The 115,343-nt window shown below is 43.8% G+C and carries 95 protein-coding genes, 4 tRNA genes, 3 rRNA genes, 9 pseudogenes and 1 CRISPR repeat array (2 of these 112 cut by a window edge); of the genes and pseudogenes, 71 read left to right on the top strand and 40 right to left on the bottom strand.

The annotated features are described in order from the left end of the window. On the top strand, nucleotides 1-410 hold the end of the coding sequence (locus tag PGW99_RS00345; protein WP_273778087.1) for an ABC transporter ATP-binding protein. It extends 412 nt beyond the left edge of the window; only the last 410 of its 822 coding nucleotides appear in the window; the start codon falls outside the window, past its left edge; its stop codon occupies nucleotides 408-410. Nucleotides 411-528: 118 nt separating this feature from the next. Here PGW99_RS00345 and PGW99_RS00350 read toward each other — a convergent pair whose 3' ends face one another. Further along, nucleotides 529-1,893 (bottom strand): LLM class flavin-dependent oxidoreductase, encoded by a 1,365-nt coding sequence (locus tag PGW99_RS00350; RefSeq protein WP_273778089.1) that lies wholly within the window; start codon nucleotides 1,891-1,893, stop codon nucleotides 529-531. A gap of 419 nt (nucleotides 1,894-2,312) precedes the next feature. Here PGW99_RS00350 and PGW99_RS00355 point away from each other — a divergent pair, with 419 nt between their 5' ends. Genes PGW99_RS00355 through PGW99_RS00365 form a run of 3 tightly spaced genes read left to right on the top strand, consistent with a single transcriptional unit; the run spans nucleotide 2,313 to nucleotide 5,634 of the window. Then, nucleotides 2,313-3,146, top strand: a complete 834-nt coding sequence (locus PGW99_RS00355) for a vWA domain-containing protein (protein ID WP_273777986.1) — start codon at nucleotides 2,313-2,315, stop codon at nucleotides 3,144-3,146. Continuing rightward, nucleotides 3,146-3,877, top strand: a complete 732-nt coding sequence (locus tag PGW99_RS00360; RefSeq protein WP_273777989.1) for a hypothetical protein — start codon at nucleotides 3,146-3,148, stop codon at nucleotides 3,875-3,877. The genes PGW99_RS00355 and PGW99_RS00360 overlap by 1 nt, the downstream gene beginning before the upstream one ends. A gap of 5 nt (nucleotides 3,878-3,882) precedes the next feature. Further along, entirely contained in the window at nucleotides 3,883-5,634 is a 1,752-nt protein-coding gene (locus tag PGW99_RS00365; protein WP_273778091.1) for a protein kinase family protein, read from the top strand. A gap of 201 nt (nucleotides 5,635-5,835) precedes the next feature. Here the strand turns inward: PGW99_RS00365 and PGW99_RS00375 are convergent. The 5 genes and pseudogenes from PGW99_RS00375 to PGW99_RS00395 form a co-directional block, all read right to left on the bottom strand. Next, nucleotides 5,836-9,042: pseudogene (locus tag PGW99_RS00375) on the bottom strand (site-specific integrase); the annotation flags it as partial. Between the two features lie 6 nt (nucleotides 9,043-9,048). Then, a complete protein-coding gene (locus tag PGW99_RS00380; RefSeq protein WP_273778095.1) occupies nucleotides 9,049-11,322 on the bottom strand; it encodes a hypothetical protein in 2,274 nt (757 codons plus the stop codon). Next, a pseudogene (locus PGW99_RS00385) lies at nucleotides 11,322-11,993 on the bottom strand (hypothetical protein). The gene PGW99_RS00380 and the pseudogene PGW99_RS00385 overlap by 1 nt, the downstream one beginning before the upstream one ends. A 646-nt stretch (nucleotides 11,994-12,639) precedes the next feature. Continuing rightward, nucleotides 12,640-12,953 (bottom strand): annotated as a pseudogene (locus PGW99_RS00390) (hypothetical protein). A 100-nt stretch (nucleotides 12,954-13,053) separates the two neighbouring features. Continuing rightward, nucleotides 13,054-13,383 carry a DUF4236 domain-containing protein gene (locus PGW99_RS00395; RefSeq protein WP_273777996.1) on the bottom strand — a complete coding sequence of 110 codons (330 nt, stop codon included), beginning with the start codon at nucleotides 13,381-13,383 and terminating at the stop codon, nucleotides 13,054-13,056. Between the two features lie 151 nt (nucleotides 13,384-13,534). Here PGW99_RS00395 and PGW99_RS12355 point away from each other — a divergent pair. The 8 genes and pseudogenes from PGW99_RS12355 to cas6f all read left to right on the top strand — a co-directional run. Next, nucleotides 13,535-14,113, top strand: a pseudogene (locus tag PGW99_RS12355) (class I SAM-dependent methyltransferase); the annotation flags it as partial. A 99-nt stretch (nucleotides 14,114-14,212) separates the two neighbouring features. After that, a pseudogene (locus tag PGW99_RS12360) lies at nucleotides 14,213-14,734 on the top strand (GIY-YIG nuclease family protein); the annotation flags it as partial. Beyond that, a pseudogene (locus PGW99_RS00405) lies at nucleotides 14,721-15,780 on the top strand (HNH endonuclease). The pseudogenes PGW99_RS12360 and PGW99_RS00405, both read left to right, overlap by 14 nt. Before the next feature lie 158 nt (nucleotides 15,781-15,938). Next, nucleotides 15,939-16,907: a type I-F CRISPR-associated endonuclease Cas1f gene (gene cas1f, locus PGW99_RS00410; protein ID WP_273778099.1), complete on the top strand. Its 969-nt coding sequence runs from the start codon at nucleotides 15,939-15,941 to the stop codon at nucleotides 16,905-16,907. Next, entirely contained in the window at nucleotides 16,904-19,852 is a 2,949-nt protein-coding gene (locus tag PGW99_RS00415) for a CRISPR-associated endonuclease Cas3'' (protein ID WP_273778101.1), read from the top strand. Before cas1f ends, PGW99_RS00415 begins: the two co-directional genes overlap by 4 nt. A gap of 1 nt (nucleotide 19,853) precedes the next feature. Further along, entirely contained in the window at nucleotides 19,854-20,843 is a 990-nt protein-coding gene (cas7fv, locus tag PGW99_RS00420; protein WP_273778003.1) for a type I-Fv CRISPR-associated protein Cas7fv, read from the top strand. 11 nt (nucleotides 20,844-20,854) lie between these two features. Further along, a complete protein-coding gene (gene cas5fv, locus PGW99_RS00425) occupies nucleotides 20,855-21,868 on the top strand; it encodes a type I-Fv CRISPR-associated protein Cas5fv (protein WP_273778005.1) in 1,014 nt (337 codons plus the stop codon). A gap of 9 nt (nucleotides 21,869-21,877) precedes the next feature. Further along, entirely contained in the window at nucleotides 21,878-22,480 is a 603-nt protein-coding gene (gene cas6f / locus PGW99_RS00430) for a type I-F CRISPR-associated endoribonuclease Cas6/Csy4 (protein ID WP_273778103.1), read from the top strand. Nucleotides 22,481-22,611: 131 nt separating this feature from the next. Continuing rightward, a CRISPR array of direct repeats spans nucleotides 22,612-28,274; the repeat unit is 28 nt; unit sequence GTTCACTGCCGTATAGGCAGCTTAGAAA. A 125-nt stretch (nucleotides 28,275-28,399) separates the two neighbouring features. Here the strand turns inward: cas6f and PGW99_RS00435 are convergent. The 5 genes and pseudogenes from PGW99_RS00435 to PGW99_RS00455 all read right to left on the bottom strand — a co-directional run bounded on the left by PGW99_RS00435 (nucleotide 28,400) and on the right by PGW99_RS00455 (nucleotide 31,470). Continuing rightward, nucleotides 28,400-29,152 (bottom strand): ATP-binding protein, encoded by a 753-nt coding sequence (locus tag PGW99_RS00435; RefSeq protein ID WP_273778011.1) that lies wholly within the window; start codon nucleotides 29,150-29,152, stop codon nucleotides 28,400-28,402. A 10-nt stretch (nucleotides 29,153-29,162) separates the two neighbouring features. Further along, nucleotides 29,163-29,753: a DUF1376 domain-containing protein gene (locus PGW99_RS00440; protein ID WP_273778013.1), complete on the bottom strand. Its 591-nt coding sequence runs from the start codon at nucleotides 29,751-29,753 to the stop codon at nucleotides 29,163-29,165. A gap of 64 nt (nucleotides 29,754-29,817) precedes the next feature. Beyond that, nucleotides 29,818-30,069 carry a hypothetical protein gene (locus tag PGW99_RS00445; protein WP_273778014.1) on the bottom strand — a complete coding sequence of 84 codons (252 nt, stop codon included), beginning with the start codon at nucleotides 30,067-30,069 and terminating at the stop codon, nucleotides 29,818-29,820. Next, nucleotides 30,059-31,242, bottom strand: a pseudogene (locus tag PGW99_RS00450) (Arm DNA-binding domain-containing protein). Before PGW99_RS00450 ends, PGW99_RS00445 begins: the two are co-directional and overlap by 11 nt. A gap of 12 nt (nucleotides 31,243-31,254) precedes the next feature. Beyond that, complete coding sequence (locus tag PGW99_RS00455; protein WP_273778018.1) at nucleotides 31,255-31,470, bottom strand: hypothetical protein; 216 nt, start codon at nucleotides 31,468-31,470, stop codon at nucleotides 31,255-31,257. A 110-nt stretch (nucleotides 31,471-31,580) separates the two neighbouring features. On the opposite strand from PGW99_RS00455, the gene PGW99_RS00460 reads away from it, so the two are divergent. After that, on the top strand, nucleotides 31,581-31,808 hold the full coding sequence (locus PGW99_RS00460; protein WP_273778105.1) for a helix-turn-helix domain-containing protein: 228 nt from the start codon (nucleotides 31,581-31,583) through the stop codon (nucleotides 31,806-31,808). A gap of 408 nt (nucleotides 31,809-32,216) precedes the next feature. Here the strand turns inward: PGW99_RS00460 and PGW99_RS00465 are convergent. Both PGW99_RS00465 and PGW99_RS00470 read right to left on the bottom strand, forming a co-directional pair. Further along, nucleotides 32,217-32,292, bottom strand: a tRNA-Gly gene (locus tag PGW99_RS00465). A gap of 43 nt (nucleotides 32,293-32,335) precedes the next feature. Then, a tRNA-Gly gene (locus PGW99_RS00470) sits at nucleotides 32,336-32,411 on the bottom strand. 253 nt (nucleotides 32,412-32,664) lie between these two features. On the opposite strand from PGW99_RS00470, the gene PGW99_RS00475 reads away from it, so the two are divergent. The 4 genes from PGW99_RS00475 (at nucleotide 32,665) to PGW99_RS00490 (ending at nucleotide 34,719) form a co-directional block, all read left to right on the top strand. Beyond that, nucleotides 32,665-32,976 (top strand): BolA family protein, encoded by a 312-nt coding sequence (locus PGW99_RS00475; protein WP_273778114.1) that lies wholly within the window; start codon nucleotides 32,665-32,667, stop codon nucleotides 32,974-32,976. 14 nt (nucleotides 32,977-32,990) lie between these two features. Continuing rightward, complete coding sequence (locus PGW99_RS00480; RefSeq protein ID WP_273778116.1) at nucleotides 32,991-33,383, top strand: SirB2 family protein; 393 nt, start codon at nucleotides 32,991-32,993, stop codon at nucleotides 33,381-33,383. 84 nt (nucleotides 33,384-33,467) lie between these two features. Beyond that, nucleotides 33,468-34,304, top strand: a complete 837-nt coding sequence (locus PGW99_RS00485) for a ParA family protein (protein ID WP_273778117.1) — start codon at nucleotides 33,468-33,470, stop codon at nucleotides 34,302-34,304. A gap of 13 nt (nucleotides 34,305-34,317) precedes the next feature. Then, on the top strand, nucleotides 34,318-34,719 hold the full coding sequence (locus PGW99_RS00490; RefSeq protein ID WP_273778118.1) for a hypothetical protein: 402 nt from the start codon (nucleotides 34,318-34,320) through the stop codon (nucleotides 34,717-34,719). 242 nt (nucleotides 34,720-34,961) lie between these two features. Here the strand turns inward: PGW99_RS00490 and PGW99_RS00495 are convergent, their stop codons facing one another. Then, the gene (locus PGW99_RS00495; RefSeq protein WP_273778119.1) at nucleotides 34,962-35,612 is read right to left on the bottom strand and encodes a DedA family protein; all 651 of its coding nucleotides are present in this window, start codon (nucleotides 35,610-35,612) and stop codon (nucleotides 34,962-34,964) included. 195 nt (nucleotides 35,613-35,807) lie between these two features. On the opposite strand from PGW99_RS00495, the gene PGW99_RS00500 reads away from it, so the two are divergent. The 6 genes and pseudogenes from PGW99_RS00500 (at nucleotide 35,808) to PGW99_RS00525 (ending at nucleotide 40,499) form a co-directional block, all read left to right on the top strand. Further along, on the top strand, nucleotides 35,808-36,245 hold the full coding sequence (locus PGW99_RS00500) for a DoxX family protein (protein WP_273778120.1): 438 nt from the start codon (nucleotides 35,808-35,810) through the stop codon (nucleotides 36,243-36,245). Between the two features lie 162 nt (nucleotides 36,246-36,407). After that, on the top strand, nucleotides 36,408-37,976 hold the full coding sequence (guaA, locus tag PGW99_RS00505; protein ID WP_273778122.1) for a glutamine-hydrolyzing GMP synthase: 1,569 nt from the start codon (nucleotides 36,408-36,410) through the stop codon (nucleotides 37,974-37,976). 132 nt (nucleotides 37,977-38,108) lie between these two features. After that, nucleotides 38,109-38,783: an HNH endonuclease gene (locus PGW99_RS00510; protein ID WP_273778123.1), complete on the top strand. Its 675-nt coding sequence runs from the start codon at nucleotides 38,109-38,111 to the stop codon at nucleotides 38,781-38,783. 15 nt (nucleotides 38,784-38,798) lie between these two features. Then, a pseudogene (locus tag PGW99_RS00515) lies at nucleotides 38,799-38,984 on the top strand (restriction endonuclease); the annotation flags it as partial. Nucleotides 38,985-39,153: 169 nt separating this feature from the next. Further along, nucleotides 39,154-40,095: a pirin family protein gene (locus PGW99_RS00520; RefSeq protein WP_273778124.1), complete on the top strand. Its 942-nt coding sequence runs from the start codon at nucleotides 39,154-39,156 to the stop codon at nucleotides 40,093-40,095. After that, on the top strand, nucleotides 40,092-40,499 hold the full coding sequence (locus PGW99_RS00525) for an OsmC family protein (protein WP_273778125.1): 408 nt from the start codon (nucleotides 40,092-40,094) through the stop codon (nucleotides 40,497-40,499). Before PGW99_RS00520 ends, PGW99_RS00525 begins: the two co-directional genes overlap by 4 nt. Nucleotides 40,500-40,530: 31 nt before the next feature. Here the strand turns inward: PGW99_RS00525 and PGW99_RS00530 are convergent, their stop codons facing one another. The 3 genes from PGW99_RS00530 to argS all read right to left on the bottom strand — a co-directional run bounded on the left by PGW99_RS00530 (nucleotide 40,531) and on the right by argS (nucleotide 44,564). Then, nucleotides 40,531-41,805: a GGDEF domain-containing protein gene (locus PGW99_RS00530; RefSeq protein ID WP_273778127.1), complete on the bottom strand. Its 1,275-nt coding sequence runs from the start codon at nucleotides 41,803-41,805 to the stop codon at nucleotides 40,531-40,533. 347 nt (nucleotides 41,806-42,152) lie between these two features. Then, entirely contained in the window at nucleotides 42,153-42,755 is a 603-nt protein-coding gene (locus PGW99_RS00535) for an SPOR domain-containing protein (protein WP_273778128.1), read from the bottom strand. 18 nt (nucleotides 42,756-42,773) lie between these two features. Next, nucleotides 42,774-44,564, bottom strand: coding sequence for an arginine--tRNA ligase (gene argS, locus PGW99_RS00540; RefSeq protein WP_273778130.1), 1,791 nt, complete (start codon nucleotides 44,562-44,564; stop codon nucleotides 42,774-42,776). Between the two features lie 197 nt (nucleotides 44,565-44,761). Here argS and PGW99_RS00545 point away from each other — a divergent pair, with 197 nt between their 5' ends. The 3 genes from PGW99_RS00545 (at nucleotide 44,762) to PGW99_RS00555 (ending at nucleotide 47,699) form a co-directional block, all read left to right on the top strand. Beyond that, nucleotides 44,762-45,040 carry a DUF2798 domain-containing protein gene (locus PGW99_RS00545; protein WP_273778131.1) on the top strand — a complete coding sequence of 93 codons (279 nt, stop codon included), beginning with the start codon at nucleotides 44,762-44,764 and terminating at the stop codon, nucleotides 45,038-45,040. Between the two features lie 179 nt (nucleotides 45,041-45,219). Continuing rightward, nucleotides 45,220-46,920, top strand: coding sequence for an NAD-dependent malic enzyme (locus tag PGW99_RS00550; RefSeq protein ID WP_273779379.1), 1,701 nt, complete (start codon nucleotides 45,220-45,222; stop codon nucleotides 46,918-46,920). A 152-nt stretch (nucleotides 46,921-47,072) separates the two neighbouring features. Next, nucleotides 47,073-47,699, top strand: coding sequence for a LysE family transporter (locus PGW99_RS00555; protein ID WP_273778132.1), 627 nt, complete (start codon nucleotides 47,073-47,075; stop codon nucleotides 47,697-47,699). Nucleotides 47,700-47,708: 9 nt separating this feature from the next. Here PGW99_RS00555 and znuB read toward each other — a convergent pair whose 3' ends face one another. The 3 genes from znuB to PGW99_RS00570 are packed head-to-tail and all read right to left on the bottom strand — an operon-like array spanning nucleotide 47,709 to nucleotide 49,777. After that, a complete protein-coding gene (gene znuB / locus PGW99_RS00560; protein ID WP_273778134.1) occupies nucleotides 47,709-48,512 on the bottom strand; it encodes a zinc ABC transporter permease subunit ZnuB in 804 nt (267 codons plus the stop codon). Nucleotides 48,513-48,515: 3 nt separating this feature from the next. Further along, nucleotides 48,516-49,307: a zinc ABC transporter ATP-binding protein ZnuC gene (znuC, locus tag PGW99_RS00565; protein WP_273778136.1), complete on the bottom strand. Its 792-nt coding sequence runs from the start codon at nucleotides 49,305-49,307 to the stop codon at nucleotides 48,516-48,518. Next, complete coding sequence (locus PGW99_RS00570; RefSeq protein WP_273778138.1) at nucleotides 49,283-49,777, bottom strand: transcriptional repressor; 495 nt, start codon at nucleotides 49,775-49,777, stop codon at nucleotides 49,283-49,285. The genes znuC and PGW99_RS00570 overlap by 25 nt, the downstream gene beginning before the upstream one ends. A 140-nt stretch (nucleotides 49,778-49,917) precedes the next feature. Here PGW99_RS00570 and PGW99_RS00575 point away from each other — a divergent pair, with 140 nt between their 5' ends. The 11 genes from PGW99_RS00575 (at nucleotide 49,918) to PGW99_RS00625 (ending at nucleotide 58,680) form a co-directional block, all read left to right on the top strand. Continuing rightward, on the top strand, nucleotides 49,918-50,757 hold the full coding sequence (locus PGW99_RS00575) for a metal ABC transporter substrate-binding protein (RefSeq protein ID WP_273778139.1): 840 nt from the start codon (nucleotides 49,918-49,920) through the stop codon (nucleotides 50,755-50,757). A gap of 169 nt (nucleotides 50,758-50,926) precedes the next feature. Next, a complete protein-coding gene (locus PGW99_RS00580; protein ID WP_273778141.1) occupies nucleotides 50,927-51,325 on the top strand; it encodes an ATP synthase subunit I in 399 nt (132 codons plus the stop codon). A 103-nt stretch (nucleotides 51,326-51,428) separates the two neighbouring features. Next, nucleotides 51,429-52,304, top strand: coding sequence for a F0F1 ATP synthase subunit A (gene atpB / locus PGW99_RS00585; RefSeq protein ID WP_273778143.1), 876 nt, complete (start codon nucleotides 51,429-51,431; stop codon nucleotides 52,302-52,304). 83 nt (nucleotides 52,305-52,387) lie between these two features. Continuing rightward, nucleotides 52,388-52,633: a F0F1 ATP synthase subunit C gene (atpE, locus tag PGW99_RS00590; RefSeq protein WP_000424060.1), complete on the top strand. Its 246-nt coding sequence runs from the start codon at nucleotides 52,388-52,390 to the stop codon at nucleotides 52,631-52,633. 40 nt (nucleotides 52,634-52,673) lie between these two features. Further along, on the top strand, nucleotides 52,674-53,144 hold the full coding sequence (locus PGW99_RS00595) for a F0F1 ATP synthase subunit B (RefSeq protein WP_273778145.1): 471 nt from the start codon (nucleotides 52,674-52,676) through the stop codon (nucleotides 53,142-53,144). 12 nt (nucleotides 53,145-53,156) lie between these two features. Further along, nucleotides 53,157-53,693, top strand: a complete 537-nt coding sequence (locus PGW99_RS00600; protein ID WP_273778146.1) for a F0F1 ATP synthase subunit delta — start codon at nucleotides 53,157-53,159, stop codon at nucleotides 53,691-53,693. A gap of 45 nt (nucleotides 53,694-53,738) precedes the next feature. Beyond that, nucleotides 53,739-55,283, top strand: a complete 1,545-nt coding sequence (gene atpA, locus PGW99_RS00605; protein ID WP_273778147.1) for a F0F1 ATP synthase subunit alpha — start codon at nucleotides 53,739-53,741, stop codon at nucleotides 55,281-55,283. A gap of 73 nt (nucleotides 55,284-55,356) precedes the next feature. Beyond that, entirely contained in the window at nucleotides 55,357-56,226 is an 870-nt protein-coding gene (gene atpG, locus PGW99_RS00610) for a F0F1 ATP synthase subunit gamma (protein ID WP_273778148.1), read from the top strand. Between the two features lie 29 nt (nucleotides 56,227-56,255). Continuing rightward, nucleotides 56,256-57,650: a F0F1 ATP synthase subunit beta gene (gene atpD, locus PGW99_RS00615; protein WP_273778149.1), complete on the top strand. Its 1,395-nt coding sequence runs from the start codon at nucleotides 56,256-56,258 to the stop codon at nucleotides 57,648-57,650. A gap of 18 nt (nucleotides 57,651-57,668) precedes the next feature. Continuing rightward, nucleotides 57,669-58,088, top strand: coding sequence for a F0F1 ATP synthase subunit epsilon (locus tag PGW99_RS00620; protein ID WP_273778150.1), 420 nt, complete (start codon nucleotides 57,669-57,671; stop codon nucleotides 58,086-58,088). Nucleotides 58,089-58,200: 112 nt separating this feature from the next. Beyond that, nucleotides 58,201-58,680, top strand: coding sequence for a DUF2846 domain-containing protein (locus PGW99_RS00625; RefSeq protein WP_273778151.1), 480 nt, complete (start codon nucleotides 58,201-58,203; stop codon nucleotides 58,678-58,680). A gap of 45 nt (nucleotides 58,681-58,725) precedes the next feature. Here the strand turns inward: PGW99_RS00625 and PGW99_RS00630 are convergent, their stop codons facing one another. The 4 genes and pseudogenes from PGW99_RS00630 to PGW99_RS00645 form a co-directional block, all read right to left on the bottom strand. Further along, complete coding sequence (locus PGW99_RS00630; RefSeq protein ID WP_273778152.1) at nucleotides 58,726-59,310, bottom strand: hypothetical protein; 585 nt, start codon at nucleotides 59,308-59,310, stop codon at nucleotides 58,726-58,728. A 144-nt stretch (nucleotides 59,311-59,454) separates the two neighbouring features. Beyond that, the gene (locus PGW99_RS00635) at nucleotides 59,455-59,829 is read right to left on the bottom strand and encodes an RcnB family protein (RefSeq protein ID WP_273778153.1); all 375 of its coding nucleotides are present in this window, start codon (nucleotides 59,827-59,829) and stop codon (nucleotides 59,455-59,457) included. A 182-nt stretch (nucleotides 59,830-60,011) separates the two neighbouring features. After that, nucleotides 60,012-60,558: pseudogene (locus PGW99_RS00640) on the bottom strand (glutathione peroxidase). Between the two features lie 186 nt (nucleotides 60,559-60,744). Beyond that, nucleotides 60,745-61,497: an AraC family transcriptional regulator gene (locus PGW99_RS00645; RefSeq protein WP_273778154.1), complete on the bottom strand. Its 753-nt coding sequence runs from the start codon at nucleotides 61,495-61,497 to the stop codon at nucleotides 60,745-60,747. A 165-nt stretch (nucleotides 61,498-61,662) separates the two neighbouring features. Between PGW99_RS00645 and PGW99_RS00650 the strand changes: the two genes are divergently transcribed. Further along, nucleotides 61,663-62,586, top strand: coding sequence for a DMT family transporter (locus PGW99_RS00650; RefSeq protein ID WP_273778155.1), 924 nt, complete (start codon nucleotides 61,663-61,665; stop codon nucleotides 62,584-62,586). Nucleotides 62,587-62,979: 393 nt separating this feature from the next. On the opposite strand, the gene PGW99_RS00655 is transcribed toward PGW99_RS00650, so the two are convergent. The 3 genes from PGW99_RS00655 to PGW99_RS00665 are packed head-to-tail and all read right to left on the bottom strand — an operon-like array spanning nucleotide 62,980 to nucleotide 65,888. Beyond that, nucleotides 62,980-63,549 (bottom strand): Sua5/YciO/YrdC/YwlC family protein, encoded by a 570-nt coding sequence (locus PGW99_RS00655; protein WP_273778156.1) that lies wholly within the window; start codon nucleotides 63,547-63,549, stop codon nucleotides 62,980-62,982. A 41-nt stretch (nucleotides 63,550-63,590) separates the two neighbouring features. Continuing rightward, on the bottom strand, nucleotides 63,591-64,721 hold the full coding sequence (gene dprA, locus PGW99_RS00660) for a DNA-processing protein DprA (RefSeq protein WP_273778157.1): 1,131 nt from the start codon (nucleotides 64,719-64,721) through the stop codon (nucleotides 63,591-63,593). A 15-nt stretch (nucleotides 64,722-64,736) separates the two neighbouring features. Next, on the bottom strand, nucleotides 64,737-65,888 hold the full coding sequence (locus tag PGW99_RS00665; RefSeq protein ID WP_273778158.1) for a LysM peptidoglycan-binding domain-containing protein: 1,152 nt from the start codon (nucleotides 65,886-65,888) through the stop codon (nucleotides 64,737-64,739). Between the two features lie 120 nt (nucleotides 65,889-66,008). Here PGW99_RS00665 and def point away from each other — a divergent pair, with 120 nt between their 5' ends. From def to PGW99_RS00735, 14 genes are all read left to right on the top strand, one after another. Then, entirely contained in the window at nucleotides 66,009-66,539 is a 531-nt protein-coding gene (def, locus tag PGW99_RS00670; protein WP_273778159.1) for a peptide deformylase, read from the top strand. Between the two features lie 84 nt (nucleotides 66,540-66,623). Then, nucleotides 66,624-67,049: a DUF2946 family protein gene (locus tag PGW99_RS00675; RefSeq protein ID WP_273779380.1), complete on the top strand. Its 426-nt coding sequence runs from the start codon at nucleotides 66,624-66,626 to the stop codon at nucleotides 67,047-67,049. A 74-nt stretch (nucleotides 67,050-67,123) separates the two neighbouring features. After that, entirely contained in the window at nucleotides 67,124-69,169 is a 2,046-nt protein-coding gene (locus PGW99_RS00680; protein ID WP_273778160.1) for a TonB-dependent copper receptor, read from the top strand. An 85-nt stretch (nucleotides 69,170-69,254) separates the two neighbouring features. After that, entirely contained in the window at nucleotides 69,255-70,445 is a 1,191-nt protein-coding gene (locus tag PGW99_RS00685; RefSeq protein WP_273778161.1) for a hypothetical protein, read from the top strand. 569 nt (nucleotides 70,446-71,014) lie between these two features. Beyond that, a 16S ribosomal RNA gene (locus PGW99_RS00690) occupies nucleotides 71,015-72,549 on the top strand. A 61-nt stretch (nucleotides 72,550-72,610) separates the two neighbouring features. Beyond that, nucleotides 72,611-72,687, top strand: a tRNA-Ile gene (locus PGW99_RS00695). A gap of 38 nt (nucleotides 72,688-72,725) precedes the next feature. After that, nucleotides 72,726-72,801, top strand: a tRNA-Ala gene (locus tag PGW99_RS00700). A gap of 372 nt (nucleotides 72,802-73,173) precedes the next feature. Beyond that, a 23S ribosomal RNA gene (locus tag PGW99_RS00705) occupies nucleotides 73,174-76,063 on the top strand. Nucleotides 76,064-76,233: 170 nt separating this feature from the next. Then, nucleotides 76,234-76,348, top strand: a 5S ribosomal RNA gene (gene rrf, locus PGW99_RS00710). The 16S, 23S and 5S rRNA genes sit together here with 2 tRNA genes alongside, the layout of an rRNA operon. Before the next feature lie 359 nt (nucleotides 76,349-76,707). Beyond that, nucleotides 76,708-77,175, top strand: a complete 468-nt coding sequence (gene ybaK, locus PGW99_RS00715) for a Cys-tRNA(Pro) deacylase (RefSeq protein ID WP_273778162.1) — start codon at nucleotides 76,708-76,710, stop codon at nucleotides 77,173-77,175. 263 nt (nucleotides 77,176-77,438) lie between these two features. Then, a complete protein-coding gene (locus tag PGW99_RS00720; protein WP_273778163.1) occupies nucleotides 77,439-78,812 on the top strand; it encodes an MFS transporter in 1,374 nt (457 codons plus the stop codon). A gap of 104 nt (nucleotides 78,813-78,916) precedes the next feature. Beyond that, nucleotides 78,917-80,113, top strand: a complete 1,197-nt coding sequence (locus PGW99_RS00725) for an MFS transporter (RefSeq protein ID WP_273778164.1) — start codon at nucleotides 78,917-78,919, stop codon at nucleotides 80,111-80,113. 191 nt (nucleotides 80,114-80,304) lie between these two features. Beyond that, entirely contained in the window at nucleotides 80,305-82,701 is a 2,397-nt protein-coding gene (locus PGW99_RS00730) for a YgiQ family radical SAM protein (protein ID WP_273778165.1), read from the top strand. A 252-nt stretch (nucleotides 82,702-82,953) separates the two neighbouring features. Next, nucleotides 82,954-83,499 carry a DUF2726 domain-containing protein gene (locus PGW99_RS00735; RefSeq protein WP_273778167.1) on the top strand — a complete coding sequence of 182 codons (546 nt, stop codon included), beginning with the start codon at nucleotides 82,954-82,956 and terminating at the stop codon, nucleotides 83,497-83,499. Here the strand turns inward: PGW99_RS00735 and PGW99_RS00740 are convergent. The 5 genes from PGW99_RS00740 to PGW99_RS00760 form a co-directional block, all read right to left on the bottom strand. Next, nucleotides 83,496-83,855: a RidA family protein gene (locus PGW99_RS00740; protein WP_273778169.1), complete on the bottom strand. Its 360-nt coding sequence runs from the start codon at nucleotides 83,853-83,855 to the stop codon at nucleotides 83,496-83,498. The two genes, PGW99_RS00735 and PGW99_RS00740, sit on opposite strands and share 4 nt — an antisense overlap. Nucleotides 83,856-84,180: 325 nt before the next feature. Further along, entirely contained in the window at nucleotides 84,181-85,239 is a 1,059-nt protein-coding gene (dinB, locus tag PGW99_RS00745; protein WP_273778170.1) for a DNA polymerase IV, read from the bottom strand. Beyond that, nucleotides 85,239-85,982 (bottom strand): glycoside hydrolase family 25 protein, encoded by a 744-nt coding sequence (locus tag PGW99_RS00750; protein ID WP_273778172.1) that lies wholly within the window; start codon nucleotides 85,980-85,982, stop codon nucleotides 85,239-85,241. The genes dinB and PGW99_RS00750 overlap by 1 nt, the downstream gene beginning before the upstream one ends. Before the next feature lie 75 nt (nucleotides 85,983-86,057). Beyond that, a complete protein-coding gene (gene mdtD, locus PGW99_RS00755) occupies nucleotides 86,058-87,446 on the bottom strand; it encodes a multidrug transporter subunit MdtD (RefSeq protein ID WP_273778174.1) in 1,389 nt (462 codons plus the stop codon). A gap of 137 nt (nucleotides 87,447-87,583) precedes the next feature. After that, nucleotides 87,584-88,213: a TIGR00730 family Rossman fold protein gene (locus PGW99_RS00760; RefSeq protein ID WP_273778175.1), complete on the bottom strand. Its 630-nt coding sequence runs from the start codon at nucleotides 88,211-88,213 to the stop codon at nucleotides 87,584-87,586. A 336-nt stretch (nucleotides 88,214-88,549) separates the two neighbouring features. On the opposite strand from PGW99_RS00760, the gene PGW99_RS00765 reads away from it, so the two are divergent. Genes PGW99_RS00765 through PGW99_RS00775 form a run of 3 tightly spaced genes read left to right on the top strand, consistent with a single transcriptional unit; the run spans nucleotide 88,550 to nucleotide 91,348 of the window. Continuing rightward, nucleotides 88,550-90,133 (top strand): TerC family protein, encoded by a 1,584-nt coding sequence (locus PGW99_RS00765; protein WP_273778176.1) that lies wholly within the window; start codon nucleotides 88,550-88,552, stop codon nucleotides 90,131-90,133. 54 nt (nucleotides 90,134-90,187) lie between these two features. Next, nucleotides 90,188-90,655, top strand: coding sequence for a YchJ family protein (locus PGW99_RS00770; protein WP_273778177.1), 468 nt, complete (start codon nucleotides 90,188-90,190; stop codon nucleotides 90,653-90,655). Between the two features lie 48 nt (nucleotides 90,656-90,703). Next, complete coding sequence (locus tag PGW99_RS00775; RefSeq protein ID WP_273778178.1) at nucleotides 90,704-91,348, top strand: trimeric intracellular cation channel family protein; 645 nt, start codon at nucleotides 90,704-90,706, stop codon at nucleotides 91,346-91,348. 86 nt (nucleotides 91,349-91,434) lie between these two features. Here PGW99_RS00775 and PGW99_RS00780 read toward each other — a convergent pair whose 3' ends face one another. Continuing rightward, the gene (locus tag PGW99_RS00780; protein WP_273778179.1) at nucleotides 91,435-93,177 is read right to left on the bottom strand and encodes a hypothetical protein; all 1,743 of its coding nucleotides are present in this window, start codon (nucleotides 93,175-93,177) and stop codon (nucleotides 91,435-91,437) included. Between the two features lie 290 nt (nucleotides 93,178-93,467). Between PGW99_RS00780 and parC the strand changes: the two genes are divergently transcribed. Together parC and PGW99_RS00790 are read left to right on the top strand one after the other, a co-directional pair. Beyond that, a complete protein-coding gene (gene parC, locus PGW99_RS00785) occupies nucleotides 93,468-95,690 on the top strand; it encodes a DNA topoisomerase IV subunit A (protein ID WP_273778180.1) in 2,223 nt (740 codons plus the stop codon). 150 nt (nucleotides 95,691-95,840) lie between these two features. Next, nucleotides 95,841-97,520: a long-chain-fatty-acid--CoA ligase gene (locus PGW99_RS00790; protein WP_273778182.1), complete on the top strand. Its 1,680-nt coding sequence runs from the start codon at nucleotides 95,841-95,843 to the stop codon at nucleotides 97,518-97,520. Between the two features lie 35 nt (nucleotides 97,521-97,555). Here PGW99_RS00790 and PGW99_RS00795 read toward each other — a convergent pair whose 3' ends face one another. After that, nucleotides 97,556-97,936, bottom strand: coding sequence for a hypothetical protein (locus PGW99_RS00795; protein WP_273778183.1), 381 nt, complete (start codon nucleotides 97,934-97,936; stop codon nucleotides 97,556-97,558). Nucleotides 97,937-98,045: 109 nt separating this feature from the next. On the opposite strand from PGW99_RS00795, the gene PGW99_RS00800 reads away from it, so the two are divergent. The 5 genes from PGW99_RS00800 to PGW99_RS00820 all read left to right on the top strand — a co-directional run bounded on the left by PGW99_RS00800 (nucleotide 98,046) and on the right by PGW99_RS00820 (nucleotide 101,149). Beyond that, nucleotides 98,046-98,444, top strand: a complete 399-nt coding sequence (locus tag PGW99_RS00800) for an MAPEG family protein (protein WP_273778185.1) — start codon at nucleotides 98,046-98,048, stop codon at nucleotides 98,442-98,444. A 126-nt stretch (nucleotides 98,445-98,570) separates the two neighbouring features. Beyond that, a complete protein-coding gene (gene ppa, locus PGW99_RS00805) occupies nucleotides 98,571-99,098 on the top strand; it encodes an inorganic diphosphatase (RefSeq protein WP_273778186.1) in 528 nt (175 codons plus the stop codon). Nucleotides 99,099-99,271: 173 nt separating this feature from the next. After that, complete coding sequence (locus tag PGW99_RS00810; protein WP_273778188.1) at nucleotides 99,272-100,114, top strand: hypothetical protein; 843 nt, start codon at nucleotides 99,272-99,274, stop codon at nucleotides 100,112-100,114. Between the two features lie 26 nt (nucleotides 100,115-100,140). Then, the gene (locus tag PGW99_RS00815) at nucleotides 100,141-100,320 is read left to right on the top strand and encodes a hypothetical protein (protein WP_273778189.1); all 180 of its coding nucleotides are present in this window, start codon (nucleotides 100,141-100,143) and stop codon (nucleotides 100,318-100,320) included. A gap of 19 nt (nucleotides 100,321-100,339) precedes the next feature. Continuing rightward, nucleotides 100,340-101,149: a TorF family putative porin gene (locus PGW99_RS00820; RefSeq protein WP_273778190.1), complete on the top strand. Its 810-nt coding sequence runs from the start codon at nucleotides 100,340-100,342 to the stop codon at nucleotides 101,147-101,149. A 43-nt stretch (nucleotides 101,150-101,192) separates the two neighbouring features. On the opposite strand, the gene PGW99_RS00825 is transcribed toward PGW99_RS00820, so the two are convergent. Continuing rightward, complete coding sequence (locus PGW99_RS00825; protein ID WP_273778191.1) at nucleotides 101,193-102,680, bottom strand: YifB family Mg chelatase-like AAA ATPase; 1,488 nt, start codon at nucleotides 102,678-102,680, stop codon at nucleotides 101,193-101,195. A gap of 66 nt (nucleotides 102,681-102,746) precedes the next feature. Continuing rightward, nucleotides 102,747-102,974, bottom strand: coding sequence for an accessory factor UbiK family protein (locus PGW99_RS00830; protein WP_273778193.1), 228 nt, complete (start codon nucleotides 102,972-102,974; stop codon nucleotides 102,747-102,749). A gap of 276 nt (nucleotides 102,975-103,250) precedes the next feature. Here PGW99_RS00830 and glnK point away from each other — a divergent pair, with 276 nt between their 5' ends. From glnK to PGW99_RS00860, 6 genes are all read left to right on the top strand, one after another. Then, nucleotides 103,251-103,589, top strand: a complete 339-nt coding sequence (glnK, locus tag PGW99_RS00835) for a P-II family nitrogen regulator (RefSeq protein ID WP_273778194.1) — start codon at nucleotides 103,251-103,253, stop codon at nucleotides 103,587-103,589. A 59-nt stretch (nucleotides 103,590-103,648) separates the two neighbouring features. Next, nucleotides 103,649-105,037: an ammonium transporter gene (locus PGW99_RS00840; RefSeq protein ID WP_273778196.1), complete on the top strand. Its 1,389-nt coding sequence runs from the start codon at nucleotides 103,649-103,651 to the stop codon at nucleotides 105,035-105,037. Nucleotides 105,038-105,180: 143 nt separating this feature from the next. Continuing rightward, a complete protein-coding gene (gene nrdR, locus PGW99_RS00845) occupies nucleotides 105,181-105,633 on the top strand; it encodes a transcriptional regulator NrdR (protein ID WP_273778197.1) in 453 nt (150 codons plus the stop codon). Nucleotides 105,634-105,645: 12 nt separating this feature from the next. Further along, nucleotides 105,646-106,731 carry a bifunctional diaminohydroxyphosphoribosylaminopyrimidine deaminase/5-amino-6-(5-phosphoribosylamino)uracil reductase RibD gene (ribD, locus tag PGW99_RS00850; protein ID WP_273778198.1) on the top strand — a complete coding sequence of 362 codons (1,086 nt, stop codon included), beginning with the start codon at nucleotides 105,646-105,648 and terminating at the stop codon, nucleotides 106,729-106,731. Further along, nucleotides 106,728-108,020 (top strand): DNA adenine methylase, encoded by a 1,293-nt coding sequence (locus PGW99_RS00855; protein ID WP_273778199.1) that lies wholly within the window; start codon nucleotides 106,728-106,730, stop codon nucleotides 108,018-108,020. Before ribD ends, PGW99_RS00855 begins: the two co-directional genes overlap by 4 nt. Nucleotides 108,021-108,045: 25 nt before the next feature. Then, nucleotides 108,046-108,705 carry a riboflavin synthase gene (locus PGW99_RS00860; RefSeq protein WP_273778201.1) on the top strand — a complete coding sequence of 220 codons (660 nt, stop codon included), beginning with the start codon at nucleotides 108,046-108,048 and terminating at the stop codon, nucleotides 108,703-108,705. 53 nt (nucleotides 108,706-108,758) lie between these two features. Here PGW99_RS00860 and PGW99_RS00865 read toward each other — a convergent pair whose 3' ends face one another. The 4 genes from PGW99_RS00865 to PGW99_RS00880 all read right to left on the bottom strand — a co-directional run bounded on the left by PGW99_RS00865 (nucleotide 108,759) and on the right by PGW99_RS00880 (nucleotide 111,642). Further along, nucleotides 108,759-108,980 carry a hypothetical protein gene (locus PGW99_RS00865; RefSeq protein WP_273778203.1) on the bottom strand — a complete coding sequence of 74 codons (222 nt, stop codon included), beginning with the start codon at nucleotides 108,978-108,980 and terminating at the stop codon, nucleotides 108,759-108,761. A 142-nt stretch (nucleotides 108,981-109,122) separates the two neighbouring features. After that, on the bottom strand, nucleotides 109,123-109,758 hold the full coding sequence (gene blhA, locus PGW99_RS00870) for a cell division protein BlhA (RefSeq protein WP_273778205.1): 636 nt from the start codon (nucleotides 109,756-109,758) through the stop codon (nucleotides 109,123-109,125). Between the two features lie 35 nt (nucleotides 109,759-109,793). Next, entirely contained in the window at nucleotides 109,794-110,201 is a 408-nt protein-coding gene (locus PGW99_RS00875; protein WP_273778206.1) for a DNA polymerase III subunit chi, read from the bottom strand. After that, nucleotides 110,194-111,642, bottom strand: coding sequence for a leucyl aminopeptidase (locus tag PGW99_RS00880; protein WP_273778207.1), 1,449 nt, complete (start codon nucleotides 111,640-111,642; stop codon nucleotides 110,194-110,196). The genes PGW99_RS00875 and PGW99_RS00880 overlap by 8 nt, the downstream gene beginning before the upstream one ends. Before the next feature lie 156 nt (nucleotides 111,643-111,798). Between PGW99_RS00880 and lptF the strand changes: the two genes are divergently transcribed. From lptF to gpmI, 3 genes are all read left to right on the top strand, one after another. After that, nucleotides 111,799-112,899, top strand: a complete 1,101-nt coding sequence (gene lptF, locus PGW99_RS00885; protein WP_273778208.1) for an LPS export ABC transporter permease LptF — start codon at nucleotides 111,799-111,801, stop codon at nucleotides 112,897-112,899. 2 nt (nucleotides 112,900-112,901) lie between these two features. Continuing rightward, nucleotides 112,902-113,972 (top strand): LPS export ABC transporter permease LptG, encoded by a 1,071-nt coding sequence (gene lptG, locus PGW99_RS00890; RefSeq protein WP_273778209.1) that lies wholly within the window; start codon nucleotides 112,902-112,904, stop codon nucleotides 113,970-113,972. 126 nt (nucleotides 113,973-114,098) lie between these two features. Beyond that, a protein-coding gene (gpmI, locus tag PGW99_RS00895; RefSeq protein WP_273778210.1) for a 2,3-bisphosphoglycerate-independent phosphoglycerate mutase crosses the window boundary here: on the top strand, nucleotides 114,099-115,343 show its 5' portion. Its footprint extends 303 nt past the window's final position; the window shows 1,245 of its 1,548 coding nt (coding positions 1-1,245); the start codon lies at nucleotides 114,099-114,101; its stop codon lies off the right edge, out of view.

The raw sequence follows: 115,343 nt of genomic DNA on the forward strand, positions 1-115,343 counted from the left end.
CTTCACAGTTATCGGGAGGGATGAATCAAAGGGTTGCCATTGCGCGTAGTTTGGTGAATCGTCCAAAAATTCTATTGCTGGATGAGCCTTTTGGTGCCTTGGATGCTTTGACACGCCAGAATTTGCAGGATGAGTTACAGCGAATCTGGCAAACTGAAAAAATCACCATGATCATTGTGACTCACGATGTGGAAGAAGCAGTCTTTTTGGGCGATCGTGTGGTAGTGATGCAGCCACATCCGGGCCGGATCAAACGTATTGTGAATGTTCCTGTTCCACATCCACGTAAGCGTGAAGATGTACGTTTGCATAACATTAAAAATAATATTTTGCAGGACTTTAGCGATCCTAGCAAAGATGTGCTGCTTCAGGCACCGAAGCAGTTTTCAGATTATCAGTTTGCTTGGTAGCAGTTTAAATTTACCCCTAAAAAGCCTGCGTTCGCAGGCTTTTTTGTAGTGTATTATTTTTGATTAGCAGGTCTGTGAGGGATATAAAAAATGCCCCGAAGGGCATTTTATTATTTGCTTATGAGGCGACTTTATTCAGTTTCCGTGCAGCGACATACTGATTTTCTGGACGTTTGAGGCCAAGGTTTTCACGTAAGGTGCTGCCTTCATATTCAGTGCGGAATAGACCCCGACGCTGTAATTCAGGTACGATAAAATCGACGAAGTCATTCAGACCGGCAGGGGTGGTAGGAGGTAAGATGTTAAAGCCATCAGCGCCTTCATTTTCAAACCATTCCTGTAGCTGATCGACGACCTGCTCAGGCGTACCCACCAGAGTCCAGTGTCCCCGTGCTGAAGCAATGTATTGATACAGTTGACGGATGCTAAAGTGATGGCGGCGAGCAATATCAATCATCATCTGCTGGCGACTAGAGAAGTTGAGATCAGCATCTTCCAGTGTTGGGAATGGTGCATCCAGATCATATTTCTCTAGGTTAATCCCACCAGATAAACCTGAAAGTAGTGTCAAACCAACTTTCGGATGGATTAAGTTATTTAAGAACTCATATTTTTCTTTAGCTTCTTCTTCTGTTTTTGCCACAAAAATGGAAACTCCTGGCATGATTTTCAAGTCATCTGGATGGCGGCCGTATTTTAATAAACGGTTTTTCACATCACGATAGAACTCTTGCGCATCTTGCAGGTTTTGCTGAGCAGTAAAGATCACTTCGGCATATTTTCCGGCCAGTTCACGCCCCTCCTCGGACTGGCCTGCTTGAACGATGACAGGATAACCTTGCGGTGGGCGAGAGACATTCAACGGACCTTGAACGTTGAAATATTGACCCGTATGCAGTGGCTCATGCACTTTATCTGCATGGAAAAATTCTCCTGTGCTTTTATCATAAATAAAAGCATCATCTTCCCAAGAATCCCACAGTTTTTGGGTCACTTCAATAAATTCATGCGCACGTTGATAACGGGTTTTAGGGTCAGGATGTTTTTCCAGACTGAAATTGCGTGCAGTATCGGGTGAAGCCGTAGTCACTACATTCCAACCAGCACGGCCTTTAGAAATATGATCTAAAGAGGCAAATTTACGTGCCAAGAGATAAGGGTCTTCATATGTGGTCGAGGCTGTTGCAATAAAGCCAAGATTTTGAGTAACTGTAGACAATGCAGCAAACAAGGTAACAGGTTCAAAACCTACCGGTTTATCACCTAACCCTCGTTGCCCTTCTTTTGCATTACCCCAGCGGACCGATAAGCCATCTGCCAGAAAATAAGCATCAAATAAGCCACGTTCTGCGGTTTTTGCAAGCTCAATCAGGTAATCAATATTCAGATGATCCTGCGGGCGTGATTCAGGATGCCGCCAGCCGGCAGCATGTTGGGAAGTTGCCGGAATAAAAGCCCCGAGTTTAATTTGACGTTTGGCCATGTCTGTTTCCTTGGTATTTGATATTTTCATCCAACAGATAGGTACAATTACCGTGCCAATAAAATTTTTTAAATTAAAACAAAGGTATAAAACGCTTAATTATTTTATGTGTTTAAATTTCAACAGTATTTTTGCCTAAGTTCTGCAAAAGCTACAGCAAAAAAAATGCGTTACTTAGACGGAAACCAATGGAATAAAAATCAGTAGCAATTCATTTTTCGTTAAACATGAGAGCCGATCAAAAATAGACGAAATTTGTCTAGGAGAGTGGTGGCAGTCCAAAATATTTATTTAGGAGAGAGGTAGCAGACCATTCTCAAAATATGAGCTATACAAAGAATACGATCATAGAAAAAATATTACTAACTCTTTATGATAACCCTCTAAATCATCTAATATTTCTTATAAGAGAGAATAAAATGACCCATGAAGCCCAAATCAGTAGAACGTCACCAACAGCATTTTTATTTTTAGTGGATCAGTCTGGCTCTATGATGGACAAAATGTCATCTGGAAAAACTAAAGCTGAATTTGTCTCTGATGTTCTCAACAAAACTTTAATGGAGTTAATTACACGTTGTTCAAAGTCTGAGGGAATTCGCGATTATTTTGATATTGGTGTTTTAGGTTATGGTCACCAAGGGGTTACTAATGGTTTTAGTGGAACCTTAGGTAATCAAGTGATGAATCCTATTTCTTTACTTGAACAAAATCCATTAAGAATTGAAGATCGTAAACGTAAAATGGATGATGGTGCTGGTGGGATTGTAGAAATTTCAGTTAAATTTCCAATGTGGTTTGAACCAACTGCTAATGGTGGAACTCCAATGCGAGCAGCTTTAACTAAAGCTGCTGAAGAATTAGCGAATTGGTGTGATGCTCATCCAGATAGTTATCCCCCAACTATTTTGCACGTTACTGATGGTGAATCAAACGATGGTGATCCAGAAGAAATTGCTCATCATTTAAGTCAAATCGGAACTAATGATGGTTCTGTTCTTATTTATAATTTACATGTTAGTGCTTTAAGCAACTCACCAATTGTTCTGCCATCTAGTGAACATATATTGCCAGATACTTACGCTAAAATGTTATTTAGAATGTCTAGTCAATTACCACCCCATTTGATTGGATATGCACAAGATAAAGGATTTAAGGTGAGTGGTGAATCAAGAGGCTTTATTTTTAATGCCGAAGCTTCAGATATTGTTGACTTCTTCGATATTGGTACTAGAGCATCTCAATTACGATAATGAAAGTAATTTTTCAAGGATCTCATCCAAAAGAAATTGGTGAAGAAAAAGCAAATGAAGATGCATTTGCTTTTTCTGAGGATCATACAAAATTAGTTCTATGTGATGGCGCGACTGAGTCTTACAATTCTAAATTATGGGCAAGACTCATATGTGATTCTTTTATCGAAAATCATAATTTAAATGAAGATTGGTTAAAATTAGCTATAAAAAAATATGTTGTAGAACATGATTTTAATAATATGAGCTGGTCTAAACTATCTTCTTACCAACGGGGAAGCTTTACTACCCTAGTAAGCTTTTGTCTCGATGAAACACGCAAAGAAATAATTGTAAGATTGTTTGGTGATAGTTTTATTTTTTTCTTTGGTGAAAAAAATGGAATTTATGAGTATATACCAACATTCGATATACCAGATTTTCACTCAAATCCGAATCTTTTATCTACAAAAATGGATTTAAATAATGATATTGATTTTAGTGAAGAAAATTCTAATCATTATTTAACTCTGCCATTAGATGGCTGCTATCAATCTATAATCGCTATATGTGCTACTGATGCTCTTGCAGATTGGTTTGATAGAGCTATGACAGTTATTAAACATGATCGTTTAATACGCATTTTTAAAAAAATAAATCACCAAAAGTTTAATAAATTAGTTGGAGTTTGTCGAAAAAGAGGAACTTTGAAAGTTGACGATACTACTTTAATAATTGCTGAGATTAAATAAAAGTTATGAGCTATCCATCATTTGAGAAATATAATGAAGCTTTTCAGCTTCATAATAAATTCCTAACAGATTCAGAACTAGCAGCAGGAACTGTAAGGAAAACAGGTCTTGGAACTCCTTTAGCAATAAGTGGTGGGTTTGCTTTAACTTATACAATCGATTGTAATTCTAAAAAATATGCTGTCAGATGCTTCCATAAAGAGTCAAAATCCCTTGAGTTGCGATATTTAGAAATATCTAAAAAAATTAAGTCCCTTGCATCTCCATTCTTTTTAGATTTTGAGTTTCAGCCAAATGGCATTCGTGTAGATGGAAAAGCATACCCTATCGTAAAAATGGCGTGGGCTTCGGGATCTACCCTTGGTGAATTTCTCGAAGATAATTTTGATAATCAGAATTTTATTAAAAATCTAGGTGATTCTCTAATAAAATTATCAGATTATTTAGAGCAAAATTCTATTGCACACGGGGATATCCAAACAGGAAACTTAATGGTTTCTAATACAGGATCTAGCCTTCAATTGATCGACTATGACGGTATGTATATTGATTCGATAGCTAGTCTTGGTAGTTCAGAATTAGGGCATATAAACTTCCAACACCCTTATCGTGCTAAACAAAATCCTTTCAATAATAGATTAGATAGGTTTTCTTTAATTCTATTATGGCTAGCATGTAAATCATTAGAAATAGATTCGAAAATTTGGGGTAAAACAAAATCAGAATTTGATGCTATCGTATTTCGCTCAACTGACTTTGCTAATCCAAATACATCACAAACTTTTTCCTTATTAAGCTCTTATCCAGCCTTAAAAGATCATGTAAATAATTTTGCAGCTATATGTGGTATAACTGATTTAAATGATATACCTAATCTAAGCAACTTTATTCAAGGTATTGGAATACCTAGCACTAATAATATTCAAATTATTTCTAAGAATGTTAGTAGGGCTGTAGTTTTAAATGAGTATATAAGTCCATATCCTGTATTATCAGCATTGGATTACAACTTATGTCTAAAACATATTGGTAATCAAGTAGAAGTTATAGGAAAGATTGTCGAAGTCAAACAGGGTCTTACACGCAATAATAAGCCTTATATCTTTATCAACTTTGGTGATTGGAAAGGTAATATATTCAAAATTACTATTTGGAGTGAGGGCTTAGATATTATTGCTAACAAACCTAATCATACTTGGATTGGGAAATGGGTTAGCGTAAAAGGTCTAATGGAAGCCCCATTCAAGAGTAAGAAACATAAGTATTCCCATATTTCTATTACTTTAACTAAAAAAGGTCAATTATTCCAAATTGACGAGTTAGAAGCTAAAAAACGCCTTATAAGTAAGTCTCTTCCTCAAAATAATAATAGTGGGTCAATTAAAATATCAAATAGAGATATTCTTACACAAATTGGAGTTGGATCATCCTCAGCTAATAATTCAAGCCCAACAAGTGGTCAATCAATTACCTCTACTAATAGTGTAACGAAGTCTCAAAATCAGGCTATTTTAAGCAAAATTCATGCTACATCTAAGCCTATTAACTCGCAACCTGTTCAAAGTCCTTCAAAAAGTAGTACTCCATCTCTTTTAAAATCATCCAATCACAATTCAACTTATTCCAAACCACCACAGACATCGAATACCCCAAAAACAATAACAACTAAACCTTCATCGGGTAGTAAAATAGAGCAGATAATTGGCGGTGTAATTTGGATAGTAATAGTTTTAGTTCTTTTAAAAGCATGTAGCTGATTTAAATGGCTTTTCATCCTCACGCAATTGCTCACCTTGATCAGCTCGTTCTAGTTGAAATCTTACTTCAAACTCGTTAATTGCCTCTAACATAATGTCCCCTGGATTATCGATAGGTAGTAACAAGACACTACGACCAAAACGTTTAATAGCAACTTCGTTGCCATTAAAGCGAAATGCTTTGGGCAATCTAACGGCGATTTAATCAGTTTCAATAAGTTCCTGTTGGTGTAATACAGCCATAGGCTTATGTACGGTAGCAGGTGATATGTCATCTAACTCATTAAGCTGAACAGATAGTGGGCGACCAATACATGCTAGATGTAAGCAAAATTTAAATGCAGCAAGAGCATGACCATCTTTTTCTGAATAGAGTTGTAGACGAGGAAACTCCTCTAGAGTCGATGGATGTTTATCTGTTGATGCTTTTGCTAATTTGAAAAGTTGAGGTTGTTGTTTAGCATCTAACTTTGTTAGTAAATCTTGTCCAAGTACGTGCCAAAATTTGGCAGGAAATAAAGCCTTAACCTGGGAGTAAAAATGTTCGAGTTGATCGATATCCTTCCAGCGATAATGGATACCTGTGTGTGATGCGGTCACTCGATTCAAAAATACATTCAGGACGCATGCAATTTGTGTTGGTTTTTTACGAGCTATTTTCTGTAAATGTTCAAAAAAATAAGTCACCGCATGAAGCTCTTCAGCGGTATCAAGCATCGCTGGCTTTAAATGGGTTGAGCTATCAATACTAAATAAACGTGGATTCCCTTTTTTTGATTTTATGTCTGCTAAATTTAGGGCATTTTCATACCAATAATTGACAAGCTCTTCTGGTAAGCACATACGTTGAGCTGCAATTTTAGGATCGTGGGTAGTCTCTAATACCTTGAGTGTTTTATAAAAGCGTTGAAGTGAAATTTTAGAGTCTTCTGTGCCAGCGAAGAAAGCAAAAAAGTCATGGGGTTGATTTGTTTGTACTGACAGTTCGTTAAGAATGTCAGTAGCATTACTCTGGAGCCAGTTTGTTTGATCATTCAATAATATAGTTGCTAGAATTGCCTGGTTTTTTTCAAAATTAAAGTCTTTTTCATCTTTTGTTATTTTCAAATTTTTAAATGTTGCATTGTAGCCCATAATTTTTTTAGCCAGTTCATTTGGCATGTCTGGATGATGTTTCTGTAGCTTTTGACCAGCAATCAGATAACTTAAGTGAATATAACTTTTGAAAGTTTCAACGGGTTCTATATGCCCTAAAAGATGTGCGATAACAAACCAATGGTTTTGTCCATGTCGATTTTGAAGAAGTTCAGCTCGAATTTTTTCATATTGGTTTTCGTTATAGTCAGTCAGCTCTTGCACAAGTGGTGCATATTCACAGTTCAGTAAAAGCGATAAATGATTCGCTGCAGTGTGACGAAAAGAGTGAAAGGAGTAATGATGCTCTTTAAAGACCTGATTCAATATCAGTTTTAGGGGCACAGTAACAGTGTGTCTATTCAGTTTTTTATTTTCCTTTAAGTTGCTGAATAAATATAAACTTTTCTTATTCTCTAAACGTTTTTCAACAACAAAATCGCTAAAAAATAGGTACTCATCATCTTTAAGCAAAGCGTATGCAGGCACAATCCGTTCCGCACTATCCGTTTTGAGAAGATGTTGATTCCCTTGTTTTTTTGAACCATAGGGTTGAACCCAAATAGAAAATTGATCTAAACCCTCGATATCTTTTACACGTAACCCGAGTATTTCGTTAATACGCATACCAGTACGGTAAGCCAAAATATAAATGATTTTGAATAATTTATAGTGATGGTCTGAGATGTATTGGTCATGTAAGAGCTGATTTAACTTCTTTAATATTACTTGGAAGGCTGTGTGACCAATGATGCGTGCACGAGGTCGACTTTGCGATGCAATAAATTCAAGTTCGAAATCTTCTGCTTGAAAAACAATTTGTTGAAAGGTGTGAAAGCGTTTCAACATGCGGATTGTTTGGTCTTTAGATTTTTTAAACTCAGGTTGATCTGCTTCATCAGCAAGTCGTGTATTGCTAATGATTTGTTGATAGATTTTGTTCAGCAGATCATTCATGTCATCGTCGGCATCGAAGTATTGTAAGGCATGAGTTAAAAACGGTTCTGCGATCCGGGTGTAATATGTATAGATTGAACTATCTGCGAGTTTTTGATTGTCTTGAAATGCCTTCGTGTACTGAGTTGTATCAAAATCAAAGGTGGCTGATAATTTTTTTATTTGCTCTGAACTTGGTCTATAGAGACTGATGAGCCACAAAATAATACGTTTAGAAAACTCATTAAACTGCTCTTGGTGACGCAGGCAAAAATCAATAATGAGTTCAGCAATAGGTTGTTCCGTTGATGATGTGCGAATCAGTTTCAGCAAGTTTTTATGAATAAATATCACATTACCTACCACTTCAGAAGTATTTAGATCAGGTAAGGGCTTGGTTGCAGAAGAGATATTTCGTTCGATTTCATCACTTAATTGAGTTTTAAATTTTGGGAATGCAAAGTTTTCAAACTCATGTTCTGATAAACCACACGTGAGTGTGTTTTCTAACAAACATTGTGAAAGAGCAGGATCAACATCTGCATTCTGCAGTTGTAGCCAATTAAAATTGGCGTAGTCACGTAAAAACTTAAAAGTCTTGTTGGTGTATGGATGTTTTATTTTTTGAAAAATGATGTGCAGATATGCATTCACGTCTAGACTGATGTCACGAATTTGTCTTGTATTGAAGTGAATGAGCCACAGTCGTGTGAGTTGATCTGGAATAAAATTACGCGATTTGCGTATCGTTTTTTCATCAACAAACAGATCGCCATAGCTTGGAGAAAGTGGCTCTAAAAAGATGATATTAAAATCGAAAATTTTTTGGATTTTTTCAGGGTTTTTTAAATGTTCGAGCAAAGCATTTAATGAAGCTGTTTGATTTAATCCACCGTAGAACATTGAGCAAAGCAGAATATTCCCAATAATTTCATTATCAGAAAAAGCGGAACTATCTTGAGCAAGAATCCAGTAGTCCCACAGTTTTTCGAGGATGATGTCAATTTCATGACCCGCCTGGATCCAATCTAGGGTGAAAATTGGTTGATCGCGTTTCATCTCAAAGATGAGATAAGGTAGTGGGAGGTCTAGGTTATTGCTCTTCTTGAGGTCCTTGATATATGTTCGGAAGAATTCATGGGCATATTTTTTCCAAGCAAGATTCGGTGCTTTACGTTTAATAAACTCATAAATCGCAGGATAAGCTTGAATTAATTCGTCATTTGAGAATTTTTGCTCATCAAAGTATTGTCGGAGCGCTTGTTCTGCATCAGCTCGTAGGTTCTTTTCTAATTCATTACGTTGAAATTGACGTCTATCTTCAGCATAGCGTTTTTTTTTTTTTTATTGATTGATGACATGAACTTCAATCCCGCTAATTTTAAATTGATCTTTCATTTGCTCTAAAACATTCGCAATTTTAGAAAACTGAGAGAGTGATAAACTGGAAAAAGGATGTGCTGCTTCTTGTTGCATGAGCTCATGTCCAAAGAGAGCTAAAATCTCAGGTTCGGTAATTTTATGAGTTAAAAAAGCACGTGCTGTGTGGCGATGCCAGTTTGCATGATCAAGACCTAATTCAGGATGAAAATCTTTGACTATAGAAGGGCTTAGTGGTATCCACTCTCTATTTTGGATAATGCCAAGTAAGGGCAATTTACTTGTTTTGATTTGTTGTAAGAGCTCAGCTAAGTGTGAGTGGCTCATCATGATTTGAATCGAAAAATATTCTAAAAAATTAAGGAATTTTTTTATCTCTTCAACTAAAAATGGACAAAGCGGAATGAGGCGTCCGAATCCTTTTCGGCCGCCTACTTCTTTGTCTGAAACCATCAAAATTTGGCGTTTTAAATTAAAGTTTTTAAGAAATCCAGGGAATTCAGCAACGGGGCGTGCTGCTGTAAATAGCAATAAAATATGCCACATCCAGATGTTGTAATGATTAAAAATTGAAATTAGGTCATCTTCAGCTTGTGAAAAAATATTAAATTTCAATACAGCAAAAATCTCTGTAATGACCTGTGGTTTTGGAGCTTTACGACTCCCAAAATGAGTTGTTGAATCAGGGAGTGAAAGTACACAGTTTTCATATGTGCTCGCGACATCTGCACAAACTGATTTTAGAATATCAATATATTGTGCATGTAAACGAGGGATAATCTGATGACAATAAGAAATAGATGATGACTGATTGGCATCAATCCCTGTGATTAAATCTGCGAGTTGTTTATTCCCTGTTTTTGCAAGAACCGTATGATGCAGTAGCGAACTCAGCTTTATGACAGAGAGCTTTGGAATCAACAACTCTTGTCTTAATTTGCGTAAATATTGCTGTATCTCATCGAAACTAACCGACGCCATCTCACGTAGATCCGTAATAAATCTATTGGGTATTGGAATGTCTAAATAGATGGTCTGGTTGAGCAGGCTATCTGAGTACTCAAAATCTCGGTTCTCAAATATATTAAATTTACTGCTTAAGAAGAATTGATCATTTTTATTGATCAATTTTTGGCGGTTATTTAAGTTTTTAGCTCGCTTGCTTTGTATATATAGCCACTCATTCACACTATTTCCGGTCAAAAATGCGAGCATCAGGATCAAAGCACTTTTATTTTGTTGTTCAGAATAGTCCGCATGAAGTTTTTTCAGTAGATGATTCACGCTAGATGGATTCGGGAAAAAACTACTCGACGTGAGTAAATGTTCTTTGCGTTGAATATGTTTTGCAACAAACGGTAGAACATAGTTTTGACTCGATTCTGAATGTGCTGCGAGTGGTGTGACGTGAGTTGGATTGACAACAATTTGCCGATTAATCGGCTCATCAATTAACATTTCTATATTCAGGGCTTTAGATTTAGTCCCTTTTTTTATTTCTATACTTTCTTCGATGAGTTGTTCTTCATCAAGAAATTGATGAAGAAGTTGGGTATCAATACTTGCACGTGCAATCTTTGCTTTGTTTTTTAAAACGTAGTTGAACGTAATGCGAATATCGTTAAGTAGATTTCGATCAAAATCAGGTAGGTCCTGTGTGTCTAGAGTTATCAGATGTTGAATAAATTGTTCTAAGCTCTGTGTTGGATCTTGAAGATAGATGCTCCAGAGACGTTGATATTCTTCTGTATTTTGATATTTTTTTTCAGTATCTAAATTTTTATTTGCTGTCCTAAAGCGCTGGAATAAGCGCTTTACGGTATTGAAGTGTTCTGTGTGTGCTTGTTTAAAAAGCTCTGGTTTAAGCTCAGGAAGAGCAATTAAATAAATGGCCGCTTTTAAAACTAAAATATTCCAATGTTGTGCATGAGTTTGTGACTCAGATAATTGCACAATTGAATTGATATATGAAGTGATGGGTAGATTGCTGATCTTAACTTTTTTAGAAAAAGAGATTACTGAAGGTTTGGGCAGATTTGACTGAAATTCTACATCGACGTTAAAGTAATCGAGATTGAGACCATCTAGAAAGTTGTCAGCCTGTTGCAACGACAATAGTTTAATTACAAAGTTGATGTGTTGTGCACGTTCAAATTGCTCATCACCAAATAATTTTTCAAGCATTTTTTGCAGTGAAATAACTGGCAAATCAATATGCTCGTTTAGATCGTTCGACACTATGATCTCCAAATTTTTTCTGCACTCACAGAGCTATTTGAGTGATCTAAGAGTTCTTTTACACATCTGCTGTGTAGTGATAATTCATTAAAAGTATTTGTGCGCTGTTGGTTGGTATTTTTAATTCGCTGATTGAGTTGATTTCGAGAACATGAAAGTAGTTGTGCAAGCAGTTCCAGACTCATTCGATGATGTGGTTTTAAAGATGATTCTTTGTTAAGGGTTAATAGTGTTTGACGTGAAAGATGAGTGTTAATTAAGTGCAATGTTTTTCAGGATTCAAAGACTTAATATCAAATTTTGCAGCCTTGATGAATTGAATAAATTCACGACTGCATAACTCCATCAGAAATGCTAACTCATCATCTGAAAAAGATAGCTGATGGTGAATAATTAAAGTGACTTCCTTAATATCCTGTTTTAAATAGCTAATATATAAGTGAATATTATTAAAGATGGTGTAGCCATCAAATTCTGAGGTTTTCCACACATGGAGTTCTTTTATACGACTAGAAATATCTAAATCTGCAGCGAGATTTTTAAACATATTTAAGTAGCATAGGTTGAAACCATAAGCACATGGATGAATGATGATTCTGCTTTTTTGAAATTTTTACAGTACTTATCTGTGTTTCTGGAAACTTTAAAAGTAGTTCAGATGTCAAATCCATGTGTGCTATTGAATAAAAATAATACAGCAATGTTCACGTATATTTGGAGTTTTTGAATATGGCAGGAGGCATCATTTTTTTTCTTGTTTTTAAAGTTTTTTTATTATTGAAATTTTCAAATTTCCTCCTCGATTGGATACTCGCTATTAGTTAGCTATATTTGTGAATTGGCAAAAAATATCATGTTTCTATTTTGATGTTCACATAGCTGATCAGAATGAATAGGGTCGGGAGAGTACAGCGGTATGACAATAATAATGCTCAAATTTTTTTGATAGTACATACCGAGTTGACATGCAGAGTTTGTACGAACCTTTTTAAGTATTTACCTACACAATTAAAGATTTTGGACTTGGGCTGTGGTCGGATGGTGACACTTTGGATTTCAAAAAAGAGGAGTAGATGATTCGGTTGAGCTTGTAGTTAAGGTGCGAGAGCCCACAGGGATTTAATGTTAAGCAGTTAAGTTTTTCTGCGTCGCAGATTCGGCCTTGATATTAAAAAAGAGCGAGTCGATGAGTTTATGTTTGATGAAACATTTGACCCTTCGACCCTAGATGGTTTGGCCTGAAGTGAGCCTATCATCGTGATAGGTTTTAAGAATTCAAAAACATACTGATTTAAATTCAAGTCAGCAGCATCAGTTTTAATGGCGAGTAAGGAACTCAGGACAAATATTTTTCTTTGCTTCGAGATCACTTACTTCGGAAAAGGCTTGAATACCGCCTGCAGCTTTAATTCCATCTAAAGCGACAGATAGAGCTTCCTGATCTGACGGGAAAGTTTCATCCCATACAGTAGAAGTACCACTTTGGCTTACCACTTCCAGTGTCCAATCACTGTCAGGCAGTCGATAAATGAGAATTTCGACCTGCTGATTATGTTCCTGTAAAACTTGAGATAAGGGAGAGTCGATTAAATCATTTCATCATAATCGGGAGCATTGTGATTTTCAGGCATCAGCGGCAACCTTTATTGTATTTAACATCCGTCAATAGTAATGAATGAATCAAATTTTGCCTAGCGGAATGAATGTTATGGGTACAAAGCGCGGCTAATTCTAAAAAATAATAGCCCCTACAATAAAACAAAATAATCCAAAAATTATCCATAGCCAGACATTTGATTTAGATGTTTCCATACTTCGGCTATTCAATGGTGATGGTTGCTGAGAAGAGTTCTGTAAGGTATTTGGCTTATTTGTATAGGGATGATGCTTGGAATAAGAAAGTCCTGTTCCTGGGATACCAATACTCGTTCGAGTTCCCTTTTTGCCAATATTCAAAGAAGCACCAGCTTTGCCAATACTGGCACTACTTATGCCTTTATGGGTTAGATTAATTTTTAAGCCTGGTAAGATTTTAATGCTCTTGCGAAATCTGAAGCCCATTTATTTTCCTTTGTAGAAACCAGCTCAGTTTTTTATTTCAATAAAGTAGAGACAATAAAATGAGATTTTGGCTCAATCATAGAACTGTTCATTTGACTTATCTATTGAAATATCAGTATGTTCTTTCACATAAGATATTAGCTTTAAGACAATGAATCAAACATCAAATTATTACAATCAGCATGCCCAAGCATTTTTTGAAAATACCTATCAGGTTGAGATGGAAAGTCTTTATGCACCATTTCTGAGGTATTTATCGGAACAAGCGTCAATTCTGGATTTGGGCTGTGGCTCGGGTCGGGATACATTGGCTTTTAAAAATTTTGGTTATCAGGTAGAGGCAATCGACTATTCAGAGGAGCTGGTTGCAAAAGCACGTCAGCTTACTGAGTTACCAGTGCAGTTGGGCAGTTTTTATGAATTGGCTGTACAGGAGAAATATGATGGCATTTGGGCATGTGCCTCTTTGCTGCACTGCGAGCGAGATAAGTTGTCAGATGTCTTGCACAGGATCTTAATAGCATTAAAGCCAAATGGTGTCTGCTATATGTCCTTTAAATATGGCAGTCAAGATCGTGAAAAAGATGGGCGTAGCTTTACCGACTTAAATGAACAGCAGGCACATGATTTGCTCAAGCAGCTCGATCAGGCTTTACTATTACAGCAATGGATTAGTGTAGATAAACGTCCAGACCGAGCAGAAGAATGGCTCAACGTGATATGGAAAAAGAAATCAAAAGCTTTTGATTATTACCCTCAGCGGTTATACGGTCGTTCCGAGTTAATGGAACAGTCCTCTTTGATTCCCACAGAGCATGGAATTTATTTCTGGTGGTTTAAAAAAATTCCCCAAGGAATCCCAACAGAACACTGTGTAACTTATAAAGAATATACGCTGTTGTATGTGGGCATCTCTCCAGATAAAAAGACCAAACCTAATAGCAAATCAACGTTGAGAACACGACTTAAAACACACTTTGCGGGTAATGCTGAAGGTTCAACTTTAAGACGAACTTTAGGGATACTTCTGGCTGAGATGAGTGGGTATCCCCTTAGAAGGGTTGGTTCAGGTAATCGAATGACTTTCACACATGCAGGTGAACAATGGCTAGATGCGTGGCTCGAGGATAATGCCTATGTATCTTGGGAAATTTGCGAAGAACCGTGGAATATTGAGGAAAAAGTTTTTGAACAAACTGTACTACCACTTAATTTAAAAGGGAATCAGCACCCGTTCAAAGAAACTCTTTCAGTTATGCGTAAACATGCCATTCAGAACGCGAGAATTTTAGACATAGCAACAGAAGCAGGATTACAAAGACAGGTAAAATTTGAAAATGGGGCAGAATGATCGCGTCATAGAGAATAATCAACCCACACCTCAAGAACAGTTGAAATTCTTAAAGCATATCCAGCAAATTTTGCAGTCAGGTACGTTCACTTCAACCTATAAGTTTGCCTTGCTGATGAGCATTACTCGACTTGCGATTGAACAGGGACAAGATACGGGTGCAGCTCTGCGTCTAGATTATTTGGACATTGCTGAGAAGTTTATTGATCTTTATTGGAAACAATCACTTCCGTTTCAGTTCAGCCAATATGAGCCTTTTATCATTCAACAAAGTACCGGTCGGCAAGCAAAGGTCATCAGTGAAATCCAGAAAGCACAGCAGCAATTTAAAACAATCGCTGCTGCAAGAAGAGATTCAGTTTTTGGTTAAAACTCAGGAAATCTGTAGCGAGTACAGTGAAGCAAATGCCAGTGGTGTATTTGCAGAACTTGAATGGTCAAACCGTAGAGTTTCTCTATAGTCTTGAGGAGTCCAAGCAGTCACTCAAGCTGTTCCCAAAGGTAATGTATTGTTTAAGACAGTTTAGTGAAATTATTGAAGAGCTGTGCCAAAAGCGCTGGATTGATTTTGTTCGGCTGAACAAGCAGAACCTTATAGTACTGGATGGATTACCTGACCTAGATGAATTCATGTTTGCCCCGAGTCGTAATCAATTGGGACAGGTTGCGGACTTTCTAATTGATTTACAGCAATGCCAGTGTTTTTACTGTGGCAAAAGCTTAAAAATTCAAAATATGCCGTGGATCATTTTATTCCATGGTCTCTATATCCTGCTGATACCGGACATAACTTCGTTCTGGTGGATGAAAAATGTAATTCACAGAAAAGTAATTATTTGGCATCAGAACATTTCCTGCAGCAGTGGCTGGAGCGCAATCATCTGCATGATCAAGCTATTACACGAGAAATTTCCCAACTTGGTTTCTTAACGGATCTGCAGCGTTCACATCGAGTTGCTGATTGGGCGTATAAGCAGGCGATAGAGAATGAATATTTAGTTTGGTTGGGTGGTAAAGATAAAAAGATATTAACCCAAGGATATTAAGACATTAATTTTTTAAAATATTTTTAACTATATTAATTGCATACAAATTATTTAAATAGATTGCGTCAATATATGACGTTAAATTTCGAAAATTTATTTAAATAATTATTGGAAAAGGATATTTTAAGGACAACTCTTATTCATAACTGATGACAAGAATGGAACAAATCAATCCATCTGATTTAAAAGCTATTTTACATTCGAAACGTGCCAATTTGTACTACCTTGAACATTGTCGTGTGATGCAGAAAGATGGTCGAGTTTTGTATTTGACTGAAGCAAAAAATGAAAACCAATACTGGAATATTCCGATTGCCAATACTACGGTCATTTTACTGGGGACAGGGACATCGATTACCCAAGCAGCTATGCGTATGCTCGCAAGTGCAGGTGTTCTGGTTGGTTTTACAGGTGGAGGTAGCACGCCTTTATTTATGGGCTGTGAAATCGAATGGATGACCCCGCAAAGTGAATATCGACCGACAGAGTATATGCAAGGCTGGATGCAGTTTTGGTTTGATGAAGCCAAACGCTTAGATGTTGCCAAACAGTTTCAATTGGCTCGAGTTGAATATATTCAGAAGATTTGGGCAAAAGATCGAGATTTAAAAGAATATACCTTCCATGTGGATGATTTAGATGTTCAACAGGCATTAATGGCTTATACAGAAAAAATTCCAAAACAAAGTAAAGTCGGAGACTTACTACTTGCAGAAGCTGCAACCACAAAACAACTTTATAAAATTGCAGCGACTCGTATAGGTTTAAAAGATTTTAACCGTAATCCTGAACAAGGTGATTTAGCCAATGATTTTTTAAATCATGGCAATTATTTGGCTTATGGTTTAGCAGCGACAACACTTTGGGTGCTCGGAATTCCACATGGATTTGCCGTAATGCATGGTAAGACACGGCGAGGGGCATTGGTATTTGATGTTGCCGATTTAATTAAAGATGCCATTGTTTTACCTTATGCCTTTATCTGTGCCAAAGAAAAGATGACTGAACAAGAATTTAGGCAACAGATTTTGCAGAAATTTACTGAGCATAAATGTCTGGACTTTATGTTTGATCAAGTCAAAGCACAAGCTTGTTACCATCATGATGATGTAGAGAGCACGTTATGATTGTGACGTTTATTAGCCAATGTGAAAAGAAAGCCATTCCACGAACGCGTCGGGTATTAGATGCCTTTGCAGACCGAATTGGTGATAACACCTGGCAGACAGTGATTACTGAGGAAGGTCTAATTGCGGTTAAAAAATTGCTGCGTAAAACCGTGACCAAAAGTACAGCGGTAAGTTGTCACTGGATTCGAGGCAGACGTCGAAGTGAGTTACTGTGGGTCGTGGGTAATCGGAATAAGTTTAATGCTAAGGGTGTGGTGCCGGTGAATAGTACACAAAAAGATGTAGTTATGGATGTAATCACAATGAAAGCAAAACAAGATGAATTTTATGCGAATACACATTTACAGCCGTTGGCTGAACACTCTTTTGCGATTGGTTATGTCGCACAGAAATTATTTAAAACAGTAGTGGATAACGATGAATATGACAACTTATCTAAAGTTGCATTTTTAGCGGGTTGTTTGCATGATTTAGGCAAATTAGATCCTCTATTTCAAGAGTGGGTTAAAAAAGGAAAACAGAAAGATTCTGAAGATGATGGTCAGCATATCGATGTTAAATTTACCTTTGATAAACACCCTCGTCATAATGAGGTGTCATTATTGCTATTTAATTTTTTTGAACAGCAATGTAAAGGATTGAATAATCGTCAAAAAGAAAGTTTACAGCATATTTTGTATTGGCATCATGCGAAGCCATATCGTCAAAATGATGATTTTACAGGGGTGTATAAAGCCTACGAATATTTAATCAAAAACATTCGAGCAGATCAGTTTGAAATCTTGATTCAACGGACATCTGACTTGGTCAAGAGAATTAACAACCTATCAAAAAATTATCATGCCAATGAAAGTATCGAAAAGCATATCGATTGGAATGTGGCTCAAGCACAAGAGCTAAAAGATAATTTTGAATATCAATTCAAAAGTAAACATTTTCCAGAATTTAAACATTATGCTAATACAGATTCTATAGACGTATTACGTGATAAGGTGCGTATTAACTCAGAACATAATTTATTACGTGCCTGTGTGATTAGTGCAGACTGTTTGATTTCAAAACTGTCTGCGCAAGATTTAATGGAATACATTGCTGAGCAACGCTTAGATGAGTTATTGGATTCACAAGAAACGCTTTCTAATCTATCTGAACATTTAAACAATGTTTCGACAAAATTTCCGAACAGTGAGCGTACTAAAAAACAAAATGAAATTGCACAACAACTTACTGATTTAAGGGATATTGCTGTACTTGCAGGTCCAGCAGGTTGTGGTAAAACCAAAATTGCATTGGAGTGGGCAAAGCTTAAAGATGCAAAAAAAATATTTTGGATTTGCCCTCGTGTACAAGTCTGTCAAGGGATTTTCCAAGAACTGACAGAAAGTTATTTACCAGATGCAAAAGTAGAAATTTTTACAGGTGAATTTAAATTTACCAATGCTTGGGACAAAGTAACACCTGAGAAAGAATATCTATCAGGTGATGTGGTGGTCACAACGATTGATCAAATTGTAGGATCGATTGTCACGCATAGCAAAGTTGATAGTTTAATTCCATTTATGGATGCACACGTGGTATTTGATGAATACCATGAATATATAGGCATGGAGATTTTCAATTTATTGTTTGCTGAATTGATTGCCAATAAAAGTATGCGTAAGAAATATGAAAAAAACACCTTATTAGTTTCGGCCACACCACATTATTCGTATTTAAAACAAGTCTTGGGATTGCATCAAGATGATGTCATTGCAATGCCATCATTTAATGATAGTGAATATAAAATTGAATTTATTGATTATGATGAATCAATAATAGCAGGAAATCCATTTTATCAAGTATATGATGGAAAAACCTTTGTCATTTCCAACACTGCTTTAACAGCACAATTGGGTTTTATTTATCAAAAAAACCAAGAAAAAAGCGTGCTCTTTCATTCAAAGTTTAAGCGCAGTGATAAAAAATATTGGTTTAATGAAGTTTATGAGGCATTTAAAAAAGAGGGTACACACAAGTTTGATGTATTGCGTAGTGGTCCAATTGTACAAGCGTCTTTGAATATTACAGCCAAACACATGCTGACAGAAATGACCTCACCCGAAAATATGCTTCAGCGTTTAGGTCGTTTAGATCGTTTTGGGGAAAGTGAAAGTATCAATATTCTAAAAGTTGCGATTACTGAAAATGTAAAAAATGGCAGTTGTAAAGGTTCGTTGGCATTTTTCTTAAATCAATTGAATTGCTTACAGACCACTAAGGCGTGGTACGACTTTTTACAAGATCAACTTGTAGACCAAAGCTTTAAGTTATCGAAGCTCTATCAATTATATAAAGCGTTTCATACTCAACAAGATCAAGAAAATTCTGCTGTTTTTCAAGATATGCAAAAAGCGTTAAAGAAAAGTATTGATCGAATCAATAATAAAGTCACAGAACCAACAAAAATATCTAAACCTAAAACGGCAGAGCAGAAATCTAAGATCAGTAAAAACTCATTACGTGGAGATAGCCGTTTTGTACAGTTAGCCAAATTAAATTTAAATGATTATGCAAAACCAGTGTTTGAAAATGAATATGCCTATCAACCACCGTTAGATGATACAACAGAATATGACAATCTGACTGAATCATTAAATATTATCCAAGAGCTTGGTTTAATCAATTTTATTGCCCAAAAACATGGCAATATTGATCCGTCACATCCAGTGAAAGGTATTCCAGAGAAAAAGCAAAAATCACGATGTATGGTCTTAGAAAACTATGCGAGAGATGCAGATTTTCCTTTGTATCTAAGTTACATCGAAGATGACTTAAATAAAGTTGGGGGCACAGGCATTAGACATCCTGAAGCAATTTATTATGCGGTGTGTGATCAGCAACCGATTGGTTCAATTTCGTTAGACAAACTTAATATTTTAACAACAATGCCAGAGGGTAAATAACATGGCTAAAGTAACAGGCGTAAAAAGCGTAGATTTTAAAATTACAGCATATGGTTATGGGGTAGTGAATTGGAATGGTCCAACATCATTAACAGGTAATGATGGTAAGACTGTTGATAACCATACATTACCAAAACTTCGTGGTTTTAGTAATTTATCAGGTAAGGTAAAAGAAGAAACAGGTTATAAGTATCGTAAAGAAGCATCTGATATTGATTTTAAAGAAACACCTTTATATATCAGCCAAAACTGTATTCGACACCACCTATTTCGTGATCAGTCTTTTGATTTACATTACGCAAAAGACAAGAATTTAATCGATGTTTTAGCATCTATTACAGGATTAATCCGTGGTTATGTTGTGCCATCTAGTCAATGTAAACGTACAAGTCCTCTTTTGATTACTGATTTCATTGATCAGCTCGGTAATGGCAACTTTGAACAACTTTCTAATGCAAGTTCGAGTGAAGAAATTACGCAAGATGATGGTTCAAAAACATATAAACGCGGTGAAAACTCAATTTTCTCTAAAACGACATTTGGCGATACTGAATATATCGCTTATGGCTCAATTAGTATTGAACAATTACAATTTATTTCACTTGATAAGAAATTTGATCGTGCATCAATGATTATTAAAGAAGGTGAAGGCGAAAAGATTGCTGAACGAGTACAGGCATTTATCAAAAGTCTAGATCCTTCGAAAGAACCAAAAGCAACTTTCCATAAAAACTATGTACGTAAGGGAACAATTTTCAATGAAGGTGAAGTTGGTATTTTACTCGACAACACTGCTATTGATATTTTAGTAAAAGAAACGCTTTTAATGCTTGAAGAACTCGTGATTAAACAAGCAAAAGGTTATATGTGTGTAGACACAGTAGAGGTGGATTATAACGACAGTCATAAAATGATGCGTATTAAACGCAACCCAGATCAAGCGAATTCTGAGCCACAACAAGATTATGCAGTTTATTTTGAAGCGCAATAATGAGGTGATTTATGCAAATCATTATTGAATATGAATCTTCTTGGCGAAATTCATTTTTAGATGGCTCTAATAATGAACCTTTACCAAAAGGTGGACGTAATTTTATTGCTTCAATGACTACATTAAAGCAAGAAGGGAATTATAAAAAGCGCAATATTTCAAAAGATACTGTTATGGGCGTACTGAATCGTTTGATTGGAGATCAACGCAAACTCTATCAAGCACGACAAGATGACAATTACTATTTTTCTGAGGTTGAAAAAGTACTTCAGGAGAATGACATTGTCGATCAAGCTTTAAATTGTAATGAGATGGTTTATATCCGTAACGTTTCAGGCAGTACAGATCAAAACTCATTTACAGGTGAAATTAAAGCGAATGATCCGTCTTTTAGATCAAGCTTTTCAGCCGAACTTTGGGGTGTTTTGTGGCTTAATTTGTCTGAGATTTACAAATTTATTTTGGATGAATCATATCCTGTAGCGTACTCCGAAACCTTAGATCCAATTACGGTATGTAGTCGTATTGAGATTTTAAGCTCAGAAAAACCAATGGAACTGACGGAAGATATTCAAGCTGTATTTAGCTGTTTATTGGATCATTTCCCAGATACAAGTTATTTGACTGCTAAAAAACAGTTACCTCTAATCAGTATTTACACTTCTGCTTTATATATCCAAATTGCAAGATTATCTCAAAAATATGATCTTTCAAATGTTTTAACAAAAAGTGGCGGACTGAGCGGCATTTCTAAGCGTGGATTTACCAAAAAAGATTTTATGGATCGTTATACAACAGGAAGTAAAAAGCTAATTTGGGGAAATCCATATTTATTAAAAGAAAAGAAAAAAGGCGAAGGTGAAGTCGTATCTGTTTTAACCAAAGCAAGTGGAAAGCTTACGATCAATCTGAATATTTCTAAAGAACAAGCAAGAGATTTAGAAGAGAAGATTGAAAATGCGGGAGTTTCTTCTTTTTACTTAGGTAAAAAAGGCTTGGCTTATGTCACTGATATTAGACCTTAAGGATAGGATATGAACTATTACATTGAAGTGACATTAATGGAAATTGAGAAGTTTTCCCCTTATGAATTATGGTCACAACTTTACCCTCAATTGCATCTTGCTTTGGTTGAAGTAAAAAATGCGGAGGATAAAGTAAATATTGGATTTTCATTTCCTCAATATCGTTTCCATCAAGATAAAGGAGTGGGATTTCTGGGTACAAAATTACGTTTATTTGCTGAGTCTGAATCTGATTTAAAAAAATTTGATATCCGAAAATGGTTAGAATTCTTAGAAGACTATGTACATATCACTTCTATCCGTGAAGTGCCTAGCGATATTAAAGGCTATGCAGTTTATAAACGTAAACAAGTGAAAACCAATGCACAGCGTTTGGCACGTCACCGTGTAAAACGTGGGGATATTGGCTTTGATGAAGCACTAGCTCGATATAGTCATGTTGTTACTACAACGAACTTGCCTTATATCGAAATGCAAAGTTTAAGTACTTCAGATGAACAAAGTAAAAAGCGTTTTAAATTGTTTATTGAAAAATTACCTGCTGAAAAATCTGAAACTCAGGTTTTTAGTACATATGGTTTGAGTTCGGTGTCATCTGTACCCGAATTTTAACCCAATATTTTTTGATTCTTTAACAACTCAATAAAATCAATAAGTTATAATAGTCGGTTAATACTTGGGTCTTTTGTGGGATTTTAGGCATAACTTACTGTTATAGCTTTATTTTTTTCGTTAAAATTGTTGTTCACTGCCGTATAGGCAGCTTAGAAAATTAGCTCATCCATCCACTGCGTTTAAGCTGTGTTCACTGCCGTATAGGCAGCTTAGAAATAACAGGATGCGAGCACCATGTCGGATGGATTGTTCACTGCCGTATAGGCAGCTTAGAAAAATAAGAGGAGAAACAAAACTCCACTTCTCGGGTTCACTGCCGTATAGGCAGCTTAGAAAGATTGTTCCGGTTTATGGTGAGGTGACATTCGGTTCACTGCCGTATAGGCAGCTTAGAAATGAATAAATCCATCCGACATGGTGCTCGCATCCGTTCACTGCCGTATAGGCAGCTTAGAAATTTCCTGCTGTTTAAAATAATTAAATGGTCTAGTTCACTGCCGTATAGGCAGCTTAGAAATGTTTCAGTAGTAAGCTTGCCAGTTTTAGCGTGTTCACTGCCGTATAGGCAGCTTAGAAATGAATTTGCAGCACTTGAGCGAGCAAATGGCAGTTCACTGCCGTATAGGCAGCTTAGAAAATAAGCATTTAAATTAAAATTTTCACGTTTACGTTCACTGCCGTATAGGCAGCTTAGAAAATACGAACAACGTGCGTTACGCATTGAACAGCGTTCACTGCCGTATAGGCAGCTTAGAAATCAACAAAATCAATCGTAACAGTGTTGTCACGGTTCACTGCCGTATAGGCAGCTTAGAAAGATCAGCGGCACGTAAAGCTATGAAGATTGTTGTTCACTGCCGTATAGGCAGCTTAGAAATTTTGCTTTGCGCCCTGTGCTCCAACCGTTTCGTTCACTGCCGTATAGGCAGCTTAGAAATGGTGGGTTCAATCCTGGCCGAAATACAGCAAGTTCACTGCCGTATAGGCAGCTTAGAAAAATAGAATATTATCTTTTAAGGCTTCTCAGCCGGTTCACTGCCGTATAGGCAGCTTAGAAAATCACTACACACTGCCAATACAACGCTATATTGTTCACTGCCGTATAGGCAGCTTAGAAAATAAATATTTTTAGTTCATTTAATAGGTTTATGTTCACTGCCGTATAGGCAGCTTAGAAAGCTAGTCCATGCACTCGTATCGAGATTGATGTGTTCACTGCCGTATAGGCAGCTTAGAAATTAGCTGCAATGTGTAGATAACATTAGCAGGCGTTCACTGCCGTATAGGCAGCTTAGAAATTAAACCCCATACATCACCCCAATCACCACTGGTTCACTGCCGTATAGGCAGCTTAGAAAAATATTCAAAGGGAAATCTGTCATCGTTCCGCGTTCACTGCCGTATAGGCAGCTTAGAAAAGATAAAAAAGAGCTGGTAAATCTTAGGAGATGTTCACTGCCGTATAGGCAGCTTAGAAAAATCCTTGAAACAGCTCTTTCACTAACGCGCCGTTCACTGCCGTATAGGCAGCTTAGAAAATACATGTGCGGGCTTCCAGCAATATCTGAAAGTTCACTGCCGTATAGGCAGCTTAGAAATTCTGCCTGCTTACCCCAGATTGTGCATTTCCGTTCACTGCCGTATAGGCAGCTTAGAAATTAATCAATTTCAATGCTGCAGATAAGCTATCGTTCACTGCCGTATAGGCAGCTTAGAAAATACTTGGAAGCTGTGCAGAATTTCGGCCAGTGTTCACTGCCGTATAGGCAGCTTAGAAAGGAACCGGGTGCAACAGACTGGCGGCGATGTCGTTCACTGCCGTATAGGCAGCTTAGAAAGTGTTCAAGACAACTATCGTGTAAATGCCTCGGTTCACTGCCGTATAGGCAGCTTAGAAATCACTATTCTTCCAGATTGCGAGAATGTCAGGGTTCACTGCCGTATAGGCAGCTTAGAAAAATGGGAAATGCTGTTGATACCATTCATCAGGGTTCACTGCCGTATAGGCAGCTTAGAAAAAACACAACATTCATTTATAAAAATATAGTTCACTGCCGTATAGGCAGCTTAGAAAATCAACTAAGGCTTGAACAGCAGCTCCACCAAGTTCACTGCCGTATAGGCAGCTTAGAAATTTAAATCTAAGCGTAGTGCCGTTTACATCAAGTTCACTGCCGTATAGGCAGCTTAGAAAAAACACATAGTAAGAATCACGGGCAATCGCCTGTTCACTGCCGTATAGGCAGCTTAGAAAGATTTGTGCCCAAAGCAGACCAGGGCTACACAGTTCACTGCCGTATAGGCAGCTTAGAAAAAGCTCTACTATTGTTCCTCGTGTTGTACCAAGTTCACTGCCGTATAGGCAGCTTAGAAAGTAATATTACGGCAGCAGCATAAAAAAGGGGCGTTCACTGCCGTATAGGCAGCTTAGAAATATCAGAAAACCTACCAGAACTGGGTAGAGCCGTTCACTGCCGTATAGGCAGCTTAGAAATGGTCGTGGTGGTGCGTGTACCAACAGCCGTTTGTTCACTGCCGTATAGGCAGCTTAGAAAAACCGGATTCTGGCTTCATACTTGTGGCCAGTGTTCACTGCCGTATAGGCAGCTTAGAAAATTAATCGTGAAACGCATTTCGGCGAATCCAAGTTCACTGCCGTATAGGCAGCTTAGAAAATCAAGCGCACGGCTGAGTGGATCAATATAGAGTTCACTGCCGTATAGGCAGCTTAGAAATGATGTTGCTCGTACCGTTGCTGACAGCCTGTGTTCACTGCCGTATAGGCAGCTTAGAAATGAATGCGTTATGTGCATCAAGGCCATTGGCCGTTCACTGCCGTATAGGCAGCTTAGAAAAATTGACCTTGAACTTTAGAAGTACTTTGAAAGTTCACTGCCGTATAGGCAGCTTAGAAATAAACTTATTTTATTCATCATTAAAGTTACTTGTTCACTGCCGTATAGGCAGCTTAGAAAATAAAACTAAACATATGTACGCCCCTAGTGTTGTTCACTGCCGTATAGGCAGCTTAGAAAATATTCATGCGCAAATTCTGCCGCTGTAATCAGTTCACTGCCGTATAGGCAGCTTAGAAAAAATGCGTCTGAGCCATGCGAAGCCCAGTCATGTTCACTGCCGTATAGGCAGCTTAGAAAGCTTGTTTACTGCATCACGAACGATACCAAGAGTTCACTGCCGTATAGGCAGCTTAGAAAAATCACTGCCCACTCAGAAACGATCAAAGTCCGTTCACTGCCGTATAGGCAGCTTAGAAAAAAAACGGCGGCCTTAGACTGGCTTGGGCTGGGTTCACTGCCGTATAGGCAGCTTAGAAAATGGACGTTTCCGGTTTGCTGATATTCTTAATGTTCACTGCCGTATAGGCAGCTTAGAAATTTTTCACGTGCTTCTGCCTGCGGTTTGGCATGTTCACTGCCGTATAGGCAGCTTAGAAAATTGGCGCATTGTGCTTTTCATAACGCACGATGTTCACTGCCGTATAGGCAGCTTAGAAAGTTCTTATATTAAATTTGAACGTGTTGATGGAGTTCACTGCCGTATAGGCAGCTTAGAAAATATTCACGTTTGCTCAAAAAGAGCTGTTTCTGTTCACTGCCGTATAGGCAGCTTAGAAATGTTACGCTAGGCCAGTGCTCAAGCATCCGAAGTTCACTGCCGTATAGGCAGCTTAGAAACGAAAGCGGCTAAGAATACGATCGTCGCACAGGTTCACTGCCGTATAGGCAGCTTAGAAAGAAAAATACAAGAACAAAATCAATAACTCGAGTTCACTGCCGTATAGGCAGCTTAGAAATTTGGATGTAGGTCACAACTACAGTTGATATAGTTCACTGCCGTATAGGCAGCTTAGAAAAGTGGCTTTATTGTCAATGAGCGCGATACCACGTTCACTGCCGTATAGGCAGCTTAGAAACGTAACCGCTGGGCGAGCACGTTCCGACCGCTGTTCACTGCCGTATAGGCAGCTTAGAAAATGGACTGCCCATTCATTAACAAAAAGCCTTCTGTTCACTGCCGTATAGGCAGCTTAGAAAGGTGAAACCTTGCAACATGGCTACACTCCAACGTTCACTGCCGTATAGGCAGCTTAGAAATGAACAAGTCAATCCGACATGGTGCTCGCATCGTTCACTGCCGTATAGGCAGCTTAGAAATTTATGACGTTCATCGTTTGATTGACCACCATGTTCACTGCCGTATAGGCAGCTTAGAAATATTGAAGTTAATGCGCTTCTCGGCCCAACAAGTTCACTGCCGTATAGGCAGCTTAGAAATTTAGACCTACGAAGATCAAAAGAATTGCACCGTTCACTGCCGTATAGGCAGCTTAGAAATTGCCCGACGGTTTGGGCGTCTGCCTGTGGCTGTTCACTGCCGTATAGGCAGCTTAGAAATTCGAAACAGTCACCAGCTACGAGGCGACCGACGTTCACTGCCGTATAGGCAGCTTAGAAATTATCAACCCCGCCTGTTGTTAGGTCGTTAATGTTCACTGCCGTATAGGCAGCTTAGAAAACGGTATCAACTGCGTCGATCCGTCTTGTGATGTTCACTGCCGTATAGGCAGCTTAGAAATTGCTATATATGCTATGGAACTTCATAGATGAGTTCACTGCCGTATAGGCAGCTTAGAAATTTATCTTCAACAATGGCCGGCTCATCTTCCAGTTCACTGCCGTATAGGCAGCTTAGAAAAAAACACTACAGGAAATGCAGCAACAGCAACAGTTCACTGCCGTATAGGCAGCTTAGAAATTCGGTTTAGGCCCAGGCTTGATCGGCGGTAGGTTCACTGCCGTATAGGCAGCTTAGAAAATGAACAAGAAATTAACCAAGGCAATCAATAAGTTCACTGCCGTATAGGCAGCTTAGAAAAATGTCTAAAATTTCATCTTTTTTCTGTTTTAGTTCACTGCCGTATAGGCAGCTTAGAAAAAAACAGCGTTGGATTACCTGGAATAACAATGTTCACTGCCGTATAGGCAGCTTAGAAAACAATGGCGTAAAAACCGTTCTGCATCGCGTTGTTCACTGCCGTATAGGCAGCTTAGAAAAGGATCAGCACGGTTGTCAGTGTATCCACCCTGTTCACTGCCGTATAGGCAGCTTAGAAAATTATCCATAAGAGCAGGCAAAAGCTTGGTTAGTTCACTGCCGTATAGGCAGCTTAGAAACGGTGGTCCCGAGCGCTAACTGTGACGTCGGGTTCACTGCCGTATAGGCAGCTTAGAAATAAAAATTAACTTATTGTATCTTAAAAACTGCGTTCACTGCCGTATAGGCAGCTTAGAAATTTTTATAAATGGCTTGGTGAAAACTGTGATAGTTCACTGCCGTATAGGCAGCTTAGAAAGATAAGTGACGCGACGGCCTCGGCCTGTTCAGGTTCACTGCCGTATAGGCAGCTTAGAAATTCGCTTACTCCTGTAGCTGTTACGCCTGTTAGTTCACTGCCGTATAGGCAGCTTAGAAAATTAGAACGGATCTTTACAAAATCTGCGTTAAGTTCACTGCCGTATAGGCAGCTTAGAAAAACATCGGTTTTTCGTCTGTAGAGTTATGGTTCACTGCCGTATAGGCAGCTTAGAAATTGATTCTACACTACCGTATTATGATACGTTCGTTCACTGCCGTATAGGCAGCTTAGAAAATATTATCCACAACCCACTTTAGGCCGTCGGCGTTCACTGCCGTATAGGCAGCTTAGAAATTAATAATTTCTTTAAGTATAGTGCTGATGATGTTCACTGCCGTATAGGCAGCTTAGAAAATTTTAAGCCAAGTAAAACACTGTATTCACCTGTTCACTGCCGCATACTCGCCTAATGAAGGAATTAAATATTTGATGCTTAATTGGTTTATAAAAAGGCGGTTCAAATGAACCACCTTTGATATTTAATAAATATTATTAAAGCGGTTATCCTCCCAATAACACGGTACTACACTCAAATTGTTCTCATGTAACCGTGACCATAATCGGACACCTAAATCCCGCTGCATATTCTGTAATGTGAAATTGGAAATCAGCAGTGTGGATTTCATGTTGTCATAACGGCTATATAAGACCTTATGCACCATCTCTAGACGTTTTTCATGTCGGTCATGCAGGCCATATTCATCTATCACCAATAAATCAAAACTGGAGAAATGGTCGATGACTTCCTTTTCAGAGCGTGAAGCATCTGACCAAGTGTCCATCATTTTTTGAGCAATTTCTGCACTGGTATAGTAGCGTGCAGATTTCGTACTGTTATATAGAATGTTGCGAATGATTGATGTACCTAGATGGGTTTTTCCTGTACCTGGTGTGCCGATGAGCAGCAGGTTCGGATGATGGTCAGAAATAATCTGTTGTGCAAAGGTCTGACATTGTTTGATAGCATTCTCTTGTGCAGAACATGCGACCACATAATTCTTAAAACCACGATCTAGGTAGCGTTTATTGAGCCCTGAATTTTTGATTCTCTGCTGCAGTAAGCGCTGTTGTAGTTCATCTTCATAAGCTGCATGTGAGCGGTGGACAGTTTCTTTAGCACACAATTTACAAAGTCTGTGACCAGCAATTTCCATCAGGGGTATGTGATGGGTAGGGCATAGCATTTCAGTTGCTTCTGCGTGAATCTGGAGCGTTTTAAGCATGGTATTCATGGTCGTTCTCCTAAATCCATTTTGAATTTTCTAAAAAATTCTCATTTTTTTCTTCAAAATTTGAAGATGAAGATGAAGATGAAGATGAAGATGAAGATGAAGATGAAGATGAAGATGAAGATGAAGATGAAGATGAAGATGAAGATGAAGGGCATTGCTTGAGCTTGGTTGGAGCAATGCTTAGGGTATCCTCGGAGAATGCTTGAGCATTTTTTTGCACTTGCTTATTAGATGCTTGAGCATTACTTGCGGATTTATTCCAGCGTGCTTGTGCTGCATTTTTAGCTTTATCAGATTTTATCTGCTGATTTTGTAAAGCCTGGCTTTTTAAACTGGTTAAAAAATTTGAATGAATCTGTTCAGATTCGATTTCAAACAATTCCAATGCGATTAGTGTATTCAACAAAGTTTTAACCTTTGTCTGTTGTGGTAATTTCGTGATGCTGCATATCGTTGCTAGATCATGAGGAATAGCACCATTTTTCCAAAAATCCATCATTAACAGCAGTGCTGCACCGATTTGTTCTGTGGTCATTCGTGCGAATTTTGCCTGTAAGTCACCAATATAGAGTGGCATCCAAATTGAAATATCTTTATGCATGGGTTTACCTTTTATGGGTATAGAGGGGCTAAGGTCATCGATTAGATGACCTTGTATGTTTGTCTTATTGGTGAGTTAGGCTCATTAACCGGAGGCGGGCTTGTTGGGCTAGATCATCGTAATGGGCTTGTCCCTCATCCAGTAGTCGTTGTAGCCATAGTCTTAATGCTTGGTGATCATCGAAACATTTATTGATCTCCAGCAAAAAGGCCAGATTGTGAAGTTTGGGAATGTGTAACTCATAGATAAGTTCACGAGCGACCATATCTGCTTCCGGACTAACTACTACGCCGCCAAAGAAAGCTTTATTGTTCATGGGCAACCTCCTCTATATTTAGTCTCTCTAGCATGGCTTCAAAAGCACTGCCATCGCGTCGCGTAACATTCGGAATGTAGCGGCTATAGACTCGGAACAGCATTTCAGTCGTTGAGTGCCCCAGTTGGCGTGCAATCCATTCTGGATTCTCACCTGCCGACAACCAGAGTGTTGCAGCTGTATGGCGTGTTTGATAAGCACGACGACTGGGTAGACGCAGTAGGCGTAAGAGAGGATGCCAAACCCGTTTATTGACTAAACGATAATCTAAAGGGCCACCTTCTCGATTACAGAAGACAAATTCTGAACGTCCATTGTTCAGACTTTTTTGTTGTATGAGTGCATCATAAACACATTCACTCATTTGAATCGTACGATCGGAGCCATAAGTTTTGGTACCCCCAAGTTCCCCATTAACTAAAGCTTCTCGAATGTGAATTTCATGACGTTGGAAATCGATATTTTTCCAGCGCAGTCCATCAATCTCACTGGTGCGCATTCCTGTGAAGAAGCGCACTGTATAGTACGGTTTAAAGTCCTCCCTGACATGCTGCAAAATGAGCGAGACTTCTTGTAGCGTAAAAGGCATAACTTCAGTTTTTTGTGTTTTTAGATTTTTGATATTTTTATAAGGACTATCAAAATCATATCGTTCAGCTGCGCTATCGAGTATCATACGTAACACTGTCATAATCTGGTTGATTCGTGATGGTGATAGACATTCTTGGGCAACTCCGTAAGTCACTTTGGCGAGGGATGTGCGGAATCCTAGAATGTCTGACTTTTTGACGTTAATAATTGGTAAGCTACCAAAATAAGGGATCAAATATTTCCTTAGAACTATTTGGATTTTTCCACGATAACTTGTTCGCCATTCAATTTCTTTTTCTATAAACCAAGTCTTACAATATTCTGAAAACATGGGTGTTTTTGAACTAATTGCATTGACTCTATTTTCAGCTTCTTTGATTTCCTTTAAGCGAGCACTTTTGGGAAAATATTTGGCATAGTCAAAAATGCCCAGCAGAATTTCTGCTTCCATGCGTTCAATTACTTTTTCAAGTTTTTTCTGTTTTGACTATTGTCTTCTAAAGCTGTGGTTTCGCGACAACGCATGTTGAGATATCGAAAGTCGACCCCCAACTTGCCATATCGTGATCGAATTGCTGCCATAAAATTATCTCCTTATTGCAATTGAAGGGTATGTAAATTACCTAACGTTGTTTTCGTCATGTCTTCTTCAATACGCTCCCACACATACAGAATTTTTCGCCCACCAAAAGGGCGAATGTAATGAATGCCCTCGATAAGAACGCTGTCTTTTAACTGGTTGCGAATAGTTCTCTCGTTATAATGGATTCGTTGGGATAACTCTTTTGTAGTAAGATAGGTCAAGTTCATAAGCATTTCCTTTTAAAAAGTACCACAATGGTGTTATTAAATGACTCAATGCAATAATATATGCATAAGTAACACCATGCAAGTACTTTATTACACAATGGTGATAATTAATGATAGTTTGCAATTTGCCAGTACTTTTGGCAGAACGCCGGATGAAGGTTGCAGATGTTGCTAGAGCAACTGGGATGAGCAAGACCACTCTGCATAAACTTTATAATGGCCAGTCAACAAGGATTGATTTTGAAACACTTGAAAAACTTTGCATGCTGTTACAAGTGCAAGTCGGAGATTTATTGCAATTTAAGCAAAATGATTCCGGAGAGCAGGGCATTAGCTGAAAATGTCTACGAATCTTTAAGTGAAGAAAAAATTGAAAAGCTATAACAGCTATAATTACTAAAGATTTTTGTGCTTAAAATTGGTGACCAAATTTGGTCACCGTATCACAATCATGGTAAAAAATATTAGTTAAATTTTTCTCGGCGTAATCTGGGATATTGTTAAAAAGCCAATCCTAGAATTAGGGAATTCTTAAAGATTTATGATTTAAAGTACTGTGAGATCATAATAAAAACATTGCTGAAGGCGTGAAAAAGTCACTTTTGGTCACCAAATGGCATTAGATCCCTTGGTTTATCAGAATGAATCCTGAAATGTTGGATATAGATTGCCGAGGTTCTTTTAAAATATTCTTTTTGAATCAACAATAAAAAAGCCCCAGTCTTCCGACTAGGGCCTTTAAAATTTGGAGCGGGAAACGAGACTCGAACTCGCGACCCCAACCTTGGCAAGGTTGTGCTCTACCAACTGAGCTATTCCCGCAGATTGAGCAGTTTTACTATAAAAACTTACACTTAAAAGATTTTGGAGCGGGAAACGAGACTCGAACTCGCGACCCCAACCTTGGCAAGGTTGTGCTCTACCAACTGAGCTATTCCCGCGTGCCAGCTATAATACCTGATGTAAAAAACTGGTCAACAACTTTATGCAGAATATTGTATCAATTGCATAAAATAAAATCAGTCACTTATCCCTGTGGATCATTATTTCACCCTGGAGGGATGAAAATTCTCTGTGTTGGCCAAAATCTGATTTTGTAATTGTCTCTAGGACGGATTCGGCTGCCTCAGTATGTGCAGATCATGGTATAACAAGGTGATTTTCTCGAAATAATCGACGGATGGAGAAGTAAAAATGAGCCTGGAACAACAATTGATTGAGCGCTTACAGGATTTACAGCCGAGTCACTTGCAGGTGGTAAATGAATCTTCAGGTCATGGTGGCTATTTCCCAGGCAAAGAATCGCACTTTAAGGTGGAGATCGTCTCTGAAGCATTTGAGGGATTACGTTTAGTGCAACGCCATCAGAAAGTTTATGCTGCGGCCGGAGATTTGTTGGCACCAAGCCGAATTCATGCACTCGCCATCCATGCCTATTTACCACAGGAATGGCAGGGGCAGGCACCTGACAGTCCAGAATGTGCTCATGCACCGAAGTCAGAATAAGCCAGGTTGTAAGTATGGATAGTCATTTATTGATTAAAATCGTGCATATGAGTGCTGCAACTCTGGCTTTATTGGTGTTTGTAGTACGTGCAATGACCCTGTTTGTTGGGGTGCAGGAACAGCAGCCGAATCCGGTTGCACGCAAATTGTTGGTCGGTAGTCAGCATCTGGCCTTTAGCCTGATTGCACTGACGGGCATCATTTTGCTGGTGATGAACCAGTTTCAGGTACAGCCGTGGTTCTATGCCAAAATTATTCTGTTTTTGGTGTTGTTGTCTTCCTTCATTAAAGCCTTTAAACGCGATGATTCAATTTTGCTGGTGCAACGCCGTGCGGGACTCATTCTGGGGGCAGTGGCTTTTGTGGCCATTATTATCTTGATTCTGCTCAAACCGACTTTCGGTTAATTCTTCACATTTTCCCTCAGTGCTTCTGTACACTAGGTTAAACTAGCGTACAGAAAGCCAACAAGAACAAGATGAGGGAACGGAATGCGGACACGTGTGATCTTTAACCAGAAAGGTGGTGTTGGAAAATCCAGTATTGCCGTCAATTTGGCGGCCATCAGTGCGGCTCAGCAACTCAAAACCCTGGTCATTGATCTCGACCCACAGGCCAATGCCAGTCAGTATCTGTTAGGGGACGCTGCCAGTCATACGGCGGATCAACCCATATTAGCACCGAATATTGAGCAGTTTTTTCAGGAAGTGCTGGATACCACCCAGACCCGCAGCCTGTTGGGGAATGCATTGGGATCAATTTTGGGCAGCCGTAGTCATGGCTTACACAGTTATGTGCATCACACCCCCTTTGAACATCTGCACGTCATTCCTGCAAGTCCTACCTTAGGTGCTTTACAACATGCACTAGAGGCCAAACACAAAATTTATAAATTGCGCGACGCGCTCCGTGCTCTAGAAACCCAATATGACCGAATCTATATTGATACCCCTCCGGCATTTAACTTTTTTACCCTTTCTGCCCTGATTGCAGCGGATCGGGTGCTGATTCCGTTTGATTGCGATGTATTTTCCAAACGTGCCTTGCACAGTCTGATTGCTAATGTGATTGAAACTCAGGACGATCATAATAACCGTCTGGAAATTGAAGGGATTGTGGTAAATCAGTTTCAGGCACAGGCCAAGCTGCCTCGCGAAGTGGTACAAGAGTTACAGGATGAAGGGTTGCCGGTATTACAGAGTAAACTGCCACCTTCTGTGTTGATGAAGGAATCTCATCATCGCAATCTGCCACTGATCCATCTGGCAGCTGATCATAAATTGACGCAGGCCTATCAGACATTGTTCAATGAAATTGAACAAAAATAAGCAAGAGTCCGGTATGAACAAATTTTCTTTCGCAATGACTACGATCACAGCGGTTCTTCTCAGTGCTTGCGCCACAACAGTCAAGCCACTCTATGTGTCGCCGACGCACTATCAGGCCTTTAACTGTCAGCAGCTGCAAAGTGAATATAACCGGATACAGGCTTATATTGATGCGGGTGTCGAGCCGGCAAAAAGTACGGGTGTCGGCGTCGGTATTGGCATTGGCGGCGGCTGGGGGAGTGGAGGTGACTGGGGTGTTGGTCCGAGTATTTCGGTCAATATGGGTCAATCCTCTGCTACCAAACGGACGGAGCTGGCGCGTGTACTTGGGGAACAAGAAGCAATTGTACAGGCCGCTAAATTTAAAAACTGTCCGCTTCTGATCCGTAGCAAGACAACGCAATCTTCGAACTAAACGGCTCACCCTTCGCAAGCAAGAGGTTATCGCCTTGGCACTTGTTTTATAAGTGTTTGCAGGGCTTGCATTGGCTGCGTGTACTTGGCGTTTTAGAGGTCGAATCGTCTATTTTGTTGCGCTGATTGCAACACTTTCAATCATGGCACTGAATGCTTCAAAATAAAAAGCCGATCCTGACGATTCAGGATCGGCTGATCTTCAGCCTCGAATGATCAACTTAATGTTGGCTACCGAGCTGTTTATTTGGGTTGTTTTAAGGCATTGCGTTCTTGCCAGCGTTGACGGATAAAACCGATAACCCCTGGTAGAATGCTCAGAATAATAATGCCGAAAATCAGGTGGGTGAAATTGTCTTTCACAATCGGCATATTGCCAAACAGATAGCCCAAAGTCACAAAAGACGCGATCCAGCAGAATGCACCAATCACGTTATAGGTGAGGAAATATTTGTAATTCATGCTGCCTGTACCTGCAACGAATGGTGCAAAGGTACGGGCAAAAGGAATAAAACGGGCAAAAATAATGGTTTTACCGCCATGGCGGGCGAAGAACTGCTGGGTTTTCAATAAATGCTGTTTATTGATCAAGCGGGTATTCAACTCAAACACACGAGGTCCGATCCAGCGGCCAATATGATAATTCAATGTATCGCCCAATACCGCAGCCGTAAACAGCAATACACCGAGTAACCAGGGATTGAGTGCACCGGTAGAGGCAGCCAAGGCACCTGCAGCAAACAGTAAACTGTCACCAGGCAGGAAGGGCATCACTACCAGTCCCGTTTCAACAAAAATAATTAAAAATAAAATGCCGTAAATCCACACCCCATAGTTGGTAATAAACTCAAGCAGGTGTTGGTCAACATGTAAGATAAAATCGATGGGGTTCATGGGGCCAAGATAAAGGAAGATGTGAGGAAATCCTAGCAGTGATAGGTGGTAAAGTCAGTATCAAAAACTTAAATTCTGTCTCTGAATCCTGTTCTATTATTGCAACGGTCAGTCCGATATATGGTTATTCTGTTTGTATAATTTAGGGCGTAACATAATCGAATTGATTAAATAATATGCAAACAGGTGGTTCCTATGTTCAATCCCAATGTTACGGTTAAAAATATGGTGACCACTCCGACAGCCCATGCACTGATTGCCCTGTTAGCCCGAGTATTTATGGCATATATCTTTCTGATTGCGGGCTGGGGAAAAATAAATGCGTATGCTGGCACAGCGGGTTATATGGAAATGATGGGAATACCAGGGAGCCTGTTGCCTTTGGTGATTCTGATTGAGATCGGTGGTGGTTTGGCTTTGCTGGTGGGCTTTCAAACACGGATCGTCGCCTTGGGGTTGGCAATTTTTACCCTAGTGGCAGGCATGATTTTTCATGTTGGTGGTGCTACTCCGGAACAAATCACCAATAATTCTATTCACCTTATGAAAAACATCGCTATCACGGGCGGATTCTTGTTCGTAATGTTGCAGGGCGCTGGCAAGTTCAGTATTGACAACGCCATTGAAAAATAAACGGTAGGCGATGTTTAAAAAACCGGGTCGATCAGACCCGGTTTTTTATAATTTGTACAGACTAAAACGACAAATATCCGGCTTGTGCGAAGAATGTGCGTAATGCCAGGAAAAATGGTAGAATCACGGGCTTACTTCGTTTGCCTTGCATAGTTGTTTGTCATGACTACCAATACCCAAATTACTGAAGACCGCATCCTGATTCTGGATTTCGGTTCTCAATATAGTCAGCTGATTGCGCGTCGTGTACGTGAAGCTGGCGTATATTCTGAAATGTATGCCTATGACATGTCTGAAGAAGACATTCGTGCCTTTAATCCAAACGGGATTATCTTGTCAGGTGGCCCTGAAAGTGTTCACGTTGAAGGCAGCCCACGTGCACCACAAGTGGTGTTCGAGTTAGGCGTGCCAGTATTGGGGATCTGCTATGGTTTGCAAACCATGTCAGAACAATTGGGCGGCAAGGTTGAGCCGGGTACGGTACACGAATTCGGTTATGCCGAAGTGGATATCTTGGTTCGTGACCAGCTGATTGGCAATTTGCAAGACCGTGAAAACCAGCTGCATGTTTGGATGAGTCACGGTGACAAAGTGAGTGCGATTCCAGAAGGTTTCCAGGTCACTGCCAGCACAGCAAGTTGTCCGTTTGCAGCCGTGAGTGATGAAAAACGCCGTTTCTATGGCGTACAGTTCCATCCGGAAGTAACGCACACCTCTAAGGGTGCCGAATTGCTTTCTAACTTCGTGCATAAAATTTGTGGTTGCCGTGGTCTTTGGACACCAGAGCACATTATCGATTTGCGCGTAGAACAATTGCGTAAACAAATTGGTGATGAAAAAGTACTGCTAGGTCTTTCCGGTGGAGTGGATTCATCTGTGGTTGCTGCTTTGTTGCATAAAGCGATTGGCGACCAGCTCACTTGCGTATTTGTAGACAATGGTTTGCTTCGTTTGAACGAAGGCGATCAAGTGATGCAAATGTTTGCAGATAACATGGGTATCTGTGTGATTCGTGCCGATGCAGAAGCACGTTTCTTGGGTGCGCTTGCAGGCGAAACTGATCCTGAGAAAAAACGTAAGATCATTGGCCGTGAATTTATTGAAGTGTTTGCGGAAGAAGCACGTAAACTCGATGGCGTGAAATTCCTTGCGCAGGGTACGATTTATCCAGACGTGATTGAATCAGCTGCCAGCAAACAAGGCAAAGCGCATGTAATCAAATCACACCATAACGTGGGTGGTTTGCCGGAAGATTTAGCCTTTGAATTGGTTGAGCCATTACGTGACCTGTTTAAAGATGAGGTGCGTAAATTGGGTACAACGCTCGGTTTGCCACACAGCATGATTTACCGTCATCCATTCCCGGGTCCAGGTTTGGGCGTGCGTATCTTGGGTGAAGTGAAAAAAGAATATGCGGATATCCTTCGTCTTGCGGATGACATCTTCATGCAAGAGTTGCGTGACAGCGGTTGGTATGACAAAACTGCACAGGCTTTTGCGGTGTTCCAGCCTGTGAAATCTGTCGGTGTGGTGGGTGATGGCCGCCGTTATGCTTGGGTAATCGCGCTACGTGCAGTAGAAACCGTTGACTTTATGACCGCACGTTTTGCGCACTTGCCATACGAGTTGGTGGATAAAATCTCGACCCGTATCATGAACGAAATTGCTGATGTGTCACGTGTAGTGTATGACGTGTCATCTAAGCCACCAGCAACGATTGAGTGGGAGTAAAACTGGGCTTTCAAGCAGCATTGCTGCTTGCCAGTTTTACGGCAAAGGCTATGCCTGCGCCAGAGTGAAATGATTTTTAGAAAGGGCGCTTAGGCGTCCTTTTTTGTATATTTTATTTTAATCGGAGGAGGTATGGATTTTTATACTTGGTTGGTGAATGAAAAAGGATTATCGACCGCAACAGCTTCTAAATATAATCTCGTGATAAAAAATAGAATTAGTGAATGGTTGCCAAGTTATGAATTGCCTCAGAATAGTATTGATTTTGAAGCTGTGAAGCGAATTATAGAATCGTTGAATATTTATAAAGAAAGAAATAGTGTTGGCAATAATATGTATTCATCAGCACTTAGGCATTATGGGAATTACCTAAAAGAACATGATATTCAGGACAGGGATATTTTTTCGGAAGATCAGAAATTTACGTCCGAAGCTGAAAAGCTTATCAAAGTGAGATTGGTACAAAATAAATTTAGAAAAGGATTGTTTGATCTGAATCAATTTTGCGTCGTTACTGGCTTTAAGAATACTCAATTTTTAATTGCATCCCATATAAAACCCTGGTCAGTTAGCAGTGATGAGGAAAGATTAGATCCATATAATGGATTACTGTTAACGCCAAATTTTGATCGATTATTTGATAAGGGGCTTATATCTTTTAGGCAGGATGGTGAGATTTTAATTTCTAAGCAGCTTACTCATGCAGAACAAGCATTTTTTAATATTCCTCATTATGCAGTTATTCAATTTGACTCCAGATATCAAAAATATTTTGAGTTCCATCAGGATGAAATTTTTAAACCATAGGATTAGATACAGACCGTATTCATTACAACTTCATCTTTTAGTAAAGAGGCAATTGAGTCTGCGAAAAAATCCGGAATTGTACTGATTGATGGCGATAAGCTGACGTCATTAATGATCGAATTTGGTTTGGGTGTCCAAATTGAACGCAGTTTTCATATTTATAAAATTGACCAAGACCGCTTTGATGAGGAAAGTTTTTAAGGACGCAGAAGCGTCCTTTTTTATTTCTGATAAAAACAAAATTCTTATTGTCCTATGCCTGACATTCAGCGTATTAACTAAGGCATAGGTCAAGAAAAAGTAAATAGCTAACATCATGTTTACAATCAATTTGAATCAGATGCATGAATAAAAATGGCAGGAGAATGACATGAGTAATAATAAAACGGAAATCTCCAAATCAGCAGCAGAAACAGATCACTCTCAATCGATACAGACATTTCCTGTACGCTCGGCTCTGCTAGGAAAAGGCACGGTCATTAAACGTGCACTGCCGAGTCGGCATAAACGCATGATTGGGGCTTGGTGCTTTCTGGATCATGCGGGCCCGGTCACCTTCCCGGCAGGTCAGGGTATGGATGTCGGCCCTCATCCACATATAGGATTGCAAACCTTTACCTGGATGATCGATGGGACGGTTATGCATAGCGACAGTCTGGGATCAAAACAGCTGATTCGTCCCCAACAGGTCAATTTGATGACGGCCGGTTTTGGGATCTCGCATACTGAGGTCTCTCCTGCGACAGAAACGCAATTACATGCTGCCCAACTGTGGATTGCTCTACCGGACGATCAGCGTAATATGCCTGCCAAATTTGAGCATTATCCGGAACTGCCTGTCGTGGAGCATGATCAGGTAACCTGTACCATACTGGTCGGTGAATTCTTGTCTACCCGCTCTCCGGTAGAAGTGTATAGCCCGTTACTCGCTGTGGATCTCAACGCTCAAGCAGATACTAAGATCTGTCTTCCGCTCAATCCATCATTTGAATATGGACTGCTGGCCTTGGAAGGCACAGCACAAGTAGAAGGACATGAACTGAATCTGGATAATCTGCTGGTGGTCGATACTGGTTTAACTCAACTGGAGCTTGAGCTGAAAGCCGGACAACGAGTATTACTGATAGGAGGGGAACCCTTTGCAACTCCGATTTTATTGTGGTGGAATTTTGTTGCACGGAACCGTGCCGAATTAGAACAAGCACGTGAACAGTGGATTCAGCATGATCGCCGTTTTGGCGAAATACCAGATTATGTCGGTGACCGTTTAGAAGCCCCAGTTTTGCCAGATCAGATGAGAGCATCAAAATGAATAAAATAGCCAGCAGTGTGGTCAAACCTTTAGCCGGACAATGGAAATGCCAGGTGGTTAGTAGTGGGCAGCATCATTATTTAACCGATGAACCCCCGCGGCTTGACGGGCAGGATCAGGGGCCATCCCCTTATGATTTGCTGACAGGAAGTTTGGCCGCCTGTACTATGATTACCCTACGGATGTATGCCAAGCATAAAGGAATCGATTTTGGTGATTTTGCAGTAGAAGCCGACTTTCACTGTGATCGGGATAATCAGGAATGGATTGAGCGTCGGATTGTGTTTGCCAACTTGCCCGATGCTGCCCTGCAGGAACGTATCTTGAACGTTTGCGGAAAAACGCCCGTGACCAAAACTTTATTGCGTAGCCTGTCGATTACGACCCACATCGTGTCGAAATAATCGCTTCAGTGAAAAGTGGGGAGGGGGCAAATCATACCGGATCTAAAGGTGCAGTTTGTGTTGCTAATCTGATGCAATTACGGCCGTTCTCTTTGGCCAGATAAAGAGCTTGGTCAGCTGATTTTAGTAAGCTATGCAAAGCCTGCACCTTGGGCTCGACCAGGCAAATGCCAATGGAAATGGTATATTCGATTACATCACCAGCGCTGGTAATCACTCTGGACTCCGAAATATGTTGGCGTAAGCGTTCGGCTGCGATTTTGGCTTCATCCAGATTGGTATTTGGCAGTAAGGCTACAAACTCTTCACCCCCAAAACGAGCCAGCAAATCCTGTGTGCGCATTTCTTCCTGGGCGGTTTGGCTAATAATTTTCAGTACTTCATCGCCCACATCATGTCCATAATGATCATTAATGTCTTTGAAATGATCCACATCGAACATTAATAGACACATCGGTTCATAATGTCGCTGCAAGCGTGCTAATTCGCTGCGTGCTAGCCGTTCGAACTGGCGTCGGTTATTCAGATTGGTCAGCATGTCAGTATGTGCTAGCTGATCCAGCGCTTGGTGATTCCACTCCTCAAGCATGTGGCGCAGAAAAATTTGTCGGTTTTTTAGTGTGGCACTCCAGCTGATATACAGGCTAAACAGCAACACCGGAACATACACCAGCGCAAAGCCTAAAATGGCATGTGGATGTCCTAGGCTGGTACGGATCACACCGAAAAAGACCACGGCTGAAATCAGCTGGGAAAGGATGAGCACAGGGGTGAAACGGACCTGTACACTCAAATTGGCCAGCATAATAAAGATTACCGCCGCATATTGAAAAGTCATCACATCTGGACTGGTGGAACGAACCAACAACTCAAACCAAATGATTGCAGCCCCAATAATTGAACTGGGTAATAACAAATCCAGCAACTGAATGTTGCGTGAGTAGCGATAAAGATAAACCAGCAAACCAGCAACGGCTGTCACATAAAGTGAACGTAACCCGATCGACAGCATTCCTACATCATGCAGCATGATCCAGTCTGCAATGCCATAGCACCAGTAAGCTGCTTGCCCCAGAATATTAACCTGCAACAAAAAACGACGGCTATGTTCATGGTGGAAATCCAGAAAAGCCGGGTAGAGCATTTGCGGAATACGAGCCAACGGATCCTGCAGCGCTTGGATAATGGTGTCTCTGCTCATCTGTAATGGCATAACAAAATGCGCAGCTTGTGGTTCTGCTGAGTCTTGTTCCCTGACCGTCACCGATGAATTGAAACTGACAGGGTTTTTCTTGTCCTGGAGCATCAGGTCTTCCCCGTTTTATTAGAAATATTTATTCTGTGTTTATGTAAATTATCAGATTAATAATTGAGCAACATGCTAAAGATCTTGCTATAAATCAAAGTACTAATAAAAAGGAGTAAAGATTATGCGATTAGGGTTGGTTTATGTGGAAGGTATCTGCTGGATCAAGTCAAAGAGGAAAATAAGATAAGACGTTGTTTATTCGCAAACGATGCAATCTGTAAAACTGGAATATTCACTCGAGAATTGAAACAAATGAGTGGAGTCTGTTGTGCAGGGATTTTTGTAGGTAAAGATGTAACAAAAAATTAAGGACGCCGTGGCGTCCTTAACACAGATGCGGTGACTTAGCGTTTAATCACAATCGAGTCGATACCGCTATGTTGCAGGGTTTGCTGTGCAATCAGGGCAGCTTCTTGTGACTCGTAAGGTCCAGAGATTACCCGATACCAGGTTTTGCCGCCTTCTACTGTTTTGACGATATCCGCTGAGAGACCATTCAAAATAATTTCGGCACGACGTGCATCTGCACTGTCCGGATCCGCATAGCTGCGCACTTGCAGAATATAGGTAGCTGCAACGGGTGCTGGTGCGGTTTCAGTTATGGCTGCACTGGCTTCAGGCTGAGGTTTGTTCAGCTCTGGTGCTTCTACAATCACCACAGTACCTTGCTCTTTGTTTTCTGGAATAGCCTGTTCCGGAATCGGAGTCACTTGTTGTTGTGGCAACAGGTCATAGAAACGGAAGTCCTTATTGGTTTCTTCCTGGTAGTGTCCAGATGGGATCTGGTTTTTGGGTTGCACGGGTTGCCACGGTTTCCAGAGAAGCAAGGCAACCGCTAAGCATAAAACTGCCAAAATCGCCACCAGTGTACCTAACCATTTGGGCACCAGCACAGATTTAGGTTTATTTGGCCGTTCAGATACGCCGCGTTGCGTTTTTCCAAACACGTGACATCCCTCTTTTAATTACATCGTTGTAGGTGCAGAAACGCCCAGTAATTGCAAACCGTTCTGCAGGACTTGCTGTACATTCACTGAAAGTAACAACCGTGCTTGCGTCAGGTCAGCATCATCATTCAGAACTTTATGTTCATTGTACCAACCGTGGAACAGGGCAGCCAATTCCTTCAGGTAGTTACCCACTTGATGGGGTTCATAAACATTGGCAGCGCGGAAGACAATATCCGGATAAGCAGCGAGCTTAGCCAGAATTTCGCTTTCAGCTTCTAATTCCAAACGTGTTGCATGGGTACGGGCAGCTGCAATATCAAACTGCACACCAGTTGCTGCAGCTTTTTCTAGCATACGACAGATCCGTGCATGTGCATACTGGATGTAATACACGGCATTGTCTTTACTTTGTGACACAGCCAAATCAAGGTCGAAGTCGATATGCTGTTCAGATTTACGCATCACATAGTAGAAGCGGGCGGCATCATTGCCGACTTCTTTACGCAAGTCACGCAAAGTTACAAACTGGCCTGAACGTGAAGACATTTGAACCATTTCGCCACCACGCCACAAGCTAACGAACTGAACCAGCAGAACCGTCAATTTTGATGAGTCATAACCCATCGCATCAATTGCTGCTTTGACACGTGCAATATAACCATGGTGGTCAGAACCCCAGATATCGACCAGATGGCTGTAACCACGTTGCAATTTGTTCAGGTGGTAGGCAATGTCAGAGGCAAAGTACGTGGTCTGGCCATTACGACGTTTCACCACACGGTCTTTCTCATCACCAAATTCGGTGGACTTAAACCAAATATTGCCATCCAGTTCATACAGGAAGCCGCGTTGATCCAGAGTCTGCAACGCTTCTTCGATTTTTTCAGTCAGTGACGCTTCGCTGAACCACTGGTTAAAGGTGACACCAAACTCACCGAGGTCATCTTTGATGTCATCCAGGATCGCTTTCAATGCGGCCTGGTGGAATACGCGGTAGCCTGCGCCGATCAATTGTTGTGAATTGGCAATTAGGCCATCAATGTGTTTTTCTTTGTCCCCTGAAAGCACGACTTTATTGCCATCAGCATCCGGTTCAGCAGCATATTGCACGTCTTCAGGGACATCTTTATAGACATCTGCCACCGGACGTACATAGGCATCGCCATCTTTGTCGATAATGCTTTGTGCAATTTCTTTGACATAGTCGCCCTGGTAGGCATTTTTCGGGAACACCAGTGCCTGGCCAAGTAATTCTAAATAACGTAAATAAGTTGAAGTCGCCAAAATGTCCATCTGACGGCCAGCATCATTGACATAATATTCGCGGTCTACTGTAGCACCGGTTGCTTCGAGCAGGTTTGCTACGGTCATGCCATACGCAGCACCACGGCCATGTCCCACATGCAGGCTGGAGGTCGGATTGGCTGACACAAATTCAACCTGAATCTTTTTACCTGCATTGGCTTGAGTGCGACCGAACTGGTCTTTTTGCGCTTGAATCTGGTCGAGTACCGCAAAACGCTGATCGGCGTTCAAGAAGAAGTTGATAAAACCCGGGCCGGCAATTTCTGCTTTGCTGATGTCTGCAACTTCTGGCAATGCTGCTAGAATTTTTTCTGCGAGATCACGCGGTTTCATCCCGGCTGCTTTGGCCGCGATCATGGCAATATTTGACGCGAAATCACCGTGGCTGCGGTCTTTGGTGCGTGTTAAATTGCTGGTGTTGTTCCAGTCAGATGGGAGTAGCCCTTCAGCTTGAAGGGATTGGACTGCATGATCGAGAGCTGCTTGGATGGCCGTATTCATAATCAATCGAAAAATTAATGTCGCAGAAAAACCGCAAATATAGCAAATTTCGCGCAGTTTAGGGGAGTGCATTTCACGGCAATGCAGGAGAAGCAGATGATTTGCGGGCGACATGGTACAGACTGATCCCGATTGGCTTGAATCTGACCTAAAAAAAGCATGTTAAAATGAACCTCTTCGACCGCAGGTGATCCGGAATGACAAAACCACGCGCTATGATCTTTGGCCATATTCCTAAACTACCGCCTAGAGCTGCCTTATGGGTCATGCCGCTTTTTCTTTCCTGCCTCATGAGTGGTATCGTATCGCTGGTGAATATGTTTAAGAATGTCGGTTGGGTGGAAAATTTCATTCACATGTGGTTTTCGGCCTGGATGTTGTCTTGGGCAGTGGCGTTTCCCGTGGTCTTGCTGGTCTTACCCATGGTCCGAAGATTGACCGCATTACTGGTCGATGTTCATCCACCGCAATCCTAAAAAAGCTGAGCTGGTCGGCTGGGCAATTGATTGTATTGATTTATTTTTCACTAAAATTAACTGTAGAGGATAATCACGTATCTAAATACTACTTTGTGTGAAATTCGGCTTAAGCTAGAGAAAAATTCCGTAGCCATCGTGATGATGCGCTGCGATTGATCGAGAGCATGAGTGTAGCAATGACCACCGAGAATGTAGCAGTAAAACGTCCTTTATATATCCCTTATGCCGGTTATACCCTTCTAGAACTTCCATTATTAAACAAAGGATCGGCCTTTACCGAGGATGAGCGCCAGCGTTTCAACCTGCATGGCCTGTTGCCGAATACCATTGAAGCCATCGAAGAGCAGAGCCAACGCTCCTATCAGCAGTACTCTACCTTTCAGGATGACATCAATAAGCATATTTATTTACGAAATATCCAGGACACCAACGAAACCCTGTTTTATCACCTGATTGAACAGCATCTGGCAGAAATGATGCCGATTATCTATACCCCGACCGTGGGTGAGGCCTGCCAGCGTTTCTCGGATATTTATCGCCGTCATCGCGGTGTATTTATTTCTTATCCGGATCGTGCACATATTGATGACATCCTGCAGAATGTGAATAAAAAGAATGTCAAAGTGATTGTCATCACAGATGGTGAACGCATTTTGGGCTTGGGTGATCAGGGTATTGGCGGCATGGGGATTCCGATCGGTAAATTGTCGCTGTATACGGCCTGTGGTGGCATTAGTCCAGCCTATACTTTGCCGATTACCCTGGATGTCGGGACCAACAATCCGCAACTACTCAATGATCCAATCTATATGGGCTGGAGTCAGCCGCGGATCAGTGGTGATGAATATTATGCCTTTGTGGATGAAGTGATTGCGGCTATCAAGCGTCGCTGGCCCAAGGCACTGATTCAGTTTGAAGATTTTGCCCAGAAAAATGCCATGCCTTTGCTGGACAAGTATCGCGACCAGCTTTGCTGTTTTAATGACGATATTCAGGGTACCGCTGCGGTGTCTGTGGGTAGCCTGATTGCGGCAAGCCGTGCAGCGGGCAAACAGCTCAAAGACCAGACGATTGCTTTTCTTGGCGCAGGTTCGGCAGGTTGTGGTATCGCTGAACAGATTGTGGCACAAATGGTGGCTGAGGGTTTGACTGATACTGAAGCACGTGCCCGGATCTACATGGTGGACCGTTTTGGCCTGATCACGGAAAATCAGCCGAATCTGCTGAATTTCCAGTGTAAACTAGCACAAAAACCAGAAGCAGTTGCCGAATGGGCCAATGTCAACGAAGCCATCTCCTTGTTGGATGTCGTGAAGCACGTTCAACCAAGCGTATTAATCGGGGTATCCGGGCAGCCTGGGCTGTTCACTGAAGAGGTGATCAGAACCATGGCGGCACATTGTAAACATCCGATTATTTTGCCACTGTCCAATCCAACCTCACGGGTAGAGGCGGTGCCAGCCGACCTGATTGAATGGACCGAGGGCAGAGCTTTGATTGCCACTGGCAGTCCGTTTGCACCGGTGAATTATCAGGGCAAGATTTATCAGATTTCCCAGTGCAATAATTCCTATATTTTCCCAGGCATTGGTTTGGGAGTGGTGGCTTGTGGTGCACGTCGCGTCACCGATCATATGTTGATGGCATCGAGTAATGCACTGGCAGAATGCTCACCGAAATTGCAGGATCTAGAGGCTGATTTATTGCCGGATATTAATGATATTCAGCAGGTATCGAAATTCATTGCCTTTAAGGTGGCACAGGCCGCGATGCAGGATGGGGTTGCACCACTGATTAGTGATGCACAATTGCAGGAACAGATCGAGGCCAATTTCTGGACGCCAGAATACCGTGCTTATCGACGTTTGCCGTATTAAGGGCTAATTGAAATAAAAGGAGCATGATGCTCCTTTTATTTGATGAATGATTCATGGCAACAGAGTCTCAAGGGCGGTATTTTAACGATGAATAAATTTTAGGATTCAAGTTTAAAGCGCCTATAATGGCGTTTTTATTTTGCTTTGATGTTATGTCTTACCAGATTTGGTTTGCCTATATGTTGGCCTGCTGGGTCATCAGTGTCTCTCCCGGTGCGGGTGCGATTGCATCTATGTCGAGCGGTCTGAGCTATGGTTTCCGCCGTGGTTATTACAATGCGATTGGTCTGCAATTGGCCTTGATTTTACAGATTCTGATTGTGGCTGCCGGTGCGGGTGTGCTTTTTGCGACTACACCGTGGGCGTTTAGCTTAGTGAAATGGTTTGGCGTACTGTACTTGCTTTATCTGGCTTATCTGCAATGGACTGCACCAGTGAAACTTATGGATGTGCCAGTACATGCAGCTCAGTATCGGTCACGTCACAGCCTGGTCTTGAATGGATTTCTGGTCAATATGAGCAATCCGAAAGCGATTGTATTTTTGTTGGCGGTGTTGCCGCAATTCCTGGATTTGAACCGGCCGCAATGGTTGCAGTATCTGATCATGGCTGCCACCATGATCACGATTGATTTGATTGTGATGGCAGGTTATACCGGACTTGCGGCCAAGGTATTGCGTCTACTGAGTTCAGCAAAACAGCAAAAATACATGAACCGCAGTTTTGCGATTTTGTTTACCTGCGCAGCGCTGCTGTTAAGTACCGTTCATCAAGCCTAAGCTGGAGCGTTATGCTGCCAGTTTGCGCAGTTTTTGCAGAATAAAAATCACTGCAAAAATCAGCGCCATACACAGGACGATACTTAAACCGCTGGAAACATTTAATGCAGCACTCGACCATAAGCCAATACTGATGGCCAGCTGTGCCAATACAAAGGCCCAGAGCACCATCTGTTGTGGCGAGTGTGCCAGTAAACGTGCACTCAGTGCGGGAATGACCAGCAGTGCACCCATCAACAGTGAACCCACTGCACGTAAAGCCAGTACGGTAAATAAGGCCAGCAACAGCATAAAAATCAGGCGTTGCCCTTTAGCATGGATGCCTTCACTCACGGCAATATCAGGATCAATCGCAATCTGGATTTGTGCTTTCCAGGACTTGATGAGAACCATCAGGGAAAGAACAATTACCACGGCAAACATTGGCAGGTCGGACCAGCTGATGGTGAGCAGGTCACCAAACAGATAGCTGAGCAGTTCTGGCCTTAAACTCGGGATGTGCTGGATAAACAGCAGGCCTGAACAGAGCAGTGTGGCGGAGCAAAGTGCGAGTAAGGCATCATTGGGCAAACGGGGATCATGTAACACCCATAAAATTCCGACCAGCACCAAGGCCAGCAGAATCACACCTAACCATAACGGTAAACTCAATGCCCCAGCAATCGCGACCCCCAGTAAAGTGCCATGAGCCATAGTGTCGGCAAAAAATGACATGCGACGCCATAACATCAAACACCCCAGTGGTGCGGTGAGAAAAACCAGCAGTGTACCCATAGTCCAGGCCGGCAATAATAGTTGTAACCATTCCATCATGACTTAGGCTTCCGGCTCCGGGTGAATATGGGGACGTGGATCATGCTGACATGGATTCGCGCTATCACCATGTGCACAGTGATCATGATGATGCTGATAGAACACCCGGTTTGGACCAAAAATCGCCTGATATTCCGGATGCTGCTGCACATTTTCCGGTAAACCGCTGCAACAGATATGTTTGTTCAGACAAACGACACGGTGGGTGCCTTGCATCACCCATTGCAAATCATGGGAGACCATTAAAATGGCGCAACCATAACGCTCTGGCAGGCTGCGTACATAGTCATACAGTTCGGCTTCCGACTGGATATCCAGTCCCTGCATCGGTTCATCTAGAACGAGAATATCCGGTTGGCGTAGCAGTGCACGGGCTAGTAGCACGCGTTGACGTTCACCGCCCGAAAGCTGCTGGACTCTGGCATCTTTAAGTTTGCCAATACCGGTATCGCGGATGATTTCGGCCTTAATGGATGGGTCGCATTTTTCCAGTGCCAGCAGGTCTTTGACTCGTAATGGCAGGCTGTGTGAAGGATTGAACTTCTGCGGAACGTAGGCCAGTTTTAACTTTTTGGTACTGATTTTCTGTCCGGCACTGGGTTGTACAATCCCAAGCAGAACTTTAATTAAAGTCGATTTACCTGCACCGTTGGGGCCAATCAGGGTGACGATCTCTTTTTCATGCAGGCTGAAATCCACCTGTTTCAGGATATCGCGGTCATCGATCCGCACACTGATGCCTTTGAGTTCGATCAGTGTGGAAGGGGAGGCTATTGGTTGGTGCACTGCTGACATTTTCCTGAAATTTCAATAATTGTGTGCTGTGCAGTAAAGTGATCTGAGGCCGCCAGTTGATCTAACTGCTGGAGTAGTCCTTGCGCTGAGGCTTCTTTGACTACTTTACATTCGGTACAAATAAGAAATGCCGCCTGATGACCTTCACGTGGGTGACAGCAGGGAATATAGGCATTGATAGAGGTTAAACGGTGGATCAGTCCTTTTTCCAGCAAGAAGTCCAAACTCCGATAGACGGTGGGTGGTGCGGCAGGACGATCTGAGCTGCTTTTTATTTGTGCTAACAGGTCATAGGCACCCATAGGACCTGAAGCCTTGAGAATCAGTTCCAGAACTTCTTTGCGTAGCGGAGTAAGACGGGCACCTGAGGCTGCACACAATTGCTCTGCTTCAGCCAGACGTGTATCCACATTCGGGTGATCATGCACGCCGTGCAGGGCATTATGATGTTCATGCGAACATAAGCTCATGGCAAACCTCAGTTATTTATAAAAAGAACGCAAATCAGCATGAAATCTTAACATGGCTGCAACCGGTTGCGTCAGGCATAGGCATTTTTCTTCGGATGTTATATTATAACGTCTATTCAAATTTTGGGTTAGCGTTGCGCATGGTTCGTTTTCTTGCATTGTGTTTATTGGCATTGCTAAGTCCGCTGAGCTGGTCTCAGGGTCTGGTGGTGTCCACACATCCGGTTTACCTGATTGCCCAGCAAGTGACGCAAGGCGTCGAACAGCCCACTTTATTATTAGGCAATCAGTCTGGACATGATGTACAACTGACCCCAGAACATCGCAAAATGGTACAGGATGCCAGTCTAGTCATCTGGTTAGGTCAGGCCCATGAGGCACCTTTACAGAAACTGCTGGCCAATCAGAGCAAAGCGATTTCTATTTTGGATTCGGGCATCATGAAAATTTTACCGCAGCGGACAACGCGCGGAGCACCACTAGCCAATACCATGGACACCCATGTTTGGCTGGATCCGAATAATGCCGTGCGGATCGGTTTCTTTATTGCAGCGTTGCGCTCCCAGCAATATCCGCAGCACCGTGCCGCTTACTGGCAGAATGCGAAAAAATTTGCCCATGACTTGCTCAAAGTGGCGCGACCATATCAGCGTAGCCGGAACAGTTATCATTACTGGTCCTATCATGATGCCTACCAATATCTTGAGCAGCCTTTGCATCTCAAATTTGCCGGTGCAATGACCGATGAGCCGCATGTAGCACCCACGATTGCGCAAATCAAATACCTGAATGACCATCGTCCACAGCGCCAGATGTGCCTACTGGCGGAAGCTCATGCCAGCCAGAATCAGTACCAGAAGATTAATCCTGTACGCTTCCAGGCCGTCGATGAAAGCATGAGTACAGAGAAAAATTTTGTGCAGGCCTGGCAAAATTTGGCCATTCAAGTGCAGAAATGTGTAGCCAATGCGCAAAAATGATGCAAATATAGCCGGTTGAGTAAATTCTAACCGGTTATTTGAGAATCTGAAAAAACAAGACTTAGGTCGGAAAAGATTGCATGTTCAGGGGTGTAACTCTATAATGCCTGCGATTAAAAACGATCATCAGCTAAACTTGTCAAGCATTTGCGCTGTGAGTGGATAATAAATGAGCCGAACTAGTCGCTTGATTGACCGACGATTAGCGAAAGCTTTAGTCCTCTTGCAAGCCATAATGATACCTGTTTCAGCCTTGATAGCGTGGGCAATCAAAGACTCTACAGCAGCGTTGAGCGCCGCACTTGGTGCATTGGTGTGCTGGCTGGCCAGTGTTTATTTCTCATGGCAATCCTTTAGGGCGGCAGGTGCACGAGCGTCGAAACAGGTTCTTTCGAACATGTACCGCGGAATGCTCGGCAAATTTGCAATTGTGATCGTTGGATTCATTTTAATTTTAAGCAATGTCAAACCGCTGTCACCGGTCGCATTGTTTTGTGGTTTTATCCTCGTTCAGGCCATGTCGTGGGTCGCTCCGTTTTGGGTTTCACGTCTACAAAAACGAGTATAAGCGCAGCAGAAATTGAAAATTTTTTTGAGGGTGGCGAGATATCAAGCAGCACGCGATATTCGTTTAACTCTTTTTAGTAATTGACATTGACCAGGTGTGATTTATGGCTGCTGAAGAACATGCCCTTACTTCGACAGAGTATATCAAGCATCACTTGACCAATATGACCTATGGCAAAATGCCGGACGGTACTTGGAAATTGGCCGAGAATGGTGCAGAAGCTCAACAGATGGGGTTCACTGCTATTCACTTGGATTCAATGGGTTGGTCAATCGGCCTTGGTGTTATTTTCTGCTTGTTGTTCTGGATCGTAGCGAAAGCTGCAAACTCTGGTGTTCCTACCAAGTTCCAGTCTGCAATTGAAATGATCATCGAGTTCGTAGACTCAAGTGTCCGCGACACCTTTCATGGCAAATCACGCTTGATTGCACCACTTGCACTGACCATTTTCGTGTGGATTTTCCTCATGAACTTAATGGACTTGATTCCTGTTGACTGGGTTCCTTATGTAGCTCAACAGATTGGCGCAAGTGTATTTGGCATGGATCCTCATCACGTTTACTTCAAGATCGTTCCTTCTACAGATCCGAACATTACCCTTGGTATGTCTTTGTCTGTATTCGTACTGATCCTGTTCTACAGTATCCGTGAGAAAGGTGTGGGTGGTTTTGTTGGCGAATTGGCACTTAACCCATTCAACCCAAGTAATCCAGTTGCAAAAGCGTTATTGATTCCAGTGAACTTAATTTTGGAATTGGTAACTTTCCTTGCACGTCCAATCTCATTGGCACTCCGACTATTCGGTAACATGTACGCGGGCGAGTTGATCTTTATCTTGATCGCGTTACTACCGTTCTGGATCCAATGGGCGTTGTCTGTGCCTTGGGCGATCTTCCACATTCTTGTTATTACGTTGCAGGCGTTCATTTTCATGATGCTGACCATCGTATACTTGAGCATGGCAAGCGAAAAGCATTAATGGTATTGCCTAACTGTCAATGGGCGGTTAGGTACAATTTTTTAGTTTAATTTGGTATACACCTAACCTCTGAGGAATTTTTCATGGAACTCACTTTAGGTCTAGTTGCAATTGCATCTGCTATCTTGATCGCTTTCGGTGCTTTAGGTACTGCGATTGGTTTTGGTCTTTTGGGTGGTCGCTTCTTAGAAGCTGTTGCTCGTCAACCAGAATTGGCTCCACAACTTCAAACTCGTATGTTCTTAATCGCGGGTCTTCTTGATGCTGTGCCTATGATCGGTGTTGGTATTGGCTTGTTCTTCATCTTCGCTAATCCATTTGTAGGTTAATCAGCTTAATTCCCAAAAATCCACTATTTGAGGAATAGCAATGAATATCAACCTCACATTGATTGGCCAAGCGATTGCATTTGCGATTTTCGTCGCATTCTGCATGAAGTTTGTTTGGCCACCACTAATCAATGCGATTAGTGAGCGTCAGCGTAAAATCGCTGATGGCTTAAATGCTGCTGAAAAAGCGAAAGCTGACCTTGCTGATGCACAAGCGCAAGTAAAAGCTGAGCTCGACGCAGCTAAAGCACAAGCGGCTCAATTGATCGAACAAGCGAACCGTCGTGCAGCACAATTGGTCGAAGAAGCGCGTACCCAGGCATCTGCTGAAGGTGAGCGTATCCGTCAACAGGCTAAAGAAGCTGTTGATACCGAGATCAACGCTGCTCGCGAAGAATTACGTCAACAAGTTGCTGCTCTTGCAGTTGCTGGTGCGGAAAAAATCCTTAACCAACAGGTTGACGCAGAAGCTCACAATGCCATGCTTACTCAGCTGGCTGCTAAACTTTAAGCGAGGCGAAATATGGCTGAACTCTTGACGTTGGCACGCCCGTACGCCAAAGCAGCATTTGCTTACGCTTCTGAGCAAGGTGCAACTGACAATTGGTCGAATGCGTTACAAGTGCTCAGTGCTGCGGTGCAAGACGAAGCATTTTCCGCTTATTTAAATCGCCCTGAGCTTACTCCTGTACAACAGGTTGAAGTTTTTGCCAAAGTTTTAGGTGCAGAACAAAATCAAGCAGTGTCAAACTTTTTGACACTTCTTGCTGACAACGATCGTTTAGCGTTGTTGCCTGAAATTGCAGCAGAATACGAACAGCTTAAATCACAGAATAACAATACTGTGGATGTCGTGATTGAATCGGCATTTCCATTGACTTCTGTTCAAGAACAAGTACTAGCACATGCGTTAGAGAAACGTTTTAACGCTGCTGTTACTGTGAAGGTTGAAGTTAATCCGGCGTTAATCGCGGGTGTTGTGATTCGTGCAGGCGATCAAGTGATAGATGATTCTGCGCTTAACAAGCTTGAAAAAATGCGGACTCGTCTTCTTGCGTAATGCGAAAAAGAAGACTGAACTAATAAAAGATTGAGGTATAGCGCAATGCAACAACTGAATCCATCCGAGATCAGTGCGCTCATTAAACAGCGTATCGGCGATCTGGACACCAGCGCGACCGCTAAAAACGAAGGTACCATTGTTATGGTATCCGACGGTATCGTGCGCATTCACGGTCTTGCTGATGCAATGTACGGTGAAATGATCGAATTCGACGGCGGCTTATTTGGTATGGCACTGAACCTAGAACAGGATTCAGTGGGTGCCGTTGTTTTAGGTAACTACTTAAGCCTTCAAGAAGGTCAAAAAGCACGTTGCACAGGCCGTGTATTAGAAGTTCCGGTTGGTCCTGAACTTCTAGGTCGTGTAGTAGATGCTTTGGGTAACCCAATTGATGGTAAAGGCCCAATTGATGCAAAAATCACTGATGCTGTTGAAAAAGTAGCACCAGGCGTAATTTGGCGTCAAGGCGTAGATCAACCTGTTCAAACTGGTTATAAATCAGTTGATACCATGATCCCTGTAGGTCGTGGTCAGCGTGAGTTGATCATTGGTGACCGTCAAACTGGTAAAACAGCGATGGCGATCGATGCGATCATCGCGCAGAAGAACTCTGGCATTAAATGTATCTATGTTGCTGTTGGTCAAAAACAATCGACCATCGCAAACGTGGTACGTAAGCTAGAAGAAACTGGCGCTATGGCCTACACCACTGTTGTCGCAGCTGCGGCAGCTGATCCTGCAGCAATGCAGTATTTGGCTCCATATGCTGGCTGTACAATGGGCGAATATTTCCGTGACCGCGGTGAAGATGCGTTGATCATTTATGATGACTTGTCTAAACAAGCGGTTGCGTATCGTCAGATTTCATTGCTTCTTCGTCGTCCACCAGGTCGTGAAGCATATCCTGGTGACGTATTCTATCTACACTCACGTCTTCTTGAACGTGCTTCTCGTGTATCTGCTGAATACGTTGAGAAATTCACTAACGGTGAAGTAAAAGGCCAAACTGGTTCTTTAACTGCATTGCCGATTATTGAAACTCAAGCAGGTGACGTATCTGCATTCGTACCAACCAACGTAATTTCGATTACTGATGGTCAGATCTTCCTTGAAACATCACTGTTCAACGCGGGTATCCGTCCTGCTGTGAACGCGGGTATCTCTGTATCTCGTGTTGGTGGTGCTGCTCAAACCAAGATCATCAAGAAATTGGCTGGTGGTATCCGTACTGCGCTTGCACAGTATCGTGAATTGGCAGCGTTTGCTCAGTTCGCTTCTGACCTTGACGAAGCAACTCGTAAACAACTTGAACACGGTCAACGTGTAACTGAGTTGATGAAGCAAAAGCAATATGCGCCATATTCAATTGCTGACCAAGCTGTTTCAGTTTACGCATCTAACGAAGGTTACATGGCTGACGTAGCTGTGAACAAGATCGTAGACTTTGATGCTGCATTGATCTCTTACTTCCGTTCAGAGCATGCTGCACTCATGAAACAAATCGATGAAACTGGTGATTACAACAAAGACATCGAAGCTGCAATTAAAGCAGGTATTGAGAACTTCAAAGCGACTCAAACTTTCTAATTTTTAGTGAAGTTTGGGTTCACGGATCAACCTTCGAAAGCTCGCAAGGGCTTTCGAATACTAGGTTAAGCGTATGGCAAATTTAAAAGAAATTCGCGCCAAAGTAGCTAGTATCAAAAGCACGCAGAAAATTACGCGTGCGATGCAGATGGTAGCTGCTTCTAAAATGCGTCGTGCGCAAGAGCGCATGGCTCAAGGCCGTCCGTATGCCGAAAATATGCACCGTGTAATTGCTCACTTAGTTCAAGCGAACCCTGAATACAAACACCGCTATATGGTGGACCGTCCTGTAAAACGCGTTGGTTATATCATCGTGTCTTCGGATCGTGGCCTTGCGGGTGGTTTGAACATTAACTTGTTCAAAAAAGTTGTTCAGCACGTTCAGCAGCAACGTGAGCAATCAATTGAAGTTCAATTTGCTTTGATTGGTCAAAAAGCGGTTTCGTTTTTTAAAAACTACGGCGGTAAAGTGCTTGGGGCAACAACTCAAATCGGTGATGCACCGAATTTGGAACAATTGTCTGGCTCTGTGCAAGTAATGCTTGACGCTTTCGATAAGGGCGAACTTGATCGCATCTATTTAGTATCGAACAGCTTTGTCAACGCAATGACACAAAAGCCTTCAGTTGAACAACTTGTTCCGTTAGCTCCAGCTAAAGAAAGCGACAATCTTAACCGTCAATACGGTTGGGACTATATCTATGAACCAGAAGCAGAAGAGTTGCTGAATGGTTTATTGGTTCGCTATATCGAGTCTATGGTTTATCAAGGCGTGATTGAAAACATCGCGTGTGAACAGTCTGCCCGTATGGTTGCAATGAAAGCAGCAACCGATAACGCTGGTCAGCTGATCAAAGACCTACAACTCATTTACAACAAGCTGCGTCAAGCCGCGATTACTCAGGAAATTTCCGAGATCGTTGGCGGTGCCGCTGCCGTTTAACACTATTAATTTGAATTGAGGAGACAGCAATGAGTAGCGGTCGTATCATTCAGATCATCGGCGCGGTTATCGACGTCGAGTTTGAACGTAACAGCGTTCCTAAGATCTATGACGCTCTCCAAGTTGACGGTACTGAAACTACTTTAGAAGTTCAGCAACAACTTGGTGATGGTGTAGTTCGTACCATCGCAATGGGTTCTACTGAAGGTCTTAAACGTGGTCTTCCAGTATCTAACACTGGTGCGCCAATTTCTGTACCTGTAGGTAAAGCAACTCTTGGCCGTATCATGGACGTTCTAGGCCGTCCACAAGACGAAGCTGGTCCTGTTGAGTCTGAAACTAAATGGGCGATTCACCGCGCTGCACCGTCTTATGCTGAACAAGCAGGTTCTACTGAACTTCTAGAAACTGGTATCAAAGTAATTGACTTGCTTTGTCCGTTCGCGAAGGGTGGTAAAGTTGGTCTGTTCGGTGGTGCGGGTGTTGGTAAAACCGTTAACATGATGGAATTGATCAACAACATCGCTAAAGCGCACTCAGGTTTATCTGTATTCGCTGGTGTTGGTGAACGTACTCGTGAAGGTAACGACTTCTATCACGAAATGAAAGATTCTAACGTTCTTGACAAAGTAGCAATGGTCTACGGTCAGATGAACGAGCCACCAGGTAACCGTTTACGCGTAGCGTTGACTGGTTTGACCATGGCTGAATATTTCCGTGACGAGAAAGACGAAAACGGTAAAGGCCGTGACGTATTGTTGTTCGTTGACAACATTTACCGTTACACATTGGCGGGTACTGAAGTATCTGCACTTTTAGGCCGTATGCCATCTGCAGTAGGTTACCAACCGACACTTGCAGAGGAAATGGGTGTTCTTCAAGAACGTATTACGTCAACTAAAGCTGGTTCTATTACCTCTATCCAAGCGGTATACGTTCCTGCGGATGACTTGACTGACCCATCTCCAGCAACAACGTTTGCTCACTTGGATGCAACAGTTGTATTGAGCCGTGACATCGCTTCTCAAGGTATCTACCCAGCGATTGACCCGCTTGACTCAACTTCACGTCAGCTAGATCCACTTGTTGTTGGTCAAGAGCACTATGGCATTGCACGTTCAGTTCAGAACGTTCTTCAACGCTATAAAGAGCTTAAAGACATCATCGCGATTCTTGGTATGGACGAATTGTCTGAAGAAGATAAATTGGTTGTTTACCGCGCGCGTAAGATCCAGCGTTTCTTCTCTCAGCCGTTCCACGTAGCTGAAGTATTTACTGGTGCTCCTGGTAAATATGTACCTCTTAAAGAAACAATCCGTGGCTTTAAAGGTATCTTGGCTGGTGAATACGATCACCTTCCTGAACAAGCGTTCTACATGGTTGGTAGTATTGACGAAGCGATTGCTAAAGCTGAGAAACTCTAATCTAAGGAGGTCATTCTCATGGCGACTATGCAATGTGATGTCGTAAGTGTTAAAGAGTCAATTTACTCTGGCACTGTGTCTATGCTGATCGCAAAAGGCGCTGGTGGTGAACTCGGTATTATGCCGGGTCACGCCCCTCTTGTGACCTTGCTTCAACCAGGACCGATCCGTGTTCTGTTGGAAAATGGCACAGAAGAGATCGTTTACGTTTCTGGCGGTGTGTTAGAAGTTCAACCGCATGTTGTGACTGTACTTGCAGACACTGCAATCCGTGCACACAACCTGGATGAGGCAGCAATTCTTGAAGCGCGTAAACACGCTGAACAATTGTTGGCCAACCAGAAGAGCGATTTGGACTCGGCTGCTGCACTTGCTGCCTTGGCAGAAACAGCGGCTCAGCTCGAAACTATCCGCAAAATCAAAAACCGCGCAATGTAATTGCAGGTTTGAGATTGAAAAAAGCCACCGTCAGGTGGCTTTTTTTTGTACAAAAAATATGTTACACCATCAGAAAACAATAAGAACTACAGAACAATAAGGATGGTCAGCCATGTTAAAAAAAATCACTGTAATGGTTAGCCTCGCTTTACTTTATACGGGATGTGCAAGCGTTCCACCTGTACAGGATATGCGGCAGGTCGGCCAGATCAAACAATTTAATCCACCTTCAGCGGATCATGCAGCTTTATATCTGTTCCGCAGCAATTCTGCTTTCGGCTCGGCACTGAAAAAAGATCTTTGGGTCGATGGTAAATGTATTGGCGAAACGGCAAGAGGAACTTTCTTTTATACGGAAGTGATGGGTAATCAAGAGCATCAAATTTCGACTGAATCGGAGTTTGGTCCCAATCATTTAAACTTGTATACAGAAACGGGCAAAAACTACTTTGTTCAGCAGTACATCAAGCTCGGCGTTTTTGTCGGGGGAGCCAACCTAAAAATTGTTGATGAACAGGCAGGTCAACAAATGGTGCAAAATTTGACGTTAGCCGAATCGGGTTATTGTAGTAAACCTAGCTTAAGTGATTAGATTTTTTGTCTTATTCAAAAAAACCACCCTTGGGTGGTTTTTTATTTAGCTTTCGTTGGGTTGATGGGTATTTTGTTGTTCAGCTTGCTCCCCCTTAGGTAACAGCATCGCCGCCAATTTCAGCATTTCTCCCTGAATATTCCCCATTTGTTGTTCTACCTGCTGCAGATTGATTTGGCTTAAATCTACATCTCCTTGAAGTAAAGGAGAGGCAAGTGCCTGTTCTGTGCTGTGCAGTATTTTTTGTCGGATTTCGTCGATCTCTTGGCTTTTCAAGTGCAGGGTATTCAGCGTGTGGTTCAGGCCTGTGAGCTGGTTGTCCAAGTTAACCACCAGTTGCTGTAATTGCTGTTGATCTTTGCCTTCAATAGCCTGTTGAAATTCACTGTGAGTTTGCTTGAGTTGTTGGATATAGTCACCTGTCTTGAGCTGCATATCGGCAACATCACGTGCCATGTGCAAATAGTTTCCTTCACTCAATTTAGCTTGCACCTGTTGTTCAACCGTCTGAGCCTTTTGTTGTGGCTCAGTGTCTTCGTGCAGTTGATTAGCCTGCTCACAGCCGAGCAACAGCAAACCACTGGCAAAAATGCTAAAGGGGAGAAGGGCACTTTGGAGTAGTTTTTTCATATTTTTCAGAGGTTATGGAATCTATTCTTTTCTATGGAGACAGATCTACTGAATACAAGACCGTTTATTCTGTTTCACAGAATCGATTTGCGGTGCAATAAGGGAAAGTGCTGTTACACACTTTCCTTCAGTCTGCATTTGACTTTATTCCGCGATAATTTTCAGAATGGTATGGTTGATAGTATTGATGAGAATGTAGTCGCCATTGACACGGATCCAGCGCTGATTTTTGCCTGGTTTGCTAAGATGTTTATAGCGTTTATGGTCAATTCTGTAGCCCTGACCATAATAGCGTGATGGTAATGCCTGACCGGCTCTCCAGTCACGTGATGGTTTTAATACACGATTTTGTACAATTTCACGATGGCGCTGTTCAGCATGGATTTGGCCCTGAGGGTGATGGTTCTGTATGTGTGCATGTGTGTTTTCATGGGCATGCTGCACAGGAGCTGCGATTGCAGAAACAGCCATCATGCCAGTACTTAAGGTGAGCAGTGCGATTTTTACTAATTTTTTCATAGATTCACCTGATGAGAAGCTAGCGTTAGCTTTATAGTCTTATTGAACTGCAAAGTTAAAGATCAATCATGGATGCATTGTTATGAAAGTGTAAGCGTTGGACTTGCTTAAGCTTTGGCAAGATGAAGAGTTGAGAAAAATCAGCATCACACCAGAGTTCTGCTGATTTTTGATCAGGTCAATTACTGAGCGAGTTCAGCCTCGATCGCTTCTACAATGCGTGGATCATCCGCAGTGAGATCCGGCGCAAAACGCGCTACAACTTCCCCCTTGTTTATTGATGAGGAACTTTTCGAAATTCCATAAGATTTCCGGTGCTGGATTTGGATCTAGACCATACTCGATCAAGTCTTCACGCCATGGACCTTCACCAATCCGTTCAGGTTGCGCTGAAGTCAGTGCTTGATACAGGGGATGTTTATCTTCACCGACCACTGAAATTTTTGCAAACAATGGAAAATCAACATGATAGGTGCTAGAACAGAACTGCTGAATTTCCTGATCTGTGCCTGGCTCCTGTGCTAAAAAATTATTAGCCGGAAAGCCTAAAATCTCAAAACCTTGTGATTTCTTGGCCTGATACAAAGTTTCTAGACCTTCATATTGTGGGGTTAAGCCACATTTGGAAGCGACATTTACGATCAACAGCACTTTGCCTTGATACTGCTCAAGTGTGGTTTCTTTACCGTCAATCGTCTTTACCGGGATATGATAAATCGTTGAAGACATGGCTTTACTCCTGCATAGTCGGATGATGTCGATGAGTGTTCTGAGTCTTAGGGGAATTGAGGCAAATTACAAGCAGATTCCCGTTTTTTAATGTTGGATGATGCCTCATTATCCGAGATAAAACGGCCGTATCAGACCTGAAGCCTTCTAGGTGATCGCTCGTTAAACCTTTTTTAAATGATGTTCTTATTGGTTCAGCATTTGAGTTGGAGTTTGGCCGGTATGGCGTTTAAAAAATTCAATGAAACTGGAACTGTGCTGGTAGCCCAACTGATAAGCCAATTGTTTGACCGAGATTCCCTGTTGTAACTGATTCATTGCATAAATCAGTTTGGCCCGGTTACGCCACTCCGACAAAGATAAACTCAGTTCTTGTTGGCTCAAGCGCAAGAGATGCCGTTCACTGAACTGAAACGGCTGTAACAATTGTGGCAAGCTACGATGAAACAGATGAGGATCCCCGAGTATATTCAGCACCTCGCGCAAAATGGGATGCTGGCTCTGGGGTAGATAATGGGAGTACGGTGGCGCGAGCTGTAGCTGATCATACAGTACGTGTAAGGCATGATTGAGTGGTTCGTTGAGTGCGCCATTTTTCTGTAATTGTAGAATATGTTGAACCAGACAACGGAAGAATGGTTGGATACTAAACACCTGAATATTTGCTGTGAGTGGCCCACACAGGCTAGGGTGAACTCGTATACAGACATAATGTGTAAGCTGATCCAGAGCAACAGAGTGATGGGGCGTTTCTGGAGGTAGCCAGAGTCCATAATTGGGAGGTGACAAATAACGCTGCCGTTCCACGTGAAACTCGAGTACACCATTTAAGCTGAAATTGAAGTCTCCCCAAAGTGAACTATGCGGGTGAATCTGCTCATTTTGCTGGTATATGAATTCATCGACTTCAATCAGTTCAGATAAGGCCGGATGAGGCATTGGATTGCTTCCCATTCTTCAGAGTACTTAAGTGAGGGGATGAGTTTGCTGACCTTGAGCAGGTACTCATCATGACTACGATACGGTATTAATGTCTGAAATTCAGTATATCCATTATTTTAGACTTCACGCACAATAAATACTTCCCATCAAGGATGATGAAATATGCTGCTCAAAAACAAAACAGCTGTTTGGGTATTGGGATTGCCGCTCATGGCTGTGTTTATTTGGTCATTCAATATTGCGGTCACCCGTTATGTAGCAGAGTTTATTTCGCCAGTCAGTATCAGCTTTTATCGCTGGCTGCTCGCCTTTATTCTGTTAAGCCCGTTTATGCTGCCGCGTGTCTGGAAAAATCGTGCAGTCATCCGGCCGCATCTCAAGCAGTTGGCGGTGCTGAGTGCTTTTGGCATGGTGCTGTATCAGGGATTGGCGTATACCGCAGCACAGCATACCACTGCAACCAATATGGGCATTATCAATGCTTTTATTCCAGTTTTTACCGTTTTGGTTTCCTGGATAATTTTGCGTGATCGTCCTAACCGTTTCGCGTTGATTGGGAGTGCCTTGTCCTTTTTGGGTTTGCTGTATGTCATGGGGCAGGGGGATTTGCACCGTATGTTACAGCTGGGCGTGCACTGGGGCGATGTGTTAATGGTGCTCGCGGTCTTCTTTTACGCCTTTTATGGGGTGTTTTTAAAGAAATGGCAATTAAAGCTGGTGCTGCTGGAAAGTCTATATGTGCAGATCGCATTTAGCCTACTTTACCATTTACCTTTTATTTTTTGGTTAGGGTTGGATCGGTTGAATCAGCATAATCTTATGAGTGTGGTCTACGCTGGGATATTTCCTTCGATTATCGCCCCCTTAGTTTGGATGTTGGCCGTACAAAAAATCGGACCCAATCGCACCAGTATTTTTATGAATCTCATGCCGATTTGTACCGCAATTATTGCTTATCTCTGGTTGAATGAAGCCTGGACGATCGCCCATACGATTGGTGGTTTGGTTATTTTGTCCGGTATTTTGCTGGCACAAAAGAAGCCGACCCCTTTACTCACGGTCAGAATGGATGCTCAAAGAGATTAAAAAGTGAACATTTGATTTATTCTTCTATTTTTCTTTTTAATAAAAAGTAAAGGATGAGTGATCTCTTATGTGAGTTTTGTAACTTAATATTTTTTAAATTATGAATAAAAATAGAAAGATAATTTGAACCAATAAGAAAAAATGCTAAATGAGTCATGCATATAGAGTTGATTTGTTAAATAAATAATCTATTTGTGTAATTTGTAAATTTAGATCATAATATGCATATCAAATACATCTTAAAGTTATTCTTAACAGAGAGTGTATTGATCCAGATTTACGAACCCTCTGGATGTGACTGAAACACATCCTTTTCATGCTCAGTCTCCACTATAAGACTGAGCTTTTTTTTGCCTTGCTTTTGTGTTTCAGCCTGATCGGATGAATATCCTTTTAGGCGCGAATAATTTCACCGCTCACGGCATCCAAAATGCGACTCGGTTCCTGACTGAGGCCCAAGTCCCCATTTAAGTAATGTAATTCTGAACCAAAGTATTGGGTTGCCTGTTGCAAGGAACGAGCGGGTGACAAACCTGCCGGATTGGCACTGGTTGAAACGATAAAGCCTTGAAATGCATTACACAGTGCGACACAAAGCGAGTGGGTGGTGACACGCACAGCAACCTTGCTGTGATGACCTTTAATCCAGGATGGAATCTGATCATCGGCCGGGAGTAACCAGGTCGTGGCACGTTCAGTTGGATTACGATCAGTCCAGCTGGCGATGACTTGTTGTTGCATCTCTGCAGTTAAGTTGGCGAGTAGAGGTTCAACCTGAGCAATTTGTCCGGCGAGCAAGATGACGCCTTTTTCAATGGGCCGTTGTTTGAGTCGTAAAATTTCTGAAAAAGCTTGTTCATTCATCGGGTCACAACCAAGACCCCAGACTGCCTCTGTTGGATAGGCCAACACTTGTCCTTGGCGCAGACATTCTGCTGCTTCGGCCACAGAGGTTGTAATCATTCGATATCACCTGTACTTGATGGAAAGCCTTATTGTGAACTTTATTGTGCTATCCGACAACGTAGATATCGTCCGGCCTGTTGCTGACACAGTCCCAAAAGTTCCAGTTCCATCAATTGACTGGTTAATGTGGCAATTTCAACGCCCATTTTAATAGCTAAAGAATCAATGTCTTGCCCGACCCAATCCAGTTGCTGGTAGAGCATGTGCAAATGTGCCGGAATTTCCGGAACGGCGGATTGCGCTTGAGCTTGTTGCTGCTGCATCTGCCAGTGTGTAGGCAGAGCCAGATCTTCCAATATCTGTTCGGGATGGTCCACCAAGATTGCCCCTTCACGGATCAGTTGATGGCAACCACGATGATGTTCACTATAGATGTGTCCAGGAATGGCAAAGATAATTTTCCCTTGATCCGCCGCAGCTTGTGCCGTGATCAATGAACCACTTTTCAGTTTGGCTTCAGCGACAACCACACCTAGACTCAAGGCACTGACAATCCGGTTACGTCGTGGAAAATGATGAGGAAGAGGTTTGGTGCCCGGTAAGAATTCACTGAGCACTGCACCTGCAGATTGAACAATCTGCTGTTGCAATTCACGGTTCTGTCTGGGATAGGTTTGATCGAGTCCACTACCGACCACAGCGATCGTACGATGCTGACAGAGCGCACCACGGTGAGCTGCTTCATCGACGCCTTCCGCCAGACCACTGGTGATATAAAAACCCTGTTCACTCAGGTAATAAGCAAAATCATAAGCGACTTGCCGACCATGTGGACTCGGTTTGCGACTGCCGACAATTGCAATTTGCGGTAGGTTTAAAATTTGTGCTTGGCCCTGCCCAAACAGGATGGGTGGTCTGTCTGCATAGGGCTGGAGCTGTTGCGGATAATCTGCATCCTCAGGCAGCAAAACGAAGTCACTGCTGCTGAGCAGATGATCGAGACAACGTTCAAATTGTTGTTGTCCAGTCGTGGTTTTGAATTCTGCAAGGCGTTGTAAATGGCTGGCATGCAAGCCAGCATCTTGCCAACGACCCAGTTGGGCGTGATGGGCTGCATCTTCAATTGACCCAAAATATTGCTCTAATCGACGAAAAGCAGAAAGCGAATGCTGCACCAGATACCAGACGTGTACAGTAGCCAGTTGGCTCGCGCTCAATCCGGGCAGCATTGCTAGATCCTCGGCTTATTCGTCCATCAATGGCGGCTGGATGCTGGCACCTACTTTGATCGGTAGCTCGCTATCGAGTACATAGGCATAGCTGAGTTGATCAAAGGTACGGAACACCATAACATTACCAATACGTTGATTTGGCAGTTTCACAGTCTCTTTAGTTTTTGGATCTTTAACGATTTCACCTTGCTGGTAAACGCTAAAGACTTGACCGACTTTGGTGCCATGCAGGGTGCCGCGGTCAAGGGTGACGACACTGTTACGTGCTGCAGTAGAAATCGAACCCATTACACGGATGATCTGGCCACCTGGAGTCACTTCTTGAGCTTCAGTCGGATAGAACAAGGTCGGTAGCATGGCATCATATTCAGGTAATACACGGTCACCGCGACGCACTTCACCGTTGTAGCTGTCCGTTAATTCTAGCGTTGTGATGTCATTTTCTGCTTGAACCGCAATCCCTGAAGCCACTTGCAGCAGTTCTACACCTGCGTTGTATTTTTTGCCTTCCGCATCGGTAAAGATGTAAGGTTCAGCTTCACGATAGACGGCATAGCGCTGACCAACTTCGAGGCCATTACCGCGCGTATAAACGGTTTGTCCTTTGCCAGCCAAGACACGTTGGTCCGCTGTACCGAGGATATAAGGGGTATTTTCCAACGACTCAGGAGCAAGGATGACCGTACGTTCTAGCCAGTGCTTGATATGTTCCAGTGGAATTACTGGAATGGTGTTGTTGAGTGATTCAACTCGGATTTGCGGTTGCAAATTGGTACGGCCAGAATAGCGACGAATAATGCCGGTACAGCCATCACCTTCATCTTTACCAATCAGTGGACGGCCATTTAAGGTACATAACAGTAAACGGTCACCCGGATAGATCCAATGTGGGTTTTTGACGTGCTTGTTGCTCGCCCAAATTTCAGGCCAACGCCATGGTTTTTTTAGGAATTTTCCAGAAATTTCCCATAGTGTATCACCTTTTTTCACGACATAGACATTCGGTGCACTAGCCTTGAGTGCAGGCGGATTGACATTCGGACTCGCAGCTTGAGCTGTATCGAGTTGTACCAGGCCAACACCCATGCACACTGCGAGTGCGAGCAACTGTTTTTTTAACCCCAAGGCATTAAAAGATGGCATGCCCGTCAAAACCTTTTTCATTATCATAATTCCTAAAATTATGTATGTACTTGCGTTATAATAACGATATTACACACAATTTTTTGATGAAGCATTCCCTTCATTTGGTTTTTTGATCAATGGCATAATTGAGGACGCAGTATGGCCTTATTACCAATTTTAAGTTTCCCTGATCCCCGACTTCGTACCGTTGCTCAACCAGTGGAAGAGGTGACTGATGAAATTCGTCAGCTCGCTGCGGATATGCTTGAAACCATGTATGCAGCGCCTGGCATTGGTTTGGCTGCTACACAAATTGATCGTCATATTCAGTTGATCGTGATGGATCTGTCCGAATCAAAAGATCAACCTATGGTCTTCATTAACCCCAAAGTTACCCCACTTACCGAAGAAACTCAGCCTTATGAAGAAGGCTGTTTGTCAGTGCCTCAAATATACGACAAAGTTGAGCGCCCGTCACGCGTCAAGATCAATGCAATTAACCTTGAAGGTCAAGCAGTTGAGATAGAAGCTGACGGACTTCTCGCTGTTTGTATCCAACATGAAATGGATCACTTAAAAGGTAAATTGTTCGTCGATTATTTGTCGCCGTTAAAACGTCAACGTGCTCGGGAAAAAATAGAAAAAGTGACCCGACAAAAAGAACGTCAAAAAGTGGCGGTCAAACGCTAACTTTTTAGGCATTAGTCGAAGAAAAGCCCAATCTTGAATTGGGCTTTGCTATACTGGTCGCGTAAAAATTTTGAGATTCAAGATTTGTTCGTACGTAGTGGGTTACTGCTGTCTTTTGCAGCGGTATTTTTACAGATTGCGGTATTTTTACAGCCTCTGCTACCTAAGCAGTATCAGGTTGCGCCTATCTGTGAAACCATTACCCGTGCACTGCTGCTTTCTCCTGCTACAACTTTACATTCCTCCACTGTGCATGAACATGCGCTTCATGCAGAACATCAGCAAGTTGTTAAACAAACCGGTCATGATCATCATGATGCCAACCATCAATGCCAATACTGTACCGTGTATGGCAATCTGGTACTGCCGCCAGAACTTGAGGTGAAGCAGGTTTTGGATCGTATCCAGGTTCGCCTGATGGCATTTCAACAGGCATTTAGCCATGTCTGGTTTGTTCTGCAGCGACTGTTTCTCATTCCCCAAGGCAGGGCACCCCCTATTTTTGCATAAACAAAACGTTGCGTTTTTCCGGGTCTTCTATGAGGCCTGCACAGTTTTATTTATGTATTAAAAGGTATTGTGCGATGTCACACCCTCAATTTTTATTACAGCCGCTCACGGCTGCGGTTTTGGCTGCGTGTTCTTCTACATTAGTATGGGCAAATGATGCCGAAAGTTCATCTGAACACACCTTGCACTCTTTGGCACCGCTGGTTGTTACTGCACAACAAGCCAATGATGCCAATGGTCTGATCGTACACGCTGATCCGAAACAGCCAATTCAACCGGTTCCAGCTACGGATGGTGCTGATTACTTACAAAGTATTATGGGTTTTAACTCGGTCAATAGTGGCGCAGGGACCAATGGGGATGTGACCTTCCGTGGCATGTTTGGTTCACGCATTAAAATTCTGACCGATGGCACAGAAAATTTAGGGGCCTGTCCATCGCGTATGGATGCACCAACTTCTTATATTTCACCGGAAAGTTATGACCGGATCTCGGTGATTAAAGGCCCGCAAACCGTACAGTATGCCAATACCGGTTCTGCTGCGACGGTGATTTTTGAGCGTGGTCCAGAAACAGAACTCTCTGCTGAAAAGCATTATCGTGGTCAGGCCAGTGTGCTGCTTGGTTCCTATGGCCGTCTGGATCAAAATGTTGAAACCGCCATTGGCGACGAAACTAAATATATCCGTTTAAATGCCAATCGTTCCGAGTCGGATGATTATCAAGATGGCAATGGCGATGCTGTACCTTCCGCATGGGAACGCTGGAATACTGATGTCGCTTTGGGGTGGACACCGGATGAAAATACTTGGTTGGAACTCAGTGGTGGCAAGGCGGATGGCGAAGCCGTTTATGCTGGCCGTATGATGGATGGCTCCAAGTTTGCCCGTGAAAGTCTGGGATTGCGTTTTGAAAAGAAAAACCTGACAGATGTGATTAAAAAGGTTGAAGGGCAAATCAACTACAATTTTAACGATCATGTCATGGATAGTTTTAGCTTACGTGAGTTTAAACCTATGGGCATGATGCAGATGCCTATGGCAACAAATGTAACACGTCGCACATTAAATGCACGGTTGGCGATGACCAGCGAATGGGATAAAACCCAGTTGATCACCGGTCTAGATACGCAGAACAACAAACATGCGCTTGGAAAATATTATCCTCTTAAACCTGCTGATAATGTGCCGGTAACAACGGATATGAAATTCCATTCATATGGTGCATTTGGTGAACTTAATTATCAACTGACTGATCAAAATAAATTAGTTACGGGTGTCCGTGTTGACCAAGTCAATGTGAAAGATGAACGTGCAGCATCAGCAAGTTTTAATCGTGAGTTGAATAAAACTTTACCAAGTGCTTTTATCCGTCTAGAGAACCAACATCCAAATCATGATGCTAAAACCTATGTGGGTTTGGGATATGTGGAGCGAATGCCGGATTACTGGGAATTATTCAGTCCTAAAACAGGAAATGATTCTAAAGATGTCTTTAACTCCATAGATACTGAGAAAACTTTACAGTTGGATCTAGGCTATCAACATCAGCATGGCGCATTGAATTCGTGGGTATCGGCTTATGCAGGTCTGGTTAATGACTATATCTTAACGAATTATACGAATATGATGGATGCACATACCCGTAATGTCGATGCAACCATTGCTGGTGCGGAAGCCGGTGTGGGTTATCAATTTACCGATACGATTCAGGGTGACATCAGTGCCATGTATGCCTGGGGTGAAAACACTACCGATAACACACCGTTACCGCAGATTGCGCCGTTAGAAGCCCGTGTCAACCTGCGCTATGTGCAGGAGAAATATAACGTCGGCCTTTTATGGCGGATTGTGGATGATCAAAGCCGTATCAGTAAAAACGAAGGTAATATCGTGGGATATGACTTGGGCGAAAGCAAAGGCTTTGGTACTTTATCTATTAATGGTTCTTATAACCTGCGTGAAGGTGTCGATCTCTCGGTTGGCATTGATAACCTGTTAGATAAAGCCTATGCAGAACATCTGAACAAGGCGGGCAGTGCTGGCTTTGGCTTTGCTGCGAATGAGCAATTTAATAATATTGGCCGCAACTACTGGGCACGGATGAGTTTTAAATTTTAATGACTGACTTCTGTGATTAAATACAGAGCCATTGTCGAAAGACAATGGCTTTTTAATATCCATAGAATAAAAATGAGTCGTTAAAATGAATCAGGTGAATACAGAAAAAGTAATAGAAGAGTTAAAAACACAAGGTTATAGCAAAATCACAGTGAAAAACTGGAACCAAGATTTCAGGATAGAATTAGGCCGTATTCTTTATTCACAAGGTTTCAAATTTTATCAGTTTTACCGGATGCGCGATGAGCAAGATCAGTATGTGATTGTTTTGGAGGGTATCACTGTACCTTTGGAGTTGGAGCAAATCTACGCCAAAAAATCGAATTTTCTGCATAAGCTATTACCTTTAATTTTAGTGATTATTGTACTGGCGAGCATTGTATATTTTATCAAAACGTATAGTCAGGACAGAGCGTATTCAGGATTAATGACCAGTACGGTTGTGATTATTATTCCTATTATTTTAGGGGCATTATTGCAATATTTTGCCCTAGTACAAAAACCATCCCGATTGAGAAATACAGGCTGGTTAATTGCTTGGTCAGGATTGGCAGGGATTTTAGCTTTCGGTGCTCTTTTTCTGGGTGAAGGAACCATTTGCCTGATTATTCTCAGTCCGCTGATTTTTGTCGAATTAAAGCTTGGTACTGTGTTGATGCAAGCATTTTGCAGATATTTGTGGAAGCCAAGCTTTAAAACCTATTCATTGGCTCTTTTTCCTTTGTTACTGTTTTTTGTGTTGCCGGATTTTAGCCGGAATTATTATGGTCAAACACAACGTGAACTCATTATTCATGCACCTCAGGATAAGGTATTCAAAGCGATTAATCAGATTGGTCAGGTACGACCGGAAGAAGTTCCAGACAATTTTATTTTTATGATGGGCTTTCCTAAACCTACTTTTGGCATGACCGAACAAAGAAAAGAAAGGATGGTCAGAACCATTCAATGGGAACGTGGAGTTCAGTTTGAAGAACGGGTGACTGCATCTCATGCACCCTATTTATTAAGCTGGACCTATCAGTTTAGTCCGACATCCTTTCCGAAGGGCTCAATGGATGACCATGTCAAGATTGGCGGGCCTTATTTCGATTTATTGAAGACGGATTATCAACTTGAAAAACTGGATAATAATACGACTAAACTGATTTTAACCATCGATTACCGCTTATCCACAGAATACAACTGGTATAGCAAACTTTGGGTAAATTATGTGTTAAATGAGTTTAGTGATGTGGTGATGCAGATTCATAAACAGCGTTTAGAACATAAATAATGCATCGTTTTGTTGCATGTGGGTATTTTTGAAATTGCATTTTTAACTTTTGTTGTTAAATAACAAACACTTGCTTTTATTTAAATGATTTCAAATTCAAATTCAAATACATGGCAGCTACTTAAATTTTAGTAATTTATGGTTAAAATAAATTAATCATAAAAAATAATAGCTTAATTGTATCTGTGTTGGAAAAACATCCACATGAAATTAAATGCCAAAGTAAAGTGTTGCATGTAAAAAAAAATGGCCTATAATGCGAATCCATCGGCGGCGCTGTTGAATAAAACTTGTTGAAAATCAATCGATTGGAAATAAGTTAAATTTAAGAGTTGACATTCTGGATAAACAGAGTAGTATAGCCGACCTAGCTTGATGCTGACGAAGCATCGAGAAGATCATTAAGAGATTATGAAGAACAACTTGTGTGGATTTTTACTGGTTGATTGATCGATATATTATCATTGATTGAATTGGTAGAAATTACTCGAAGTTTATTTGAGCGAATTTTTAGTCAGTAAGATTAATGAGCCAGATTTGGCCACTTCGAAAAAGTGGCAAATGATTTTAAACTGAAGAGTTTGATCATGGCTCAGATTGAACGCTGGCGGCAGGCTTAACACATGCAAGTCGAGCGGAGCGAGGGTGCTTGCACCTTAGCTTAGCGGCGGACGGGTGAGTAATGCTTAGGAATCTGCCTATTAGTGGGGGACAACGTTTCGAAAGGAACGCTAATACCGCATACGTCCTACGGGAGAAAGCAGGGATCTTCGGCCCTTGCGCTAATAGATGAGCCTAAGTCGGATTAGCTAGTTGGTGGGGTAAAGGCCTACCAAGGCGACGATCTGTAGCGGGTCTGAGAGGATGATCCGCCACACTGGGACTGAGACACGGCCCAGACTCCTACGGAGGCAGCAGTGGGGAATATTGGACAATGGGGGGAACCCTGATCCAGCCATGCCGCGTGTGTGAAGAAGGCCTTTTGGTTGTAAAGCACTTTAAGCGAGGAGGAGGCTTACCTAGTTAATACCTGGGATAAGTGGACGTTACTCGCAGAATAAGCACCGGCTAACTCTGTGCCAGCAGCCGCGGTAATACAGAGGGTGCGAGCGTTAATCGGATTTACTGGGCGTAAAGCGTGCGTAGGCGGCTTTTTAAGTCGGATGTGAAATCCCCGAGCTTAACTTGGGAATTGCATTCGATACTGGGAAGCTAGAGTATGGGAGAGGATGGTAGAATTCCAGGTGTAGCGGTGAAATGCGTAGAGATCTGGAGGAATACCGATGGCGAAGGCAGCCATCTGGCCTAATACTGACGCTGAGGTACGAAAGCATGGGGAGCAAACAGGATTAGATACCCTGGTAGTCCATGCCGTAAACGATGTCTACTAGCCGTTGGGGCCTTTGAGGCTTTAGTGGCGCAGCTAACGCGATAAGTAGACCGCCTGGGGAGTACGGTCGCAAGACTAAAACTCAAATGAATTGACGGGGGCCCGCACAAGCGGTGGAGCATGTGGTTTAATTCGATGCAACGCGAAGAACCTTACCTGGCCTTGACATAGTAAGAACTTTCCAGAGATGGATTGGTGCCTTCGGGAACTTACATACAGGTGCTGCATGGCTGTCGTCAGCTCGTGTCGTGAGATGTTGGGTTAAGTCCCGCAACGAGCGCAACCCTTTTCCTTATTTGCCAGCACTTCGGGTGGGAACTTTAAGGATACTGCCAGTGACAAACTGGAGGAAGGCGGGGACGACGTCAAGTCATCATGGCCCTTACGGCCAGGGCTACACACGTGCTACAATGGTCGGTACAAAGGGTTGCTACACAGCGATGTGATGCTAATCTCAAAAAGCCGATCGTAGTCCGGATTGGAGTCTGCAACTCGACTCCATGAAGTCGGAATCGCTAGTAATCGCGGATCAGAATGCCGCGGTGAATACGTTCCCGGGCCTTGTACACACCGCCCGTCACACCATGGGAGTTTGTTGCACCAGAAGTAGCTAGCCTAACTGCAAAGAGGGCGGTTACCACGGTGTGGCCGATGACTGGGGTGAAGTCGTAACAAGGTAGCCGTAGGGGAACCTGCGGCTGGATCACCTCCTTAACGAAAGATTGACGATTAGTAAGAATCCACAACAAGTTGTTCTTCATGACGATGTATCTGAGGGTCTGTAGCTCAGTTGGTTAGAGCACACGCTTGATAAGCGTGGGGTCACAAGTTCAAGTCTTGTCAGACCCACCATGACATACTCATACGATACATTGACTAATGATATAGCTGGGGACTTAGCTTAGTTGGTAGAGCGCCTGCTTTGCACGCAGGAGGTCAGGAGTTCGACTCTCCTAGTCTCCACCACGTATTTCGGTACGAGGCTAAAGCTAAAGATTGCAGAACTTAATGAATACGATGATGTTTATTAATTTCTGTGATTTAAGTATCACGGTATTAAGCATGACCTGACGAAGGCGTGTTTATTCATTAACAGATTGGCAAAATTGAGTCTAAAATAAATTGTTCACTCAATTCAGAAGACAGTAGCAAGCAATTGTGAATGTTGAATGAAATTGAGAACTAGCAAATTAACTGAATCAAGCGTTTTGGTATATGAATTTAGATTGAAGCTGTACAGTGCTTAAATGCACGGGCAACAAACTGTGGATTGACTAAGTAATTAGTTAATCTGTCTTGATCCTACTTGTAGGGATTAACGACTGTTTGGGGTTGTATAGTCAAGTAATTAAGTGCATGTGGTGGATGCCTTGGCAGTCAGAGGCGAAGAAAGACGTGATAGCCTGCGAAAAGCTTCGGGGAGGCGGCAAATATCCTGTGATCCGGAGATATCTGAATGGGGAACCCACCTATCATAAGATAGGTATTGCATGATGAATACATAGTCATGCAAGGCGAACGAGGAAGTGAAACATCTCAGTACCCTTAGGAAAAGAAATCAATTGAGATTCCCTTAGTAGCGGCGAGCGAACGGGGACTAGCCCATTAAGTTATCTAAGTTTTAGTGGAATGCTCTGGGAAGTGCAACCATAGTGGGTGATAGTCCTGTACACGAAAGGGCTTAGATAATGATGTCGAGTAGGGCGAGGCACGTGAAACCTTGTCTGAATATGGGGGGACCATCCTCCAAGGCTAAATACTCCTGACTGACCGATAGTGAACCAGTACCGTGAGGGAAAGGCGAAAAGAACCCCTGTGAGGGGAGTGAAATAGATCCTGAAACCGCATGCATACAAGCAGTGGGAGCACCTTCGTGGTGTGACTGCGTACCTTTTGTATAATGGGTCAGCGACTTATATTCAGTAGCGAGGTTAACCGTATAGGGGAGCCGTAGAGAAATCGAGTCTTAATAGGGCGTCTAGTTGCTGGGTATAGACCCGAAACCGGGTGATCTATCCATGAGCAGGTTGAAGGTTGGGTAACACTAACTGGAGGACCGAACCCACCGTCGTTGAAAAGCCGGGGGATGACTTGTGGATAGGGGTGAAAGGCTAATCAAACTCGGTGATAGCTGGTTCTCCCCGAAAGCTATTTAGGTAGCGCCTCGGACGAATACCATAGGGGGTAGAGCACTGTTTCGGCTAGGGGGTCATCCCGACTTACCAAACCGATGCAAACTCCGAATACCTATGAGTACTATCCGGGAGACAGACTGCGGGTGCTAACGTCCGTAGTCAAGAGGAAAACAATCCAGACCGCCAGCTAAGGCCCCAAAATCATAGTTAAGTGGGAAACGATGTGGGAAGGCATAGACAGCTAGGAGGTTGGCTTAGAAGCAGCCACCCTTTAAAGAAAGCGTAATAGCTCACTAGTCGAGTCGGCCTGCGCGGAAGATGTAACGGGGCTAAAACTATGTGCCGAAGCTGCGGATGTATACTTTGTATACGTGGTAGGGGAGCGTTCTGTAAGCCGATGAAGGTGGATTGAGAAGTCTGCTGGAGGTATCAGAAGTGCGAATGCTGACGTGAGTAACGACAAAACGGGTGAAAAACCCGTTCGCCGAAAGACCAAGGGTTCCAGTCCAACGTTAATCGGGGCTGGGTGAGTCGACCCCTAAGGCGAGGCCGAAAGGCGTAGTCGATGGGAAATTGGTTAATATTCCAATACTTCTGTGTAATGCGATGAGAGGACGGAGAAGGTTAAGTCAGCCTGGCGTTGGTTGTCCAGGTGAAAGGATGTAGGCATGTATCTTAGGCAAATCCGGGGTACTCTATGCTGAGATCTGATAGCAAGCTGTACTTGTACAGTGAAGTGGCTGATACCATGCTTCCAGGAAAAGTCTCTAAGCTTCAGTTACACAGGAATCGTACCCGAAACCGACACAGGTGGTCAGGTCGAGTAGACCAAGGCGCTTGAGAGAACTCTGCTGAAGGAACTAGGCAAAATGGTACCGTAACTTCGGGAGAAGGTACGCTGCCGGCGGTGATAGGACTTGCTCCTTGAGCTGCTGGCAGCCACAGAAACCAGGCCGCTGCAACTGTTTATTAAAAACATAGCACTCTGCAAACACGAAAGTGGACGTATAGGGTGTGATGCCTGCCCGGTGCTGGAAGGTTAATTGATGGGGTTAGCGTAAGCGAAGCTCTTGATCGAAGCCCCAGTAAACGGCGGCCGTAACTATAACGGTCCTAAGGTAGCGAAATTCCTTGTCGGGTAAGTTCCGACCTGCACGAATGGCATAATGATGGCGGCGCTGTCTCCAGCAGAGGCTCAGTGAAATCGAAATCGCTGTGAAGATGCAGTGTACCCGCGGCTAGACGGAAAGACCCCGTGAACCTTTACTGCAGCTTGACATTGAACTTTGACCTTACTTGTGTAGGATAGGTGGGAGGCTTTGAAGTTGGAACGCCAGTTCCAATGGAGCCGTCCTTGAAATACCACCCTGGTAATGTTGAGGTTCTAACTCTGACCCATAATCTGGGTCGAGGACCATGTCTGGTGGGTAGTTTGACTGGGGCGGTCTCCTCCTAAAGAGTAACGGAGGAGTACGAAGGTGCGCTCAGCGTGGTCGGAAATCACGCGTAGAGTATAAAGGCAAAAGCGCGCTTAACTGCGAGACCCACAAGTCGAGCAGGTACGAAAGTAGGTCTTAGTGATCCGGTGGTTCTGTATGGAAGGGCCATCGCTCAACGGATAAAAGGTACTCTGGGGATAACAGGCTGATACCGCCCAAGAGTTCATATCGACGGCGGTGTTTGGCACCTCGATGTCGGCTCATCTCATCCTGGGGCTGAAGCAGGTCCCAAGGGTATGGCTGTTCGCCATTTAAAGAGGTACGCGAGCTGGGTTTAGAACGTCGTGAGACAGTTCGGTCCCTATCTACCGTGGGCGCTGGAAATTTGAGAGGATCTGCTCCTAGTACGAGAGGACCAGAGTGGACGAACCTCTGGTGTACCGGTTGTGACGCCAGTCGCATCGCCGGGTAGCTATGTTCGGAAGGGATAACCGCTGAAAGCATCTAAGCGGGAAGCCTACCTCAAGATAAGATTTCCCTAGGACTTTATGTCCTCTAAAGATCCGTTCAAGACTAGGACGTTGATAGGTTGGATGTGGAAGCATAGTGATATGTGAAGCTGACCAATACTAATTGATCGTGAGGCTTGACTATACAACACCCAAACAGTTGTTGTATCAAGCTAGATTCATCATAAATACTTGATTTAGTTAAAACTAAAGCTAAAATGAACACCTTAAAGTAAGATTCAATACAGCCCAATCTGTTCAAGATTTGGTAACTAAGTGGCATCAAGTAAGACCACTGAAAACCATAACAGTTGTGCTGGCGACAATAGCAAGAGTGAACCACCTGATCCCTTCCCGAACTCAGAAGTGAAACCTCTTCGCGCTGATGGTAGTGTGGGGTTACCCATGTGAGAGTAAGTCATCGCCAGCTCATTATTCCTAAAAACCCCCACCATTAAATATGGTGGGGGTTTTTTCTTTGCCTAGTAAAAAATGCAAAAGATTTTACCCACGCCTTAGTTTACTGATCATCAATCCAACTAGATTGAACTGTTCAACATGATTGGTAATGGATAATGAGGAAATAGAAACTTTAAGACTTCAGTTCGGGTAAAAACTGCATATGAAAGGCCTAGCAACTGGATTTAGTGATGGAAAATATTCACATTTAAAGTAACTTAGCGAACACTAGAAAAATAGATGAAAAAGAAAGTAATCACTTATTTTATAAATACCTTTAAAGTATGCTAATGTACTTTTATTGCTATTGTGCTGTAACTAGATTTAACAATGACTCCTGCGACCAAATTATTAAAAAGTCAAAAAATTGAATTTTCCATACATACTTATGAGCATGATGTCAGTATTAAAAATTTTGGACTCGAAGCGGCTGAGAAATTGAATTTAAAACTCACTGAAGTCTTCAAGACATTGCTGGTTACTGATGATAAAAATTATTATGTAATGGTCCTTCCTGTCGCTCATCAATTGAGCTTGAAAAAAGCCGCAGCTGCGTTAAGCTGTAAGAAATTACAAATGGCAGAGATGAAAGATGCTGAGCGTTTAACTGGTTATTTGGTGGGAGGAATCAGTCCGTTAGCACAGAAAAAACGCTTAAAAACGGTCATTGATCAGAGTGCATTAGACCTTAGCAAAATGTATGTGAGTGGTGGAAAGCGTGGACTGGATATTGGCCTCAGTCCACAAGATTTGGCCCGACTCACTCAAGCAAGTTTTGCAGACCTTCAGGATATATAATTTTTAAAAGTTGAGAATTTTACTAGGATTTTAAATGGTAAAATTATTAAAAATCATATACTTAATTTATTTCAATCAGGTTTTTAAACTATAAAAGTGGATTTTTCCATTATTTCATTTTGATATTAAAAATCGTTAAAATCTGCATATCCTATACTTTTAAGGCATAGACATATGCGAAATCGGTTTTGGACTTTAGTTGAGCATGTCCGTATTGTGTAGACCTAAGATAAGTATGGGTCTTCACAAGATGGAGGTGAAGCATGACTCAAGAAAAACTGAATATCAACGAGGTCGTTGATCACGCCAAATTTACACCATTTCATTGGAGCGTTTTGATCTGGTGTTTACTGATTATCATTTTTGATGGTTATGATTTGGTCATCTATGGCGTTGCCTTGCCATTGCTGATGCAAGAATGGGCGCTGTCAACTGTACAAGCGGGCTTGCTTGCGAGTTGTGCCTTGTTCGGTATGATGTTTGGTGCCATGGGATTTGGTACCCTGTCCGACAAATTGGGTCGTAAAAAGACTATTATGATCTGTGTAGCGCTTTTCAGTGGCTTCACGTTCTTAGGAGCTTACGCATCTAACCCAGTTGAGTTTGGTATTTTACGTTTCATCGCAGGTCTTGGGATCGGTGGTGTAATGCCAAACGTTGTTGCCTTGATGACTGAATACGCACCAAAACGCATTCGTAGCACACTCGTTGCCTTGATGTTCAGTGGCTATGCGATTGGTGGTATGTCATCTGCATTGCTTGGTAAGTGGTTAGTCGCGGATCACGGCTGGACAATTATGTTCATGTTGGCAGGTATTCCTTTATTGGTTTTACCATTGATCTGGAAATTCCTACCTGAATCTTTGATGTTCCTTGTAAAATCAGGCCGTCATGACCAGGCAAAAGCAATTCTGCGTAAAGTTGCACCTGAACAAACTGTAACTCCACAGACTCAATTGGTATTGAATGAAGTGATCGCTGGGGACGAAGCGCCAGTACGTGCACTGTTCCAACAAGGTCGTGCGTTCAGTACTTTCATGTTCTGGGTTGCCTTCTTCATGTGCTTGTTGATGGTGTATGCACTGGGCAGCTGGTTACCAAAACTGATGTTGTCTGCAGGCTACTCATTGGGTGCAAGCTTACTGTTCCTCTTCGCCTTGAACATCGGTGGTATGGTCGGTGCGATTGGTGGTGGTGCGTTGGCAGATAAATTCCACTTGAAACCTGTTATTACGACAATGTTTGTTGTGGGTGCTGCGGCGTTAGTTCTGCTTGGATTCAAGAGTCCACAACCAGTACTTTACACTTTGATTGCAATCGCGGGTGCTGCAACGATTGGTTCACAAATCTTGCTGTATACTTTCGTTGCACAATACTATCCAACCTCAGTACGTTCAACAGGTATGGGTTGGGCATCTGGTATCGGTCGTATCGGCGCGATCGTAGGTCCTGTGTTAACTGGTGCATTGTTGACTTACCAATTGCCACACCAAATGAACTTCTTGGTGATCGCGATTCCAGGTGTGATTGCAGCATTGGCAATCTTCATGGTGAACTTGAAGGCTTCTGTAGAAGGCAGCAAGAAACAAGAGCAAGTTGCGACAGGTGTAGATGGCAAACGTTCTTTAGCGAACTAAGCTACTGCTGATTCACAAAAGAGCCTTCGGGCTCTTTTTTGTTTTTTTACGCAAGGTATATTTCGGGCGTATACTACCCGGCATCGACTATCAGGTAGTGTTGTGTGTCCGATCCCATTCCCTATATCGCACGTGGTTCTAAAGCATTTTCTGCCATTCTGATAGCACTGTTCTTTGCCGGATTTACTTCGTTTTCGGTGTTGTACTGTGTACAGCCGATGATGCCGATTTTTGCCCAATATTTTCAGATCAGTCCAACCCAAAGCAGTTTTCCTTTGTCTCTTTCAACGGTTGCGCTGGCCGTCGGGTTGCTTTTCACGGGTATGATTTCAGACCGTTTTGGTCGCAAACCGATTATGTTGTGGGCACTGTTGCTTTGCTCCAGCCTGACCATCTTATCCAGTTTTGTACAGATGTGGCCGTTATATCTGCTGTTTCGTGTATTAATTGGGTTATGTGTCAGTGGTGTCGCTGCAGTTGCAATGACCTATATTGGCGAAGAAATAGCCCGTGAAGATTTGGCCTTTGCTATGGGGCTGTATATTTCGGGGACGGCTGTAGGGGGCATGAGTGGACGTTTGTTGGCTGGGGTGATGATTGATTTTCTCAGTTGGCAACAAGCTACCTTGATCATTGGCTTGCTGAATTTCTGCTTGGCAATCGCCTTTTGGAAATTGCTCCCCAATTCGCGTCACTTTTCCGCCTATCCGATGCATTTTTCACGCTTTATTCAGTCCTTTGCCCATAATCTGGCAGATAGGAAATTACGGATTCTGTTTGTTCAGGCTTTTATTTTAATGGGCTGCTTCGTCACGATTTTTAATTATATGAGTTACCATCTGCTCGAAGCACCTTTTCAGTTGAGCCAAACCTGGATTGGACTGATTTCAATTGTTTATCTAGCCGGGATTTATAGTTCGCCGCGTGCAGCCGCCTGGTCGCGTTGTTTTGGCCGGGAAAAAGTTTTGCCAGTGATGTTGTGTAGCATGATTGCCGGACTAGGAATCATGATGCTGAACCAGATCTGGCTGATTTTTATTGGCTTACTAATTTTTACTTTTTCCTTTTTCGCGGCACATTCGACTGCAAGCGCCTGGGTATCGGTACAGGCCGTACAGTACCGTGCAGTGGCTTCTTCCCTGTATTTGTTTTGTTATTACTTGGGTTCAAGTATCCTGGGCAGTTCAAGCGGTGTGGTTTGGGAAAATTTTGGTTGGCACGGTATCGGGACTGAAATCAGTCTGATTTTGGTATTTGGGCTGCTTTTAGCCGTCTATTTGGCACGTGGTTCACGCACATGATTGCCCTGCTGAAGCCCTTAAAATCCGCTTCTTGAGCCTTAAAATAGATGAAAAAATAAACAATAAAATTGTTATGCACTTATTTTTGCAGGATTTAATATCGGGGCAGTTGAGTGAAATTCATGGTAAAATGATCGACTTTCATTTTGATCGTTTCTGATCTTCCACTTGCCAGCCGAGAATCGCTAGCCATGTCTACTGCATATAAACCTCAGACCGCGCCTAAAGCGTTGTTTGATTACGACAAATATTGGGCGTCATGCTTTGATCCTGCGCCATTTTTGCCGATGTCGCGTGAAGAAATGGATCAGCTTGGCTGGGATGAGTGCGATTTTATTTTGGTCTGTGGCGATGCTTATATCGATCATCCCTCGTTTTGTTCCGGGATTATCGGCCGTGTGCTGGAAGCTCAAGGCTTCCGTGTGGGGATTATTGCGCAGCCGGACTGGACCAATGTGGACAGTTTCCGTGTTTTGGGCAAGCCTAAAATTGCCTGGGGTGTAACGGCCGGCAATATGGATTCCATGATCAACCGCTATACGGCAGATCGTAAAATCCGTTCTGATGACGCCTATTCTCCCGATAATGTCCCGAATAAACGTCCAGACCGTGCAGCAACGGTGTATTGTCAGCGCTGTCGAGAGGCCTATCCCGATGTGCCGGTGTTACTCGGGGGGATTGAAGGTTCATTGCGTCGTATCGCTCATTATGATTATTGGTCAGATAAAGTCCGTCGTTCCATCTTGATGGATTCTAAAGCGGATTTGCTGATGTATGGCAACGGCGAACGTTCGATTGTTGAAGTGATGCATCGTCTGGCCAAGGGTGAACCGATCCAGCAGATTACCGATGTGCGCGGTACGGCCTTTATTGTCAATAAACATAACCGTGCGACCAAGGCACAGTTTGTAGAAATTGCCTCAAACGATGTCGATACCATTGGCCGGGTTGATCCGATCATCAATCCCTATGTGATGACGGAAGACATTGATGGTTGTGAAATTGAAAAAGACAAAGGCAACAGCCTGACGCAGTATCAGAATTTCCAGAAAGAAATTGTAGCGAATCCGATTGTGCGGGAAGGTGATCAGCTGGATGCCGATACCCAAATCGTGCAGTTACAACCTGCGGCAAGTCGCGCCATCAAACATAAACTGCCACCACGTGAACTGGCGGTGATTCGTCTGCCTTCGTTCGAAGAAGTGGCGAATGATCGGGTGTTGTATGCCCATGCCAACCGGATTCTACATTTAGAGACGAATCCAGGGAATGCACGTGCGCTGGTACAGCGTCATGGTGAACGTGATGTCTGGATTAATCCGCCGCCGATTCCATTGACCACCGAAGAAATGGATTATGTGTTTGATCTGCCGTATGCACGCCTGCCACATCCTGCTTATGGCAATGCGCGTTTCCCGGCTTTTGACATGATCAAGTTTTCGGTCAACATCATGCGTGGCTGTTTTGGCGGCTGTACCTTCTGTTCGATTACCGAACATGAAGGCCGTATCATCCAGAACCGTTCAGAAGAATCGATTCTACGCGAAGTGGAAAAGATCCGGGATACGGCACCGGGCTTTACCGGTATTATTTCCGATCTTGGCGGACCGACGGCCAACATGTACCGTTTGCATTGTAAAGATCCAGAAATTGAAAAGAACTGCCGTAAGCCATCCTGCGTCTATCCGGGTGTGTGTCAGAACCTGCACACCGATCATGCTCCGTTGACCCAGTTGTACCGTAAGGCACGTGCCATTAAAGGCATCAAGAAGATCCTGATCGGTTCTGGTCTACGTTATGACTTGGCCGTGCTGAATCCTGAATACGTCAAAGAACTGGTCCAGCACCATGTTGGCGGTTATCTGAAAATTGCACCAGAACATACCGAAAAAGGCCCATTATCGAAAATGATGAAGCCTGGGATCGGGACCTATGACCGTTTCAAACAGATGTTTGATCGTTTCAGTAAAGAGGTGGGCAAAGAACAATATCTGATTCCTTACTTTATTGCAGCACACCCGGGTACTACAGATTATGACATGATGAATCTGGCTGTCTGGTTGAAAAAGAATGGTTTCCGTGCCGATCAGGTGCAGACCTTCTATCCATCTCCGATGGCAACAGCTTCAACCATGTATTACACCGGCAAAAACCCGCTGGCCAAAGTGGGGCGTACAACTGAAGATGTCGATATTGTGAAGGGTGAAAAACGTCGTCGTCTGCATAAAGCCTTCTTGCGTTATCATGATCCAAACAACTGGCCATTATTACGCGAAGCCTTAAAAGAAATGGGCCGTGAAGATCTGATTGGTAACTCGAAACAGCATCTGATCCCGACCTATCAGCCGAAAGGTAGTGAAGGCGAATACAAGTCTGCACGTAAGAAAAATTCGACACTGTCGGGTGATTCGGCCAAACGGACCAATCCAAATGCTGCACGTGCCCAGACCCGTCAGGGACAACCGAATCGTCCACAAAAAGGACAGATTCTGACTCAGCATACGGGTTTGCCACCACGTGAAACTGGCGAGCCGAAACGTCCATTTGGTCAATCGAAAGCTAAAGCTAAACCGAAGTCTCGTGCTTAAGTGCAAATGATCAGGATGCTTCGGCATCCTTTTTTAATACTAAAGAAAGGTCAGATGATCGAGGTTTTTTGTAAAAATATCCGTACAACGATTGCCCCGCCGTAGGGGCTGCGCTAGAGTGAATTTAAAACAGCGGATTAGGATAAGCTGGATTATAAAGAACGATTCATTTTCCCAGGGTAGGGAATCTGCATATTAAAAAGCCCGGTAAAAAATCGGGATGTATTATAAAAATGAAAGGGATCAACGAAAATGAATTTCTATATTGCGGCGGGCATCGTACTGTTGGTGCTAGCCTCGCTGGTGGCGCTCCGCAGCCTGAAAACCCAGCGCCAACAAGACAGCCCATTAAAACGGCGAGCCATCTTTAATTTGAATGAGCAGCTGACGTTCCGACGTCTGTGTGAAGTGTTGCCAGATGCGATTATCTTGGCACATGTGTCATTCGATGCGTTACTCACCACTAAATATCCGCGTACTCGCCATAAATACCGTCATATGATGGCGGACTTTGTGGTCTTGAACCGCCAGTATCAAGTCATGGCGATTGTTGCACTCGAAGATGCCTCTAGTGTCAAAGGCTTGCAACAGGAACATTATCAGGATGCTCTGCTGCAAATGGCGGGTTATCGCGTGCTACGTTATCCTCGAGTGCCAGATTATCCACGTCTGCATACCGATTTTTTGCAGGATTTACAGGAGCTTGAGCAGACGGCTGTGCTGAATGAAGATATCAACCGAAAATATTCGCTGTACCCGTCAGACAAGAACAAAGTTTTGGGCGAGTCGCGTATTTAGGATGCTGCCACGACGGCTGTGACCGTCATTTCGACCAGAACATCAGGGGCATACAGTTTGGCTTCTACACAGGTGCGCGGAGGAGCAGCCCCTTCGGGTACCCAGCGATCCCAGATTTCGTTCATGGCTTGATAGTCACGTTCAATATCTTGCAGAAAAATCATGACCGATAAAATATGACGTTTATCACTGCCGGCCTCAGCCAACAGGCGATCAATGATGTCCAGCGTTTGTTGGGTTTGAGAACGGATATCTGCACGGGTATCACTCGCCAGTTGACCTGCCAGATGAATGAGTTGGCCTGAAATGGCAACTTCACTAAAGCGTTTTTCGACATGCAGGCGTTGAACAGACATAAACAGGCTCTCAAACAACAAAAGAGGATATGTGCCTTAAGGACAAGGCAACTGTGACTTAGAACGGTCATGGACTGTGATTGTAAAGACAAGAGGGGAATGACGCAAAAGCATTTTGCACAGGGGAGAGCACAAGGCAAAAAGAGGGTGCCCTGTAATATTTCGGATTGGATCGTCACGCAAACTACAGGACAGTGTTAGCCGAACCCGAGTGTGGTTCTCTAACCCAGCTCGATACAAGGGTAAATGTATCGCAGGCATAGGGTACATCAAAACCTACTGAAAATGTCAGTCCTTTGGTAAATTTTTGCTTTTCTGTTTTTGATCATAGGCTCAGATCCAGTTGTTGATTGGCGGAAAGGGAATCGAGTTGACTGACTCCCACACCGACCAGGCGAAATTTCTCTGCGGGTTCGATATGCATTTCACTCAGCAGTTGCCAAATGGCCTGCTGTAACTCGGTCAACTGTCGAAAAGGCTGCTGATAGGTTTTGCTGTGCTGACGAATGTGAAATTGTGGATCTTTCAGTTTGAGTTGCAGGCCTCGTGCCATCAGCTGTTTCTGCTCTAGACTGTGCCAGACCTGCTCGGCCAGTTGTAACCAGGCGCTCTGGCATTGCATTAGCGATAGATCAGTGGGAAAGGTGATTTCTTTGGAAATCTGCTGACGAATACGCTGGGCCTGTACCGGACGTTCATCCATGCCCTGACTGTATAAATACAGCTGCCGGCCGTATTTGCCGAATTGTTGAATCAGGATGGCTTCATCAATTTTTTGTAAATCACCAAGCGTATACAGCTCAAGATCCTGCAATTTCTGTTGGGTGACTTTACCAACGCCGGGAATTTTTTTCAGAGGCAAATCGTGAATAAAGGCCTGTACCTGACGGGGCTTGATGACACATAAGCCATTTGGTTTATGCCAATCTGAAGCAATTTTAGCCAGAAACTTATTAGGTGCAACCCCAGCCGAGGCGGTTAATCCAGTGTGCTGATAGATTTCCGCCCGGATGGCTTCGGCAACTGCGGTCGCCGAGGCTAATCCCAACAGATTATCGGTCACATCGAGATAAGCTTCATCGAGAGAAAGCGGTTCGATCAATGGTGTATAGCGCTGAAAGATCTGATGGATTTGTGCAGAAACCTCACGATATTTGGCAAAATCAGGAGGCAGCACAACCACCTGAGGACAACGTTTACGTGCTGTGGCCATCGACATCGCCGAGTGCAGGCCAAATTGCCGGGCAGGATAAGAGGCTGCTGCAATCACTGCACGTGGATGATGCGAGGCAATGACCACCGGAAGCTGTTGCAAATCAGGACGTTCACGCAGTTCAACCGAGGCATAAAAAGCATCCATATCAATATGAATAATCTTGCGCATCAGTGATCTGCCTGAATCCCGAGATGTTTTAAATAACGCCGCCATTCACGTGCCGAACCTGCGTAGACATTTAAATCGACTGCTTTGTTAATCCCGTCAATTTTCCCTTGTGCGGTATATTGCCAGAACAGCCATTCACGGCCATCTTTGAGTTTCGGCTGTGCCCGATATTCACGTAACCAGATTGGAGTCTGCTGAAACTGGCCGATCAGCACAATATTGTAGAATTTCCGCGATACATAAAAAATAGGAGCTTTGCCATAATGCTGATGCAGCCGGTCATGCATGGTTTTAATCTGTTGTAGCAGCTGTTCTTTGGTGTAGTGGTTAATGCACTGGTTGTCATATTCCAGATCAATTACCGGTGCAAGTGCATCGGGTCGTTTCGGGACGGTGGCAATAAAATTATCCGCCTGTATCTTGCCATCGCGGCATAACCGATAAAAATGATAGGCACCAACATGTAAACCGCGTTCGCGTGCTTTTAGCCAATTGTCCTGAAATTTCGGGTCTTGAAAATCGCCCCCTTCTGTGGCCTTCAGGTAAACAAACTGATAGCGCTGTGGTGAAATTTTATTCCACTGAATGTCACCTTGATGATGCGAAACATCAAAGCCATGAATTGAGAAATCTTCTGCGCTGACTGAACGCCGACTCAGAAAAAAAGCATAGTCCAGCAGTCCGCCCACAAGCAGTAATATCAGTAGTAATAAGATCCAGCGTGCTCGGGTTTTCCGTGGCATGATGAGACACAAGAACAGATGATGCGCTTAAGCTTAGTCCGATTAATGACAAATTTCGAGCAGAATTCGCAAGATTCAGGCATTTTTCGGGATGCGGATAAAGATCAGCAAGGCAATGATATTGATGGCACCAAGACAAATTAAGGTTGCATGAAAGGCTTGGGTGATCTGCCCGGTGCCATACTGCTGTGTAAAAAAGTTGATCAATGTTCCAGCCAGCGCCACGCCAATACTCATGGAAACCATCTGGATCATGGAAAGGAAACTGTTGCCTTTACTGGCATCCTGTTGCGGTAGATCTTTCAGCGTGAGGGTATTCATGGAAACAAACTGCAGGGAGTTGAGCAGCCCCATCAAAAAGAAATGCAGGCTGCGTAGCCACAAAGGCATATCGGCCGTGGTCAGTGCGAAACTGGCAATACACAGTCCCATCAGCAAGGTATTGATCAACAGGAAACGCTGATAACCCAAGGCCTGAATCATCGGGCGAATGATGGGTTTGGAAGCCAGTGAACCTAGCACCAGTGGCATCATCATCAGACCGGTTTCGATCGGGCCAATGCCAAAAACCACCTGTAGCATCAGTGGCAGCACAAAGGGAATGGCGTGACCACCGAAGCGGGCAAAAATATTGCCTAAAATACCAATGGAAAATACTGGATTGTCGCGAAACAGTCGGCTACGAAACAGTGCATTGTGATGCCAGTGCGCGTGAAAGGCATAGGCCAACATCGCCAGCAGGCCGAGGCCCAGCAATCCCCATCCCAACCTACTGGAATAATGTGAGTTAGCGGCTACTTCCAGTGCTAGAGACAGGCCGACCATACTGATCAGTAGTAAAATGAACCCCCTGAAGTCGAAACGGTTCACTTGGGTTTCTTTGACGTTTGGCATGATTTTCAAGGTAAGCAGGCAGCCGATAATGCCAATTGGAACATTAATCAGGAAGATCCAGTGCCAGGAAAAAGCGGCCACCAGCCAGCCTCCAAGACTGGGGCCCATCAACGGACCTAACAATCCTGCCAGACTCATCAGGCTCATGGCTGCGAGGAACTGTTGTCGTGGAATGATTTTCAGCATGGATAAACGCCCGATCGGCAGCAGCAGTGCACCGCCAATGCCTTGAACCACGCGGAAAAATAACAGTTGATTGAGTGTGCCGGAAAGTCCGCAGCCGAGCGAGGCCAGCGTAAAAATCACAATTGCTGACAGATAGGTATTGCGCACACCAAACCGGTCAGCCAGCCAGCCGCTGAGCGGGATACAAGCAGCCGCAGCCAGAACATAGGCCACGACGACACTGTGCATTTTCAGCGGGTTTTCACCGAGCTGCTTGGCCATTTCAGCCACCGCAATATTGACAATCGTGGTGTCTAAGCCCTGCATAAAAAAGCCAATCGCCACCAGCAAAACCAGAAAGCGAAATTGTGGATGAAGGGCTTGATGCTGGGTCACGCTGCTCATGATGAAAAAGAGATAAAGGTTTGCTCTAGTGTAAAGCAAATGTCATCAAAATGATCCCAGGCAGATCAGTATCAGAGGGCAAGGCAAGAGATAAAAAGCGGGGGAGATCCCGCTTTTATAAAAAAGAGGATACGCCTTTACAGCACGACATGCTGTGGGCTATGCAAATTACGCAGGGCATTGATAATCTGATCGGCATGGTTACAGATGATTAGTTTGGCACGGTGTTGTGGCGGCAAGAAACCTTCGGCAACGGCATGATCCAGTTGTGCGACCATGTGGTCATAGAAACCGTTGACATTGTAGAGCATCATCGGTTTCTGATGCTGATTAAGCTGCCCCCAAGTGGCAATTTCCAGAATTTCTTCAAAGGTACCTAAACCACCGGGCAAGGCAATAAAGGCACTGGCACGTTCAGCCATCATGGCTTTGCGTTCATGCATGGTGCTGACCACGTGCAACTCGGTCAGTTGGTGATGTGCCACTTCATAATCCAGCATAAATTCAGGAATCACCCCGACCACTTCACCGGCATGCTGCAAGACACTATTCGCAACCTCTCCCATCAAACCGATACTGGCACCACCATACACAACACCAAAACCAAAATCGGCGATCTGCTGGGCCAGGGCAATGGCTTTTTCACGGTAAATCGGTTTGTTGCCCGCGCGTGAGCCGCAATACAAAGCGACTAGTGGACGAGTGGCACTTTGTTGAGTGAGTTGAGTTGGGAGAGGAGAGCTGGTCATTTCTAATACACTATTCATTGTTTTATTTTCACCTTAACATGTTTTTTATCGCTAATTGTTAGCTTAGGTAGAAAATGTGACATCTTGAAGAGCGCTGTATGGTGTCTTTGCAAGGCTTTGTATGGGCTTAGTGAATTGCACCTTCTGCTCAAACAAAAAAGATGAATTTCAGTAAATTCTTGCCTATACTGAAAATCTGTTTAACTACAAATGAAAGCACATGGGCAGTGGTTGTTGTCGCTCCGAAACTTACTCTTTAGACCAGAAAAATAATGTTCATCCCGTTTGGGATCCTGATTTCATGAATTGGCCTGTTACTCGTTTTAAATCCGTCCTTTGGCAGGAGAAGTCCCGATGATTTTTGAATGGATGTCGGATCCTTCCGCCTGGGTCGGTCTGGCGACCCTGATTGTTCTCGAAATTGTGCTGGGTATTGATAACCTGGTTTTTATTGCGATTCTGGCGGAAAAATTACCGCCCGAACAGCGCAATGCTGCCCGTCTGCTGGGTCTCATGCTTGCGCTGGGCATGCGCCTGATCCTGTTAGCTTCGATTGCCTGGGTCGTGACACTGACCCAGCCGCTGTTCCATATTTTTGATCATCCTTTTTCCGGACGTGACCTGATCCTGCTGCTTGGCGGTACCTTCTTGCTGTTTAAAGGCACGATGGAGCTGCATGAACGGATCGAAGGCCATCAGCCACATAAAGAAGAAAGTCCGGTACATGCCGCATTCTGGATGGTGATTGTGCAGATTGTGGTGCTGGATGCGGTCTTCTCACTGGACAGTGTGATTACCGCCGTTGGTATGGTGAAAGAACTGTCGATCATGATGGTGGCAGTCGTGATTGCCGTGGGCATTATGCTGTGGGCATCACGACCTTTGATGGAGTTTGTCAATAAACATCCAACCGTGGTCATTCTCTGCCTCGGCTTCCTGATGATGATCGGTTTCTCTTTAATTGTAGAAGGTTTTGGTTTCCATATTCCAAAAGGCTATCTGTATGCTGCGATTGGTTTCTCGGTATTGGTCGAGATGGTCAATCAGCTGATGCGCCACAACCAGGAAAAACTGGTCACTACCACCGATTTGCGTTACCGCACGGCCTCTGCCGTGTTGCGGATGCTGGGTAGCCAACACAAGACTGAAACCACCAATCAAGAGCAGGAAGATGTTTTAGCGACCCAAGCCTTTGCTAAAGAAGTGTTTGATGAAGATAATGGTGTTTATCACAGCGTGCTGGTGCAAGGTGTATTGAGCCTGTCAGAACGCCCAGTGAAATCGGTGATGACCCCTCGCCCAGAGTTGGAATGGATCGATCTGGAAGAAGATGCTGAACTGATCAAACAGCAGCTGATGTCAATGACGCATTCCCGACTGATTGTGGCACATGGTGAGCTCGATAACATTGCCGGGATTGTGCTGACCCATAAAGTGTTAAATGAGTATATTGAAACTGGTGTGCTGAATTTTGAAAAACATCTGCGTGAACCGGTGATTGTGCATGAAAATGCTCAGGTGCTGATGGTGATGGAGCAGTTACGTCAGGCACCCTTACAGATGGCGATCGTGCTGAATGAATATGGTTCAATTGAGGGGATTGCCACTCCAATTGATGTCCTTGAGGCGATTGCAGGTGAATTCCCGGATGAGGATCAAAGCGAAGCCGTTGCTGAGACCTTGGAGGATGGTTCTCTGATTCTGGAAGGTTCAACAGATATTCGTCATGTTTCCTTATTGCTGGGATGTGACTTGGTCGATGAAAACGAACACTATTCGACTTTGTCTGGCTATATGCTATGGCACTTGGGCCGTTTACCGCACAATGGCGAAAGCATGCAGGCGGAAGGTTATGTATTTGAAGTCCTCACGATGGATGGTCATAAAATCGAAAAAGTCCGGATTTATCAAGCTGTCAAAAATAAGTCTGCAGACTAGAGTTCTGTTGTGATTTAAAATAGCCCTCTTCTGAGGGTTATTTTTGGATCGGTTATGCAACCCAATACATGTCCCTGTGGCCAAGGTCTTTATCAGCAGTGCTGTCAGCCTTTGCACCAGCAGCAACAATATGCGGTCAGTGCAGAACAGTTGATGCGTTCGCGTTATAGTGCCTTTGCCTTGCAGCAAATCGATTATCTGATCCAGACCACGGCACTTGGACAACAAGCCGCTCTGGACCGGGCAGGGATTGCAGACTGGAGCCAGCGTAATCAATGGCTGAAACTGGAAATTCTGCAGGTACAGGAAAAAATCGGCAAAGCGCATGCGGCGGTAGAATTTCAGGCGCATTATCACGATGGGCAACAGGCTCAGGTACATCGTGAGTTGTCTTATTTTGTCCAGTACCAAGGGCGCTGGTACTTTCTGGATCCGACCTTAGACATGCAGATCACTATGAAGCAGCCGTGTGTCTGTGGCTCAGGGAAAAAATTTAAGCAGTGCTGTGCGCAATTTTTATGAGTTTAGCTTAGAATAGCGCGCATCTTGTACCCGGGCGGATGAAGGGCCATGTTATTGACCATCATTTATATTATAGCGATTACCGCGGAAGCGATGACAGGTGCACTGTCAGCAGGCCGACGCAGTATGGACTGGTTTGGTGTGGTTCTGATTGCCTGCGTCACTGCATTGGGTGGTGGTTCGGTACGTGATGTGCTGCTCGGGCATTATCCATTGACCTGGGTCAAACATCCGGAATATCTGGTGCTGACCTGCTGTGCGGCTTTTGTCACTATTATTATTGCCAAATGGATGAAGCACTTACGTTCTGTGTTTTTGGTACTCGATGCCTTGGGGTTGATCGGCTTTACCATTATTGGCTGTCAGATTGCCTTACAAATGGGGCAAGGTTTCGTGGTATCTGCCGTTGCTGGGGTGTTGACTGGGGTTTCGGGCGGGATCTTGCGCGATATTCTGTGTAATGATGTGCCTCTGGTTTTCCGTCGTGAGCTGTATGCGAGTATCTCGTTTGTGGCAGTGATCTGTTATTGGGTATGTATTGAAGTCGGTCTGTCGCTCGAACTGACCGTGATTTTTACCTTATTGTTCGGTTTTATTCTGCGTTTGATCGCGATTTATTTCGGTCTGGAAATGCCGAAGTTTATTTATCAGGATGAAGATGAGCAGTCCGCGTCATCAAAAGATGCCAGTTAACCGTACTTTTCTGTTTTTAAAGAAAAAGACCTGCATGTGACAGGTCTTTTTTTATGTGCAGCTTTTTCTGAATCAGGTCAGAGGGATTATATGGTTTTCCAAAGTTGGGAGGCTTTGCTCAAATCAAAGTTGAGCGTGGCAGACACACTTTGCAGATTAAAGTTGTTACGATCTTCAGGCAATTGCAACAAAATGGGTAAACGAGTGACACCGTTCTCACCATTGGCAAAAGCATAATTACGTTCTTTATTGTTAATCGAAATCAGGCTTTCGGATTCTAAATAGACACTTTGTTTCGGGTATTGTTTGGTGATCCGGATAATGTCCATATAGCATTCCTCACGAATCTGGTTCAGCATGTTTTTGAGTCGCTCGACTTCTTTTTGTTGCTGTTCTGATTTGCTGAATATACGCTTCAAGAAACCAGCTTTTTCCCCTTGTTCGCGCTCTTTCTGGCGGATTTGTAGTTGAATCTCGCGGCTTTGTTCAATCGCCTGATTGATTTGGTTGATCATCTGTTCGAGCGGTGCTTTGGCCAATTTGTCCTGCTGCAAGAAATGCTCTTCATTCTCAAACAACATAAAAATTTGCTGGCGACGCTTTTGCAGCAATTTCAGATAGGCGACCAAACGGTGCTTAAAAATCCGTGCCTGATTGTTAAAAAGAACAACAGGTTGATTGGAAAAGTCCTCATAGGCATTCAGAATTTCAGTCATCAGGCGTTGTATATTTAAGAAACTGAACTCCAGCTCATCGGGTTGCTGGATCGCGGTTCTTAGACCTTTTTGTAATGGCTCTAGAATATGCATGCTAAGCATTTTTTCGATATCCAGCAGACGTTCATTGACAAGTTGATCGACGGGATAACCGGCTGCATTTAACGGTTCATGCAAAAGCGGTAGCAGGTTTGTGTGATTGTAGTGATGTAGGCCTTCGATCAGCTGGATAATATTTTGATTGACCTGGCGCTGAATGGTAATCATACGACTGATTTGCCATTTAAAGTCCTGCTCCACATGCTCATCTGCAATCGTTGCGGGATCTAGTACGACCGCATTTAAATAGACTTTGTCTTCAAAACCAAAACTTTCTTCAGTCAGAAAGCGCCGAATAGAATAGGGGTTTTGTTCATACTCGGTTGGACTACCAATAATAAAAAAGAATTTTGAGCTCGCGATGACATCAAAATCGCGGATTTTCTGTTCTTTGAGCAAGAAATCCTGAAAAATGGGCAATTCCTGTTGAGCATAGTCACTTGGAGAAATAACCGAGAACCAGTCTCCGACAATTTCACGCTTGATATAGACTTCCAGAATAAAACAGCGGATTTGCTCTAGGGTCAGTTTGCGGATGGTCTCCGGTACAGCAAAATCCATGGTCCGGATCAGTGAAGCGGCGTCCTGTAAAAATGCCGTGCGCAGGGCATGTTTTTCTTTTTGAATTTCACTGTGGTCATCAAGTGGCATGTGATCAATTTCGTTCAGCACACTTTCCAGATAATCAGCGATTTGAAAGACATCCCGGTAGTTGGGTAATTTATCTAAGGTCAGCTGAATCTGTTTGCCGAGTTGGCGGATACTCGGATTACGAATCAATGCATCCAGAGCATCTACCCCCACATAACCTTTGAATTCAAAAGTTTCTTTCAGGGGGTCCCATTTAATATTCTTGTTTTTTAAATAATGGTCTTCAATGGTTTTATGCAGATGGGCGTCTGTGGTTTCGAAAATTTGCTCGATTTGGCGCTGCCAGTCTAGATCCAGAACTGGTGCGATTTGTTGTAATTTTGCCCGCAGCTGATAGGGAATATAGGCTTCCATTGCATCCATATCTTGTGACCTTATGTTGGATGATACAAGTGATTTTTAACCGCTGTTCTACACCACATTTAAAGCGTGATTATTATAGTGAAAACCCTAGATTTTTTGTGACTTATTTTACTTTTTTTTGACGAGTTGTTGGTTGTGTTGGTTTTTAACGGGAAAAAGAAAACCCGATCATATAAAACAAAAAGACAGAATTTGACGTGTTGTGATTCTTAATGCCCTTGTGCCCTATGCCGATGCGGCATAGCATAAGGCTTTCCTCCTATAATGATGAATCAGGATTATTGGTTGTTATGACGAGCCTTGCGCATCATGCGACAGAAAACCGTTCCGTAGCCGAGTTTACCGAACAAGCGTACCTCAACTATGCCATGTATGTGATCATGGACCGTGCTTTACCGCATATCAGTGATGGTTTGAAACCGGTACAGCGCCGGATCGTTTATGCCATGAGCGAGTTGGGCTTGAAGCATAGCGGAAAACCTAAAAAGTCGGCTCGTACCGTCGGGGATGTGCTGGGTAAATACCATCCGCATGGCGATTCGGCCTGTTATGAGGCGATGGTGTTGATGGCACAGCCATTTAGCTATCGTTATCCCTTTATTGAAGGGCAGGGAAACTGGGGTTCGCCGGATGACCCGAAATCCTTTGCCGCGATGCGTTATACTGAAGCCAAACTGTCGCAGTTTAGTGAATTACTGTTGTCTGAACTGGGTCAGGGCACCTGTGACTGGCAGGATAACTTTGATGGTTCACTCAAAGAGCCTGTGACTTTACCGGCCCGTGTACCCAATATCTTGCTGAATGGTACGACAGGCATTGCTGTGGGGATGGCAACTGATATTCCACCGCACAACCTGCGTGAAGTGGTGAAAGGCACCATCGCCCTGATTCGCAATCCGCAGTTGAGCGACAGCAAACTGGCGGAGTTTATTCCGGGACCCGATCTGCCTACGCAGGCGGAAATCATCACACCACCAGATGAATTGTTGAAAATTCAATCTACCGGCCGTGGCAGCTACCGTATGCGTGCGGTGTATACGGTGGAAAAAAACGAAATCATTATCAGTGAATTGCCGTATCAGGTGTCTGGTTCCAAGGTGATTAGCCAGATTGCTGACCAGATGCAGGCGAAAAAGTTACCTTTGGTCACCGACATTCGTGATGAGTCCGATCATACTCAGCCAACCCGCTTGGTGATTGTGCTGCGCTCGAACCGCATTGATGCCGATGCTGTGATGAGCCATCTGTTTGCCACCACAGATCTCGAATCCAGTTATCGGGTCAACCTGAACATGATTGGGGCGGATGCACGACCTCAGGTGAAATCGGTGCGACAAATTCTGTTGGAATGGATTGAAATCCGTAAACAAACTGTCACGCGCCGTCTGCAATATCACCTGAATAAAATTGAGAAACGCTTACATATTCTCGCCGGTCTGTTAATTGCCTATTTGGATATTGATACGGTGATTCGAATTATCCGTGAAGAAGACCAGCCCAAACCGGTGTTAATGTCGCATTTCAATATTGATGACATTCAGGCTGAAGCCATTCTTGAACTGAAATTGCGTCATCTGGCCAAGCTGGAAGAAATGGAAATCCGTCAGGAGCAGGATGAGCTTGCAGCCCGGGCAGCGGTGATTCGTGAACAGTTGGCCAATCCTGAATCTTTGAAAAACCTGATTATTCAGGAACTCAAAGACGACGCGAAAAAGTTTGGGGATGATCGCCGTTCACCGATCGTGCAGCGTCAGGAAGCGGTACAAATCAAGGAGCAGGATTTACTACCTGCCGAAGCAGTGACGGTGGTTTTGTCCGAAGCAGGTTGGATTCGTGCCGCGAAAGGAGCGGAAGTTGATGCCGCTAACCTGAACTATCGTGCTGGAGACCAGTACCTGAGCCACGCATCTGGTAAGTCCAACCAGCGGGTCTACGTACTGGATCAAACCGGGCGCAGTTATGCACTGGCGATTAATCAGCTGCCATCGGCACGTGGTTTGGGCGAACCATTAAGCTCCAAACTGTCACCAGCCAATGGGGTTTCGTTTATTCAGGTGCTGATTGCCGAGGATGAAAAAGAACTGTTGGCGATCAGCTCAAATGCCTATGGTTTCAAAACTCAGGCCAAACAGCTGGATACCAGTGCCAAGGCCGGTAAAGCCTTCCTGACCGTGGCAGAATCTGCTCAGGCTCTGCCAGTGCTGCCTGTGGAGAATGAGCAGAGCCATCTGGCCTTGCTGAGTTCGGCTGGGCGTTTATTGCTGGTCGAATTGTCAGAATTGCCAATGCTGAATAAAGGCAAAGGGAATAAGTTAATGCAATTAGAGGATGGTGAATCACTGCTTTGCATGACGACCCTGAATCTCAACGAGGTACTTCAGGTGGCAGCGGGACAGCAGCAGTTAAAACTGAAGGGCGATGACCTGAAAAAATATATCGGCAAACGTGCAGGTAAAGGACAGCTTTTACCGCGTGGCTATCAGAAAGCCAATAAACTCTGGGTTCAAAGATAGTACTGGTGTATTTTTCTAGAAATAGGCTATATATGAGCTTATTCATAGGAAATGGATGTAAGAGTGAGCAGAAACAAAGCGAACAACGAAGCTCACATTAAGAAAATAGCGTTGAAAAACTAAGGATTACTGATTGGAGATTTTGGCATTATGGAAAAAATTTGGTTCGCTGAATACCAAAAAACAGGGATTCCGGAAACAGTAGAATTACCTCCAGAAAATAGCTCTTTACTCGATGTTTTCGAGCGTAATTTTCAGAAATTTGGTACTCGTGATGCTTTTATCTTCATGGATAAAACGCTCAGCTTTAATGAGTTAGAGCTGGCTAGCCGTAAATTTGCAGCTTATTTGCAAAGTCTGGGCCTGGTTAAGGGAACCCGTGTTGCGGTCATGATGCCGAATGTCTTGCAGTATCCGGTCGTGGCTTTGGGTGTGTTCCGTGCTGGTCTGGTGTTGGTTAATGTCAACCCACTGTATACTGCACGTGAGCTTGAGCATCAGCTGAATGACTCGGGTGCCGAAGTTTTGGTAATTATTGAAAACTTTGCCACTGTCTATCAAAGCATCATTGGAAAAACACCGGTCAAGCACGTGATCATTGCGACCGTGGGCGATATGCTTGGCACCTTAAAAGGGACTTTGGTTAATTTCGTACTGCGCTCCGTACGTAAACAGATTCCGGCTTGGAACATTCCGGGCCATGTCAAATTCAATACAGCCATTAATAAAGTGAGCCCAAGCCAATACAAACGCCCGAACTTGACCCTCAGTGATACTGCTGTATTGCAATATACAGGGGGTACGACAGGTGTTTCTAAAGGGGCTGAGCTGACCCATCGCAATCTTGTGGCGAATATGCTGCAGTGTGATGGGATTTTCCAGAGCAAGTTTGGCAACAAAGACGGTGACAAAGACGATCGTATTTTCTGTGCCTTACCGCTCTATCACATCTTTGCTTTTATGGTGTGTGCCTTATACGGCATGTATAAAGGTCAGGCCAATGTACTGATTCCCAACCCGCGTGACTTGCCTGCGGTGATTAAAGAGCTGCGTAAATACCAGCCTACGTTCTTCCCGGCGGTCAATACATTATTTAATGCTCTGGTCAATAATGAAGAATTCCAACAGCTGGATCACAGTAAACTGAAAATGGCGATGGGCGGCGGTATGGCTGTTCTGCCATCAACGGCAGCGGCTTGGAAAAAGATTACCGGTACCACGATTATTGAAGGTTATGGCCTGTCAGAAACTTCTCCAGTTGCAACGGCGAATCCTCCAGCCTCGGAAGAGTTTAGTGGCACTATCGGTATTCCGTTACCGCTGACTGAACTGGCGATCCTCGATGATGAGGGTAACGAAGTACCCTTGGGCGAACAGGGTGAAATCTGTATCCGTGGGCCACAAGTCATGCGAGGCTATTGGAACCGTCCGGATGAAACAGCCAAGTCCATGACCGCCAATGGTTTCTTCCGCACGGGGGATATCGGGGTGATGAACGAGCGTGGCTATACTAAAATCGTTGATCGCAAAAAAGACATGATTCTGGTATCGGGCTTTAACGTCTATCCTTCTGAAATTGAAGAAGTCATCGCCAAACATCCAAAAGTGCTGGAAGTGGCCGCGATTGGTGTACCGGATGAAAAATCAGGGGAAGTGCCAAAACTGTTTGTGGTGAAAAAAGATCCATCACTGACCACCGAAGAAGTGCTGTCCTATGCCAAGCAGAATCTGACGGGCTATAAACGTCCACGTTATGTGGAATTTATGGATGAATTACCAAAATCCAATGTTGGCAAGATTCTGCGTAAAGATCTGCGTAAATCGGCTTAGTGATTCGATAAAAAAGCGCCTCAGGGGCGCTTTTTTTATTTCCGCATTAACCAGCGATCAAAATAAGGGCGACCCACCCCGACAATCCCGACAAAAATAAACAGGGTGCCGAACTGGCGGCTAAAACCGGAGATATTAAACTGTCCATAACTGAGCAGATTGTCGCTCAGGCAGTAAATCAGGATAACCAGCAACCAGTGCCAAAGCGGAAGGCGTTTAATTCCCACCGCAAAAAATGCCATTACCAGTACGACAAAGGTGCCGATCAGTGAACCAATATTCATATTGGCGCAAATGACGGCAAGCAAAAAAGCGGTAATCGGCAAGACAATTTTCATGACACGGTCGACTTGAAGCTGATGCTGGCGCTGCTTTTCCAGTATATCAAACATCTCTTTTTGCTCAGGACTGGTCATGTTGCTTCCTATATGGGCGGGTGATTAAAACAGCCTATTTAACAAAATTTATTTGCCAAACGCCATGCTATGATAAGGCGCTGAAGAAAAATTGAAGAGAATAATCGACATGCAGGGCATTAGCGGTATTATTTATCTCATTCTGGCAGCCTGTTTACTGCCTTATGTTTTTGCCATCATTGCCAAGATGACAGGCGGATTTAAACCGCATGATAACCAGAACCCGCGTGAATTTCTGGCGAAAACCACCGGTTTGGCAGCACGTGCCAATGCTGCACAGCAAAACAGTTTTGAAGGACTGCCGGTGTTTATAGCTGCAATTTTGATGGCCGAATACATGGTAGTGCCACAGGCAATTATCATGAACCTAGGGATTGCCTACCTGGTTTTTCGTGTGCTCTACGGGATTTGCTATCTGGCTAACTGGGCAACCTTACGTTCCATTATTTGGTTACTATCGCTGTTGTGCCCGATTTTTCTGCTGGTCATTACCGTGAAAATGACTTAACTGTGCAGCATTGCGAAATCTTGTCAAATTTTTCCAGCTAAACGGTATAATCACTGCGAAGTTTGCAGGACTGTAATCTGCGATCAAGATTTATCTCTATCATTTATATAGTCAAAGAGTGTTGCTATGAGCTACAACAATATCCCGCCGGGTAAAGATGCACCAAACGATATCTATGTGATTATTGAAATTCCTGCCAATGCAGCGCCAATCAAATACGAAATCGATAAAGACTCTGATGCGTTATTTGTAGACCGTTTCATGGGTACCGCAATGTTCTATCCAGCGAACTACGGTTATGTGCCAAATACCCTGTCTGAAGATGGTGACCCATTAGATGTGTTGGTTGTAACTCCACATCCAGTCGCACCAGGTTCAGTGATTCGTTGCCGTCCAGTGGGCAAACTGAACATGGAAGATGACGGTGGCGTGGATGCGAAACTTGTAGCTGTTCCACACGAAAAATTAACTCCGTTGTATAAAGATGTTCAGGAATATACGGATCTTCCAAAACTGTTGATCAGTCAAATTGAACATTTCTTCCAACACTACAAAGATTTAGAGCCAGGCAAATGGGTGAAAATCAGTGGTTGGGAAAGTGCTGACGTTGCGAAAGCTGAAGTATTGAAATCAATCGAAGCTGCGAAAAAATAATCATGAATTAACCTTTTGGTTGATTTTATGGTGCTATAAGAGGCTCGCTTTTGCGAGCCTTTTTTATTTAAATAAATTAACCATTTGGTAAATAAATTAACTTGAGCATATTTTAAACTGCATTTTTTCTGACTATAATCGCGCCTTCTTCGCTGTTCCTCTCTTTTTTGCTCATGAATAAATTTTCTGTTTTGCTTGGCAGTCTTGCCTTAAGCCCTGCATTGCTGTTTGCGCAAGAACCGGAATCACAAGATCAGGTTAAATTTTCTGGTTGGCTCAGTGTTGTTTCTGCCTATGTCTCTCGTGGTGGTACCAATAGTCCAGAGAATGATGATACGGTGTTGCAAGGCTACGTCAATGCCAATTACAAAGGTCTGTATGCAGCGTATTGGGTGTCAAAACTAGGTTATTCATTTAGTGAAATTCAGGACAAGGTGGCAATTGGCTCCAATTCACAATTGTCGGATAAGCAGAAACAACAGGCCTTGGCAGATTTAAAAACACCATCTTCCGACTACTATGAACATGATTTCTTTGTCGGTTATAGCAATAAATACAAAGACTGGAATTATGACCTGAATGTCGCGACTTATTATTATCCAGGCAGTGACCATACGACGGGTGTCGAAGCAGGTGTCAGTGCAGGTCGCACCCTTAATCCGGCAATCGGTAACAGTTTCCGTATCGGAGCACAAACCTATTTCAATGACACCGTGTATATGAACCAATGGGACAGTTATTTTAGTCTGGACTACAGTCATCCATTGCCGCAGGGCTTTCAGCTGGATTTATCCACTGGTGTTTCGTATTACCAGGATAATGGCAAGTTTGAAGGTGGAACCTTTTTGAATACTGAAAAAGACTGGGTTTTCCGTCACGCATCAGCACAAGTGTCACATTCCTTGTTTAATAATGACAAAGCACGTGGCTGGCTCAAATATGTCGTAGGTGGTGAAAACCGTGCGGGTGTAGATCAGAAAAATATGCTCGTTGCGGGAATGCGTTACCATTTCTAAGACGGTTTTTTCGATCAGTGCATAAGTTGAATAAAATTTATGCACTTTTTTTATGCATAAAAAATGGCAGGGCTCAAAAAAGAACAACAATAGTTCAAGAAAATCCTTTTTGTGATAGAGGATCCCTGGCTGAACTTGGCACAGCAATTGCTAATACTAGAGTGGATAAACCACTTTTCGCAAAAACAGCAAAAACCAATGATTAAAAATTGGGGGAGAGCAAAAATGAAAAAATTGGCATTGAAAACACTGAGTTTAAGTGTCTTGGCGAGTACTTCAGTGATGGCAATGGCCGAAGACAAACCATCGCTTTATGGGGTCACCGCTTCAGGGAATGTTGCAGTCACCACAGATTATCGCTTCCGTGGTATTTCACAATCTTCGAATGATGCCGCTATTCAAGGCGGTTTGACCTTTAACCACAAATCCGGTGCTTATTTGGCTTTATGGGGCTCTAGTATTAAGTTTGATGGTTATGAAGGGGTGTCTACTGAAACTGATGCAACTCTCGGTTATACCAACACCCTGAAGCTGTCGGAAAGTTTTGCACCAACCTATGATGTTGGGGTCACTCACTATGGCTATATTGGCTCGGATTCTGAATTTGAGAACAATGGCGATACCGGGATGGCCTTTACCGAAGTGTTCGGTAAGTTAACCTTTGCGGAAACACTGTTCAAAGGGGATGCCTTAAGTCTGGGTGTGGCGTATTCCGATGATTATTGGGGTCACAGTGATGAGTTCTGGTATTTTAACGCAGGCTATTCAGCACCAATCGCCAATACCGGGTTTAATGGAGTTGCTTCTGTCGGCTACAATAAATTGAAAAATAAGGAATCTTTGCTGGTCGTTGCGGGTGGTCCAGGCAAAGACGATGACTATATCGATTACAAAGTGGGCGTAAACTATAACGTGCTTGGAATTACCGCGCAATTGGATGTGGTCGGTACTAATATCAGTACAACAGGGATGACGGATGCACAGAAGAAACTATATGACACGGGTGCTGTCTTTACCTTGACGAAAACCTTCTAATTCTTGGTATCCAATGAAAGCGAGAGTTTAACTCTCGCTTTTTTTATGTCTGGCTGCCGCGATAGGACAATGCTTCACTTAAATGCACATTCTGGATCTGTTCACTTTCTGCCAAATCGGCAATAGTACGGGCAACACGCAACACCCGATGATAGCCGCGGGCGGATAAATTTAAACGCTGTTGAGCGAGGTCAATTAAATGTTGCGCTGCCGAATCGAGTGAGGCAAAGCGCTGCAGTTGCTGCGGAGACAGTTGATGATTCAGTCCATTTTGCCGTTGTATTTGTCGCTCATAAGCCTGCACGACACGGCTACGAACGCTGGCTGAGTTTTCTACCGGAGCGGTTGATTGTAACTCCTGACTAGAGAGTGGCGGGACATCAATATGCAAATCGATCCGGTCTAGGAGAGGTCCCGAGATCCGGTTCTGATAGCGTTTAATCGCTTCGGTTGAACATTGGCAGCGTTTGTCCTGATGGAAAGCATAACCGCAAGGACACGGATTCATGGCGGCAATTAACTGAAAGTTGGCCGGAAAGGTCATTTGTCGCGAAGCACGCGAAATGACAATTTCCTTGGACTCTAGTGGCTGGCGTAAGACTTCAAGTACCTTGCGATCGAATTCTGGTAACTCATCCAGAAACAGTACACCTAAATGTGCCAAAGTAATTTCTCCCGGTTTGGGGGAAGAACCTCCGCCGACCAAGGCAATTGCAGAAGCCGTATGGTGTGGTGCACGGAAAGGACGTTGTCCAAAACGGTAGGCAGTATTGGCAATCGAATAGATACGGGCCACCTGCAAATTTTCCTGTGCAGAGAGCGGTGGCAAAATACCGGCAAGTCGTGAGGCCAGCAAGGTTTTTCCAGTGCCAGGTGGGCCGCGAAAAAGCAGCGAATGGCCCCCAGCGGCTGCTATTTCCAGCGCACGACGCGGCCGTAACTGACCTTTGACATCGGCCAGATCGGGGGCTTGCGGTTCTTCGACGGATTGCAGTGGTGCATGAACGGCACAAATTTTTTCTTGTTTTAAGAAATGTGCACAGACTTGTTTCAAGTGCTGAACCGGATAAACCGGGAAATCCGGTAATTGTGCTGCCTCACTTGCATTCAAAGCGGGCAACATCAGTTGGCGACCACTGTGCTGACAGGCCATCGCGATACTTAAAATCCCGCTGACCGGACGGAGGTGCCCATCAAGGGCCAGTTCGCCAATAAATTCAAACTCATCTGTCACCCCTTCAGGTAATTGTCCCGAAGCAATCAGGATGCCCAACGCAATCGCCAGATCCAGACGTGCGCCTTCTTTGGGCAGATCTGCAGGTGCCAGATTAATCGTCAGGCGTTTACTCGGAAACTGAAAACCACTGTTCAAAATTGCCGAACGTACCCGATCCTTGCTTTCGCGTACCGCTGCTTCTGGCAATCCGACAATTGTTAATGACGGTAAACCCTGGCTGACATGGACTTCAACCTCAATTGGAGGGGCTTGCAGCCCCAACAGGCTGCGGGTCTGAATTTTGGCAAAAGACATATTATTTTTCCGTTATTTTGCTTTATTTTTAATCGTTTTTGTCTTTATATTGCACTTATTCGGTGCTTAATTTTTGTTCTGCAATAAGCTTTCGAGGGTTTTAATTTGCTCGTTGAGATCATTGAGACGTTGATTGGCATTTTGTAACGCTGTTTGTTGGCGTTCCAGTTCTTCTTTAGTCACCAGATCCATTTTGGTGACAGCTTCACTCAGTAAAGCACGCAGGTTGTGTTCCAGATCTTTTTTCGGTTGATCCAGCTGTTGCAGAATGGCTTGTAATAAGGTTTCGATCATAACATGGGCAATCCGGTGAAATTTTCAGGCTTGAGTTTAACACTGCTCTACCTGCGACCATAGCCCTGATGAGGAAAAGAAAATGTAGACCTGAACGCAGGAAGAATGTTGAGTCTAAAGGTCGAATTTTTAAAAAGCCGCTACATTTCCCGTCACAAAATAAGGTATAAAGAGCTTTCATGTACACCGCTTCTAATCTCCCCCAACTTTTAGAAGTCTTGGCATGAATATTGAACATAAAACCTTACTGGTGAAACAAGCCGAAGGAAAACAAAGATGAAGCTTATAACTGCAATTGTAAAACCATTTAAATTGGATGACGTGCGTGAGGCACTCTCCGACATTGGCGTGCAAGGGATTACTGTCACTGAAGTGAAAGGTTTCGGGCGTCAAAAAGGCCATACGGAACTGTACCGCGGTGCAGAGTATGTGGTTGATTTTCTACCAAAAGTGAAAATTGAAATCGCGATCAGCGATGAAATGGTTGATCAGGTGATTGAATCGATTACCCGTGTTGCAAGCACTGGCAAAATTGGTGATGGCAAAATTTTTGTCACCAACCTTGAGCAAGTGATTCGTATCCGTACCGGAGAAACTGGACCGGATGCCGTGTAATTTGGCACGAAGCTTGCTGAGTACCAAGTAACACAAAAACTTGAAGTTGGGGGACACGAATGAAAAAAATGCTATTTGCACTCAGCCTGTCTGGTGCATTGTTAGGTGGTTCAGCTACGTGGGCCGAAGAAGCGACAAGCTCGGAGCCAGTGACGACCGTTGTGGCGTCAGAAGCAGCCTTAACCGATTCCACACAAGCAGCCACTATCCCTGCAGAAACGGCCACTACGCCTGCCGAAACACCGGCAAAAGCGGATACCGGTGATACTGCCTGGATTCTGATTTCAACCGCTTTAGTGTTGCTGATGACGATTCCTGGTCTGGCGTTATTTTATGGCGGCATGGTGCGTAAGAAAAACGTCCTCAGTACCATGGCGCACAGCTTTATCGCCGCAGCTGTGGTGAGCCTGGCTTGGGTTGCAGTGGGATATACCCTGGCTTTTAGCAGCGGTAATGCCTTCATGGGAGGCTTTGAAAAACTCATGCTGGCCGGTATCGGGACAGATGCGGTCACGGGAACCATTCCTGAAATTCTTTTTGTTATCTTCCAAATGACTTTTGCCATTATTACCGTTGCGATTATTAGCGGTTCGGTGGCAGAGCGCATGAAATTTGGGGCTTTTGTTACTTTTATTGCTATCTGGGTGATTGCCGTTTATGCACCGATTACCCACTGGGTCTGGGGTGGCGGCTGGTTAGCGAATGATGGCGCGCTGGATTTTGCGGGTGGTACGGTCGTTCATATTAATGCTGGTGTTGCTGGTCTGGTTGCAGCATACATGCTCGGTAACCGTATGGGCTTGGGACGTGAGTCTATGGCACCGCATAACTTGACACTCACCGTTCTGGGCGCAAGTTTGATCTGGGTGGGCTGGTTTGGTTTTAATGGCGGATCTGCACTCGGTGCAAATGGTTCAGCAGGTTATGCACTGGTAACAACCCAAGTGGCAGCAGCAGCAGCGGCGATCTCCTGGTTAATGACAGAAAAACTGATTCGCGGTAAGGCCTCAGTGTTGGGTGCAGCTTCCGGTGCGGTCGCTGGTTTGGTGGTGATTACCCCAGCAGCCGGTTTCGTGACCGTGAGCGGTGCTTTGGTGATGGGGTTAATTGGCGGTGTGGTCTGCTTCTGGGGGATTACTGCACTGAAACGTGCACTGAAAGCCGATGATTCACTCGATGCTTTCGGTTTGCATGGTGTTGGCGGGATTGTGGGGGCTATCCTCACCGCGGTATTTGCCAGTGAATTCATCATGGGTGATAAAGTACCTGCCAATATGATGACGCAACTTTGGGTGCAAATTGAAGGCGTCCTGGCAACAATCGCTTATAGTGCTGTGGTGACTTTTGTGATCCTTAAAGTAATTGACGTCGTGATTGGAATTCGTGTCAATGCCGATGATGAACGTATGGGTCTGGATCTCAGCCAACATGGTGAACGCATCGAATAATCAATTAAAACAATTAATCGCTATATATTGTGTAAAACAGCCTGAAAAGGCTGTTTTTTTTCTATATGTAGCGTAAAACTCTACAAAGAAGCGAAATTTTGCTACACTCGGAAATCCATGGGGATTTGTTCAGTTAAACCACTATGCATTGTCCATTTTGCAACGCCGCAGACAGTAAAGTGATCGACTCGCGCTTGGCCGCCGAGGGTTGCCAGATTCGCCGACGTCGTGAATGTATCAGTTGTGGGGAACGTTTTACCACGTTTGAAAGTTATGAAGTGGTGATGCCGCGTGTCATCAAGTCCGATGGCAAAAATGAACCCTTTGATGAAGCCAAATTGCGCCGCTCGCTGATGCACGCCTTGCAAAAACGTCCGGTGACGCAAGAGCAGATTGAAGCGGTGTTGAGTGATATTCAGCTACAGATTCGCCGTTTGGGTGAGCGTGATGTCAAGTCACGGGTGATTGGTGAAATTGTCATGCAGGCGCTGTATGCGCTAGATCACGTGGCCTATGTCCGTTTCGCTTCAGTCTATCAGGACTTTCAGGATGTAGAAGCCTTCCGCCGTCAAATTGAACAAATGCAACAGCGCTAATTGGGAATAAAGATGTCTGAGCTGACGCAAGATCAATACTGGATGCAACGGGCAATTGAACTGGCCCAACGTGGACAGTATTCCACCAAACCGAACCCGAATGTCGGCTGTGTCATCGTTAAAGATGGACAGGTGATTGGTGAAGGGTTCCACCCCAAAGCAGGGCAACCGCATGCTGAAGTCTTTGCCTTGCGCCAGGCAGGTGCGGACGCACAAGGGGCGACCGCTTATGTCACGCTGGAACCTTGTGCACATTATGGCCGGACCCCGCCTTGTGCAGAAGCACTGGTTAAAGCCCAGCTGAAAAAAGTGGTAGTGGCCTGTCCAGACCCTAATCCTCTGGTGGCTGGAAAAGGCGTGCAGATTCTGCGTGATGCCGGCATTGAAGTAGAAGTTGGGGTTTTACAACAGCAAGCACATAGCTTGAATTTTGGTTTCCTGAAAGCTATGGCAACGGGGTTGCCTTATGTGCGCTTAAAAATTGCAGCCAGTCTCGATGGCCGTACCGCGATGGCGTCGGGAGAGTCGAAATGGATCACCGGATCCGCTGCCCGTCAGGACGTGCAACATTGGCGTGCAATTTCCGGTGCTGTGATTACGGGTATTGATACAGTATTGGTGGATGATTGCCAGCTCAATGTGCGTGACTTGCCGAATGTAGATTTAACGACTGTGGTACAGCCGAAGCGAGTGGTTCTGGACCGTCAGGGCCGTTTACCATTAAGTGCCAAAATATTGAAACAGCCGGAAACTGTAATGGTCATGGGGCCATTTCGTCAGGAGTTGGCCGATTTGGGGGTCATCCAGTTGGAGATTCAGCCTTTAAACGCCCTGTTACAGACCTTATCTCAGCATTACCAGATTTATGATGTGCTGGTGGAAGCCGGTTCGACTTTGTCTACCGCCTTCTTACAGGCACATTTAGTCGATGAAATGATCTATTATGTTGCACCGACCTTATTGGGGCAGTCGGCACGTGCCATGTTTAATGCTGACTTGATCCGTCTGGCCGAGCAACTCCGTTTTAAGTTTGAACAGTTTACCCCGGTAGGGGATGACTTACGCTTAAGGCTAATCCCTACGCAAGAGACAATATGAATCCAGAGTCTTCGGTTTATCACAAACGTCGCCATGCAGCGCGCACCACGGATGAATACCTTTTTCACCAGCTGGTGCCTTATCTGGGCAACAAGCGCCGATTGCTGCATCTGATTCTGGAAGCTCTGGAAATTACTGGAACGCTTAATCCCAAAGCTAAGCGTGCGCCGATTTTTGCGGATTTTTTTGCTGGGAGTGGTGTGGTTTCACGTCTGGCCCGGCAAAATGGCTACCGGGTGATTGCCAATGACTGGGAACCGTATAGCCACGCGTTAAATAGTGCGATTTTATCCTGTGTAGAGGCACCTGCATTCAAGGAACTTGGCGGTTATCAGAAAGCCATTGATTACCTGAACCGTTTGCCCGAAGTCAAAGGCTGGGTGACGCATAATTTGTGTCCGCGTAATGATGAGATCTATGACCCGACACGTGACCGGTTGTTCTTCAAACGCCGTAATGGCATGCGCATTGATGCCATCCGCCAGCAGATTGCCACTTGGCAGGCACAAGGGGCGATCGATGATGTCGAAATGAGTGCCTTACTGGCACCGTTGTTGTATTCCGCCAGTTTTGTCAGTAATACCAGTGGGGTATTTAAAAGCTTCCACCATGGCTGGGGTGGAAAAACCCAGACTGCGCTGGAGCGGATTGAGTCCTTGTTGTGGCTGACCCCAAGCCGTTTTTGTGAAATCGGCGACCCGAAACGTCCGGCAGCGGAGATGTGGTGTGTGGATGCCCAGCATCTCGCGAACCAGATGAGTGGTTTCGAGGTCGATGTCGCCTATCTCGATCCACCATATAACCAGCATGCCTACAGCAGTAACTATCATGTACTGAACGCATTAACCTTGTGGGATCAGGTGGACTTACCGAGTCCGGATACCAAAGGTTATAAAAGCGGGATTGACCGGGCGTGGCGTAAAGAACGACCAAGTCCTTATAATTCCTCAAAATATGCTAAAGAAGCATATGAGAAATTACTGTCTACCATTAATGCTCGTTACATCCTGACCAGTTATTCCACTGATGGCAATATTTCCCCACAGGACTTGCTAAAAGCCAATCTGGCACGCGGTAAAGTCACCTTGTTAACGCAGGATGTACCACGTTATCGGGTGAGTAAACAGCGTCAGTCAGAGCGGGCACGCGTACTTGAATTTATTGTGATTACCGATACCCATGCCAAGGCAGGGCCACCGTTACGTCAATTATTAGGACAACTTTATCATTTTGCCGAACTCGGTGGTGTCGATACCTCAGGTGTGAGCACCCAATTGGCCTTATGGTAAATCCAACCCCATAGAGAGCGTCGTTATGTTTACAGGGATTATTGAAAGCCTCGGCAAAGTGCAAAGCCTGCAAAGTGTGGGGGGGGATATCCGTTTGCGCATCCAGACTGATCTAGATTTGTCGGATGTGCATTTGGGCGATTCGATTGCCACCAACGGCATTTGCCTGACCGTGATCGAATGGGGCGACAACTGGTATGCGGCTGATGTGTCACGTGAAAGTTTGAACCGCACGACGCTCGGACATTGGAAAGTGGGTCAGCCGGTCAATGTGGAAAAGGCCATGCTGCCAACTACACGTTTTGGTGGCCATATTGTCAGCGGTCATGTCGATGCAGTGGGTGAAATTACCTTGGTGCGTGAAGATGCACGATCCCTGTATTTTGAAGTGACCGCACCGGCTGAAATCGCCAAGTATCTGGCTGAAAAAGGCTCAGTGACTGTCGATGGCATTAGCCTGACGATTAACCATTTACGTGGCAATATTCTCAGTTTGAACCTGATCCCACATACGGCAGAACGTACCAATATTGGCACATGGAAAGTGGGCAGCAAAGTCAATCTGGAAGTGGATGTGCTGGCACGTTATATCGAACGTTTACTGTTGGGCGACAAAGCCGCCGATACGCATACCGAATCAAAAATCAGTATGGCTTTTCTCGCGGAAAATGGGTTCTTGAAATAAGCGTTAAAACGGAGATAGCCCATCGTGATGAGCTATTTCCACCCTCTGTCTTTTTAATGTTTAATAATGGTTAAAGAAGTGCTGCCTAACCAAGGCTTGACGCTTTTGGGAGTGGAGACGGAAAAGTCTCCTTTTTCTTGGGCCTTTCGAGAGAAATAAACCGAGATAGACTGAAAATCAGCGCGGCTGAGTAACAAGTCTTCTGCGGATATTGTCCATTTTTCGCCAGAATGTAGTTTGCTAATTCGTGCCGAAATCTGGGTCAATAGATCCATTATTTTCTTCCTCATGCTACTGTAGAGTCACATGCTAAGTGCATGATCTTTAAACACAATGATTTAAAGATGTGACTATATTGTTGCATTTTTATGTCACTTTGATGACAAAAGCGAAAAGAAATTTGAAAATCAGGTCAAATTAATTTTTGATCGTCTGGTCAGAAAAATCTGAATTCTGCAGTATGTAGCTAATCTCTTCCTGTGCGGCTGCCTGCAGCTTGTTTCTAAAAGCGCTTACTGCTTCTTCAATCAGGGTTTCAGCTTCGAGTTCCAGGCGCAGGCGAACGCTTTCCAGTTCTGACAGGATCTGTTCGTCTGAAATCGCGAGACGTCGTGGATGGCTGTAATCAATCGACGGCTGTGCCGGATTCTGCTGGTAGCGTTGCGTGTAGTCTTGGATTTCCTGATCGAGCTGTGCACGTAATTGTGACAGGAGCAGGGTTTGTTCAGTGAAATGCTCAATTTCATGTTGTTGCAAAGCCGCAGCGTATGCAGCCTGGGCGGCACGTTTGTCCTCAAGGCTTTTTTCTAAAGCCAGTTGGCGACGAATCCGAGCCTGTTCGAGCAGTTCTGCTTTTAAGTTGGCATAGGCAATGGCAATTTTCTGTTCAGAGGCTTTTTGGGCCAGCTGATCAGCAGTGAGCCATTGTTGGATGTCACCACTGGATTGCAGCAGATCACAGATGCGGGCGAGGTCATCAAGAAAAGCTTGACGTACAGCTTCAGGAGCCTGAAGCCAGCGCTTTTTAAAATCTTGACCTACATTAAGTGCCACTACACATCTCCTTGCCGGGGTAAAATTAAGCGGGTTTATAGTTTAAAGGTGCGCGGTTGAATACCCAAGCGCCGATATTGTTTGAATTTTTCTCGGCCAATCTGTTTGGCCGTTTCATCATTTTCGATAATTTCAATAATGTGACCAAATTTGTCCGTTTGTTCAAGCGCCTGATTGTTAAAATTAAACACCAGCCACGCTGCACTGTCAGGAAGCTGTGCTGAAATACAGACGGGTGCATCGGTCTGCTCGATACCATGCGGGATAAAACTGCTGGGATCAAAGCTCCACAGGCGCTCATCCAGTTGCTGCTGTAAGTCGGGATCTGGACAGTACAGCCAGATTTTGCCCTGCTTGGGCAGCAGCTTGCGGCATAAACGGCAAGCACTTTCGACTTGCCGTTCCGGGCTTTTTTCAAACAGATAAAAGCTAACCTTAGCCATTGGCAACCGCGCGGTTGGCCAGGAATTGCATCAACAAAGGTACTGGTCGACCCGTTGCGCCTTTGCTGGTGCCTGACAGCCATGCTGTGCCTGCAACATCCAGATGCGCCCAGCGATAGTCACGGGTAAAACGCTGCAAGAAACAAGCCGCTGTTACAGAGCCTGCGGTTGGACCCCCAATATTGGCAATGTCGGCGAATGGAGAGTCTAATAATTCCTGATAATCATCAATCACCGGCATACGCCAGACGCGGTCGAAACTCTGTTCACCGGCTGCGCTAATTTCATTGGCCAGTTCATCATCGGGTGAGAACAGTCCACTGAGTACTTTACCGAGTGCGACCACACAGGCGCCGGTGAGCGTCGCAATATCAATGACCACTGCTGGATCAAAGCGTTTGATGTAGGTCAGGGTGTCACACAGTACCAGGCGGCCTTCAGCATCGGTATTGAGAATTTCAATGGTTTGGCCACTCATGCTGGTCACGATGTCGCCTGGACGGGTGGCATGACCGGATGGCATGTTTTCTGCCGCTGCAATCGTACCGACCACATGGATCGGCAGACGTGCTTCACAAAGTGCACGCATGGTACCCAAGACGGAGGCTGCACCGCACATGTCGAATTTCATTTCATCCATGCCCAGGCCTGGTTTCAGTGAAATGCCACCAGTGTCAAAGGTAATGCCTTTACCCACCAAGACGACAGGTGCTTGGTCGAGTTGTGCTTGATAGTCGAGGGTGATGATGCGACCTGGACGCTCGGAACCTTTGCTGACCGCTAAAAAGGCATGCATACCCAATTCTGTCATTTGCTGCTCATCTAGCACATTGACCTTGAGTAAGTCTGGAAATTCTGCGGCCAAAGCCTGTGCCTGCTCTGCCAGATATTCCGGGAAACAGATATTGCCCGGACGGTTACCGAGGTCACGCGCCATACTCTGACCAGATTGGATAGCATCCACTAGGGTGAGTTGTGCTTCAGTTAATGGCGTCTGGCTGGCAATTAAATTGATCTGTTCGAGCAAAAATTCATTTTTTTTGCTTTTGAATTCATCAAAACCGTAGGCAGCTTGGGTCAGATTCAATGCGAACAGGTAATGCAGTTCCTGTGGCAAAGCGGAAATATCCAGACTAATTTGTTTAAATTTCTTTTGTACGCCTTGCACAATCGTTTGTGCCAGCTTGGCCAGTTTCGCGGGCTTAAGCTCCGCAGTTTTATCGAGGCCGATCAAGGCTGCATTGGGTGCGGCTGTGATTTTCCCAATCAGCGGTAAATTTTCATTGAGGCTCGCTTTAAACTGGGTCGCGGCAATTAAGTTTTCTAATTCATTGACTTGATAGGCTGCCGCTGCGTTTTCCAAATGCTCTGCATCAACCAAAATCAACAGATACGGGGTTGAGCTAGTCGCAGCGAGTGAAGTTTGAAGGGTAAGTTTCATTGCGGTATTCATGCCTTATAAAGGTTTGCAAATCATTCAACCATTGAAACATTTCCGGTGATAGAGTTGCAATGTACAACGGTGGGATAGGTTTTATATTTTTAACATTCGGGTAAACTAGCGCTAGTCCTGATGAACCCTTTTGGAAGAATTAATTTGATTATTCGGCGTTATCTCGTCAAGCAAGTTGTATCCACTTCTCTGGTGGTGATTGCCTTATTGACCTTGATCATGATGGGTGGCCGATTGATCAAGTATTTTGGTATCGCTGCGCAAGGTCGTTTGGATGCCAGTATCCTGTTCAGCATTATTGGCTACCGGATGCCTGAATTCCTGACCCTGATCTTGCCGTTAGGATTTTTTATCGGTTTGATGCTGGTGTTTGGCCGTTTGTATGTCGATCATGAAATGGCAGTACTGAACAGCAGTGGCGTGAGCCGGCATCAACTGGGCCGTTTACTTATTCCGCTGACCTTGGTCTATTTATTGGCACAGAGCGGGTTAATGCTGTGGATGTCACCTTGGGGTTTGCGCCAGTTCGAAGAGCTGACCACCAATCAGGCGGTGCGGACCGGTTTTGATCTGGTGCGACCAAAAGAATTTATTTCTTCAGGGCCATATACCATTTATGCTGGTGATCTTTCCGATGACCGCAAAAATCTGAAAGATATCTTTTTCTATCAGCGTGCGGAAAGACCCGGTAAGCCGGATGTGATGATTCTGGCACGTGAAGCGACCCGGGTTGAAGTGGCGAATGATACGGCCAATGTGGTTGATCTGGTGGAAGGCCGCCGTTATGAAATTTATCCGGGCAAGCCACAGTATTCACAAGCTGAATTCGCAAGCTATCGGTTGCGTCTGGAAAATGACAAGGCTGCCCAGTTTGAAAGCGCTGAAGTAGAAGCCTTACCTACCGCGAAACTCTGGAAAAATCGCCATGATCCCGTGGTGGTCAGTGAGTTGGGCTGGCGTTTCTTTGTGCCGTTTGCCCTGATCGTGGCTTTGATGCTAGCCGTGGCCTTGTCCGAAGTAAATCCACGTCAGGGACGCTATTTTCGCCTGTTTCCGGCCATTCTGATTTTTGCCAGTTTAATTGTGGCCTTGATGGCAATTAAAACCCGCATCAGTAAAGACGAGCTTGGTGTATGGGCTTATCCAGCAGTCTTGATCGCCTATGCGATCGCTGCAGCGCTGTTCTCGCGTAAGCAGAAATTGGGCCCTAAAATCCAGAAACACATTGAACGCGTGAGGTCTTAACAATGTTTGCACGTCGAATAGTCGCTAAACATGTGACCAAAACTACCGCACTCGCAATGCTGGGGGCGACAGCCGTCTTATCTATGCTGCAGGTCCTGTTTACCTATCTGGGGGAATTGAGTGACCTAAACGAGCACTATAATGCCTGGCAAGCATTGCAATATGTGCTTTGGGGGGCACCGCGTTATCTGTATGAGATTTTGCCGATCTCGGCTTTGATGGGGGCGGTGCTAGGTCTTGGCACTATGGCATCCAACAGTGAGCTGATCGTGATGCGTTCAGTCGGGATTAGCCTGTGGCGCATTGTTGGCTGGGTGATCCGCTCTGCGATGTTGTTGGTGGTGCTGTCTTTTGCCTTAAGCGAATGGGTGATTCCATATACCAATGAGCAGGCGAAAAGCGTGAAAACTCATCAAAGCGTCGCCGCTTTAGGTGAAGTGAAAGGCTATTGGACACGTGAAGGCCAGCGTTTTATTTACATTGATTACGCCAATTCACAAGGGAATCTGCGAAATATTCAGGTCGTCGATTTTGACCAGAATTATCGGTTGCAATCGGTGCTGAATGCGGAGCAAGGGCAATTTGTCAGCGATGGGCGCTGGAATTTAAGTACCGCCCAGCAGGTGGATGTTTTAGCGAATGGTAATGCCGTCCATCAACGGGCAGATCAACAGGCCCTAGGACTCGCTTTACAACCGAAATATGTGCATATGGTGACGATTGATCCTGAAGACCTGTCACCCAGCCAGTTGATCAGTTTCATGCGCTATATGCATGAATACAGCCAGGTACCCAAAACTTATCAGTTGGCGTTCTGGCAAAAAGTTGGTGCGCCGTTTGCTCTGATTGCCTTGGTTCTGATTGCCTGTTCGTTTATTTTTGGGCCATTGCGTCAGCAGTCGATGGGTTTCCGTTTGGTCATCGCGCTGTTTATCGGGTTAGGTTTCTTTTATCTGCAGGATTTCTTGGGTTATGCCAGCTTGGTGTACTCGCCATCGCCCGCGTGGTTCGTCTTTATCCCGATTGTCCTGATGTTTATTGCCGGTGGTTATTTACTACAGCGCGTCCGCTAAAAGCGTATAACACTTTGCCAGTTCGTCTATTTCTGTGCGTGAAAGCCCGCACAGAACATAGAGTCTTGCAGCAAAATTCGGTAAGATAGCATGCTGAATTTGTAAACAAATGAAAGAGTGAAAATCATGACGGATGCAACTGCTGGCAAAATCCCTCACGTTCTGGTGATTATGGATGGTGTGGGCCATCGTGAAGCGGTCGAGGATAACGCTTTTCTTGCAGCGAAAACTCCAAATTTGACAGCCATCACACAAAAGCATCCGCATGGTTTGATTTCTGGCTCTGGTGAAGATGTGGGTTTGCCGGATGGCCAGATGGGTAACTCGGAAGTGGGTCACATGAACTTGGGCGCAGGCCGAGTGTTGTACCAAGACTTTACCCGGATTACCAAAGATATTCGTACTGGTGCGTTCTTTGAGCATGAAGTGCTGGTGGATGCGGTTGAAAAGGCCAAAGCATCGGGTGGCGCTGTGCATATCATGGGGCTGTTGTCGGAAGGCGGTGTGCATTCTCATGAAGACCATATCGTGGCGATGTGTGAACTGGCGCTAAAACGTGGTGCGCGAGTTTATCTGCATGCTTTCCTTGATGGCCGTGATACACCACCGAAAAGTGCACAACCTTCGTTAGAAAAACTGGATGCGCTGTTTGCCCAATATCCGGGTCAAGGCCGTATTGCATCGATGATTGGCCGTTACTATGCCATGGACCGTGACAATCGCTGGGATCGTGTAGAACAAGCCTATCGCCTGTTGACCGAAGGTGAGGCAGTCCGTACTGCAGCCACTGCGCTAGAAGGTCTGGAACAGGCCTATGCAGCGGATGAAAGCGATGAGTTTGTCAAGGCGACCCGTATTGGTGAGATTGCCAAAATCCAGGATGGCGACAGCATCGTCTTTATGAACTTCCGTGCTGACCGTGCGCGCGAGATCACCAAAGCCTTTGTGGAAAAAGACTTTGCCGGTTTCGAACGTAAAGTCGTGCCGAATTTAGCCAAATTCGTCATGCTCACGCGCTATCAGGCCTCGATTGATGCACCCGTGGCGTATATGCCGGAAGAGCTGAAAAACTCGATTGGTGAATACCTGTCAAACTTGGGTAAAACGCAGTTACGTATTGCTGAAACCGAAAAATATGCGCATGTGACGTTCTTCTTTAGTGGTGGTCGTGAAGATGAATATCCAGGTGAAAAACGCATCTTGATTCCATCTCCGAATGTGGCGACATATGACCTCAAACCAGAAATGAGCGCTTATGAAGTGACCGATGAACTGGTCAAGGCCATCAATTCTGGTGAGTATGACCTGTTAGTTGTGAACTATGCCAATGGTGACATGGTGGGGCATACCGGTGTCTTTGATGCTGCCGTG

Source organism: Acinetobacter sp. GSS19 (genome assembly GCF_028621895.1).
Taxonomy (GTDB): Bacteria; Pseudomonadota; Gammaproteobacteria; order Pseudomonadales; family Moraxellaceae; genus Acinetobacter.

Coding starts and splice junctions, on each gene's coding strand:
- cas1f (WP_273778099.1), top strand. CDS start 15,939: ATGGAACAAATCAATCCATCTGATTTAAAAGCTATTTTACATTCGAAA.
- PGW99_RS00795 (WP_273778183.1), bottom strand. CDS start 97,936: ATGACCAGTCCTGAGCAAAAAGAGATGTTTGATATACTGGAAAAGCAG.
- PGW99_RS00665 (WP_273778158.1), bottom strand. CDS start 65,888: ATGAAAAAGGTTTTGACGGGCATGCCATCTTTTAATGCCTTGGGGTTA.
- PGW99_RS00575 (WP_273778139.1), top strand. CDS start 49,918: ATGGTTCGTTTTCTTGCATTGTGTTTATTGGCATTGCTAAGTCCGCTG.
- PGW99_RS00455 (WP_273778018.1), bottom strand. CDS start 31,470: ATGAACTTGACCTATCTTACTACAAAAGAGTTATCCCAACGAATCCAT.
- lptG (WP_273778209.1), top strand. CDS start 112,902: ATGTTTGCACGTCGAATAGTCGCTAAACATGTGACCAAAACTACCGCA.
- PGW99_RS00545 (WP_273778131.1), top strand. CDS start 44,762: ATGACAAAACCACGCGCTATGATCTTTGGCCATATTCCTAAACTACCG.
- dprA (WP_273778157.1), bottom strand. CDS start 64,721: ATGCTGCCCGGATTGAGCGCGAGCCAACTGGCTACTGTACACGTCTGG.
- PGW99_RS00860 (WP_273778201.1), top strand. CDS start 108,046: ATGTTTACAGGGATTATTGAAAGCCTCGGCAAAGTGCAAAGCCTGCAA.
- PGW99_RS00475 (WP_273778114.1), top strand. CDS start 32,665: ATGAGCCTGGAACAACAATTGATTGAGCGCTTACAGGATTTACAGCCG.
- PGW99_RS00485 (WP_273778117.1), top strand. CDS start 33,468: ATGCGGACACGTGTGATCTTTAACCAGAAAGGTGGTGTTGGAAAATCC.
- PGW99_RS00650 (WP_273778155.1), top strand. CDS start 61,663: ATGCTGCTCAAAAACAAAACAGCTGTTTGGGTATTGGGATTGCCGCTC.
- PGW99_RS00510 (WP_273778123.1), top strand. CDS start 38,109: ATGGATTTTTATACTTGGTTGGTGAATGAAAAAGGATTATCGACCGCA.
- PGW99_RS00865 (WP_273778203.1), bottom strand. CDS start 108,980: ATGGATCTATTGACCCAGATTTCGGCACGAATTAGCAAACTACATTCT.
- atpB (WP_273778143.1), top strand. CDS start 51,429: ATGGCTGCTGAAGAACATGCCCTTACTTCGACAGAGTATATCAAGCAT.
- cas5fv (WP_273778005.1), top strand. CDS start 20,855: ATGCAAATCATTATTGAATATGAATCTTCTTGGCGAAATTCATTTTTA.
- argS (WP_273778130.1), bottom strand. CDS start 44,564: ATGAATACGGCCATCCAAGCAGCTCTCGATCATGCAGTCCAATCCCTT.
- PGW99_RS00760 (WP_273778175.1), bottom strand. CDS start 88,213: ATGAATAGTGTATTAGAAATGACCAGCTCTCCTCTCCCAACTCAACTC.
- znuC (WP_273778136.1), bottom strand. CDS start 49,307: ATGTCAGCAGTGCACCAACCAATAGCCTCCCCTTCCACACTGATCGAA.
- PGW99_RS00820 (WP_273778190.1), top strand. CDS start 100,340: ATGAAAAAATTGGCATTGAAAACACTGAGTTTAAGTGTCTTGGCGAGT.
- PGW99_RS00880 (WP_273778207.1), bottom strand. CDS start 111,642: ATGAAACTTACCCTTCAAACTTCACTCGCTGCGACTAGCTCAACCCCG.
- dinB (WP_273778170.1), bottom strand. CDS start 85,239: ATGCGCAAGATTATTCATATTGATATGGATGCTTTTTATGCCTCGGTT.
- def (WP_273778159.1), top strand. CDS start 66,009: ATGGCCTTATTACCAATTTTAAGTTTCCCTGATCCCCGACTTCGTACC.
- PGW99_RS00855 (WP_273778199.1), top strand. CDS start 106,728: ATGAATCCAGAGTCTTCGGTTTATCACAAACGTCGCCATGCAGCGCGC.
- PGW99_RS00800 (WP_273778185.1), top strand. CDS start 98,046: ATGCAGGGCATTAGCGGTATTATTTATCTCATTCTGGCAGCCTGTTTA.
- PGW99_RS00685 (WP_273778161.1), top strand. CDS start 69,255: ATGAATCAGGTGAATACAGAAAAAGTAATAGAAGAGTTAAAAACACAA.
- atpE (WP_000424060.1), top strand. CDS start 52,388: ATGGAACTCACTTTAGGTCTAGTTGCAATTGCATCTGCTATCTTGATC.
- PGW99_RS00530 (WP_273778127.1), bottom strand. CDS start 41,805: ATGCTCCAGGACAAGAAAAACCCTGTCAGTTTCAATTCATCGGTGACG.
- PGW99_RS00840 (WP_273778196.1), top strand. CDS start 103,649: ATGAAAAAAATGCTATTTGCACTCAGCCTGTCTGGTGCATTGTTAGGT.
- PGW99_RS00435 (WP_273778011.1), bottom strand. CDS start 29,152: ATGAATACCATGCTTAAAACGCTCCAGATTCACGCAGAAGCAACTGAA.
- cas7fv (WP_273778003.1), top strand. CDS start 19,854: ATGGCTAAAGTAACAGGCGTAAAAAGCGTAGATTTTAAAATTACAGCA.
- PGW99_RS00655 (WP_273778156.1), bottom strand. CDS start 63,549: ATGATTACAACCTCTGTGGCCGAAGCAGCAGAATGTCTGCGCCAAGGA.
- mdtD (WP_273778174.1), bottom strand. CDS start 87,446: ATGAGCAGCGTGACCCAGCATCAAGCCCTTCATCCACAATTTCGCTTT.
- PGW99_RS00645 (WP_273778154.1), bottom strand. CDS start 61,497: ATGCCTCATCCGGCCTTATCTGAACTGATTGAAGTCGATGAATTCATA.
- PGW99_RS00630 (WP_273778152.1), bottom strand. CDS start 59,310: ATGAAAAAACTACTCCAAAGTGCCCTTCTCCCCTTTAGCATTTTTGCC.
- PGW99_RS00635 (WP_273778153.1), bottom strand. CDS start 59,829: ATGAAAAAATTAGTAAAAATCGCACTGCTCACCTTAAGTACTGGCATG.
- ribD (WP_273778198.1), top strand. CDS start 105,646: ATGTCTGAGCTGACGCAAGATCAATACTGGATGCAACGGGCAATTGAA.
- PGW99_RS00620 (WP_273778150.1), top strand. CDS start 57,669: ATGGCGACTATGCAATGTGATGTCGTAAGTGTTAAAGAGTCAATTTAC.
- nrdR (WP_273778197.1), top strand. CDS start 105,181: ATGCATTGTCCATTTTGCAACGCCGCAGACAGTAAAGTGATCGACTCG.
- PGW99_RS00365 (WP_273778091.1), top strand. CDS start 3,883: ATGAGCTATCCATCATTTGAGAAATATAATGAAGCTTTTCAGCTTCAT.
- PGW99_RS00550 (WP_273779379.1), top strand. CDS start 45,220: ATGACCACCGAGAATGTAGCAGTAAAACGTCCTTTATATATCCCTTAT.
- PGW99_RS00875 (WP_273778206.1), bottom strand. CDS start 110,201: ATGGCTAAGGTTAGCTTTTATCTGTTTGAAAAAAGCCCGGAACGGCAA.
- PGW99_RS00490 (WP_273778118.1), top strand. CDS start 34,318: ATGAACAAATTTTCTTTCGCAATGACTACGATCACAGCGGTTCTTCTC.
- PGW99_RS00595 (WP_273778145.1), top strand. CDS start 52,674: ATGAATATCAACCTCACATTGATTGGCCAAGCGATTGCATTTGCGATT.
- PGW99_RS00415 (WP_273778101.1), top strand. CDS start 16,904: ATGATTGTGACGTTTATTAGCCAATGTGAAAAGAAAGCCATTCCACGA.
- PGW99_RS00445 (WP_273778014.1), bottom strand. CDS start 30,069: ATGAACAATAAAGCTTTCTTTGGCGGCGTAGTAGTTAGTCCGGAAGCA.
- PGW99_RS00360 (WP_273777989.1), top strand. CDS start 3,146: ATGAAAGTAATTTTTCAAGGATCTCATCCAAAAGAAATTGGTGAAGAA.
- ppa (WP_273778186.1), top strand. CDS start 98,571: ATGAGCTACAACAATATCCCGCCGGGTAAAGATGCACCAAACGATATC.
- PGW99_RS00740 (WP_273778169.1), bottom strand. CDS start 83,855: ATGTCTGTTCAACGCCTGCATGTCGAAAAACGCTTTAGTGAAGTTGCC.
- PGW99_RS00495 (WP_273778119.1), bottom strand. CDS start 35,612: ATGAACCCCATCGATTTTATCTTACATGTTGACCAACACCTGCTTGAG.
- PGW99_RS00730 (WP_273778165.1), top strand. CDS start 80,305: ATGTCTACTGCATATAAACCTCAGACCGCGCCTAAAGCGTTGTTTGAT.
- PGW99_RS00810 (WP_273778188.1), top strand. CDS start 99,272: ATGAATAAATTTTCTGTTTTGCTTGGCAGTCTTGCCTTAAGCCCTGCA.
- PGW99_RS00765 (WP_273778176.1), top strand. CDS start 88,550: ATGATTTTTGAATGGATGTCGGATCCTTCCGCCTGGGTCGGTCTGGCG.
- PGW99_RS00770 (WP_273778177.1), top strand. CDS start 90,188: ATGCAACCCAATACATGTCCCTGTGGCCAAGGTCTTTATCAGCAGTGC.
- atpD (WP_273778149.1), top strand. CDS start 56,256: ATGAGTAGCGGTCGTATCATTCAGATCATCGGCGCGGTTATCGACGTC.
- PGW99_RS00570 (WP_273778138.1), bottom strand. CDS start 49,777: ATGAGCTTATGTTCGCATGAACATCATAATGCCCTGCACGGCGTGCAT.
- PGW99_RS00735 (WP_273778167.1), top strand. CDS start 82,954: ATGAATTTCTATATTGCGGCGGGCATCGTACTGTTGGTGCTAGCCTCG.
- PGW99_RS00350 (WP_273778089.1), bottom strand. CDS start 1,893: ATGGCCAAACGTCAAATTAAACTCGGGGCTTTTATTCCGGCAACTTCC.
- PGW99_RS00600 (WP_273778146.1), top strand. CDS start 53,157: ATGGCTGAACTCTTGACGTTGGCACGCCCGTACGCCAAAGCAGCATTT.
- atpA (WP_273778147.1), top strand. CDS start 53,739: ATGCAACAACTGAATCCATCCGAGATCAGTGCGCTCATTAAACAGCGT.
- PGW99_RS00625 (WP_273778151.1), top strand. CDS start 58,201: ATGTTAAAAAAAATCACTGTAATGGTTAGCCTCGCTTTACTTTATACG.
- guaA (WP_273778122.1), top strand. CDS start 36,408: ATGACTACCAATACCCAAATTACTGAAGACCGCATCCTGATTCTGGAT.
- PGW99_RS00500 (WP_273778120.1), top strand. CDS start 35,808: ATGTTCAATCCCAATGTTACGGTTAAAAATATGGTGACCACTCCGACA.
- PGW99_RS00460 (WP_273778105.1), top strand. CDS start 31,581: ATGATAGTTTGCAATTTGCCAGTACTTTTGGCAGAACGCCGGATGAAG.
- PGW99_RS00825 (WP_273778191.1), bottom strand. CDS start 102,680: ATGTCTTTTGCCAAAATTCAGACCCGCAGCCTGTTGGGGCTGCAAGCC.
- PGW99_RS00520 (WP_273778124.1), top strand. CDS start 39,154: ATGAGTAATAATAAAACGGAAATCTCCAAATCAGCAGCAGAAACAGAT.
- PGW99_RS00680 (WP_273778160.1), top strand. CDS start 67,124: ATGTCACACCCTCAATTTTTATTACAGCCGCTCACGGCTGCGGTTTTG.
- atpG (WP_273778148.1), top strand. CDS start 55,357: ATGGCAAATTTAAAAGAAATTCGCGCCAAAGTAGCTAGTATCAAAAGC.
- PGW99_RS00555 (WP_273778132.1), top strand. CDS start 47,073: ATGTCTTACCAGATTTGGTTTGCCTATATGTTGGCCTGCTGGGTCATC.
- cas6f (WP_273778103.1), top strand. CDS start 21,878: ATGAACTATTACATTGAAGTGACATTAATGGAAATTGAGAAGTTTTCC.
- ybaK (WP_273778162.1), top strand. CDS start 76,708: ATGACTCCTGCGACCAAATTATTAAAAAGTCAAAAAATTGAATTTTCC.
- PGW99_RS00780 (WP_273778179.1), bottom strand. CDS start 93,177: ATGGATGCAATGGAAGCCTATATTCCCTATCAGCTGCGGGCAAAATTA.
- PGW99_RS00480 (WP_273778116.1), top strand. CDS start 32,991: ATGGATAGTCATTTATTGATTAAAATCGTGCATATGAGTGCTGCAACT.
- PGW99_RS00720 (WP_273778163.1), top strand. CDS start 77,439: ATGACTCAAGAAAAACTGAATATCAACGAGGTCGTTGATCACGCCAAA.
- znuB (WP_273778134.1), bottom strand. CDS start 48,512: ATGATGGAATGGTTACAACTATTATTGCCGGCCTGGACTATGGGTACA.
- PGW99_RS00395 (WP_273777996.1), bottom strand. CDS start 13,383: ATGGGCTTCAGATTTCGCAAGAGCATTAAAATCTTACCAGGCTTAAAA.
- PGW99_RS00440 (WP_273778013.1), bottom strand. CDS start 29,753: ATGCATAAAGATATTTCAATTTGGATGCCACTCTATATTGGTGACTTA.
- PGW99_RS00355 (WP_273777986.1), top strand. CDS start 2,313: ATGACCCATGAAGCCCAAATCAGTAGAACGTCACCAACAGCATTTTTA.
- glnK (WP_273778194.1), top strand. CDS start 103,251: ATGAAGCTTATAACTGCAATTGTAAAACCATTTAAATTGGATGACGTG.
- PGW99_RS00790 (WP_273778182.1), top strand. CDS start 95,841: ATGGAAAAAATTTGGTTCGCTGAATACCAAAAAACAGGGATTCCGGAA.
- PGW99_RS00775 (WP_273778178.1), top strand. CDS start 90,704: ATGTTATTGACCATCATTTATATTATAGCGATTACCGCGGAAGCGATG.
- PGW99_RS00525 (WP_273778125.1), top strand. CDS start 40,092: ATGAATAAAATAGCCAGCAGTGTGGTCAAACCTTTAGCCGGACAATGG.
- PGW99_RS00580 (WP_273778141.1), top strand. CDS start 50,927: ATGAGCCGAACTAGTCGCTTGATTGACCGACGATTAGCGAAAGCTTTA.
- PGW99_RS00830 (WP_273778193.1), bottom strand. CDS start 102,974: ATGATCGAAACCTTATTACAAGCCATTCTGCAACAGCTGGATCAACCG.
- PGW99_RS00750 (WP_273778172.1), bottom strand. CDS start 85,982: ATGCCACGGAAAACCCGAGCACGCTGGATCTTATTACTACTGATATTA.
- parC (WP_273778180.1), top strand. CDS start 93,468: ATGACGAGCCTTGCGCATCATGCGACAGAAAACCGTTCCGTAGCCGAG.